Genomic DNA, 115343 nt, shown 5'->3' with positions numbered 1-115343 from the left:
TTCGCCCACCACCCAAAAACAAAAAGCCCCCGCAGCAAGAGACTGCGGGGGCTTCATTCTTTTATCGCTGGGTCGATCAGGCGTTGGCGGCGACGATGTCAGCCACGCGCTTTTCGATGTAGGCCTTGATCTCGTCGAGCTGATCCTGTGAGACCGTGGGGATGGTTTCAGCCAGTTTGGCAACTTCCTCTTCCTTCATGCCCATGGTCACCTGAACCATGAACTCTTCCATCTCCTCGCCTTCCAGCAGCGGGCCGCAACCGCCCACAGCGCCGACGACCTCATCGTTGACGATGACAGGCACATTGATCTTGGTCAGACAGATGTCACATTCCTCGATGAACGGTTTGCGCTCCTCGCGGGTCAGACGAACGAACTCCTGGCCCGACGGCGCACAGATACCGCTGGTACCCTTATCGCTTGAACGAATGGCCTTGCACAGCTCATTACACCACAACCGTTTGTTGGTGACGCGCTTGCCGTCTTCCTCGACCACTTCCGCATTGATATTGAACTTTTCAAACAGTTCCCGTTCCAGCTCCAACCACTGTTCAACGGGCATCAGATCGGTCATCTTCATCGTCGATTCTCCTAGGTGCTGTATATCATCCGCCAATAAAACCATATCCGGCGGACTGGAACTATAAGTCCGTAACAGGAAGCTGTCCAGTGACCGCCTGTATTTGCAACAAAAGGTTGCGCGTAGCAGATTCCTATTCAGTCTCGCCCATCTGAATGAAAATCGCCCCTGCTCTTTGGCGAGCAGGGGCGATGTGTACATCTCAAATCAAGTTTATGCTGTTTAACGAATACCAAGCAGGCCGAGCAACCCCTTCTTCTTTTCCGTGTACTTCGAAGGATTGTTCACGAACTTAGTCATGCACTTGGTCGAACAGAAAAAGTATTCGCCGTCAGCCTGAACAATGCGCTGGGTATCGTTATTGAGCCGGTTGACCTTTCGGCCGCAAACCGGGTCGCGCTCGATATGGGCGACTGCCTTGGTCAGATTATGCCGCTTTTCGGCACACCCGCATCCGGGTCCGCATCCGGGCATGGCTCCCCCTTTGTTACTGGTCATTTGGGCACACCTCATTAATACCACAATCCGCGGAGAATCGCGACTGGTGTGCACTCGTCAAGGATCAGGAGCAAAAGCCACGTGTGTTCGGCCAGTTATGCAAATCATATCCAAATGCGAAGAGACTGGTTGTCATCGATCAAACATTGATTGCTCAACCAAACAAGTTGACACATGGCTCCATTCAGGGTGAACTACCCCTCCGAATTATCATTAGAGAGAAGGAGTCCCTTGATGCGCAGTAAGAAGATGACTGGAGGATTGGAAAAGGCACCGCACCGTTCGCTGCTCTACGCGACCGGATTGTCCAAGGAGGAAATGGACAGGCCGCTTATCGGCGTATGTAACGCCGCCAACGAGATTATTCCCGGTCATGTGCATCTAGACACCATTACCGAAGCGGTGAAGACCGGCATTCGCATTGCCGGTGGTACACCCATGGAATTTCCCGCCATCGGCGTCTGTGACGGCCTCGCCATGAACCATGAGGGCATGAAAATGTCCCTGCCCAGCCGCGAGATCATCGCTGATTCCGTCGAGCTCATGGCCACGGCCCACCCCTTTGACGCCATCGTCTGCATTCCCAACTGCGACAAGATCGTACCCGGTATGCTCATGGCGATCCTTCGACTGAACATCCCGGCTGTTATCGTATCCGGCGGCCCCATGCTCGCAGGTCGGAACAAGACCGCGGATCTGATCAAGGTTTTTGAAGGCGTCGGCAAGGTCAAAGCCGGAACCATGACCGAAGAGAAATTGACCACCTACGAGGAGTCTGCCTGTCCGACCTGCGGTTCCTGCGCAGGCATGTTCACGGCCAACTCCATGAACTGTCTTTCCGAATCCATTGGTCTGGCCCTGCCCGGCAACGGCACCATCCCTGCCGTGATGTCCGCCCGCACCCGCCTCGCAAAAAAGGCTGGCATGCAGGTGATGGAGATGCTCGAAAAGAATATCTGCCCACGTGACATCGTCACCGAAAAATCCGTGCACAACGCTGTGGCAATGGACATGGCCCTTGGCTGTTCCACCAACACCACCCTGCACCTGCCCGCCCTGTTCGCAGAAGCCGGTCTCGATCTCAATCTGGCAATGTTCAATGAGATCAGCATGAAGACCCCCAACCTCTGCAAGCTCTCCCCGGCCGGTCCCCACTACATGGAAGACCTGGAAGAGGCTGGCGGCATCCCGGCGGTCATGTCCGAGCTGGTCAAAAAAGACCTGCTCAACCTTGATGTTATGACAGTCACCGGCAAGACTCTTGGCGAGAATCTCGAAGCTCTCGAAGCCAAGGTCACCAACAACGAAATCATCCGCCCCATCGACAATCCGTATTCGGAGGAAGGCGGCATCGCCATCCTGTACGGCAACATCGCTCCGGAAGGTTGCTGCGTAAAACAATCCGCCGTTGCCCCCGAGATGATGCGCAACACCGGCAAGGCCCGTGTTTTCAACTCTGAAGAGGAAAGCGTGGAAGCTATTCTGGGCAACCAGATCAAGCCCGGCGATGTCGTGGTTGTCCTCTACGAAGGCCCCAAGGGCGGCCCCGGCATGCGCGAGATGCTCACCCCCACCTCAGCCATTTCCGGCATGGGACTGGGCGAGTCCGTAGCGCTGATCACCGATGGACGTTTCTCCGGCGGAACCCGTGGTGCAGCCATTGGGCATGTCTCGCCCGAAGCCGCAGCCGGTGGCCCTATTGGTCTGATCCGTGAAGGGGACACCATTGAAATCGACATCCCCGGTCGGTCCATCAACCTGATGGTTGACGAGGCTGAACTGGAACAGCGCAGAAAGGAATTCAAGCCTGTAGTCAAGGAAGTGAAATCTCCGTTCCTGCGACGCTACGCCAAACTCGTCACCTCTGCCTCCCGGGGTGCAGTGTACGAAAAGTAGGAACACACTCATACAAAGCACAATGCCCTGTCCGACTTGTTCGGGCAGGGCTTTTTTCGCTTAAATCAGAATTCAACGGAAGAATGGGGCAGTTGGGGAAAGGGAGTGGTACTTATTCAGCCACAGGGCTTCGTACTATTGTTCGGACAAAAACGGATACCATTTCTGCTGAATCGCCTGATACGCCCCATCAGCCTGCATGCTCTGGAAGGCATCCTGCCATGCTTTAACTTTCTGCATGGAAGTTCCATCTGAAATGGCAATGTACACATCCATGTCTTTTATTGAAAACAGGACCTTGAACAATTCGGGATGAACTCCCAACTGCCTGGAGGCGGACAACACGGCAAGATCAGAAGAGATAATCGCGTCGACCCTTCCATGGAGCAGTTTTTTGTAATTCAACAAGCCATTGGTGGCTCTATCCAAATTGGTGAACCCTTTTCGGACAAGAAACTGATCTCGGGCGTCATTGATATAGGTACCAATAGCGTTGAGTTTTTTGGCATCGTCCAGACAGGAGATTTGTATATTAGCCCCCTTCAAACCTACCATAACCCATTGCAGTTTCAATATGGGACCAACCCAATGGAACTGGTTTTCGCGCTCGGCCGTGCGGGAAGTCGACAGCAATACGGTATTGGGCCTCGTCTGTAATGTCTCATACCCTCTGGCCCAAGGCATAACCACGACTTCAGCGGTATCGCCCGTACGCCGCATGATTTCCCGGGCGATCTCAACAGCCTGCCCGTCGAGTTTACCGTCCTGAAGAAATGCGGAACTACCCGCCAGTTCGGTCATGACGACCAGCCTCTTCTCGGCTAAGGCCGAGTGCGATGAGAGAAGCATGATGACGCATGCGTGTAAAAGCATGCTTACGATGCGCTTAAATCCAATATCCATATATCCTTACATTTGGCGAAAAGTGTCACGATTATCAGGACAGAGAAGCTACGTTGATTTGATACTAAAATCCAGTGCCAGAAACGAGAAAGGCCTCCTTGCGGAGGCCTGTGATATTTCTCGGTGCAAATAAAAGGAAGATGCTTCTTTATTAGCAGATTGCATGCCAACACTTACCACTTATTTAAATAAAAAATTTTCCACATTATTTTAGTTAGTTATGAGCAAGAGCCATACAGACTATCAGCTTTTCCCGATCTGCCCACAGTTCAAATTTTTCAACTCCTACTCACTTGACGCTGTATGAGAACAAATTTTTGTATTCCTACCCGTACTGCTTTTCCACATTCATGGTGGTGATGATTGTTCTGATCGTATCCACTGTTCTGCACAAGCCTTCAACCACCCGAGGATCAAACTGGGTTCCGGAGCAGCGTCGGATTTCCGCAACTGCCGCATCAAAATCCCGGGCCTCCCGATACGGGCGGTTCTGCAAAATGGCAGACAAGGAGTCAGCCACGGCAATAATCCGTGCGCCCAGTGGAATTTGCGATCCCGCAAGCCGAGCCGGATACCCTTTTCCGTCGTATCGCTCATGGTGATGTAGCACCATATCGACCACACCAAGGCTATTCAGTTCTTGCACAGGACGAAGAATGGCTGCGCCGGACTCCGGGTGCTGCCGAATGGAAGACCACTCGGCAGTGGTCAAGGGGCCTTGTTTTCGCAAGACGGAATCCGGCACACCAATCTTGCCGATATCATGAAGGTGACCGGCCACATGGATGACATCGGCCTCGGCAGGAGACACCCCCATGCTCAAGGCCAGAGCCCGGGCTATCTCGGCGACTTCCGCTGAATGAAGCGAGGTGTGCGGATCCTTGGCATCAATGGCGTTCCCGAGCGATTCCGCCATCTGGTGTATAATCGTGGTTACGACATGGGTCGCATCCCGGCACTGACGTTTCCCCGACAACGAAGTGACCGCTGTCGGGGATTGGGGATCAAGCAGCATCAACTCGTCTTCCTTGGGCTTCCTGTTCCAGGCGCTGAAGGTTTCGGGCGATCACTTTATGCAACACAGTGCCTTCGCCCGCTCCATCGACAGCTGATTTCTGCGCCAATCGAAACGAAATTCGAGCCTCTTCCACATTACCGCTGCCCTGATGGACCAAGCCAATGTTGTTGCGAATCTTGGCCTCGTGCAACGGTGATTCCATGCGACGGGCAAGGCGTCCGGCCTGAATCAGTTGAAACATCGCATCCTCGACCTTGCCGCAATTGAACGCCTTCATCGCCTCACGGTTCAACATGCCAAGCCTTTGCAAATTACTCATGGTCACTCCTTTTGGTTGATGTATTCCGACCGGAATCAGACCGGCCGGACATGTACATCGCCAAGTGGAGTTCATTGCTTCTTTCATACCTTTCTCGCCTGTTTGGTGCGCTTTTTGTGTCGGGTTTGGAATATATTGATTTTGAAAATCGTTTTCAAGTAAAAAATGTTTTTACTCAAAGGCAGACAAATCGCAGGCCATTTCAAAGATGTATCAAGGTAACTCTGAACACATAGTGATGGGATAATTCCCACCATCCCACTTGTGGAGAGTTGTACCCCTTTGACAAGCACACCAAACATCCAAAACACCAGCAGCATCGGATATCAACACAAAAAAACCCTCCGCATCCTTCTCGGATACGGAGGGTTCCTAAAATGCGAAGAGCAGAACCTAGCGAGCGATCATGGCCCGCAGATGGTCAGCGCAGTTCTCGGTGTTGTGGCACATGTCATCAAGGCAGTCGATGAAGTGCATGATCTGGTAGATGTCTTTGAAATCCAGATCCATGGCGTACACTTTCTTGTGCAGGTTGTTCTTGAGCTTGCGAACCGAATCACGCTCGGAACGAACCTTGCGGTAACACGCCTTGGTGCCGTCGCGATCAACGGATTCGCCGTGAACCAGGGCAATAGTCGCCTTCAGCGCCGGTCCAAGCAGCACAGTGGTTTTGGACACACCATCCAGAAGGAAGATCAGATCCTTCTGAATTTCCTCGGGGATATCCACCTTGCGCATGGCCAACCAGTGCAGGGCATCCTGCGCAGAATCCAGAATGTTATCCTGGAACTTTGTGTAATTGAGGAACAGCGGTTTCTCCACAGCCATGAACAGCCCTTTGGGCAGATGGTTGCGGATATTACGCTTGATGATGTCGGCGTGATTCTCAATGGCATCAATGGTCCGAGTCAACTCCTCGAATTCACGGCAAACGCCGCCGGAAACGTAGCATTCGAGCGATTCATCAATGGTAGCGATGCATTCGGCAATCTTGTCGTAGTGTTCGACAAGACCATCCATGGGGCTACGCTTGGCGAGGAGGCCGAACAAAGGAAGTTTGAGAGACATGTTTATATAACCTCTTTGGAAAATCGTTAAATTCGTTTTAGCTATAACACAGCCATTTCAACAGCACAAAGATTACTATGCTGGTCAGTGCGGCGATTGGCACCGTGGCGATCCAGTAGGTGACTATTCGCAGCAACACCCGGAAATCCACAGCATGGAAACCACGGGCCAGGCCGACACCCACAACACCACCGACCGCAGCGTGCGTGGTGGAAACGGGCAACCCGAGATTGGATGCCACGAGGACAGTGGAAGCCGCACCGAGATCCACGGAGAAACCGCGGGTGTTGGTCAGCGTAGTGATCTTTGTTCCCACTGTTCCCATAACCTTGTGCCCCAGCAGGCTGATACCGACGGCAATACCGACACCGCCAAGGATCAGCATGGAGAGCGGAACATCTGCCTGAGCCAGCAATTGATGTTCCTTGGCAATCAGATAGATGGCTGCCACAGGACCGATGGCGTTGGCAACATCATTCGCACCCTGAGACAGGGCAACATAGCAGGAAGTACCCACTTGCATCTTGCGGAAAATCCGCTCAACACCTTCAGCGCCTTCCTCTTCGTTGATGACAATCCGATTGACAAACAACCTGGCGAGCAACCAGGCCAGCACCGCAAGACACCCAGCAAACAGGAGGGCCGAACCCCAATGCAAACCAAGCCCCTTGCCTACGGGAGTCTTGTAAAGAAAAGACAGGCAGATAAGGAAAAAGGCCAGCGAGATCCAGATAGGAGCCCATCGCTTGGCCTGCTGGATGAAGTGGTGTTTATACAGAATATATTTTCGGATGTGCGAAAATATGAAGAACGCGATGCCTGCCGCAAAGAACGGGGAGATGATCCACGACATGACAATACCACCCATCTTGAGCCAGTTGACCACACTGGGTCCGCCGGCAACCAGGCCGAACCCCATGATCGCTCCCACAATGGAGTGGGTTGACGATACGGGGAGTGATGTGAGCGTCGCTATGAGCACCCATATGGCTGCTGCCAATAGCGCCGCGAACATCCCTATCATGATGATCTTCGGGTCTGATATCGCTGACGGGTTGATGATCCCCTTGCTGATGGTCGAGGTCACATGGGACCCCAGAAAAACAGCACCGGTGAAGTTCAGGATACTGGCGATGAATACCGCCTGCTTCACCGTGATGGCCCGCGCTCCAACAGCGGAAGCCATCGAGTTTGCCACGTCGTTTGCCCCCAGGTTGAACGCCATGAGGAAGCCGGCGCCCAGAGACATGAAAAAGAACAGATCGTAGATGTCCATTTGGTTACCCCTCTTTCGAGGGCTTTTGCTAAGAGTTTACTTAGGCCGGTGGTCCAGATTTATTCAGTCTGAAGCAGAACCGGGCTCCGCGGATGTCTTCACCGTATCCGTCATGCCAGATTTCACCGCCTAAATTCCGCACAATGCGGCGGCAAATTGCCAAACCTAGTCCGGCGCTGCCGGAAGAACTGTCGATAGTATTCTCGTCCACGCGATAAAAGCGCTCAAAGACCTTGGTGGAGTGCTCGCGCGATATGCCCGGCCCCTGGTCTTCAATACAGAACACGATGGATTCTCCATCATCCTCGGCACTAACGGTAACCTTACCGTTGTCCGGGCTGTATTTTACCGCGTTGTTGAGTAAATTATGAAAAACGTGCAGCAGGCCGTCCGGTTCCGCCATGACATACATGTCGTCCTCGGGAGCTTGTATTCTAAAGGTAATGCCCCGCTCGGCTGCCCATGGGGTGACGTCCGCCACCGTCCTGTTCAGGAACTCACGCCCGGATACGGGGGCCAGCTTCAACTGCTTGCCCATTTGCTCGGACTTTGCCAGCGCCAGCATGGAGGAGATGACCTTGTCCATGTGATCGGCATTCTTGAGTACGATTTCAAGGAAGAACTTTGCGTCCTCGGGATTGGACGGCGGGTTGTCGATCAATGTTTCCGCGTACCCCTTGATGGAGGTCAGCGGCGTGCGCAGTTGGTGAGAAGCGTTGGCCACAAAATCCTTCAACCCCTTCTCGCTGCGTTTCATTTCCGTGATGTCATGGAATACCAGAATAATCTTGGCCTCGCCCTGATGATCAAGGGATGGAACGGCGCTCAGTTCCACCGTGCGATCCATCAGTTCGATCTGGATGGAGCGAGCCCCCTCGTCAGGGTTGGCCTTGATGGCGTCCACCAAGTCCTGAATCTCGAAACGGCGGGTCACCTCGATGGGGGTTCGGCCAATCGAACTATCTGCGAGGTTGAACATGGTATCCAGGGCCGAGTTGAAGGACTCGATCCTGCCGCTTGCATCCAGCGACATGACTCCTTCGCGCATTCCCTCGAAGATGGCCTGCAGTTGTCCTTTCTGATCGCGGATGACGCGAACATTGCGCTCGATGGATTGGGCCATGCCGTTGATGGATTGGGCCAGCGGCATGAACTCACTGCCGGGCACCACGCGCAGACGGGTCCCGTAATCACCCTCGCCAATGGATCGGGCAAGGTTGGAAAATTCGTATATCTCGCGGCTCATGTTGCGCGACATGACCATGGAAACGACCACGGCAAAGACCATGGTCCCGAGGAAAATCCAAAAGAAGTTGATGCGCAGTGAGGCCAGCCGGTCACTGACTCGAGAAAACGGGACCGCCAACCGGAGGTAGCCATCGGGAACAGCTTCGCTCCCCACGACTTTCACTGCCGTATAGAGCATCTCCTTGTGCACCGTATCGGAATAGCGGACGTTGGATCCTTCCCCTTCGATATGTGCTGCCACTATCTCCGGGCGCTGGCTGTGATCGTCCATGACACCGACATTGCCAAAGCCGACATCCGAATCAGCGATAACGTGCCCAGCCTTGGCTACGTATGTAATACGCACGCCCAGGCGCTGCCCAAGCCCGTCGACCCATTTGCCGAAACCGTGTTCACCTTCATAGGGGCCATGTTCGACGATCAACCACCGAATAGACTCCAGTTCGCTTTTCGCCTTGCTCTTGGTGGCATGCAGCAGATCATCGCCCACCAGCGACGTGGAGTAGTAAAAAACCACGGCAAGGGCCATGAGCAGTAACGCCCATGTCCACAACAGGATACGCATTTGAAATGTTCGCAGCTTCATCTGTTTCCTCGGTTGTCGTCACCGGTCAGCCAACCAGCATGTGGAAAGATCCAACACGGTGCGAGGGGTCTGTAACATGTGCGTCACCAAAATGTAACGTTTTATAATGTTACGGTTATGTTACAATGGACATGATCAAACATATCAGTAAATTGTAGCACTTTTATTACAGTTTGAGAGCCTTAACGAAACAACGTATTTTTATATTTCCTCACCGGGGATTGCAACTTCTCCACTCATTATCCACAGATATCCCACACCTTTCGTACAGATGAATAAAAACACACGAAAAATAATTCTCCCACTTTGCACTGCCTCTGAATCACACATCATCAAAATTTATGATGATGCCATGGATGAGTGCGACGCTGTTCGATGATCACACAAAAAAAAGCGCACCTGAGTGCGCCTTCTCTTCGTGATACAACGATCATGAGAACTAGAAACCTCGCATGCATTCCATGAGGTACACGGATACTTCGATGCGTACGACACCGTCCTCTTCAATGATACGAACATTATTTTCAGGGATAAGTGCCATATCTTCAGCGACATCAAGCCACTTGCCGGCCAGCCACTTGGCTGTGACACCTTCTTTCTCCATCTCCTCACGAGAATAACTCTCGGCAACGGTCCATTCATCATCCCGCACTGCAGGCATAGTATGCTCCTTGTAGGCTTGAGACAGATTACTATCCATCAGCAAGCACGGTTATTATTATGTATATATACGCTGGTTCATGCCCAGAAGGCAGAACACCTCGTACGTGATCGTTCCCCACCAGTCGGCCAACTCTTCCGGAGTGATGGCCGCATCGCCCGGGCCGCCAAGCAGCCAGGCACGATCTCCGGGGACGACCTCTGTCCCTTCGCCCAAAATATCAGTCACGTCAACAGCGGTCATCTGCATGCAGACACGCCCAAGTACAGGCGCCCTGCGCCCGGCGATATTCACAAACCCCTTGCCAGACAGCGAGCGGCTGTAACAATCAGCATATCCCGCCCCGATGATAGCCACCATGCAATCCCTCTCGGCAACATGGGTCCAGCCATAGCTGATGCCCTCACCTTTGCCCAGCGGATGGACCTGCATGACCGGAGCGGAAACGTCCATGGCAGGCTTGAGCTCCTGACCGGCGTCTGCCCACTGTGTTCCATGCAGCGGATTGCCGCCATACAGTGATATGCCGAGCCGCAGCGAATCCATGTGACATGGCGGATGGACCATGGAGCCAGCCGAATTGGCAAGGTTGGCTTCCACGTCAAATCCGGCCTCGCGCAGTTTGCCGACAACGGCCTCAAAGGCCCGGGCCTGCCCGTGAACATGTTCCTTATGTTCCGGTACGTCAGCCGAAGCCAGGTGGGAAGTGACCATGACCGGCTTGAGCTTTGAATGGCCTTTCAGAAATTCGATGAGTTCGTCGACCTCTTCGGGCCGGAACCCCAATCGCCGCATCCCGGTGTCGATCTTCAGTCCTATGTTCAGAGTCCCACGCTCTTCCGCCATAGCGGCAGCGCGCTCCAGCTGGCCCATGTGCGACATGGCAGCCAGAATCTCATGATCCCACAACGCTTGAAAATCAGCGTCATCAATAGGACCGAGCAGGGCCATGATGCGCTGCTTACATCCTGAACGGCGCAGTAGGACCGCCTCGTTCACAAAGCCGACTCCAAAGGTCGATGCGTCGTTTTCCAGTGCCCTACTGACCTCAGCGAGACCATGGCCATACGCATCGGACTTGATGATCGGAATGACATTGTCACTGAACCGAGTGAAAATCCTGTAGTTATGCCGCAGGTTGTCCAGATTGATCCGAACTTCCAGTTTATTGTAATCGATTGTCATAGTTACTTTCTCTTGAAGAGCTTTTCCAGATCCAGCGGATTCCACTTCAGCACGACCGGCCTGCCGTGGGGGCAGTATTCCCGCTCCGGCGTCTTGAGCCAGACATCGAGCAGTGCAAGGGCTTCATCCACGGCCAGCGGTTGTCCCGCCTTGATGGCGGTCTTGCATGACATCATGGTCCAGAGGTCATCCATGGTCCTGACTTTTTCGGCCAGGGCATCGGTGATGTACTCCCGCGCCTTGCCTGTATCGAGGGTCGGCGGAATGCCACGAATCTGCACTTTGGTCGGCCCATCCATGGACATCTTGAAGCCCATGGCACCGAGTTCCTCCCACAGATTCTGCAAGACATCGACCTGACTGGTATGCAGGGTTATCTCCAACGGAATGGCCAGTGGCTGGGAGTCGCCGCGGGTACGCTCCTCCCGCATGGCAGCCAGCAACACCCGCTCGTGGGCTGCATGCTGATCAATGAGCACCAACGCATTGCCCTGGCGAACGACCAGATAGGTATCGGCAACCTGCCCAAGGTACGTGTAATCCGTCCCCTGCAACACAGCCTCTCTTGACGGAGAGACCGACGGCATTGTTCCGCGAGCCTCCAGCAGCGAGTCATCGTCACCGGGAAATTCGTCACGACCACCATGGCGCATGCCACTCGGCGGTGGCACCGGCAGCGGAATATCCTTGGGCGGATTGTATTCACTTTGAAATTCGCGATACGAGGAGAACTTCGGCCCATCCGAACTCCCTGAAGGACGATGCGCCCGCTTGGTGGGCAGCGCGCTTCCACCACTTTCAGGGCGATGGTACTCCGACATGCTCGAAGCTGCAGAACCTGAAAAGGTTGGCTCCTCCGAGGGGCCGTCATTCATGGAATTGATAGCCTGCATGATCCCGCCACGGATGACCGAAAAGACCCGGCTCTCTTCCAGAAAACGGACTTCCATTTTGGCGGGGTGTACGTTGACGTCCACTTCGTTGTTGGGCAGTTCCAAAAACAACACGATCTGCGGATATTCACGCGAAATAAGCATTCCCCGGTACGCCTGACGCACCGCGCTGAGCATCATCTTGTCCTGTACGGGCCTGCCATTGACGTAGAGCAGGATGCGGTCGCCGCGCCCCTGAGCTGTGGCCGGAGAACCCGCCACACCATGTGCGCGGTAATCCTCCCGTTCATAATCAAATGGACGCAACCCTTCGCAGACCGCAGGCGGCCAGAAGGTCTGCAGTCTCGTGGCAAGATCCTGCCCGGCCGGAAGGCGAAACGCCTCGCGTCCGCCCATGGTCAATGAGAACGCGGACTGCAAATGGGCCAGACTGATCCGCATGAGCGTATCCTGGCACCGCTTGTTTTCCGTTGCTTCGGTCTTGAGAAATTTAAGGCGTGCCGGAGTATTGGAGAACAAATCCCGGACTTCCACGCGGGTACCGGAAGCAAGGGCGGCTGGCCCTTCCGAAGCGACTTCGCCGCCCCGAACTTCGATGAAAGCCGCCTCATCACTGCCCTGATGGCAGGAGGTCATGGTAAAACGGGATACCGAAGCGATGGAAGGAAGCGCCTCCCCCCGAAATCCGAAGGAAGAAATGGAGGCAAGGTCGTCAAACCCCGTGATCTTACTGGTTGCATGACGCGTCACAGCCAGATTGAGCTGCTCGGGATCAACGCCCCACCCGTTATCCTGAACGAGGATCAGGGATTGGCCGCCCTTTTCCACGGTCACGTCCACTCGCATGGCACCGGCGTCGAGGCTGTTCTCCACCAGTTCCTTGACGACGCTGGAGGGGCGCTCAACCACTTCACCGGCGGCAATCTGATTTTTCAGCCCCGGAGGAAGAACACGGATATCAGCTTTCTTTTCCATACAATCCTTGCTGCGGGCAAGCCCTCTGCCAGGCGTGGAATGCGTCCATGACAGCAGCCCTGCCCGTTAGAAGTTCATCAGGTCGAAACCGAATTCAAACCGGTCGTCGTCAGGCTTCTGGGAATATCCGAAGTGGAGGGTGTAACACCCGGAGAACCAACTGAGCGTCAATGTGCGTTCGAGGTCACGCTCGCTGTTGAAATCATGACGGTAGATGGCATTGAGCGAGAACTCATCGTTGATTTCCCAGGTGCCTTCCAGACGGGCAATGGACAGGGTTTTGTCCCGCTCACGCTTGTACTCATCAATTTTTGTCAGATAGTCGTACCCGACAATGATCTCACCCAGTCCATCCTTGAAAAAGCGTACGTCGGTCTCGGTCTGGGTGAACTCGGTCAGGTAGGGCGAGAACCAGGTCCGGGTCACCAGATCGACGTATTCCCGCGGTCGAACTTTCAGCTCGGCCAACACATCGGAGAAGGGACGGCGTTCGTACTCGTCCCGGTCCGCATTGCGGGACGCCTCGTTCTGATCATAGGACTGTTCCAGACGGAACCGAATGAATTCGAGATAACTTGTTGCCAAAGCCGCCTGCGGAGATTGCCCGCTGTTGGGCGACAGGACCACGGTATCCAGACGGCGATTCAGAACATTGGTCAGTGAGTAGGTCACTTCGTTCAGACCGTCGATGCGGTCAAACTCATCGAAATACGGGTGTTTATCCTGACCGGTGATGGTCGGCGTGTAAGCATAGCTGACACGGGGAATGACCGAGTGGCGCAACCGGGTCCAGCGGGATGTTCCGGCCAGGGATGGGTCTGCTTCGGGCATCTCTTCCAGATCGAATGTCCGGGTCATCTCGCTGAAGGCGGTGAATCCGGCCTTCCAGGTGGTGCGGCTGCTGTAGCCATCTTCGACCTTGCTGGTGTTGATGGTTCTGGTCCGGCCACCCTTATCGGTAATCTTCTGCTCCCCGAACGCCTCGTGGCGCGACACGTTGTAGGACGTGTGATCGATGGATGCATTGGGAATGAAGGTCACATAGTCATTGCTCATGGGCACTTTTAGCTCGGGGGTCAGCCGCATGCGATGACCTGTATGCCCATATTTGCGTGTGAAATAATCGTACTTGGCCTCGGCTGCGACCTCGACCGGCGTGCTGCCCAGTCGCTGCTGGAAAGCAAAGGCTTCCAACTCGGGCAGGGTTTGAACCGTCGTATCTTTATCGTCATCACCGTTGCCGTTCATGAACTCCAGGTTCTGGCGATACTGAATCTTGGAAGACAGCCCGAACCGATCCCAGCTGCGTGAGGCAAGCAGGGTGGAGGTGCGGATGTTGTCATCCTTGTCCTCGATGTCACGCCCAAAGGCGTCGAGAAAATCGTCGCGGGTCTGATCGAAGCCGTTGGGGCCACGGTTGAAATCCCTGAGATAGTTCTGGTCGGAAACCGCATCAAGATCCACCTTGACCTTGATATTCGGACTGCCCAACCAGCCGTTATACTTACCGCGAACCCACCACCGATTGGAGTTGGGGCGTGCCAGTCCATCGTCATTATAGGATTTGTACTCGTCAGCTTCGGAATCGGCAGTCCTGCTGTCCTTCAGGTAATCCACCTTCCACATGCCTTTTGAGTCTTCATCTTCCACGTGCCGGAATTCAACACCCTGCATGTAGCCGCGCTTGGACATGTAGTTCTGATAGAACGTGGCGTCCATCTCGTCATTGATGACCCAATAGTATGGAAGGTTGGTCTGGAATCCGAGCTTGGAACTCGATGAAATATACGGGGTGAGAAAACCGGTCTGGCGCTCCATGCGCCCGGGCAACGACATGTACGGCCAGTAAAAGACCGGGATATCCTTGATGCGGAACGCCGAACGGTACAGTTTGACCTGTCCGTCCAGATCAATATCGCCCTCTTCCGTGGACACGGACCAGGCCGGACGCTCGCCCTCGCACGCCGTGACCTTGGCGTTCTTGAAGGTATAGGAATCGCCTTTGGATTTGCCGACACGCTCGGCTTCCACATAGATATGCGGCTTGGCCATGAACAGTTTTCCGTTCTTGAGCCAACCGGTCATGTTGTTGAGATCGAACTCGCCTTCGTCGGCTTCGAGGAAGTCACCACCCCAACGAGCGCGGATGTTTCCTTTGAGAAAAACCCAGCCGGTGGTCTGATAGTAGCGGGCGAAGTCGGCGCGAAGTTCATTGTCGCCCATGGAAAGCGTGCAGTTGCCGTGAGCTTCCACATACTCGCTGGTATGATCCCCCACCACACGATCTGCTGAAAAGGTCCACTCATCCTGTTTGGCTGCAGTCTCGGACTCGGGGATGTCCATGACATACTTCCTGACCCTGTCGAGCTTCGGATTCTTTCCGAGCAGGGTCAACGGAAGGCACAGGATCAGCACTGCCGCAAGGCAGAGAATCCACCATATGGTTCTTTTACGTCGCAATGGTTCTCCGGCCTAGCGTGATACCAGATGAGGATTGTCGTTTTGCAGGTAGTTGCGCACGTAGTCGGCCGCCCCGTCTTCCAGGGAGGTCATCTTCACATCGCAACCGGCTGCGGCCAGCTTATCCATATTGGCTTCGGTGAAATACTGATACTTGTCGCGGATCGCTTCCGGCATCTCGATATATTCAAGATTCGGCTCGCGATCCATGGCAGCAAATACTGCGTTGCCCAGATCATTCCAAGTACGGGCTGTGCCGGTGCCGATGTTGAAGATGCCGCCGGTTTCTTTATTTTCCAGGAACCAGGCCATGATATCGACACAATCCTTGATGTAGACGAAGTCACGCTTCTGTCCGCCGTGCGGGTATTCTTCTCGATAGGACTTGAACAGCTTGAGCTTGCCTGTCTCCAGAATCTGCTTGTGCGCCTTGCAGATGACCGAGCGCATATCATCCTTATGATACTCGTTGGGCCCATAGACATTGAAAAACTTGAGGGAGACAATGCGATCAAGGATGCCGCCCTGCTTGGCCCACAGGTCGAACAACTGCTTGGAATAGCCGTACATATTCAGGGGGCGCAGACGATCAATGCCCTCATGGTCATCGTCGAATCCGTATTCACCGTCGCCGTAGGTGGATGCGCTGGAGGCATTGATGAAGCGGGCATCATTGCTCATGCAGTGACGGCAGACGAACTGGGTGTAGCGGTAGTTGTTTTCCATCAGGAAGTCGGCATCCAGTTCGGTGGTTGCCGAGCAGGCACCCATGTGAATGACGGCCTGCGTATTGAAAGGGTCTTCCCCTTCAAGGATATATTTCAGAAACTGGTCCCGGTGCAGATAGTCTTCATAGCGCAGCCCAACGAGATTTTTCCACTTTTCACTGGTGGAAAGATTGTCGACCACCAGGATATCATCAATGCCCATCTGGTTGAGCTTCCAAACCATGGCGCTGCCGATAAACCCTGCGCCGCCGGTAACTATATACATGCCAGCTCCTCTTGTATTCAATCCGAATAGTCGCCCACAAGGGCGGCAAACGCTTCTTTATACTGTGTTAGCGCGTCAGACGCAACCGCTCCGAGACCTCTTTCCCTGATGAATCTCCTATTATTTCTTTCCTATTTTTTTCTTTGACTTCTTGCACCAAAGTCATCACTACCGTATATAGTTTATATCGCCGTTAGTATTATGTAGATAAAGCAACCCCCTCCAAAGGAGTGAAACCATGAAAGAATTCAAGAAACTGCTGCTGTTGACGCTCGTTGTAGCCATGACATTCGGCTTTGCGGCAACGACCCCGGCCCAGGCCAAGATGGTCAAAAAGGCTGACAACTTCATCCTCTTCCTCGACCACTCCGGTTCCATGGGTATGACTAAAGACGGTGTCGGCGATACCAAAATCGACAAAGCCGTCGACGTCATTGAAGCTCTGAACAACGCTGTTCCTGAAGAACTCGGATTTACTTCCGCTTTCTTCACATTCGCTCCTTTCCAGGTAGTGAGTGAGCCCGGCACATATAAAAAGGCCAACATCAGCAAGGGTCTCGATTCCATCGAACGCGATTTCGAGATCTTCAACCGCAAGACCCCCATGGGCAGCGGCCAGAAGGATATGGAACCCGTTATCGGCGGACTCAGCGGCAAAACCGCGCTGATCATGTTCACCGACGGCCTCAGCAACAAGGGTGAGGACCCGGTCATGGTCGCACGCGAAATGCGTAACCGTTTCGGCGACAATCTCTGCCTGCACATCGTCAGCTTTGCTGACAAGCCAGCCGGCCAGAAGATCATTGACGAAATCCGCGCCATCTTCCCCTGCACTGTCGTTGCCGACTACGAGTCCCTGATGGCACCCGGCGCCATGGATCAATACGCCAAGGATGTCCTCTATAAGGAAGTAGCCGATGCCAAGCCCGCACCTGCCAAGCCGGCACCGGTTGTCGTGCCCATGCAGAAGGAAACCATCACCTTCAGCCTGAACTTCGGCTTTGACAAGGCTGCCATCACCGACGAGATGGTCCCTGTCCTCGAACAGGCCAAGATGATCCTGGAAGAAGAGCCGGGAACCACCTATGAGATCGCCGGCCACACCGATTCCACCGGTCCTGAAGCCTACAACCAGGGACTGTCCGAACGTCGCGCCGCCGCAGTCGTCAACTGGATGACCGCCAATGGCATCTCTGCTGACCGCCTGGAGCCCAAGGGTTATGGTGAAAATTCACCCAAGTACGACAACGGCACCAAGGAAGGCCGTCGCCTCAACCGTAGGGTTGAAATCCTGAGCCAGTAAAGGTATACTAAGAACAGCCGGGCGGTTCCAACCGCCCGGCTGCTGCTCTGGCCAGAGGATGACCACCATGCATAAATATATTTTTATTGGTTTTTTTGCCGTGTCTTTGCTCGGCTCTTTTTTAATGTCCAACGCACAGGCCCAGGATGCCATTGCCACTTCCGAAGTTGAAGTCGCTGCCATCGAGCCGGGTGCAACCGTTCCCAAGGTTACGGCCAAGACGCTTCCGACTTATCTGGACGAAGACCTTGCCAACCGAAAGGACGAATTTTCTCGATTCGCCAAAACCAAAGTCAAAACCATCAACAGCAATCACCGACTTTCGCGAAGCCGGATGCAGGTGACACGCGAAGCTGATGGGACGTTCCGCGGTCGCTTTCACGCCATCGACAAATCCACGCTCGCAACCAAGGTTCGTCGCTCCAAATCCAAGACTATCCCGTACGTTGGCGTACTTTCCTATCACGAAACCATCTACGAAGCCGTAGCCGAATCGCCCGAAGCATTGAACGGCGCGGACTTCAACCCCGTAGCAATTATTCCGAACCGACACATTTTCAGCTACAAAAACGACGCTTGGCAATAGCCGGATCACCATGCAAGGTACTGTACGAAGCGATATCAAGCCCGGCCTTCGGGTGCGCATTGTCCTGAAAAAGGATCAGCGCACCGGAAACCTGACCGAGGGAGTTGTCGGCAGACTGCTGACCAAATCCCCTACCCACCCACACGGCATCAAGGTTCGTCTTGAGGATGGTCAGGTGGGACGGGTCAAGGAAATCCTTTCTTAGAAACACCGCACATCAACGACACCAAACAATAAGCCCGGCCTTCCAAAAGGAAGACCGGGCTTGTTTTATTCAGTCTCTACCCTGCTCAAAAAAGAGACGAGGGATTCTGCTTTCAGCGTTGCAATTAATCGAGCTTTGCCTTGATGGCGGCTGCGATATCCTTGCCCTGCTGGTAGCACTGGACTAGGGTGTCATGGGTCGGCACATGTTTGACCTTGATCGGATCAACAATGTCCATGCCCATTTCCTCAAGAGCCTGGGTCAGTACCTTGACGCACTCACCGGACCAACCAAAGGAACCGATGGCCGCGCCGATCTTGTTCTGCGGGCGCAGTCCCTTCATGTAGGTCAGCATGTCTGCCATGAGCGGCAGGATACCGTTGTTGTGAGTGGGTGAACCAACGATGACGGCAGCGGCATCGAAAATCTCGGTCATCACTTCGGAGTGATGGTTGGACTTCATGGACATGACACGAACAGAGATACCTTCGTCAGCCAGTCCGGAAGCCACGGCGTTGGCCATGTTTTCCGTGGAGTGCCACATGGTGTCGAACACGATGACAGCTTTCTTTTTCGGCTTCTGCTCGGCAAACTCAACGTACTTGTCGAGCACCCATTTGCACTCTTCCTTACCGCGGAACATCAGGCCGTGGTCAGGGCAGATCATGTCGATATCAAGATTCATCTCTTCCAGCGCCTTGAGGGTCTTGAGAACCACAGGCGAATAAGGAAGAACAATGTTGGCGTAGTAGGTCTTCATCAGATCTTCGAGGAAGGTGCGATCCACTTGATCGGCAAAACGCTCGCTGGTGGCCCAGTTCTGACCGAACGCATCGTTGGTGAACGCGATCTTGTCTTCCGGGCAGTAGGTCAGCATGGCGTCAGGCCAGTGCAGCATGCGGGTTTCCACGAACTGCAGGGTGCGCTTGCCGAGGGAGATTTCACTGCCGGTGGGCACGACTTCAACAGGCCAGTCCTTGTAATGGAAGTGAGCCTGCATTGCTTTCTGCCCCATGGGGGAGGTGTAGATTTTCTCAGGCTGGTACTTCTCAACGGCGAGGGCGAGGCAACCGGCATGATCCGGCTCAAGGTGATTGATGATGAAGTAGTCGATCTTGCCTTCGGGGCCAAGAACATGAGCCAGATTGCACTGCATCGCACCCCAGAACTCTTCAGCAACAGTATCGATCAGGGCAACTTTCTCGTCCTTGATCAGGAAGTTGTTATACGTGGTGCCTTTGTGGGAAATGGAGTAACCGTGAAAGTTACGGCGATTCCAATCCACCACACCTGTCCAGAAAATTCCTTCTTTAATTTCAACTGGTCTCATTCTTTTCTCCGTATTGAACGGTCAATCAACCGTCAGTTCCAAAAGAAGCGCGGCCAGTGGCACGCGCTTCGATGTAAAAATTTCACGTTCAGGGGCCGAACCACAGCTACCCTTCAGCGATATCAGCAACGTCGGGAAGGGGTTCTTCAGTTCGACGTTACTCATGAAAACTTGCCTGTATCCTAGTCTTCAGGAACAAAGCTCTCTTTGGTTGCCCCGCAGATGGGACAGGTCCAATCATCGGGCAGATCGTCGAAGCTGGTGCCCGGTGCGATATCACTATCAGGATCACCCTGTTCAGGGTCATAAACATAGCCGCAAATCTCACAAACGTATTTCTGCATGGGGTCATTCTCCTTTTGAGTAGTTACTTTTGCAGCAGTGGCTGCTGCTGTCAACTTCTGAGGATCGGTTTCGACCGGCAGCTCGCAGTCGGCTTTGGTAGATCCGGGGCCGACCAGGGGGCGGAAGCATTTTTTCGTCCCACCGCAGATGGGACAACGCCATTCATCAGGGATATCCTGGAACAACGTGCCTTTCTTGATCTTTCCCCTCCGATCACCCTTGTCCGGGTTGTAAATATAGCCACAATTCACTGTCTGACATTGCCACATATCTTCGGGGCGAGCCATGATCATACTCCTGATTGAAAAATATCCCCCCCGGGGAAAATTCTTACGCCGTTTGGCGATTTCGATCCTACAGAGCAGAATGAGGGCAGGCAAAGCCCACCCTCATTTTCATAACACAGGTAAAAAACGTCAGCTTACGCTTCAGCCTTCCAAAGTCCGTGCAGGTTGCAGTATTCGCGAACGACGATATCGCCGGAAAGACCGCAAGCGCAGAACTCAGCTTCCGGTGCATCACCGGGCTTGAGCATCTTGGTGAAAACGGTGTCGCCGATCTGGCACTCTATCCACTCAATGTAGTGCTTTTCTTCCATGGGATGAGGAACGCTGCCGACCTTGACGGTGACCTTATCGCCATCTTTCTCAACGACCGGGACGTGCTTTTCTTTGGCTGCGTCTACGGTGTTTTCGGTCATCAGGATCATTTCTTCACCACAGCAAACGAGGTCTCCGCCACCTTCGTGGATAGCGATAACCATGTTGCCACATGCTTCACATTTGTAAACTTCACCCAATTTAATAGCCATTTATAACTCCTTGGATAGAGGTTGTTTACCAGTTGGTATCTTTGATTTCGAAGTGGGACTGAGGATGGTCACAGGCCGGGCAGGCAACCGGAGCAGTGGTTCCCTTGTGGTTGTAACCACAGTTCTGACAGCGCCAGACGATTTCCTTGTCCTTTACGAACACACGCTCTTTCTCGATATTGTCGAGAAGAGAAAGATAGCGTTCTTCATGGTATTTTTCAGCAACGGCGATGTTTTCCATGACAGCAGCAATCTCCGGGAATCCTTCTTCACGGGCAATGGCTGCGAACTCGGGGTACATTTCAGAGTATTCCTCATTTTCGCCGTGTGCAGCGGCCTTGAGGTTCTCAACGGTGTTGCCGATCTTGCCAGCCGGGAAAGTGGCAGTGATTTCTGCGTCGCCACCTTCAAGGAACTTGAACAGGCGCTTAGCGTGTTCTTTCTCGTGGTTGGCTGTTTCTTCAAAAATCTTGGATATCTGAACGTATCCTTCTTTTTTCGCGACACTGGCGAAATAGGTGTACTTATTGCGTGCCTGAGATTCACCAATAAACGCAGTCAAGATATTCTTTTCCGTTTTCGTTCCTTTAAGAGACATAGTTCCTCCTGACACTTTCGGTCGAGTAGATTTGTAAATCGAATTGAACCTAGGTTCTACCATATTCAAATAAAATGTACAGGGCCTAACACAACTGTGGCCCAAGCACCGCCAACACAACTGGTAACATAGTAATCTTCCATCAGCGATTCATATGAATGAAACCCGATGTGAGAATGATTACTATATATTTTGATTAGTAATGTCAAGTTACTGTATAAAAAAAGGCCGGTTGACTCATTTGTCAACCGGCCTGAATAACTAAAGGCGCTATGATTTACTGCTGCGCTTCCTGGCACTGAGGGCAAACGCCAACAAACTCGACGTTTGTATTGAGAATCTTATATCCGCTGGTGCAGCTTTCAGGAATCTGTGGAACTTCCACTTCACACTCCACGTCAACTACACCTGTGCAGACAGCACATCGAATGTGCGGATGAGGCTCAGGAGTACCATCAAACCGTTTCTGCGCACCAGGAGCACCAAGCTTGAGGACAAGCCCTTTGTTGCTCAAAAATTCAAGATTACGATACACGGTTCCAAGACTGATTCTTGGGATAATCTTTCTGACCATGTCGTATACTTCATCCGCCGTAGGATGCGACGTTACTTTACGCAATTCTTCCAGAATAACTTTCCGTTGTTTGGAAAGCCTGAATCCCATTTCCGACGTCATAGTGTTCCCCCTGCTAATTGTTGCGAGTAACTATTATTACATTGATCAATTTATGTCAAGCATAGCCCATCCCCATGAGCCAAGTCTTCCCTAGCTCAGTTTTACGTTTGGTGCAATTATTTCGATTATCTGCTATGACCTTCAACTTTTTACACAGTATCTGTGAATAACTTACAGTTTTCCACATGTATTGAGCATAAAAAAAAGGCCGGAATCAATCCCGGCCTTTTCTGTATTATTCTGGATTAATTTAATTTCGGAACTTCGACACCAACTCGCTCAAGTGCGAAGCCATTTCCGAGACTTCCTGGATATCCCTATTGGATTCCCTGATGCCTGCCAGCACTTCCTGGGACAGATCGTTGATCTGAGTGACGGAAGTATTGATTTCATCCGAAGTCGCGGACTGCTGTTCCGCAGCAGTGGCGATGCCTCTGACCATATCGGCGATGGCATCCGAATGTCCGACGATTTCGCCCAGGACGTTTCCTGCCTGTTGGGCCATGCCCGACGTGTTGATGACACGCTCCTTGGCGGTGTCCATCTCCTGCACGACTTCAGTGGTCGACTGCTGGATGAGAGATATGGCTTCTTCCACTTCCTTGGTGGCGTCCATGGTCTTCTCTGCCAGCTTGCGAACTTCGTCGGCAACAACGGCGAAACCGCGTCCGGCCTCTCCGGCTCTGGCCGCTTCAATAGCGGCATTGAGCGCCAGGAGGTTGGTCTGATCGGCAATATCATTAATGACAGCCATGACCTGACCGATATTCTCGGCGCGGCTTGAGAGAGCTCCAAGAGCCTCTGCCAACTTCTCGGTGATATCGGCGACCGAGTTGATTTCATCAACGGTCTTCCCAACAATGACACCACCGTCTGCGGCAACCTGATTCGCCTTGTTCGAGGCATCAGAGGTTTCCGATGCATTCTTGGCGACCTCCAGAACCGTGGCGTTCATCTCCTCCATGGCAGTGGCGACCTGAGAGGTCTGGTCCGCCGTGGTATCAACGCCGTTAGCCAACTGATTCATCTTGTCAGACAGAATCTTGGATGCTTCGTTGAGCTTGTTGGAGACTTCGGTGACTTCGTTAGCCACCACCAGCAGGTTCTGTCTCTGCGCCTCGATATTTTTCTTGTCTTCTTCTTCGCGAGTAAGGTCGATGAGGACACAGATGGCTCCGACCGTATCACCGTCGGCATCGACCAGCGGTGAGGCCTCGAAGTGCAGCGGGAAGACGGTTCCGTCATCACGCCTGTACTGGAAGTTGCCGGAGATGGAGATGCCACTCGCGATAACATGGGCGGCATCACAGGTGTCGTCCCCTTCCTGACATTCGAATACGGATGAAACAAGACGTCCCTTGACCTCATCTTCGCTCACACCGAGTATCTTTTGCAGCGGCGCATTGACAAACTGCAACCGCTCCTCACTATCCGTGACAAACAGCGGAACGACAATGCCTTCAAGGACAGACTTGTTGTACTGCAACTGGTCTTTGATCTGATCAACCATTTCGCCAAGGTAGTGCGAAAGCGAACCAAGCTCATCTTCACCTTTCACGGTGAACTTGGCGTCCAGGTTGCCCTTGGACACATCTTCGGTGGTCGCAGCGATGGTCGTGATGCGATTCACTACAGACTTGCGCATGAATATGATCAGTGCCGCGAGCAGCACCACTACGCCCAACACGGATATGGCGGCAGAGCGGAACTGGTTCTGTTTGAGCGAATCGAACTGCGGGCTGACGTCTACCGTCAGCACGAGCGTACCAAGAATATCGTGAGAGCGACCATGACAGTGATAACAGGACGGTGCGTTCTCGATGGATTTCACCTCGGCAAACTGCAGCTTGCCGTTGATCTCCATCAACTCGCCTTCAACAATGCTTTCAGCCAACCCTCGTTTGATCAACTGCGGCAGATTTCCCTCACCACGAACTTCGTAAATGGAATCTCGGACCGTATCCTTTTCTGTTGAGTAGGTGATCTCGCCTTTCCAGTCAGTCAGGTACGCCATGGTATTGTCATAGCGCTCTGAAAGTTGACGGAATTTCAATTCCGTACCGGCATTGTTACCTATAGCCATGGGATCTTCGATGGCCATGTACAACAAATCAGCCTCGCGGATAGAGGCATTTTTCACCTCGGCCAGCGTATGCTCGTACGTTGAATAGGAGTTGTATACAAACAACCCGGAAAAAGCGGTGATGGTCAGCAGTGACGATAGCAATATGACTTTGACACCCAGAGACTGCTTGATGAATTTCATATCGTCCCCTTAGTGTGCGCCGCCGAACAGGAGCGGTTTGAAATCAAATGCAGCAACACGGTCAGGGTTGTGACACCCCTCGCAGTCAGAAATTTCCAGCTTGCCCTTGATCAGGTCAGGATCACCACCGGATTCGACATGGTCATACCCCGGGCCATGGCATGTCTCGCAACCAGCTTCGGCCATCTGCGGAGTTTCTTCAAAGCTGACAAACCCTCCCGGCTTACCGAATCCGGTCATGTGACATTCGTAACACTCTTCCAATTCCTGCTTTGTCAGGTCGCCCTGCATCAGCTTGACGGATTCTCCAGAGTGAGCCTTTTTAGAATGTTTCTTGAAATTCTCATACTCCTGATCATGACAGTCCATACAGGAATCGGAGCCAAGGTATTGCCCTGACTCCGCTTTACTCATGGATGCCATTCCAACGGCGGCAAAAAAGGCCGCCACGAATAGCACGAGACAGCCTTTTGACCAATTCGATAGAACCAACATGTACCAACCCCCATAACGTGCCTATAGTGATGAGGCAGCCATCCCTTGCATGACCACCTACTGCAACTGTTATTGTCGCTATAGATGGTTTTTCCAACAAGGTAAAGGGGGGTCAGGCTTTGTTAACGACCTGAAACCACTGATTTACCAGTCAAGCGTTGCCTTGAACGCTCCAGCAAGGGCTTCCACATGCTCCTCAATTACTATTCTATCGTCCGATTTGACGATAAGTTTAGAGGAATCAGTAACTTCTCCTACTCGAGCAAAAGCCTGACCTGCAAAGGCCGCTTCAAACTCGGCCTGCTTGGCCGCAGGCACTGTCACCACAAGGCGGCTGGCGGATTCTGCGTAGAGAAGCCCCGTGTCATCCATCTCGCCGTTAACCGGCAGATTGGACAGATTGACTTCGGCACCCATACGGCCGCCGATGCACATTTCGGCCAGAGCCACGGCAAACCCACCGTCCGAGCAGTCATGGGCGGCATTGACCAGCCCGGCCTGCGTTACGTCGAACATGGTTTCATACCGTTTCTTGGCAGACAGCAGATCAACCTGAGGCACGGCGCTGCTGGAGAAACCGAGCTGTCCGGCGATTTCACTGCCGCCGAACTCGGGACGGGTCAATCCGAGGATGTAGATGCCATCACCCGCCTGCTTGAAGTCGGAGGTCAGGCATTTGTTCACATCGGGAATAACGGAAATAACCGAGAACAATACGGTCGGCGGAATGGAAATCTTGTGCCCACCGCCCTTGTAATCATTCTTCATGGAATCCTTACCGGATACGCACGGCACACCGAACCCGAGGCAGTAGTGAGCAAGGGCCTGGTTGGCACGCACCAACTGAGCAAGCTTGTAATGGCCGTCAGGGGTGGATTCAGACTGGACCGGATCGCACCAGCAGAAGTTGTCGCAACCGGCCATGTAGTTGACATTACCGCCAACGGCAACGGCGTTACGGATACCTTCATCAATGGCGTTGGCCATCATCCAGTAGGTGTCGATATCGGAATATTCAGGGCAGATACCGTGTGAGATAACCAGTCCCTGCTCCGATTCGAGCTGCGGACGGACAACACCGGCATCAGACGGGCCATCGGCCTTGACGCCGACCATGGGCTTGACGACGCTGCCGCCCTGCACTTCATGATCGTACTGGCGAACCACATACTCTTTGGAGCAGATGTTCAGTCGGCCCAGCATGTCCTTGAGCAGTCCGGCCTGATCTTCCACGGCAGGGATCGGCTCATCAGCAATCTCGGGACGTTCCCAGATGGCGTCGAGTTCCATCTGCGGTACGCCCTCATGCAGGAATTCCATGTCGAGACAGGTGACGATCTTGTCGCCATACTTCACAAAATATTTACAGGAGTCGGTGAAATGACCGAGTACGGTGGATTCCACATCCATCTCAGCCGAAAGCGCCATGAAGCGATCCAGCTTTTCCGGCGGCACGGCCATGGTCATGCGTTCCTGTGCTTCGGAGATGAGAATCTCCCACGGGCGCAGTCCATCATACTTGAGTGGCGCTTTGGCGAGGTCCATCTCGAACCCACCGGAATCTTCAGCCATTTCGCCTACGGAGGAGGACAATCCACCGGCACCGTTATCGGTGATGGCGTTGTACAGGCCGAGGTCACGGGCACGCATCAGGAAATCGTACATCTTGCGCTGGGTGATGGGGTCACCGATCTGTACTGCGGTAGCCGGAGACTCTTCGTGCAACTCTTCGGAAGAGAACGTCGCGCCGTGGATACCGTCCGCGCCGATACGACCACCGGACATGACAATGCAGTCACCGGGCAAGGCGCATTTTTCATGGGACGGGCGACCTGCCACTTCCACCGGCATGGTGCCGATGGTGCCGCAGTAGACCAGCGGCTTGCCGAGGTAACGCTCGTCAAAGACGATGGAACCGTTGACCGTGGGAATACCGGACTTGTTGCCGCCATGCTCGACGCCTTCGCGCACGCCTTCAAAGACGCGGCGCGGATGCAGCAGGCGAGGGGGCAGTTCCCCTTCGTGGAACGGGGAAGCAAAGCAGAACACATCGGTGTTACACAACAGGTTGGCACCGATACCGGTACCCATGGGGTCACGGTTGACGCCGACAATACCGGTGAGTGCTCCGCCGTAGGGGTCCAGAGCCGAAGGCGAGTTGTGGGTCTCCATTTTCACACAGACATTGATTGTCTCGGAAAAGGCGATGACGCCCGCATTATCCTTGAACACGGAGAGGCAGTAGTCGCCACCGTCGCGTTCAACGGCATTGCGCTCGCGAATCTGCTTGGTGGAACCCTGAATAAACGTCTTGTAGAGGGAGGAAATCTCGCTTCTGGTGCCGGTTTCGCGGTTCTCGTAGTTGATTTTTGCAGAGAAAATCTTGTGTTTGCAGTGCTCGGACCATGTCTGGGCCAGCACTTCGATTTCCGCGTCGGTCGGATCAGCGGGCAAGCCGAGGGATTCGCGCTCGCTCTTGACCTTGGGATCGAGGTAGTAATCGCGGATATCGTGCAGCTCGCGCAGGGAGAGAGCCAGCGTATTGGCGCGGGAAAAGGCCATCATTTCTTCATCGGACATGGTGGAAAGCGGGATGATCGCGACTTCATCAGACGCCTTGCCCGTGACGCGCGCGGCCTTGGCTTCAAAGCCGGGAGACTTGGTCCATGTGTCGGAAGACTTGTACTCGTAGCGCTGGATCAACTCGTTGGCGAGCAGGTCCTTGGCTACGTGTTGAATGGCGGCTTCGTCCATATCGGCGGTGATCAGGTACTGCTTGGAAGTGTAGACCTTGACGGTTTCAAGCGCTTCCTTGCTCAGACCAAGGACAACACCCAGGGTCTCGCGGGCGGTACGGCCTTCGTTATCCGTCACGCCGGGACGGAATCCGACCTCGATGATCCAGTCGAAGTCTCTGGCCAGCGGTGCCAGGGATACTTCATGCAGGACCGGGTCATGCAACGCAGCTCGTTCCAGGGCAAGGTCGACCTGCTCCTGCTCAAGCCCTTCCAGCGTATAGACATTGACGATGCGCACCTCGCGCACATCCATGCCCAGTTCACTCTTGATCTTGCGGCCGAACTTTTCGCCAACAACATCACGTACGCCTTCTTTCAAACCGACAACAACACGGCACAGCATGTTCTTCTCTCCTCTCGATATAAATGCAGAAGGCCGGTCTCCTCTGATGGGACCGGCCTGAAATTACTTGGTTCTGGTCAGCACAAAGTCCGCAGCCTGTTTGAGCACTTCCACCTCCTCGCCAGGGGTGAAACCGTCCAGACATCGTTTGGCCTTTTCCACATACATGGCGGCCTCTTCTCGCGTCTTTTCGGAGTAGCGCCCTTCCTTGACCCGCCCGAGAATGGCCTCAAAGCGTTCTTCTTCGAGATCGGTGGTCTTCAGCGCATCCAGCAACTCACGGCTCTCGGCCTCGTTACTGTCTTCCATGAGCAAAATAAGCGGCAACGTCACCTTGCCTTCCTTGAGATCGCCACCTTCTGGCTTGCCGGTCTCCGAAGTCGGGGACGCGTAATCAAGCGCATCGTCAACGAGCTGGAAGGCAATACCGAGGTTCAGGCCATACTCACCGGCGAGGTCTTCCTCTTCCGGCGTTGCTCCGGCCAGGGCAGCACCACAACGGCAGGCGCACTCGATGAGTCGTGCTGTCTTGCCGATAATGATCTCCATGTACCGCTCCCGATCCAACTCGGGATTCTTGGAAAACTGGATTTCCTCGATCTCACCGACCGCTGTCTCCATGATGCCTTTGGCCAGGAGCCACGAAAGACGGGCATTGCCGTAGCGAGCACCCATTTCGTTGGCCAGGGCCAGCAGCGCATCACCGGCAAGGATGGTCTCAGTCCGTCCGAACTTGAGGTGCGATGCTTCCTTGCCCCGGCGCAGTTCTGCGTCGTCGAGATAGTCATCGTGAAGCAGTGTGGCAGAATGGAGCAGCTCCAGAGAGCAGGCGATGGCGTGGTAGTCATCCTTCTCATACCCGTGGGCACGAGCGAACAACAAGGTGAGCATGGGGCGGATTCGTTTCCCCCCCGAACCGATTATATGCTTGGCAACTTCCTTGACGAGACCATTGAGCTGATCTGCCTCAGTCTCAAGAAAGTCGTTAATCGCGGGAAGTTCCCTACTGAAATAGCGAAGTAGTTCGTTCATATCCGTAAAGTATGTCAGGTTGCGGCCCGGTAGTAAAGCTTTCTACCGGCCGGAAAAAAGGAACTTCGCGCATTGTCCCAACGCAGCGAACGCCCCAGGCAAATCCCAGTCTTCCGCGTACCGAGACCCAACCAGATTGGATACGGTTCGCAATTCGAGAAACGGCAGCCCGACCTGCTTGGCAGCAAAAGCCAGGGCATATCCTTCCATATTTTCCACATCGCCGTTGCAGGCCATCTTCAGCCAACCGGCCCGCTCTGGCGTTCCGGTCACAGAGTTGACCGACACCCCGGCAGCCCGCGCCCAGCGATCATGCAGGGTAAGGCCCATGGTCTCGGCATCGTGCACAGGGAACAGCTTGACCCGGTCCCAGACGGGTTTTCCATCGATTTCACCTTGGGGGAAACCGATGGCCTTGGAATCCACCCGGCCATCCTCCTGGAGCAGACCGTATTCGGGCCATGCCTCCTGCCAGAGGTAGGTGGTGGTCCCCAAGGGAAATTCTTCCACATCATAGGCACCAGCAATACCGAAGTTGACGACACCGGTCACATCCCCGCGCTCCATCAACCGGCCCATGAGCAGCGCAGCATTGAGCAGCCCGACGCCACACACGGCAAGCAGCACAACCCGTTCCCCAAGTTTGAATGAAACGATATCCCCCTGCCCGAGGGAGGGAGCCCCGGCATGGCCGAGGGCGCTTTTCATTTCCTTGGCAGTGGCTGTGACGACGGCTATCATCGGCCTTACAGTCTCCAAAGATCGATGGCTGCTTCCTGCAGACTGGCTCGATCGAAAAAGCCTTTGACGTCGATGATCAACGCGCCTTCCGGCTTGTCGAACATTGCCTTGAGATCATCCGGGGTGAGCTGCTTGTACTCTTCATGGGGAACAGCCAGAATCAGTGCATCCAGTCCTTTCATGTCTTCCATGGAGCACAGTTCCAGTCCCAGTTCTTCGCGGGCTTCCGCCGGATCAGCCATGGCATCGTGAACTACCGTTTCCACGCCGTAGTCTTCCAGCTCGACCAGAATATCCACAACGCGGGTATTACGGATATCAGGCACGTTCTCTTTGAACGTCACGCCCAGCACGCCGACACGGGCGCCGCGAATCTTGTGATCGTTGCGGATCATCCGCTTGACCGTGGACTCAGCAATGAATTTGCCCATGCCGTCGTTGATCTCGCGACCGGCGAGAATGACATGGGGATGGAATCCTTCGGCCTCGGCCTTGAAGGTGAGATAGTAGGGATCAACGCCGATGCAGTGACCGCCGACCAGCCCCGGTCGAAACGGCAGGAAATTCCACTTGGTACCGGCTGCTTCAAGTACGTCCAGCGTATCGATGCCCATCCGGTCGAAAATCATGGCCAGTTCATTCATGAGCGCGATGTTCAGATCACGCTGGGTGTTCTCGATGACTTTGGCAGCCTCGGCGGTACGGATGTCCGCAGCGAGATGGGTCCCGGCTTCGATGATGGTGTCGTACATTTCCTGAAGCAACACGCCGGACGCCTCATCCTGGCCTGCCACCACTTTGACGATGGTCTCCAGACGGTGGACCTTGTCGCCGGGATTGATACGCTCGGGAGAATACCCGACCCAGAAATCCTGTCCGCATTTCAGGCCGGACCGTTCTTCAAGGATGGGAACGCAAATTTCTTCTGTCAGGCCGGGGAAAACCGTCGACTCGTACACGACGACACTGCCCGGTTGCAGGTGGGTACCAACGGATGTGCTGGCGCCGGTGACCGGGCGCAGATCGGGATAGCGGTATTCGTCGATGGGGGTCGGGACGGCCACGATGACCATTCTCGCCTTGGCAAGATCGGCCAGATCAGCGGAAAACTGTAAATCGACATCGTCGCCCACGGTTGTGAAGTCGACTTCGCCGGTCCGATCAAACCGGTCGTTCAGTTCATCAACACGCTTTTGCGAAACATCAACGCCGAGCACCTTGAAATGCCGCCCAAGAGCGACTGCCAGAGGCAAGCCGACATACCCCAGTCCAACGACGGCGATGATGTCTTCCTTGTTTCGTAACTGCTCGATGGTGACCATGCTCATTTTACACTCTCCGTAGGTTTCCGGGTGGACAGTCGCCCGGTTCCCAGCTATCTAATCCGTTATGAATATTGATTGGTCTCTGCTCTTCGCTGCCCTTGGTCTGGCACTCGTTTTTGAAGGCATTCCCTATTTTCTGTTTGCCGAACGTATGCCGCTCATCCTTGTTAAACTTGCCGAACAACCGCCCAAGTTTCTCCGTTTCACCGGACTGGCGGCCATCATTCTCGGCCTGCTGATCATCTCGTTCGGACGCTCGCTAATGTCCTGAGGCAGCGACTTGCCGCCCGATGCAGTCCAAGCAAGGTACGCGGCCTGGCGGTTATTACCTCAGTCCTGATCGAACGCATGCGGCTTTTCGCCGACATGCAGATAGACGATGCCCGACATCATGGGCACGTGGTATACGCGCTCAAAACCGGCATCCACCATCTCCTGCGCCAGTGCGCGTTCATCAGGGAACGTCTTGATCGTTTCGGCAAGGTATCGATACGCTCCCGGATCTCCCGAGATTCGGTCGCCAATGAACGGCAACAGCGTATCGAGATAAAAATTGTACAGCCCCTTCCAGACACGCTTGGAACCCGTGCCGAACTCCAGAATGCACAAACGCGCACCCGGTTTGAGCACGCGGTAAAATTCCTTGTACGCATCTTCGCGGGGGAGGATGTTGCGAATACCGAAAGCGATGGTGGCCGCGCCCATACATTCGTCAGGCAACGGCAGATTGCGCCCATCGGCCTGTACCGGATAGATTTTCTCTTCCCGGCCATTCTTCAGCTTGCGATCGCGGCCCGTTTCCAGCATCGGCAGGGCGAAATCCAGTGCAGCCACGCGGCACTCCGGATACTGACGCAACAACTCCACAGAGACATCCATGGTACCTGCAGCCAGGTCCAATACGGTCTCACCGGGTTTGGGTCGGGCGGCCTTTGCCAGCCTGTATCGCCAGTAGATATCCTGACACCCGGACAGGGCGTGATTCAGGAAATCGTACCATCCAGCAATCCGTCCGAACATGGCGGCCACACGTTCACCGTGTTCCGCATGCGTCGAAGCTCCGGTGGCGGAATTGCACTCACGCTTGACCATCTAAGCGTCCTTGTCGGTTTCTTTCTGGGCCAGCTCTTCCTCACGCGACCCGTCCCCGGCGGTCTCGCCGGTCATGGTTCGCATGATGTCCTTGTAGATCACATCGAAATTCTGCCCGAAATTGCTCGGGGAAATACGACCGACCTCAATGAACTTGATCACCACTTCCTTGGCGACCTGGAGGGCTTGCTTTTGATATTTGTCCATAGGCTACCTCGCTTGTAAGAAACGGAAAAAACCGCCCGGTGGGAAATGGCCTTGACCAACATAGTCAGGGTAGCCGGGCGGATAAAAAGAGAGAAACCGGGCAGCCCCCCTCTTTTTTGCGGATTCACTATCACGATGGGTCGCGGTAGTCGAGTCATTTAGCAATGCGACCCCCGCAGTCCATGCGTGCATGCCGGCCAACACGCGTGTTGCCAATTCTACTTAAAATCCACCTTCAATATACTGGGGATCAGCCGTGGAGACCAGACAGTTTCTGCCGGACTTCTTGGCGGAATACAGCGCCTTGTCCGCGCTCTGCATCACCTCTTCCGTGGAGGCGTAATTGCTGCAGCACAACGCCACTCCCACACTGACGGTCATGAAAACGCGCCTCCCCTCGGTGGAATACGGTTTGGAAACCACATACCGGCGGATTCGTTCGCCGATATTTCGAGCCGTTTTGAGCATGACATCAGGCAGCAGAATGGCGAATTCATCCCCACCCAGCCGCGCTATGACATCCTGACTCCGCAAGATGGACCCGCAGATTTCGGTAAAATACCACAGGACATTGTCCCCGACCGTATGCCCGAATTTATCGTTCAGCCCCTTGAAGTAATCAATATCCACAAGGAGCAAAGCGAAGGAAGAATTGTTCTGTCTTGCCTCTTCGAAGTGATGCTGAAACAACCGCTCGAATTCCCGACGATTGGTGACACCGGTCAGCGGATCGGTTGACGCTTCGGCCAGGAGTCGTGCTTCATCCTCTTTGCGCGCCGTGATATCCACAGCAATACCGGCCAACTGTTCGGGCTGCCCCTTGCTGTCCTTGCGAAGATTTCCGATGAACTCCATCCAGCGAGCCTCGCCGCAGTCGGAATAAACCCGCACATCCTGCCGAAGTCCTTCTTCTCTGCCCTCCACATAATCCCGAACCGCTTTTATGAACGGACGGCGGTCATTGGGATGAATCATGCGCAAGGCTTCATGCAGGGAGAGCAGGATGCCATCCATGGGCATGGGAACGGAGTGAATCAGCTCCTGCGAACACCACACCTGCCCGGAGTTGAAGTCATAGGACCATGCATGGCTGTCGGTTATTTCCTTGAGAATGCTGAACTGCTTGCGCTTGGCCGACAAACGATCCGTCAGCACGGCATTGGAAATGAGATACCCGGCCGTCCTGAGCAGTGAAATTTCCTCGTCCGACCAATCATAGTCCCGCTCGCAGTCGTCAAAACCCAGCGTTCCCCACCAGGCCCCTTCGACCATGACCGGGAGCGTCAGCATGGATTTAATGTTCTGCCCGACCAGATAGTCGCGCAGCCATCCATCGCTGAGTTGTTCGGTGACCACCTTCTGCCATCCGCCCTGCTTCCTGCTCTGGACCATATCGCGGTATTCCGGCTGGTCGATGGAGGTGGTGAACATGTTGAACATGGACATACCGATCTGTTTGTATTTTGGATCGGAAGCCCACTCAAACGTATAATTCTGTGTAATATGTGACGAAGTCAGCTTGACTGTCTGGAAAATCCAAACCCGGCTCACGCCTGTTGCCCGACCCAACGACTCCAACAATGAATTGACGCCGCCAGGCCAGCCAAGGCCGGACGCCAGTTCTTCTGCGCTGCGAGCGATGGCAGAGAGGATACCGGCATGCGTACCTACCCCGTAATCGACTCCCAACACATCACATTTTCCTGTTTCCAAACCCATATATAAAACCCTTGGATGTGCAGCTTCATTATCAAATGGCGAACTATTGCCATTTTTCCTGCACCTTGCTAAATACTTCAGAATGATATCACTAGATTATTTCCATAACAAACGCCGAAATTCCTTCGCCCGTTTGATGCGTGTCGTGGTCATGGCATTGCTCCTTTGCGGAGTCATGCCTTCACCGGTCGCCTCCGAAGTCATCGGCACGGTGGACACGGTGTTTCACATGTTCAGCCGAGATGATGACATCGTCGTGGAAGCGTTCGACGATCCGGAAGTCCCCGGAATAACCTGCTACCTCAGCCGCGCACGAAAAGGCGGCGTCAAAGGCATGATAGGTGTAGCCGAAGACCCATCCGACGCTTCCATCGAATGTGTACAAACCGGACCTATTGAAATACCTGATGATGTCAAAAGCGGCAAGAGGGATGGCAAACGAGTTTTCCGAAAAGGCACATCTCTTATTTTCAAATCCATGCAGGTGGTTCGTTTCTATGACAAAGAACGGGAGACCCTGATTTACATGGTTTACAGTGATCGGGTTGTGGAAGGCTCTCCCAAGAACAGTATCACGGTCGTCAAGATCAAGTAGCCGGAGACAGGATGAGCAAAGAAGAAGTATCCCGCCTGGTGGATGACGTCATGTCCAACCCTGCCATGCTTGCCGAGGCCATGCAGTTGGCATCCCGGGAAGACATGGAATCATTCATCACCGCCAAAGGATATGATCTGACAAAGGACGAAATGGGTGATGTGTGGGAAATGGCGTCCAAGGTCATGGCCGGACACGCCCAACCCATGAGCGAAACGCAAAAACTCATCAAAGAAGTCAAAGACAAGGCATAGTATTTTACATCCCGGGATTGTCCCGTGGATATCTGAAAGGAAGCGGACGCCACTCCTCCCGGCCTCGCTTCCTTTCCTTTTGCAGCCAACCAGTGCAATCCCTCAGATGAAGAAGGATTGGGGGTTTACATCAGAATCGACACTGAAAACGGAAGGTACCGCCCAGCGCATTCTCCAATTCCTGCGTGGATCGTAACGCACCAGCAGAATTGTATAATCGGTACTCTCGAACGTAGTAGTATTCAGGGCCGGCAAAGATAGAAACGTTGGGGTTGGGGGTGTACTCAAAGTACGCACCGATCCGAGACTGGCGCAGCCCAAGATATCCTTTACGAAATACCGGGCTGTCAGCGTCCAGCCGATAGGTTTTATCGGCACCGATGAGAGCGATGCTGAAGCCGATATTGCTCGACCCCGTACTCTCAAAAGGAAGCAGGCCCATATTCTTGAGGGTTCGGCGCAGCGTTTTCTGGGAGACAGCCAGGGCCATCCCCATTTCCACATCGCCGAACAAATCTTCATTGAGCGCACTCAGTGCTGTGGTCCGAAGGGTTGCACCGACCATCCACCCGTCCCAGAAATCATAGGCGATACCGCCGTCAAAGCCGACACCCACAGCTCCGGGGAACATGTTCTCAAAGGATGAAGAGACCTTTCCATTCACCCAGTATCGCCACTTGTCATCCAGGGTTTCGTTCAGCAACTGGGCCTTGAGTGTCAGGTCGTGCAGGGATGACCACGGCGGACGCTCCCCGGAAGAGAACGGGATGACACCGGTTCGCTCCCATTCGAAACGGGACACACCGTAAGCCGCATTGATAATCCCATAATCCACTGCCAACTCAGCACGAGTGACCTCCACCCGCCCAAGGCCATGGCTGAACTCCGCATCGCCGACATGATTCAACGTTGTCGTGATTTGCAGTTTTTTCGACGTGCTGACCGAAGGGGTCAGCATGAACCCCGGCGTGGATTGAAACTCCGGCTCAGCCGCCCGAACCGGGGCGACCAAGAGAAGGAAGAAAGCGGTAACGATCAGAAGGTGACGCATAACACATCTTTAATGCCAACAACCGAATCTGGCAACTCTCCCCAGAAACAAAAACGGCCTGCCGCTTGAAAGCGACAGGCCGTGAATGATTTTACGTCAGATGCGGGCTATGCGCCACAGCATTTCTTGTACTTCTTGCCCGACCCGCAGGGGCACGGAGCATTTCGGGAGACCTTGGGAGCAGCACGCTTGACGGTCTGCGGCTTCTTATCCTTTTCGGACTCATGATCAGTGTATTCCAGTTCGTCGGATTGTTCGTGCTGGAATTCCTCATCCTTGACCTCGGCCTCGATGCGCAGATGGGAGAAGGCGCGCATGGCGTTTTCCTTGATGGTGTACACCAGCTCGGAGAACAGCTCGAATCCTTCACGCTTGTACTCCTGCTTAGGATCCTTCTGGCCGTAGCCGCGCAGGCCGATACCATCGCGCAGATGATCCATGTTCAGCAGGTGTTCCTTCCAGTTGCGATCCAGGGAATCGAGCAGGAAGTACCGGAGAATCTCCTGATAATGGTCACCGGTGGAAGTCCGCAGGTAGGCGAAAATATCGTCCACCCACCCTTCGGCCATTTCCATGGTCGGGAGCTTTTCTTCATGCCATGCATCGAAACGCTCGAAGTTGAATACTTCTTCCAGTCGGGCGCGGACAGACTCGACGGTCTCGTCGTCGGCATCCTTCATGGTCAGCGCCGGAGCCAGTGTTTCCTCGAGCAGGTCCGAGGCATAACTACGGGCGACATCTTCCACATCACCCGCTTCCATCAACTCGCGACGCAGGGTGTAGATGACTTCACGCTGCTGGTTCATGACATCGTCATATTCCAGCAACTGCTTACGAATTTCAAAGTGGTGGGCTTCAACACGGGTCTGGGATTTTTCGATGGCATTGGAGACCATTTTGTTCTCGATGGCCATGCCGTCTTCCAGACCGAGCTTATTCATGATGCCCTGCAAACGGTCGGAACCGAACAGACGCATCAGGTCGTCATCGAGTGCCAGGTAGAAACGGGAGGAACCCGGATCGCCCTGACGACCGGAACGACCGCGCAACTGGTTGTCGATGCGTCGGGATTCGTGACGCTCGGTGCCGATGATATGCAGACCGCCAAGTTCGCGCACGCCTTCGCCGAGTTTGATGTCGGTACCACGACCGGCCATGTTGGTGGCGATGGTGACCTTTTTCTTGTGACCGGCTTCGGCCACGATCTCGGCTTCGCGCTCATGCTGCTTGGCGTTGAGCACGTTGTGCGGAACTTTGTGCTTCTTGAGCAGATGGGACAGGAGTTCGGATTTCTCAATGGAAACCGTACCCACCAGTGTGGGCTGGCCCCGATGATAGCAATCGGCGATATCTTCGGCGATGGCGATGTATTTCTGTTCCTGCGTCTTGTAGATGGCGTCGGGGTGATCCTTGCGGATCATTTCCCGGTGTGTCGGGATGACGATGACTTCAAGATTGTAAATCTGGTTGAATTCCACGGATTCGGTGTCCGCGGTACCGGTCATACCCGCCAACTTGTCGTACATGCGGAAATAGTTCTGGAAGGTGATGGATGCGAGCGTCTGGTTTTCCGCTTCGACCTTCACGTTTTCCTTGGCTTCGATGGCCTGGTGCAGACCGTCGGAAAGACGGCGACCCGGCATCAGGCGGCCGGTGAATTCATCGACCAGCACCACCTGATTGTCCTTGACGATGTACTCGACATCCTTCTGGAAGCAATGGTGGGCCTTGAGGGCCTGAAGCACGTGGTGCTGCAGGGAAATGTGCTGCGGATCAAACAGGTTGTCCACTTCAAGCATCTTTTCGACTTTCTCGACACCGGCATCGGTGAGCGTGGCGGACTTGGTCTTCTCGTCGAGCACGAAATCGCCGTCAGGTACGGCGTCCTTGTCTTCGGGATCAATGGGCGTCGATTTGACCAGGCTGGGGATGATGGAGTCCACGCGACGATACAGACCGGAGGATTTCTCTCCCGGCCCGGAAATGATCAGCGGAGTACGGGCTTCATCGATCAGGATGGAGTCGACCTCATCAACGATGGCGAAATTCAGGGGACGCTGAACCAGCTGTTCCTTGTAGAATTTCATGTTGTCGCGGAGGTAGTCGAAGCCGAATTCGTTGTTGGTACCGTAGGTGATATCAGCCCGGTACGCTTCCTGGCGTTCCTTGTCGCTGATACCGTGCACGATCACACCAAGAGACAGGCCAAGGAAGGAATAGAGTTGATTCATCCACTCGGCGTCACGGCTGGCGAGGTAATCGTTGACCGTGATGACGTGCACGCCCTTGCCGGACAGTGCATTGAGCACCACGGGCAGGGTTGCCACGAGGGTCTTACCTTCACCGGTCTTCATCTCGGCGATCTTGCCCTGATGCAGAACATAGCCACCGATGAGCTGTACATCGAAGTGACGCATGGGCGGATCAAAGACACGCTTGCCTGCTTCGCGGACCAGTGCGAAACACTCGGGCAAGAGGTCGTCCAGCGTCTTGCTGCCGGACTGCACCTGCTCTTTCCACTCAGCTATGATCCGGGAAAAATCTTCGTCTGCAAGGGCTTCCATTTTCGGTTCCAGCTCATTGATCTGGGCGATAATGGGGTTAAGTTTCTTGAGATATCGGTCGTTCTTCGAACCGAAAAGGAACTTGAGCATTCGTACTCCTACATTTATTAGTCACTCTCACCGCTTTGTTTTTCCGCATCGGCGAGGAGGGCTTCATATATGACGCAAGCCCCGCTTGAAAGTAACAGTGCGCCCAACGTCAAAACAAACGTGCGCGCGATTATCGGCAATAGAGGTATCCCCGGCCCGAGGCTGGGATTCAGCCAGTCGCCCCCGTATACGGCGGCGCCAATCCAAGGGATAAGCACGGGAGCGCTCAGAAGCAAGAGGCAGGACGCGATTTGCCGCGTCTTTCCTCGCGTGAGCAGCATGGAATGCACCAGCGGCTCCCGCTCCGCACCCGCCAGGAATGGATACACCAAAATCAGCCGGACATAAACCAGCAGAAAAACGACCACCCCGCCAATGACGACCACCGGGTAAAGCGCCCCCAGCGAAGGGCCCAGAACAAACCCGATGAGGGCGGGAACAGCCTGCGTCGACACAAACAGGCCAACGGCAAATAGCATGGATAACAGGTAATAGTACACCGATGCCTTCAGCAGTTTGACAAAGAGATTCTCCCGTGACCACGCAAAAGACTGACGAACAGTCAGCAATCGGTGATGCAACAGGGCGATGAGCGGGCCACCGACCAACGCTTCGGGCATGAGCAGCCAAATTTTGTCGAAGGGATCAAATGTGTACAATCCCGGAAAGAGCGCCCGCGACAATCCGGTGGCGAGATAGAGCAGCGCGAGACCGCAAACCACAGGCAAGACCATCTGCCATTGCGCTTTCAGGCGGCGCAATGTTTCGTAGGCTATGTCAGGCGTGGAAAAGGGTGTGGTCATCAGGCTCCCGGCACATATTCGCGTTGGGCTGTGGATACCACAATCCGTTGTCGGGGCAAAGTCAAACCGTGGGTTGTCACCATCACGACACGTTTCGGTCTGGCTGCACTCCATCGTCTTCCAATCTGCCTTTGGCAAGCTCGTTGTAGAAGACGGCGGCCACCACCCAGAAAAACACGACATGCAAGGTGAGGTAAGGCACAACTGTCAACAACACGACTTCCCACGCCCACACAGGCAAAAACGCTGTCACTGCCCCGGATATTTCGCGGGTTACCGAGCAGACAAGGACCAGCGTGAACAGCTCCCCCTGCTTTGTCCCGGTCAAACGCCATGACTGCTTAAAAGAGATGGGTACTCCTGTAACGATACCCCAGAAGACCATCCCCAGTCGGGCCTGAAACCAATATACAAGGACCACGGATGTGAAAAACGCTCCATGGAAGATATGCGGCTCCAGCCATGGCTGCCTGAGCAAGTCACCGGCTTCAATGATTCCGAAGGCGATCCACGGCAAAATATAATTTGCGACAAAAAAGATGGTTAGTGCGTAAGGAAATGCTTTTTTGATCAGACGAGGCAGTGTTCGATAACTGGTTGATGGCCTCTTTTCAAATACCCTAAGAGCAGTCAGCAATACTGCCAGAAACACCACGAGGTGGAGGAAACTGATCAGGAAGGAAACCGTCCAGCTGGTCGCATAGAGCGCCACGCCGGTCATATTCTGGTACGGGAAAGGCGAATGGAGTTTCCTGACACCAAAGAGAACGACAACCAGCAATATCCACTGGGCCGGTGCCGCCCGGAGCAGCTCCACTGTTCCGACCAGCACCTGCATGACGTTGTTTTGTATGGATTGTAGCGTGTCGGCTTTGCTCATCCGTCCTGCGATATCCGATTGAAATAATAGTCTCTGAATGGCCGCGCTAGATTCATGGCTCACCTATCAACTCTAGCCAATGTCCGGCCCTCTTGCCCTCGGGTGCCGAGGAAGCGAGCCGCGCAGCACAGGCGGCGCATCCGGTCACGATCACATCCGCTTCGCCAAACGAATCCCAGCATTGGGTATTGACCTGTGAGCAGATATCCGGGGCTGCCAAGTGCATCACGCCACCAAATCCGCAACACTGTTCTTCACCGGAAACCACCAGCCGGGAACCGAGAGCTGCCCGCATGAGCACACCATCGGCGTCTGCTTTACCTACATGGCAGGGACGATGGTAGCCAAACCGAACACTATCGTCAATCGATATAGAAAACTCTATTTCACGCACAAGCTCGGACAATGGATGCTGTGCGGCGACCCACTCCTCCTGCTCCGCTTTGTCATTACATGGATAGGCTCGCAGTGCGGCACGGCAGGAGGTGCAGAACGTCACCACATCAGGCTTCCCTGCGCTTCGCCACACATTAATATTGTGTTCCTGCATTGATGCGGCCTGGTCAGCAAATCCTGCACTTTTGAGGCTCCCCCCACAGCATTTGAAATCGCCGGGAATTACTTCCATACCCAACCCATCGAGCAATCGGAGCGCAGCCATGAGCCAACGCCCCTGAACGTAATTGGCCGTGCATCCGGCAAACAGGAGCACTTTTTTCCCCTTATATGAATTGGGGAAGGAAGTTGGAATAAACGCAGGACGCAGACCGGATTCTCCCTTGAGTCCGGCAAGCATTTTGAGGAAGGGGCCGAACCGCTCGGGTTTGAGCGAATCAGGCAGGTGGTTGGCGGCAGAAGAACTGGCCGACCACAATGCAGCGGCATTGGTGAGCCATGTCTTCCAGAGCCATCCCTTGAAACCGGGATGTTCACTGCGAAGAGCCGCCACCAACCCCGGGACATCCACTCCCTGAGAACAGACGCTGGTACAGCGACGACAGCCGAGACACATGGACGCCAACTCTCCGGCATCCTTTTCGGAAAGGGGAATATGTCCTTCGTCGAGCAGTCGGCACAGGTCCGCCTTGGCCCGTGGCCCCAACTCTTCACGATTGGTGGTTTTGATGAGCGGGCAAACGGACAAACATTTGCCGCAGAGGATGCAATTTCCAGACATGGTGGCACTCATATCCCGCAAACACCGCGCTGGCAACGGTGGCGGATTGCTACCACCCCTTGCCGGGGTTCATTATTGCATGCGGGTCAAATGACGCCTTGATGGAAGCCATCAGTTCCATCTCAAGGGCGGTCAACTGTTTCGGCACGAAAGACGCCTTGGTCAGTCCGGTGCCATGCTCCCCGGAAATGGTGCCGCCGAGATCGACCGCGAGTCGGAAAATTTCATTTTTGGCTTTGTGGGCCGCCTCGACTTCGGAAGGGATGTCGCCGTCATGCATGATATTAACGTGGATATTGCCGTCACCCAGGTGCCCGAAACAGAGCACGGTCAGGCCATGGTTTCCACCGATAGCATGGGCGCGCTCAACAGCCGTGGCCACCTGACTGCGCGGCACGGAAATGTCTTCGGCAATCTTGGTCGGCTTGATGCGGAACGCTGCGGGCGAAATGCCCCGGCGCACGCTCCAGATGCGCTCCTCCTCGGCACCTCGCCCCATCTCCATGGAGACCGGATTGACCGATTTGAGCGCAGCCGACAGTTGACGGACCTCGGCAGCCACGCCTTCCTCCGTGCCTTCGAGCTTGAACAGCAAAGCCGCCTCAGCCGACGCCGCCAGTGGGATGTCTCCACCCGCCTCGCGCACTGCCTGCAACGTGATCCTGTCCATGAATTCGCAGGCCGCCGGAAGAACACCGCTCTGGAACACCGCCCTTGCTCCTTCCAGCGAGGAATGCAAATTGCTGAATCCCGCCAGCAGTGAAATGGACGCCTCGGGCATGGGAATGAGTTTGACGATGACCTCGGTGATGATGCCCAGCTTGCCGTTGGAGCCGACAAACAGCCGTGTCAGGTCCAGCCCGACCACGTCCTTGTGGGACCGGCCACCAGTGCGCAGGACGCGACCGCCCGGCAACACGGACTCCAGTCCCAATACCCAGTCGCGGGTCACGCCGTACTTCACGGCCTTGAGTCCACCGGCACAAGTGGACACGTTGCCGCCGATGGAGGAAATTTTCACGCTGGCCGGATCTGGCGGATAGTAGAGATTATGCCTCGCACATTCTGCCTGTAATTCCGAGGTGATGACACCGGGTTGCGTCACAGCAACCGAGTCGACCGGGTCCACTTCAAGCACCGAATCCATCTTCAGTACGGAAACAACCACCCCGCCCAGTGACGGGACTGCATTGCCGACCCGCCCTGTCCCGCGAGCACGGGTGTAGATGGGCATCCGTTCGGTATCTGCCCACCGCAGCAGCTCTTCGATCTGTTCGCGACCTTTCGGACGAACCACAGCCCACGGCATGGCCCGCTCCAGACTGGCATCCGCAGAAAACGGGGCCATCCCTTCCGGTGTGAGGATACAATCCTCGCCAGGGAAGAGATCAGCCAAAAAGCGCTTATGGGCCGAAGTCAGTTGTTTCGGATATTTGGACATGTAACGAAGCTACGGGGCGCAGCATCCCCCTGTCAATGGGAACAGGCCATCAATAACGGGGAGGCGCTGAGTAACGCGCCCCTGCTATTTGTACGACGCCAACTGGCGCTGGGTGTCGCGCTGGATATCCCGATCCTTGAGGTCCTGCTTCTTGGAGTGGACATTCTTGCCTCGACCAAGGCCGATCTGGACCTTCACCTTGCCCCGCGAAAAATACATCTTCATGGGCACAACGGTCAGACCACGCTGGTCCACCTTGGACTGAAGTACATCAATCTCATGCTTGTGCAGCAGCAGGCGGCGGCGACGCTCGGGATCATGCTGGTCGTACTGGCCGGTCTGCTCATAGGGAGCGATATGCACGCCTACGAGAAAGGCAGAGCCATCGTGAAAGGACACATACCCATCCTTGAAGGAAACGTGCCCCCCGCGCAGGGATTTGACTTCGGTCCCGAGTAGAGAGATGCCGGCTTCAAAGGTTTCGAGAATCTCATACAGGCGTCGAGCCTGTTTGTTCGTACCAATGGTATTGGGCGATGCTTTCTTATTCTTTTTCTTGGCCATTTGTATTGGTGAGCGCTTTAGGACGGCGCTTCGTCGTTTTCGAGAAGGGAAGTGAAAAAGGTCACTTCATCCGGGAAATTTTTGAAAATGTTATCCATCACCAGATTATTGATGCGGCTGACCGTCCGACACTCCAGCACATTTCGCAATAACTTTCGGCAATCATGCATGTTGGTCTGCCGAATAATGCGCTTGATGCCCGGGATCGCCTGCGGGGTGAGCGATATGGAATCAATGCCCATGCCCAGCAAAATGGGAACACAAAACGGGTCCGAGGCAACTTCACCGCACAGGGAGACTTCTATGCCCGCCTGATGCGCAGCGTCAACCACGAGCTTGATGGTTCGCAGTGTCGCGGGGTGCAACGGCTGGTACAGATACGACACATGATGGTTGGTGCGATCCACCCCGATGGAGTACTGGATGAGATCGTTGGTACCTATGGAGAAAAAGTCCACCTCATGAGCCAGGTATTCGGCAATCATCACGGCGGCGGGCAGCTCGATCATGATACCGATGGGCATCTCGGGATCATATTCCACGCCTTCGCGCCGCAGTTCGGCCTTGGCCTGAGCGAGCCACGCCTTGGCCTGTCGCACTTCCTTGACGCCCGAGATCATCGGGAACATCAGCGAAACATTGCCGTAGGCCGATGCTCGCAAAATGGCGCGCAACTGCGTCTTGAACAACTGAGGATTCTTCAGGCAGAAACGGATGGCACGCAAGCCCATGGCCGGGTTTGTCTCGTTGAGTTCGCCGTAGGACGTGATGAACTTATCCGCTCCCAGGTCAAGGGTACGGAAAACCACCTTCTTGGGCGACATGATGGAGGCAAGGTCGATGTACTTTTCAGCCAATTCCTCTTCGCTCGGCAACTCGGTCCGATTCAGGTAGGCGTACTCGGTCCGGTACAGTCCAACCCCTTCGCCACCGTTGTCGATGACGGTCGCCACCTCTTCCACCAGCTCGATATTGGCCAGAACCTGAACGCGGGAGCCGTCAAAGGTCTCGGCCGGAAGCTGGCACTGGCGTTTGATCTTGCGGGTATAGTCCTCAAAAAACGCAGCGCGCTCGTTGTAGTCCTCAAGCTCTGCCTCATTGGGATTGACCACGATCTTTCCGGCCAACCCGTCAACCACAACGAGGTCGCCGTCATTGATGTGATCCTCGAGCTTGTCCACCCCCACAAGGGCAGGGATTGCCAGCGAGCGGGCCATGATACCGGTATGCGAGGTCTTGCCGCCGCAAACCGTGGCGAATCCCATGATCTTGTCGACCTGCAACTCCACCGTATCGGCGGGGGACAGGTCATGGGCCATGATGATCGCCCTGCCAGACAGCGCCTCAAGGTCGACCTCCTGGCCGATGAGCTTGACCAGCACCTTGTCAGCAACAACGCGAACATCCTGCATTCGCTCCCGAATGTAGGGATCATCAATGGCACGGAACGCGGTTTCCTGTTCGGAAACAGCTTTTTCGAGAGCCCATGCCGCATTCAGGCCGAGGTTCTTGATGAACGACTCAGCAGTGCCTGACAGCTTGGGGTCCTTGAGCATGATGATATGCGTATCAATGAGCAGACCATAGTCCTTCAGCTCGGACGGAACCTGCTCACGCACAGCGGACAATTCGGACTCGACTGCGGAAAACGCAGCATGAAGACGCTCGATCTCATCGGGAACGAGGTTCGCGGCAACCGTTTGCCTGGGCAGATTCGCCCTGTGATTTCGATTGACGAAAAAGGCCTTGCCGATGGCAATGCCCGTAGCAACCGATATACCTGTAAGAACCTTGTCCGCCATGGGATTATCCGTTGAATTTATTTTTGAACAACGCTTCCAGGGAATCGGCAGCCGCTGCTGCATCACTTCCCGAAGCCCGAATCATCAATCGATCACCCGGACCGGCAGCGAGTGTCAGGACATCAAGGATGGACTTGGCATCCACCTCATGGTCCTCGTGCACTATATGTATATTCGCCTCGAACGACTGGGCATGCTGGGCCAGCTTACCGGCCGGACGCGCATGCAGTCCGTTTTCATTGGCGACAACGACCTGACGGGTAACCAAATTCCCGTCATCCGCTGTTTGATCATCAACCATCATTCTTCGTACTCTTTACCTTTACAGCCCTTCAACCTTCACAAGGTAACAGGCTATAGCATATTTCGCAGCCATTGTTCCACCACCGGGAAAAAATCCGTGGCTCCAACGAAAACCGCAGCAGTCACGACGCGCCCTACCAGCCCTGTTCGCACAAACTGCGCAAAGAGCATGAGCATTCCCAGTCCGATGCACCATTTCCACCAAACAATGGGATGGGGCCAGATAAGCACCCACAACCAGACGAGCATGGCCGCATTGACATATTTGATGCGTCGTCCCCAGTTGATCAGGTCCCATCGCTTGAGACGCTCCAGACATTTGAAGCCCTGGCGCACGCCGCAAACGAACGTATACGCACGAAACGCCTGCAATCCCACAAAAAAAAGCACACCTATTCCGAAAGCCAGCCCGAACAACTCCATGAGCAGCAAACAGATGGTGAGCAATACCCAGAAAATCAACAGGCTCCCGGCAAAGACCGAATCGCCGATGGCCGACAAGGTATAGGCCGTAGTGTCCTTGACCTTAGCAAACATCTTGGGCGGGAAGCGCCCCGCTGCAATGGCCGACTCCACATTGAGATATATGCCCACCAGACACGGCATCCAGAACGGGTGGGACTGGTAGTGGCTTACATACCGCTTCTGGGCTTCCTTCAGGTCCTTTCCCTTCTCGTGGATGACACCGAGGCCGGGTTGCATGGCGTATGTCAGCCCGATATTCTGCATGCCCCTCGTATTGAAACCGGCACCCGACATATAACAGCGAATGAAGCTGCGAACATAGGCCATGGTCTGGCTGTCGGGCGGGAATTTCGGAGTGGGAGGCATGACCGTTCTACTCGTTTTATCGCTGACCGGGCAACAGGTTGTACTTGGTAAGATAGCGACAGCAAAGCAGGGCTATGCCTACCTTGAGGCCATCCCAGGGGATAAACGGCACGACACCGACCATCCATGCCTTGTACCAGTCAAAAGACAAGGTGAACTTGAGCCAGGTGGAACCAACGGCATACAGGATCAACAGTGCGGCAGAACCACATGCCAACCCTTTGGACCACGTGATGAGTCGCTCTTCACTGCGAGCAAGCCCACAGACAAAGGCCGCCACGAGAAATCCGAAAAGATAGCCACCTGTGGGGCCGAACAAATGCCCTAGTCCGGACTTACCACCGGCAAACACCGGCAATCCGATGGTCCCGGCAAGCAAGTACAGGGCAACGGCCATGGCTCCCCGTTTGGGGCCGAGTACAAAACCGGCCAGAAAGACGAAAAAGGGCTGCATGGAGACCGGAACAGGGCCGATGGGCACTATGAGGAAAGCCCCGGCTCCGACTGTAGCGGCCATCAATGCCACCCAGACCATCTGATGCAGGTCGGTCAGTGAATTATTACTCATGTTGTTGTCCACTATAACTTAATCGCCCTCGGGGACAAGCCCTGCCGCTTCAATTTGTTGCAGATCCGATGTGGTTTCATTGCCACTTGTGGTCAGGTAGTCGCCGATCATCAGACCGCTGGCGCCGGATTCGAGCAACTCCCCTTTTCGCTCTTCGCCGAAAACAGTGGGTCGCCCGCCGCAAATGCGCAGCGCTCGATCCGGCAGCAGAAAACGATAGATTGCAACGATGCGCAACGCTTCCTCCGGTGTCAGCACCGGCTGATTCTCCAACGGGGTCCCCGGAATGGGGTTAAGGAAATTCATGGGAACCGAAGGGACTCCCAGCTTCGCCAGCAGCAATGCCAACTCCACGCGATCGTCCCAGCTTTCGCCTATGCCAAAGATGCCCCCGGAACAAACGTATAACCCCGCATCAAGTCCGGACTGCACAGCCCGTACGTCGTCTTCGTAGGCGTGGGTGGTGCACATCTTCGGGAAAAAGGACGCGGAGGTCTCCAGATTGTGATGGTATCCCTGCAATCCGGCCTGCTTCAAAGCCCGAAGTTGATCAGCCTCAAGTATGCCGGGGGAAATATCCGGTACAATGCCGATTGCAACGAGACCGCGAATCGCCTCCACATACCCTGCCATGTCGGCATTCCCAACGACCTTGCCGCTGGATACCACGCCAAAACGGGTAGCGCCTTCGGCCCGGGCCTTTTTGCCACCCTCCACAATCTGTTCGGGAGGGAGCAATGGGTACTCAGGACTTTCGCCCCCGTGATGACCGGACTGAGCGCAAAAGGAGCAGTTCTCGGAACAGGTGCCGGATTTGGCATTGATGATGGCGCACAGGCTCACCTTGTTACCGAAGTGCGCCCGACGCAAACCATGGGCACAGGCGAGCAGCTCGGGCAATCTCTCGTCCGGCAACTCGATCAGATACCGAATCTCGCCGTCGGAAGGACGATGTCCGTCCAGCACTTTGGTGTATAGGGATTGCAGGCTCATCGTGTATTGATTCTCATGGATATGGTCATTGGCCGGGAGCGGCAGGCATTTGGTGAGCTAACGGCTCATCAAAGCATACACTTCCTTGGCTGTCCAGCCGTTGACGCGCCCGGCGACCCGTCGGGCAACCTCTTTGGGCTTGCCGCCTTCCAGACGCTCTTCCTCGACAACTTCGAGGACATCGGCCTCGGTGGCTTCTTCGGACTGACCAGCCGGAGCGATGATGACGGTCAACTCCCCTCGCAGCTCGAAATCCATGCTGTCCAGATCGCCAAGGGAGCCGGAGATGAATTCTTCATATTCCTTGGTCAGCTCACGGGCCACGCAGAACTCCCGATCTCCCAATATGTCGTGGGCGATGGTCAAAGTTCCTTTGAGTCGTGATTTGCGCTCGAAAAAGACAAGGGTTGCACCGGTATCGCGATGAGCGGTGAACAGTTTTTCGGTCTGTGATTTCTTGCGCGGCGGGAACCCGAGAAACGTATACGGCAGCGGCGGCAATCCCGATGCGGACAGGGCTGCAACCGGTGCACTTGGTCCCGGTACCGGCGAGACTTCCAGCCCCTGTTCACGGCAGGCCCGAACCAGAGCGAAGCCGGGGTCGGACAGCAGCGGCGTTCCTGCATCGGAAACAAGCGCCACATGCATCCCTTCCTCCAGATACTCCAGTACCCGCGGCAGCCGCTTGTCTTCGTTGTGCTCGAAAAAGGACATCAATCGCCCATGCCGCTCAAGTTCCAAACGCTTGAACAGCATACCGGTCCGACGGGTATCCTCGGCCAGAATAACATCGGCATCCGACAAAATATCCCGCGCCCGTGGAGACAGGTCATCCACATTACCCAAAGGAGTGGCGACCACCCACAAAATTCCTGTATCGCTCATATATTCATTCCCGTGAGGTCAAAAGCATTTTCGATGTGCTCCACATCCATGGAAGCGCCAGAATCCACCACGCCAACGAAGTCGAACCGGCACGGCTCGTCCCAAGCATCGTTACGGCTCAGATAATGGCTTGCCGCCTTGACCAGCCGCGCCTGCTTGTTGTGGTCCAGCGCATCAGCAGGAGTCCCCATGCCGCCGGTCTTTCTGGTTTTGACTTCCACAAACACCAGCGTATCACCATCGCGACAGATAATATCCAGCTCCCACTGGCGAAATCGCCAGTTGCGTTCAAGCACCTTCATGCCGCGCTTGCGGAGAAAACGCGCTGCCGCCTCTTCACCTTTGTCGCCGCGCAACCGAGTGGGAACCATTTTCGAGAGAAACTCCATGGCCGAAAGTGATAGCACAGGGCCACCCCGGACGCCACACCCCTTTCATCAGGCAAATCTTTGCTGTATGGTCGAGCCGGAGGTATGCAATGCTCAAATACGCAATGATCGGCGGAGGCCCGGGCGCATTCGTCGGACAAGTACATAGACGCGCTCTTGCACTGAACGGACAGGCCAAAATCGTAGCCGGATGTTTCTCTCGTGATCTGGTGAAAACACGACTGCTCGGTGCCGAACTGGAAATTGACGAAGATCGGCTGTACGCCACCCCGGAAGAACTGGCTCGGCTGGAGGCCGGAGATATCGATTTCGCCGTAGTGGTCACATCCAATGAAGCGCACTACTCCAATGTCAAAACCTGTCTGGAAAACGGCATCAACGTCATGTGCGACAAGCCGTTTACCCATACTTCCACTCAGGCACAGGAACTGGTGGAACTGGCCCGGAGAAAGGGCCTCGCCCTGGGGGTGTCCTATACATATGCAGGCTACCCCATGGTTCGACAGATGCGGGAGATGATCCGGCGCGGCGACATCGGCGAGGTTCGATTCATCAACTGCGAATATCCGCAGGGCTGGCTTGCCGAAATGCTGGAGACCACCGGCCACATTCAGGCCTCATGGCGAGCCGATCCCAAGCGCAGTGGCGGGGTACTGTCTCTGGGCGATGTGGGTAGCCACATCGAGTACCTCGTGCCCCATGTCACCGGCCTGCGCCGCACCAAACTGGCTGCACGGCTGGACACACTGGTGGAAGGCCGCCTACTGGATGACAACGGCACCATCCTCACGGAATATGAAGGTGGAGCCAAGGGGATGTACTGGTATTCACAGGCTGCCACCGGCATGGTCAACGGACTTCGATTACGCATCTTCGGTTCCGAAGGCGGGCTGGAATGGTTTCAGGAAGACCCGGACCATCTGCGCCACATGCCGCTCAATCAGGCAGCCCGAACACTGGTCCGGGGAACAACAGACCTGACACCCGAAGCCGCCGCTTATTCCCACACCCCTCCGGGCCACCCCGAGGGATGGTTACTAGCTTTTGCCAATATTTACAGCGACTTTTGCGCCACCATCATTCAGGGCAAGGAACCCAACTACCCCACCGGGGAAGACGGCCTGCGCGGGGTACGCTTTATAGAGGCGTGTTTGGAAAGTTCTCACAACAATACGTCGTGGATCGATCTGGGGGACAGCGAAAGCTAATCCCCATCATAAATTTGTGCGTATTATTGGGCGTCGAGATCGCGCACTCGTGTTTCCACGTCCATGAGCAGTTTTTTCACATCTGACGGAGTCGGGATATAACCTCGCTGCATGGCTTGGCCGTGCAGTCTGCCGCGCAGATAGCTATCGGCCCATCGGCGCACTTCCGGGTGAAAGAAATCGGGATTGTTCAGCACGATACGCGCTTTGGCGTGGCCGTCGTGGCGGACAGCATGATGGGAAAAGTTCTTATCATGCAGGGTGTATTCGAAAAGCACCTCGGGGATGCGACGGAAAGATGCTCCGGTCATCTGGCACTGCACCCAGAAATCCCAATCCTCATATTCGGTATTGTCGCGGAAGCGCACGCCGCTGTCCCAGAGAGAACGACGGATCATGGCGGATGGTGGCAACGCGTTTTGCGTTCGCAACAGGCCGCGCTTGAAATCGGGCAACCGTACATCACGACCATCACCAACACCCACTTCCCGATAATCGGTGTAGACCACATCGATGGAAGTATCCTGGATAAGGGTAGTCACACAGCGCTCCAGATACCCGGGAAGCAACGCATCATCGGGATCAAGACACAGAAGCAGTTCCCCGGAAGCGTGTTCCAATCCATGGTTTCGGACCAACCCGGGTTTGCCGGTTCGGGATGGCGTCAGAATCCGAAAATTCGCACAGGGCAACTGCTGCGCCCAGCGATGTGCCTGCTCCAGTGAATTGTCCCTGCTGCCATCATCCACAAATACTATTTCGACCTGATCGAGCGCCAGTGTCTGTCCGGCGATGGAGCCGAAGAATCGATCGGCAAAGTTGCCGTATTCGTAGTTGGGGACGACAATGGACAGTTGCACAGCGTCCTGCCTTAAAAAAGACTGGCCTGCTGCTGTGCAGGCTTCTCCGGCTTCACGCCACGGAATGTCATGCGATGTATGGGGCTTGGTCCGAGTTGGCGAATAGCTTCCATGTGCACCTTGGTGCCATAGCCCATATGCTGGGAAATGGCGTAGCCCGGATACCGTTTGGCGAGCTTGACCATCAGCCTATCGCGAAAGGTTTTGGCAAGGATGGAGGCAGCGGAAATCGCCGGGACCGTACCATCCCCCTTGATCACAGCCTCCTGCGGAATTTCCTGCCTGAGAGCGTACCCGGGGATGGTCTTATCACCATCGATGCGCAGAAAACGGGGTGACGTTTTCAGGGTCCGAACAGCGCGAGACATGGCCAGGAATGTGGCTTCGAGGATATTGACCGCTTCAATTTCGCGCGGCCAGGAAACACCAATGGACCAGGCTATCGCTTGCGCACGGATACCGTCGTAGAGGAATTCCCGATCTTTTGCCTTGAGCTGCTTGGAATCGTTCAAACCGGGCAGGTCATACTCCGCCGGGAGCACGCATGCACCAGCAACCACAGGACCGGCAAGGCATCCACGCCCTGCTTCATCCACGCCCGCTATTTCCGTTTCGACGTACCCGTTTGCTGAGAACAATACTGTTTGGTTCATGTCGTTACTCCAGACGCCCTTTTGCCCTGAATCCGCACAAAAGGCCACCCCGCCGACTAGAGCATGAAACGGCTGACGCCCTGCGCGCAATTACGCCCGCGTCGCTTGGCTTTTTGGAGCATCTGGTCGCACGCTGCCATCATCTTTGCCGGCGTGGCAAGGGCAAGATCTTCCACGGTCAGCACACCAAAGGAGGCCGTGACATAATCGGAAACATCTGATGGCGTGTGCGGTATGGCCAATGCCTCAAATTCGGTACGAATGGCCTCGGCCACTTTCATGGCTCCGGCATGACCGGAGGACGGGAGAATGCAGGCAAATGTTTTGCCATCATACCGCGCCACCAGATCACCGGGACGCCGGATGTGTTTTTTCAGCAGCAACGATGCCGCACGCAGGCAATCATCGCCTGCCGCATGCCCATAGGTGTCATTGTATTCTTTGAAAAAATCCACATCCATCAACACCAATGACAACTGATCGCTGGTCCGCAACAAACGCCGAATCTCTCGCTCTAGCGTTTCGTCGAACAAGCGCCGATTGGCAATGCCGGTCAACGAATCCATGTTGGCAAGTCGAGCCAATTCCTGATTCATGACATGAATTTCGCGAGTGGATTTATCAACCAGACGGTGCAACACCCGTAGCGCCCTGAACTGGCGGGATTCGTCCACAGGGAAATCGCCGGGGGAGACCGGGATTGATTCAGGCTTGCCCTTGCGCGATTCGGTCAAACTCAGAACCGTCATGGTCTGGCTGAAGAAAAATGGCTTGCCAATGGAATGCTGGTAATATTCGCCATAGGAGAAGAAACCGGCGCTAGGGGCGATATCCGAGAGGCTCCGAAGTTCCACCGAAATATCCGGACCGAGTATCCACTTGCGTGAAACGCATGAGTATACGAACAACGCTTCCGGCTGAAATCCGGCCACCTCGGCATGGGTAACCTGGGCATCAAGGGCCAGCAGTCCGGCATGACAGAAACCGAAACGTATCTGCTCCCCCACCTGAAAATCGTGAATAAAAGAAAATGAACCGTCCACATGGACTTCCAGGGCGTGGACAGCCATGTCCAGCCCATCCCGGTGTACGATAAAAGGGAAATCCGCTGCAGCCAACGGCAGATTGTCGGCCACCTCCTGCCCGAGATAGTGGACATAGAGATCATACGGTGTGCGCCCATCAATACCAAAAACCCGGTTGCCGTCCGCTTCGGTGATCGTCAGGTATTTGCCGATGGGTACCCAACTCAGGTTGTACGTGTTGTCGGCGTGCAGATCAGGCCCGCCAATGGAAACAGCAGCCACGCCACACTCGGAGACACCTGCTTCGGTGAACACCAGCGTTGCTTCACCCTGACCATTATCGGCAGCCTGACCACCCGCAATAATGACATCGCCAAGGGTCTCACTTATGGACCGCAGGACTGGCTCGGAATTGATTGTTTTACCGTCCCTGATGCCACAGCCAAAAACAATGGCCGCTTTCACATCGGGCTGTCGAAGCGCCAAACCAATCGAAACGCCTGTCCGCACCATGTCTTCTTCGTGATCAACAAGCACGGATTTCACACTCGACGATTCAAACATCGAGACATTGATCAGCACAGTTCCTTCGAACTCCTTGCCGTCCATGATCTCACCGGCCGTCGTCGTACCGATAATGGCAACGCCCGGAAAAACATCAATCAGCTCAGCAAGCAACCGATCTATGAACCCGTCGTCCATTTTACCGCTGAAGACCTGAATAAGCACATGATCAGGCTCGCATCCTGCCACTTGTGACTGGACTGCCAACAAGTCCTTGCGACTCGCATATTGAATATTGATGCTTTTGATCATGTAACCCCCAGCTTTTCCTTTTACGGCTTACTGTAAGCCTTTACCCGCAATCGGACAACCCCGGGGAGAACGAAGTCCAAACGTCGAAAGCCCGAAGCGTGCTGGACGCTTCGGGCAATATATCGACATGATGTGGGGTATGCTTCGTGAACAATGCGGGGAGAAGGCTGTCTCTTATGACATGCACCCTGAACGGTCATCCGCTCTTCCCCATTCACGTTCGAGCAATTATTCCCAGATCTGCTTGGACTTGATGCGGGCAGCCTTACCACGCAGGTTGCGCAGGTAGTAGATGCGGCTGCGGCGAACTTTACCTTCGGAGACCACTTCGACGCGATCGATGAAGGGGGAGTTCATGGGGAACACACGTTCCACACCAACACCGTCGGAAATTTTCCGGACAGAGAAGGTGGAGTTGGTGGTACCGCGACGACGGCGAAGGACTGCACCCTGGAAAACCTGGATACGTTCTTTTTCACCCTCGATGATGCGGTAGTGAACCTTGACGGTGTCACCGGCCTTGAAATCGGGCATGTCGAGACGAATGTGTTCGGCTTCGATCTTCTGAATTGCGTTCATGGTATTTCTCCTAAAATTAGTACTCATCTGCGATAAGCCGGTCGACGATGATCGCAACCGCACTTCGTACCGACAGATGGTTGTAGTCGTCCAAATATCTAACGGGCCGCAATATGCCCGCCGCTTTGGAGAGGACTTCTTCAGCCAAACCGTGACCGGTTCCAAAAATCAATAAAACCGGTGATTTGGCTAACCATCCCTGCACTTCTTCATACGTAAGAGCAGGTTCGGCTTGCTTGCGGCGGTCTAAACGTGCAGACGTAGCCGCGAGCCGGGGACATTGCCCTGTTTGTTCCTGAATGTCAAGAACCACAGAATCAATATCGTCAAAAACCTTCACCTTTGAAAATGCCTCGGCGCGGTCCGGGTTGGCGATACTCCCGGCCCCTTCTTTCCAGTGGTTGAGGAGCTGTTCGGCCAAGGCCTTCTGATCCTCGATGGGGGTGGTAGCATAGAACCCACCCAGCCCGTAACTGCGAGCAACCCGGGACATGTCGTGCAGGTCCAGATTGGTCACGGAGACTGCCACTTTTTCACCGAACTTGTTGTGAACGGGATAGTGGCAGAGGGCTATGTAGAGGTTGCGCCCGAGCCGTGTCCGGGAAAGGGTGCGCAGGTAGTCGATATCCTCAACCGTCAGACTGGCTCCGGGAAGCATGTCCGGTCGATCATTGAGGGTCGTTTCCAGCGAACACTCGCGACGCCATTGATCAATGGCCCCGTGATTCCCGCCGCGCAGGACTTCCGGCACCTTCAACCCGTCCCAATCGTCGGGTCGGGTGTAGTGCGGGTATTCCAGCAGGCCAGCGGAAAAGGATTCCTCTTCACCGGAATCGTCGTGTCCCATGAATCCCGGCAGCAATCGCGCCACGGACTCGATCAGACAGACAGCTCCGGCCTCGCCACCGTTGAGCACGAAGTCGCCGACACTGACCAGCTCGATGTCATACAGATCAAGCAGGCGTTCATCGATCCCTTCGTAGCGACCACAGATGAGCGTGACATCCTCTTCTTGAGACAGCTCTCGGGAACGGGCCTGGGTCAGCGGCTTGCCACGAGGTGACATCATCATGATCCGGCCGGGCTTCTCAATGGAATCGAGGGCCTTGACCATGGGATCGAGCTTGAGCAGCATGCCGGGGCCACCGCCAAACGGACGATCATCCACGGATTTATGGATGCCACCGGCAAAATGCCGCACATCAACGTGGTCCAGATTGACCAGCCCGCTATCCACAGCCTTGCCCATGAGTCCCGACGACAGCGGTGACTCAAAGTAGTGAGGGAAGATGGATACGATATGGAAATTCATGTTCTACCCTTGGGCTGGTGTCGCTTGGTCGCCAAACATTGCCGTACACCCGATGCTTGCGCATCCGACATCACGACAACTTCACCACGGCTCATCACAGAGCAAAAGAAGCATCAACTCAGGCACTGGCACGGTGTGTGCCCTAGCCTGCGTTATCGACTGCCTTCTTCTTTTTCGGGGTACGGCGGCGGGGTTTCTTTTTCTTGGGCGGCTCCGGGTTGAGGTAAATGTCCAACAACCCCTCGGGGGGATCGATGGTCACGACCTCATTGTCCAGATCCACATCCAATACGAATTCAGGAACAGCCGGCAACAAGACCTCTTTACGGTCATCGGTTACAATGACCCAGACGTCCTGTTCGGCATTTTCGTAGAAGTGCTCAAGCATCCCCACGTAAGAGCCATCACGAAGCTCGACACGACATCCGAGCATATCCATGATGTAATGCTCGCCGTCATCCAGCTCCGGCAGGTCTTCTTCACGGATGAGCACGGCCTGTCCGCGCAAGGATTCAGCCTGATCGCGATCATCAATTCCACGGCATTTGAGCAGCACAAGACCCTTGTGCTCTCGCCAGGAATTGATGACGTACGACTTGGGACTTTTGGTCCCATCCTGAAGAAACAGAGTGGAAACGCGATCGAAAAGCAACGGGGAGTCTGCATAGTTCTTTATGCAGAACTCCCCGCGAATTCCGTGCGGCTTCGCCACTCCGCCTACGGGAATTAACCCGTCTTTGCGGCGTGTTGTCATAGCGTTCAGATGCTACTCGAGAATCTCCAAAACGGAGCGTTTGCGAGCTTTGGTGGACGCGGCTCCAAGCAAGGTGCGCATGGCACGGGCAGTTCTGCCCTGCTTGCCAATCACCTTGCCAAGGTCTTCCTTGGCCACTTTCAGCTCAATAACCGAGGTCTGCTCGCCTTCGACTTCAGACACATGCACTTCATCCGGGTTGTCCACCAGGGACTTGGCAATGTACTCAATCATCTCTTTCAGCATGACGTCTACCTCCGATGTCGACGCGTCGTCTCGCGCCGTGAACTTGAGCTGCCAACAGAGAACCGGACAAAAGGAAGCACAGTGCTTACTTGCCGGCCTTCTTCAGCAGGGAACGAACAGTGTTGCTGGGCTCAGCACCTTCTGCGAGCCACTTCTCGATCTTTTCCATGTCGAGCTTGATTTCGTTGGGTTCGACCATCGGATTGTAGTACCCAAGGTACTCAACGGGACGGCCGTCGCGACGGGTGGCGCTGTCGAGAGCCACGACGCGGTAGAAGGGACGCTTCTTGGAACCCATACGAGTCAGTCTGATTTTCATAGCCATGATTCTTATACTCCCAATAATGATTTAATACGTTTTTGCACAATAGTTGGCAAGTTGATATCTATTATAAAGATGTCCGACAGCGCTACTTGGGCCGGGTCACCCTTATAGACCGCTATTTTTTCTTCTTTTTCTTCTTGTTTTTCTTTTTGTTCAGCTTCTTCTTATTGCGCGCCTTGAGGGTTTTCTTGGAAAGGGAGCGCTTGCCGCCCTCTTCCTCACCCATGCCCGGCATACCTGGCATTCCAGGCATTCCGTCCATTCCCGGCATACCGCCGAGTGCGCTCATATCGGGCATTCCGCCCCCTCCGGCCAGACTGGAGAGTTTGTTCATCAGCCCTTTCTTCTTCTTGGACTTGCCTCCGCCCATCATGGTCTGCATGACGGTGCTCATCTGCTTGAAGTTCTTGATGAGCACGTTCACATCGGCCACTTTCACGCCCGCACCCTTGGCGATACGTTCCTTGCGGCTCTGGTTGATGAGCTTGGGCTGGCGGCGCTCCTTCATGGTCATGGAGTTGATGATCGCTTCGGTGCGGTTCATCTCTTCCTCGGGCAGGGCATCCTGGCCCATCTGCTTCATCATGTTCCCCATACCGGGAATCATCTTGAGCAGCCCTTCCATGGAGCCGAGCTTCTTGATTTTCCGCATGTGACTGCGGAAATCTTCAAAGTCGAATTCGGCCTTGGCCATCTTTTCGGCCATGGCCTTGGCTTCATCCTCATCAATCTCGGTCTGGGCTTTTTCGATGAGCGTCATCATGTCGCCCATGCCGAGAATGCGGGATGCGATACGATCCGGGTGGAAGAGTTCCAACTCGGACAGTTTTTCACCGACACCGACAAACTTGACCGACTTGCCGGTTACGGTCTTGATGGACAGGGCGGCACCGCCACGGGCGTCACCATCCATCTTGGTCAGCACCACGCCGGTGATGTCGAGCTTGTCATTGAAAGCATCGGCTACCGTTACGGCGTCCTGACCGGTCATGGCATCGGCCACGAATAAAATTTCCTGGGGAGAACACGCGTTCTTGATGTTCTCCAATTCGTCCATCAGTCCTTCGTCGATATGCAGGCGACCTGCGGTATCGAAGAGAATCAGGTCGCAGCCGAGCTCTTCGGCCTTTATCAGCGCGTCCTTACAGATATCCACCGGATTCATGTCCGGCGTAGACGGATACACAGGGACATCAAGCTGTCTGGCCAGCGTGGTCAGCTGGTCAATAGCGGCCGGACGATAGACGTCGGCAGGGACGAGGTACGGCTTCTTGCCGTGGTGTTTACGCAGATACAGAGAAATCTTACCGGAGCTGGTGGTCTTACCCGAACCCTGCAGGCCGACCATCATCAGCTTGAGCGGTTTGGCATTGATGTCCAGGTCTTTCTGTTCTCCACCAAGGAGCTCCACCAACTCGTCATTGACGATCTTGATAATCTGTTGCCCGGGTTCGAGGCCCTTCATGACCTCTTCGCCGAGTGCGCGCTCCTTCACCTGATCGACGAACTGCTTGACGACCTTGAAGTTGACGTCAGCTTCGAGCAGCGCAAGGCGAACCTCACGCAACCCTTCCTTGACATTGTCTTCGGTGAGTTGCTTCTGGCCTTTGAATTTTTGAAAGGCATTGCCTAATCTGTCTTGCAGGCTTTCGAACAAGTGTCCTATCTCCCTAAAATATATCGGTCTCCACGCGCAAAATACCCGTCCAGCGCGGGCAAAGAGCAGGATTGGTAAGCCAGAAACGCAAGATAGTCAAGGGTTGAAGGCCGACACGCCCACGTTTTTCCGCTTCGACAAATGTCTGGAGAAACTCTAGAAAAGACTCCCCTGCGTTGCTCGCGATTCAGGACGTAACAGGTCCTGCGTATCGTTTGTTACACTATTGACCGCCGTGGAAACCGGCCAGACACGCATCCGGTCCGCAGGGTACGGCACAAGCAGCGAACCGAGCTGTGCCTGCGTGCTGTTTTCGTTATTGAGCCAATGGTTCCAGTCGATTGCATCCACAATCACCGGCATCCTGTCATGTATGGCAGCGACCTTCTCATTGGGCTGACACGTCAGGATGGCGACGGAATCCACGACTTCGCCACTGACCGGATCAATCCACCGGGAACCGATGCCTGCCATGGCAAACACCTCGCCCGACTCCATCCCCAGAGCGTAGGGCTGTTTCCTGTTGCCCGTTTTTTCCCACTCATAAAAAGCCTGGGCCGGAACAAGGCATCGAGTCCGATGCATTGCGTCACGAAAGGCAGGCTTCTCAAAAACTGTTTCTGATCGGGCATTGATCAGCCCCGGTATCGCCTCTCTCGCTTTCGCCCAATAGGGAATGAGGCCCCAGCTTCGATAGCCCGTCGAAACCACGCCATCCTGTTCCTCGACAACCAGAATGCCCTGTGACGGGCTGATGTTGTACCGAGGGACATACGATTCCGGCGCAGGGCAACCAAGCACCTCTTCCAATCTTTTTCGAGGGATGCCAAGGGCAAAACGTCCACACATGGCTAAATGGTACATGGGTGCCGAGCATTTGACCAGACCATCCTGCGGGCCACCGCCCAAGTTCCTTTGATTTACAATCGAAACAAGGATATAAGAAGGCACACAACGATCTGGAGCACCCATGACGCATCCGCACCACCCGACTCTCCGGCGAGTCATTTTAACGCACTTTGTTCCCTGCTTTTTTATCGGGGTCATTACCCTATATATGGCAAACCTCTTTCTGGACCGGTCGGTTGCCGCCACATTGAATGATTCAATGTTGAGCTGGGCCGATTTCCTCGCCGCTGGAATCAATGGTTCCATCGTGGCCGGACTGGTGGCCCTCTTTCATGAAAGACGCAATGCGTGGCTGGCAAAAGTACAGTCATCCGAACCGCTCATGGCAACAAGAACCATTCAGTATGCTGCAATTGCAGGATTTCTGGCCGGGGCTCTCGATATCCTGCTCGTGCTCCACAACGAAGGCATCCTCATACTGACTGCCCTTGTCCTCGTCCTGCTGTTCATCCACCTACGCGAATTCGCCGGGAACCTGGGCAACATGCTCCGCCCCGGCTACACGGCCACATGGGGTGAGGTTTCCGAACTCTCCCGTATCTATGTCACGATGCTTGCCGGTTTCACGCTGGTGAATGCCGCCCTGGAGGGCGCACACCTCATCGCCGGACTGCCTGCTCCCTTTGGATTCAGCCAGCAAGGCGGTGACATTTTCCTGAATTCACTATACTTTACCGTGGTGACCATGACCACGCTCGGCTACGGAGATTTCACCCCAAAAATGTGGGATGCCAAGCTGCTGGCCATGATCGAATGTCTGGTCAGCTATGTCATGTTCGCCCTGATGGTCGGCATCGTCACCCGCGGCGTTGTCACGGCAAAAGAAAAAAACGAGCAGTAAATACGCATGGATCCTCTGGTCATCATACTCGCATTCGGTTGCGGCTACCTCGTTAGCCGGGTCAATCTGCCGCCGCTGGTGGGTTATCTGGTGGCAGGCTTCACCTTGAGCTACATCGGGTACGACTCCGGCCCCATCCTATCCGAGGTTGCCGATATCGGCGTGACCATCCTGCTCTTCTCCATTGGCCTCAAACTGAATATTCGCGGCCTGCTCCGCCCGGAAGTATGGGGCGGTGCCACACTGCACATGCTCATAACCGTCTGTGCGTTCAGTGCGCTGCTCATGGGGCTATCCACCACAGGGCTTCGGTTGTTCGCCGATTTTTCCTGGTCCACCGCCCTGATCCTTGCCTTTGCCCTCAGCTTTTCCTCCACGGTTTTTGCCGTGAAGATTCTGGACGAAAGCAACCGATCCAGTTCGCTCAACGGACGAACCGCCATCGGCGTCCTGATCATGCAGGACATCTTTGCGGTCCTGTTCCTGACCTTCTCCACCGGCAAGCTGCCGACACCATGGGCCATAGCCATCCTGATCGGCCTTCCTGTGGCCCGTTGGGTATTCATGCGCATGCTTGATCGGATCGGGCATGGTGAATTGCAGGTGCTTTTCGGCTTTTTCCTCGCTTTCGTGGCCGGAGCCGCAGCATTTGAAGTGGTAGGACTCAAGGCGGACCTCGGCGCATTGATCGCCGGTCTGCTCCTGGCGCCCCATCCTCGATCCAGCGACCTCGCCAAATCACTGACCAACATCAAGGATTTTCTGCTCGTCGGGTTCTTCCTTGAAATTGGATTGGGAGGACTACCGACCCTGGAAATACTCTCGGCTTCCGGCCTGCTCATGCTGGTTCTGCCGCTCAAGGTCGTGCTGTTCTTCTTCCTGTTCACGCGGTTCCGGCTCAAAGCACGAACCTCGTTCATCACGTCACTGAATCTGGCGAACTACTCGGAGTTCGGCCTCATTGTTGGCGGTATGGCAGTAGCCAATGGCTGGCTTCCACAGGAATGGCTGCTGACCATTGCCGTGGCCCTGTCCATGTCCTTTGTGCTGGCTTCTCCGTTCAACCGGAAAGGTGACAACCTGTTCGACAAGGTGCGCCCGTGGCTGCGCCGTTTCCAGACGCAGGAGCGCCACCCCGACGAAGAGCCGTTTGAGGCCGGAACATGGCAGATCATTGTCATAGGGATGGGGCGTATCGGCACCGGAACATACGATTATTTCACGGAAAAGTTCGGCCCAGTGGTGCTGGGCCTCGATTTCAGCGCCGACACGGTTGACCGACAGCTTGAGAAGGGACGGCAGGCGGCCCTTGCCGATGTATCGGACCCGGATTTCTGGCGCAAGCTGCCGTATCAGGACACCCGCGTCAAACTGATCGTCCTCGCCATTCCCAAGTTGGAAACACAACTCTACGCCGCCAAGAAAATCAAGGAATACGGACTGGCGTGCGAACTGGCCGCCGTGGCCTATTATGATGATGAAGTCGAGATACTGCGGGAGGCGGGGGTCAACACCGCGTTCAACGTCTTCAGCCAGGCTGGTACCGGTCTTGCCTCGCATGTCAACAAGACCATCGACTTGTCGTCCATCGAGCCGAAGCTGCCACAAGGGTCAGAAGAGCCGGAACCGGCAGCCTCTTAATCCGCGGTTTCGTCTTTTTTGGTGAGGGCCAGATCAAAGAGCGCGGTTTTACCGAGCACCACGGTCATGGCTTCAAGCAATTCCTCCGGCACACCGCCGGTCAAGGCTTCGGCCAACTGCTCGGCGTCCATGCCTTTTTTCTCTGCAAGCTCACGAATCTGCTGCATGGTTTCTTCGTCCATTCTACTATCCCCTTCTGTATCGCTGGCTTGCTCAAGCATAATCTGCGAACGATAGCCCTGCAAGCTTCATCGGCAGATGGCTGAGGCGTAGACCTAACGCCCCGGCTCCTTCATTGAATCTGTCCGTGTCCCGCCAATGAAAACGCCCCGCTCCAGTGTATGGAACGGGGCGAGATATCCGTTTGAGAAGCCAGACTAGAAGTCGTAGCCGAAGGATTCGACCACAGACTTGGTGCGCTTTTGGGAAGCAGCCATTCTGGTTTCCAATTCCTTGCAGTACGCATCCAGATCGAGCTGAATCTTGGCAACGCCGGTATCCATGGCAGCCTTGGCAACGGCAGGAGCCAGCCAGGTCAGTACGCGCGGATCAAGCGGCTTGGGGATGATATAATCAATGCCGTATTCGAGCTTGTCCACACCGTAGGCGTCGCAGATTTCCTGCGGAACCGGTTCCTTGGCCAGATCTGCCAGAGCCTGTGCACAGGCAAGCTTCATTTCCTCATTGATGGCGGTAGCCCGGCAGTCGAGGGCGCCACGGAAGATAAACGGGAAGCCAAGCACGTTGTTGACCTGGTTGGGGAAGTCAGAGCGACCGGTACCCATCAGGATGTCGGGGCGGACTTCCTTGACGTCGGTATACGGAATTTCCGGGTCCGGGTTGGCGCAGGCAAAGATGATGGCGTTTTCAGCCATGGTCTTGACCATATCCTTGTTGATGGCGTCCTTGACGGACAAGCCGAGGAACATATCGGCACCGACCATGACGTCGGCCAGAGAACCGTAGTCCTTATCCTGGGCAAACGCCTTCTTGGACTCATGAAGCCCCTCGCGACCGGCGTGGATCAGCCCGCGGGAGTCGAACATGTAGATATTCTCGCGCTTCACGCCCATGGACACGTAGAACTCGGAACAGGCGATGGCGGATGCACCGGCACCGGAAACCACGACCTTGATGTCTTCGATCTTCTTGCCCGAGATTTCGAGGGCGTTGATGATACCGGCTCCGGAGATAATGGCGGTACCGTGCTGGTCATCATGGAAAACAGGAATGTTCATCTCTTCGATCAGGCGCTGCTCGATCTCGAAGCACTCAGGGGCTTTGATGTCTTCAAGGTTGATGCCGCCAAAGGTGGGCTCCAGCATTTTGCAGAAAGAGACAATCTCGTCCGGAGTGGTTGCCTTGATGTTGATGTCGTACACATCGATGTCGGAGAAAATCTTGAACAGGACACCCTTGCCTTCCATGACCGGCTTGCCTGCTTCAGGACCGATATTGCCCAGACCGAGGACAGCGGTTCCATTGGAGACAACAGCGATCAGGTTACCCTTGTTGGTGTATTCGTACACCTTTTCGGTGTCGGCAGCGATTTCGCGACACGCTTCGGCAACACCGGGGCTGTATGCCATGGAAAGGTGCTTCTGGTTGTCGCACGGTTTGATGGAAATGACTTCCAACTTCCCTTTGCGTTTGTCGGAATGATACTTCAGTGCTTCTTCTTTGGTGAACAGTGCCATGATCAGGCCTCCATATTTTTCTGAAATGAACCGCAAGATTTTGTTACTTAGGTACGGGGCTTTTCAAGTTTCTTCAAGTACAATTTATCCTTGCACGGCAACACCTTCCGGCCACACACGACCAGCAGCGCGCCGCATTGGTTGAGCGTCCAGTCAATTCAATAGGTTGGACCAATTTTACGTATTTCGCCCTTTTTGACGCGAAAAGAGGCCCGGCGCAAACCGGACCTCTTCGATTACTTTGTTACGCTCCATTTATGCAGGAGAACCCCCAAGCATTCGCCTGAGAGGCGCGAACCATATTCCACTGAGGAACCATGCGTACACAAAAACACAAACCGTGATTATCGAGAACCAAATCGCTATCTGTGTTGGGGATGCCGACAGTGAGAATGCCGGAATATACGCAAACAGGAACGGGGCCAGATACAGGAACTTGGCGAACTTGAACGAGGTGAACGCCGTCTTCCACATATTGGCCTTGGCAATGGTCGCCCCGGCGAATGCAGCGATACAGACCGGCGGCGTGATATTGGAATCCTGCGACAGCCAATAGACGATCATGTGTGCAGCGACTTCGTTGACACCAAGGTGGGTCAAGGCAGGAACCGCCACAACCGCCGTGATCAAATAGGCTGCGGTGACCGGCACGCCCATACCCAGCACCAGCGAGGCCAGTGCGATGAGCAAGATGGTGGCGACCAATGACCCATGGGCCAGCTCGATAACGATATCAGCAAAAGTCAGCACCAGACCGGAATAGGTCAGCACGCCGATAATGATACCGATAACGCCGACCGTGGCGCCGATCTTCAGTGAGTTGATGGTTCCCATGCGCGCGGCAATGACGAACTCGTTCATTTCACTCTTCATCCCCGACAATGTCTGACGGCGATAGGCAAACAGCGCGGCTGCAGCGATCAAACCGTACAAAAGCAGGATACGACCGGACAGGAACGGCTTGACCGCAGCCACGGCCTCCTCGCCTCCGACGTATCCAATCATTTTGACCAGCCACGGACACAGCACCATGAACGACATGACGCACAGCAATGTGGGATCAATACCATTGTCCCCATCCTTGAACGACAGGCCGACACAGATAGCCAGCCCGATGATGGCGGAATATCCCGGAGAATATCCGGCCAGCATGAAGATGGTGATACCGACCAACGGCAGTGTGTACAGCCATTCGTTGCGGAAAATCTCCATAGCCGAGTATTTGTACCGCTCACCCACCACGTTGTCCTTCTTGGCTTCGTAATGAACCATGACGAAAACCGAGAAGAAGTACATGATCGCCGGGAAAATGGCGACCAGCATGATGTGCGAATACGGCAGGCCGGTCATCTCCGCCATGATGAACCCACCCGCGCCCATAATCGGGGGCATGAACATGCCACCAATGGATGCCGCGGGTTCGATACCACCCGCCACATGCGGTTTGAATCCGGCCTTCTTCATCATCGGGATGGTGAATGCACCGGTTGAAACCGTATTGGCGATGGCCGAGCCGGAGATGGAACCGAACAAACCCGATGCGATGACCGACACCTTGGCCGGGCCACCGATCTTGTGGCCCACCGCTGCCAGCGGGAAATCGATGAAGAACCGCTGCGCACCGCATCGTTCCAGAAACGCGCCAAAGAGCACGAACAGGATGATGTAGGTGGCAAGCACGTTCGCCATGATACCGAAGACACCGTCCGACCGATAGAAGATGGACGTGCACAACTCGGGGAACGTAGCCCCGGCATGGGCGACGAGTTCGGGCATCTGCTCGCCATACATGCCAAAGAGAAGCATGGCGACGCCGATGATGACAAACACGTTGCCGACAACGCGTCGAGCCAGCTCGACACCGATGAGCACTCCGACCATGGCCATCCACTGATCCACTTCGGTTTCGATCCCGGTCCGATAGTTGATGGCCTCAAAATTCATTATCCAATAGCCGACCGTCACCACCGACGCTGCCATCAGCAGATAATCGATGATGCGGAATATGCCCTTGGATTGGTAAATCATGAAGACGAGAAAATACGTGACGATCACGTACACCCCGCGATGGTACTGGGTTGCTGCAGGTTCAAAGACGGCGGACCATGAATAGAACAGGACCATGCCCACCGACAGGAAGTCGAAAAGGAATTGCTCTAGTTTACTTAATTTTTCATACATCTCGCACTCAGTCTGCCCATTCCGGGCGATGCTTGCGACCCTGGGACTCCGGCACCCGGCACCGCCGCCGAGTACGTTCCACTACAGGAAACTCTCTCTTGCACGAAGCGAGTCGCGAGGAAGGATTGACTGGCAGGCCGGACCGAACGGTTTCCGGCCTGCCCCCTTTGTCGTCGGGCGGCCCGGCAAACCGGACCGCCCGCTATGATGCATCAGGATGGCAGGCTACTTGAGAACGCCTTTTTCCTTCCAGAACTTGATCGCACCGGGGTGCAACGGAGTGGCAGCAGGATTGACGCCCTTGAGACCGTCAGCAACGGACATGGCCTTGAAGGTCTTCTTCTGGCCGACCATGTGCTTCAGGCCTTCTTCGGACCAGACGGCAGACATGAGTTCGTATACGTGGTCGGGATTGACCTTGGCATTGGCAACCAGCAGCGCGGAGTCAAAGAAGGACGGGGTGTCCTTGTCGACGCCACGGTAGGTACCGGCGGGAATGGTCAGCTTGCCGAAGTAGGGGTATTCTTCGAAGTACCCGGAATCAGCGGCATCCTTGCCGAGGTCGATGAGATTGATATCGTTGGTCTGGGCAGCCATTATAACCGCACCGGACGGGAAGGCGGTCAGCAGCCAGAAGGCGTCGAGCTGTTCGTTACCGAAGGCCTGAGCAGCGTCGTTGTAGCCCATGGCGTTTCGTTCGATCTTATCCCAGATGCCCAGGTGGGTGAAAAAGCGCTCACAGTTGGCAAACGCACCGGAACCGGCATTGCCGACACCGACTTTCTTGCCGGCCAGGTCCTTGGCGGATGTAATACCGGAACCTTCACGAACAACGAGCTGGGCCGGAGCACCGTACAAATAACCGACGACCAGTACGTTTTCATACTTGCGCGGGTCGTTCTTCATCTTGCCGTTGCGACCAAGGAAAACCTCACCGGCGTAGACAGTGGAAAACGCCACGCGTCCAGCGTTGGTGGTACGCAGGTTCTCAACGGAACCACCGGAAGACTGGGCCTTGACCGAAAAGTTGGGATTACTCTTAATAGGACCGTAAACCTGAATGCCGTTGGCAACAGTCTGAAATGTTCCACCGGCGGGGCCGCCGCCGAAGACGTAACGTTTTTTGGCTTGAGCAGTGAACGCCATGCCGAGAACAACGGCAAGCGCCAAGACCAGGATGAGAATCCGTTTCATGTTTCCTCCTAAAGGACCGCAAAAAGGTTAATATGGACCGCAACTAAATTACCGGGAACGTTAATTACCCGATAAAAACACCTCGAAGGAGATTTCTCCATTCTGTCTGAACTTATGGCATATTTTCACTATTGCCGCAACGCATATTTCCAATTTTGCTATCGTCAACGCCTGATTTTATTAGCGTTTTGTTATCATTACCCTTTTTTTGACTGACGGGTCAGTCGAGCTTTTTATGTCGGGATTATTGATCATTTATTCATCGGTTCGCGTCTATTGATGATTATCTTTCTTGAAGAATTCACACCCATATAGTAATACCCCTTAGATTCCAGGAACTTTTAGGATGTCGTAGAGCGGCACCATTGGCGGAGAACGTCTTCAGAAGTAAAAAAGCACGCTTGAACCTTATTGCTCTGGCCGCATTCATCACACTCATGGCGGCCACCCCTGTTTCTGCCCAAACTCTGGTGCTGACCAATGGAGAATGGCCTCCGCTTTTTTCTGAACACCTACTTCATGGAGGTGTTGGAAGCCGTATGATCACAGAGGCCTTTGCCCAAAGCGATATACTTGTCGAATACGACTATGCACCATGGAAGCGCGCACTGGACCTCGCAGCGCATGATGACCATCATGGCTCGGTCGGTTGGCGCAAAACCAAAAAACGACAGCGATACTTCCTGTTCAGCAAACCGCTATTCACAGTGGATACGGTCTTCTTTTACAATAAATCCCGTCCATTCGACTGGGCACGCATTGAGGATGTTGGTCATTTGAAAATCGGGGCCACGCTGGGGTACACCTATATCGACCAGTTGAGGGCAATCACCAGGCAGCACGCCGGAAAACTCGAACTGGCCCCTTCGGACGAGGTCAATCTTCGCAAGCTCATTTCCGGTCGGATTGATGTTTTTCCCTGCTCCAAGAGTGTGGGATGCTTCATTCTTAACACGCAAATCGGACTCCCCAGCGCAAAGACGATCACCTACCATCCCCAACCATTACGAAGCGGCCCAATTTACCTGCTTATTTCCAAGAACGTTCCCAACGCACAAACGCTCATCGAACAATTCAACACAGGGCTACTCAAACTCAAGGAAAGCGGGCGTTACGATCACATAATGCATGACTGCATGAAAGACCTGGAAAAGCTCAGTCCAACAAAGATCCGACAGTAGTGTCTCCTTTTGACATCTCGACGTCTTGGGGATACATGGCGTCGTTCCGTTTTTTTCACCCGATCCGTTACCCGGAGGAAATATGCTTGAGAATCTCGCCGTGGTCCTGTTCCGGCCCAAGTTCCCGGAGAATGTAGGAAGTGCCGCCCGTGCCTGTCTGAACATGGGAGTCACCAACCTCATTCTGGTCGATCCGTACAATTTCGATATGGACAAGGCCCGCCCGCTGGCAACGGCCCACGCCAAGCACGTTCTCGAAAATGCGACCATCGTCGAGACCCTCCCGGAAGCACTCGAAGGATTCACCTCGGTCTACGGCACCACCGCACGTACCGGCGGATGGCGAAAAGGCATCATGACCCCGTCCACCCTCTCGGATGTCGTCAATGACCGGCTGCGGTCCGGCGGCAAGGTCGCCATTGTTTTCGGCCCGGAAGACAAAGGATTGACCAATGAGGAGACCAGTCTCTGTTCCGGTCTGATGACCATCCCGACCAGCCGCGAAGGCACATCCCTGAACCTTGCCCAGGCTGTGGTCGTTGTTTTGTACGAGTGTTTCAAGAAGTCTCTGGACAAGCCTTTTGAGGCTGACGGACCGCCTCAGGAGCGCCCCACCACCGTTCAGGAGCAGGAAGCTCTTTTCTCCAATCTGCAGGAAAGTTTGCTGGCCATCGATTTTCTCAAGGACGACAACCCCGACTATTGGATGTTACCTGTTCGGCGGTTCTTCTCAAAAATCAATCTCAGACGGAACGAGTTCAATCTGCTCATGGGTGTTTGTCGCCAGATTCAATGGTTTGTGCGTACCTACGGCCCGGACAAGAAGAAGTAGTCTTCGTATCCGGTAGATATATAATAGGAAACCGCCTGTGGCGGATTTGATAGATGATTACGCCTCCGGCAGCCAAAGGGCTATACCCTTTGGAAACCCGCTGTCGCCGTTGGCAAAGGGTGGTCTCTTTTCAGGTTGCAGCCAATCAGCAAGCAATAGCCTCCGCCGAAGGCGCTACAGGGGATGCAAGGGCGCAAGTCCTTGCCCGCCGGAGGCGAAGTCACCTGACAAATCGGCGCAAAAGCGCCATTCATATTCTGATTTCCACGCCATCAAATCAAAATGGGAAACCGCCTGCGGCGGATTTGATGGATGATTTCGCCTCCGGCGGCCAAAGGGCTATACCCTTTGGAATCCAACTGTCGCCGTTGGCGAGGGTGATCTCTTTTCAAGTTGCAGTCAGTCAACAAGCAATAGCCTCCGCCGAAGGCGCTATAGGGGATGCAAGGGCGCGAGTCCTTACCCGCCGGAGGCAAAGTCACCCGACAAATCGGCGTGAAACGCCCATAATCTGATTTCCCACAAAAAAAAGCCACCCTGCGAACAGAGTGGCCTTTCATCATTTCTATACTCAACTGATATCAAACTTATTGCTGCCCATCGTCCATGAAAGGAATCTGCAATTCGGTGAGCTTTTCCGACAGCTCGGCGGCCTTCTTTGCTTCGACAAAGGAGAGAATCTCGCCAGCCTGACGGCCACGCATACCGGAAAGAACCTTGACGGCCAGATCGGTTTCCATGGTCTGCAAAATCTCGGCAGCCTTCTTGGCCTTGGTGTTGGAGATCATGTCAACCAACTGCTTGACGCGCTTGTCCTTGATGCCCTTGGCTTCTTCCAGCATCTGCCGCATCTCGGCATGCATCTTCTCTACCCGGGCCGCCTCGGCCTTGATGGTGGACTCCAGCTCGCGCAGGGTACGCTCCTTGATGGCAAGCTCCTCTTCCTTGCGTTTGAGAGCTTTCCACTCCTGGGGCAAATCCTTTTCGGTCCGCACGTCCTCTGCTGCCTTGTCGGCCTGTGCTTCGGCTTCCTTGGCACGATTCGCCTGAGAATCTGCCTTGTCAGCTATGGGCGTATCGGCTTGCTGATCGCCTTCAGCGGCCACAGCCACACTGGGCAGCGCTTCGGGCATGACGGCTTCGACAACTTTGAGCGTCACGGAATCGACACTGACCATGCCGAAAACAGCGATCTTCATCAAAGCGAGAAATATGAGACTGATCAGAACCTTAGAAATCTTGAGATTGGAACCGAATGGTTGCCATCTCGTCGTTTTCTTTTTCTTCGCGCGCACTTTGTTCTTCATGATGCTTCTTGGCTTGGGTTTGTTTGAGCTTTTCCAGCAGCTTCTTGTCCCGAGAGCGGTCGACCGCTTCCTGGCGGCGTTGATGCAAATTGAGTTCCAACCGACTCAATTCCATTCGTTCCCGCTCGATATCCTGTTCGAGTGCGGTCTTGAATTGTCGCCAAAGCCACATGTCGTTGGTGGATTTTCGGGACTTTTCTTCGTTGTCCATATGCTTCGCCAACTGGCTCTGAAGCCCGTGAACCTTGGCTTGCTGGGTATCATGGGCTGCCTGCGCAGCAGCAAGAGCGGCCTTGGCCTGATCTTCCAACTGCGCCCGGTAGTCCAGCACCTTGTCGAGTTTGAATGAAAATTTCTTTGCCATATCATGACTCGCCACACATCACCCGAAGGCGAAGAAGCGTCTGTTATTTGGCACCCTGTACAGCCGTACCGGCCAGTCCACAGTACCCTTTCTCTTTTTCGTCGTCGGCCCAACGCCACATCATGCACATGGTGGTCTGGCACATCTTCATCTTATCGTCGGCAGTCTTGAGCAATGGGCAAAATTTGAATTTGGCTTCGCTTTCTTCGATGATCATGATCACTCCTCGCTAAAAAATTGACGGCGCACCATATACACGGTGCGCCGTCAATGTAACGTCCATTGCAGCCATTGGCTAGAGGCGTATTAGTTTTTCGCGTCGGCCACTGGCGACGACGTGAGGTCAACCAGGGTTTCCATGCCGAGCATGGCCTTGAGCTTTTCCAGATACAGAAGGGATATTCGCTCTTCTTTGTCCAACACTTCGGCATATCCGCCGTCAGCGATGATCTTGGAGTATTCCTTGCTGGAAAGCTTGGGGTTGTCCTGAAAGCGCAGTTCAAAATTTTTGGCGTACTGGGCGATGTATTCATCCACCTGCGGGCCGGTCAATTCCTCGACCACACGCATACCTGCTGCCAGTTCCTCCGGTGTCAAATCCGGGCTTTCCAGCACCTTGGACATGCTGCGAACATAACGCAGAGTACCATCGTAGATGTGCTTGCGCTTGACGACGTTCATCCCGGCCCAACCGGCCTTCAGCCACTTGAACAGGAAGGTGGACCCCTTGCGGGTGGCTGCATCGTGCTCGACGTAAATCAGTACGGATGCCGAATTATACATGAACGTGTCCATCCAGCCGATCAGTCCACGATTCAGGCCCTCGATACCGGAATAGAAGTAATCCCACTCCTGATCATTGATGATGGCGCCCTTGCGACCGACATCGGACTCGTCATCCTGCAGGGATACGGAAATAATGACGTTCTTTCCCTGATACTTCACCAGATTGATCAACCGGTTGATATCATAACGAAAGTACGCTTCACCAAAAGAATCAGGGGTGCAGGCTTCAAATTCCTTGCCGCGGGTCTGAATGGGAGCTTCAAAGGAATCAAGCTCCTCCCACAGGGGTGTTTTGCGCTGCAGGAACTCGCTGTCAGGATACCAGCCCGAGAGTCGCAATACGGCAGGGCACAGCAGGAAGTTCGGAATATCCGGGTTGTAGAAGTATCGGGTGATGGTATCCATGTCGGCATTGATGCTTTCCCGCAGGCAGATGCCGTTGCCGGAAAAGCGCTTGGCCGGTTTGATATCCTTGGGGTCTTCGGTACCGTTGACCACGAAATCGAGCATGGGGTCGAGCTTGGCCATGTCGATCTGGATCGACGGGTCCTCAATCATGGCGAAAAGGTGGTCAAGGCTGGCCTCAATGTCATCGGCAAGCGGCTCAGGATCTTTGGCCAGCTTGACGTCAAACATCCCCTTTTCCTCATCGGTTTCGGCCATGGCCGGACCGGCAAGGATCAAAGCGGAAAACGCCGCAATAAAGGCAATAAGGGAGACACGGACGTACATAACGTCTAACAATTTATTATATTTCATCATACTCTATGGATTTGTTAGCAGTGAAAGGATTGATCAAAACGCGCTGCTCTTTACTATGTAGTAATCTTTATACCGGTTGGCAAGCGAATTAGGCAGCTTTACGCGGCGCATTTCGGCAGCACTGCTTACTTCTTGTGCTTTTTCATGGACAATAATTCCATGCGGGTGACAGCTCCGGAACCGAACCGCTGTCTGACGGCATCAACCGCCCGATCCAATTCGCTGGTCTGCTCCACGGTTTCAGGCGCATCCTCGAATAGTGTGATCTGGCGCACCTTGCCCTCGAAATTGGACACGCCCACGCCGATGAGCCGAACCGCCCTGCGCAACTCGACCTGAGCGAGCAATTCGCACGCGGTCTCGAATATGACGGTGGTGTTGTCGGTCCTGGCGCTCAAAGTCTTGGAGCGGGTGATTTGCTTGAAGTCCGCGAACTTGACCTTGAGGGTCACGGTTCGCCCTTTGTATCCGTGTCGCCGCAGATCGCTCCCGACCCGCTCGGACTGGGCCAGCAGCCACTTCGTCAATTGCCCCCTGTCGCCGGTATCCTCGCTGAACGTGTTTTCAGCACTACAGCTCTTGGCCGCCGAGGTGGTGACCACCCCGTTGGGATCAATCCCCCTTGCCCGGTCGTGCAATGCCCCGCCGTATTTTCCCAGCCGCTCCTGCCAGAAGGCGCGATCATGCTTGAGGATGTCGCCACAGGTTATAACCCGATACCGATTCAGTATCTGCAACAGCTTCTTTCCGACCCCCGGGATTTTCTTCACCGGCAGGGTGTGCAAAAAGGGTTCGACCTCGTGGGGCTGGATAATGAACATGCCGTCGGGTTTGTTCATGTCCGAGGCAATCTTGGCAAGAAATCGGACCGGTGCCGCGCCGACCGAGCAGGTCAGTCCGGTCACTTCCTTCATTCGCGCCTTGATCTGCCTGCCAAGCTCATCGATGGGACCGAAAAGGCGCTCCAGCCCGGTTCCGTCGAGGTACGCTTCATCCACACTCGCCTTCTCCACTGTAGGCGAAAATTCCTGCAACACGCCCATGGCAAGGGCCGAAATCTCCTTGTATCGCTTCATGCGCCCGGGAACGAGAATGATGTCCGGGCACAACTGGCGCGCCTTGACCACGCTCATGGCGGAACGGACGCCGAACTTGCGCACCTCGTAGCTCGCGGCAGAGACCACGCCCCTATCCGAGCTACCGCCCACGGCAACAGGCTTTCCGCGAAGCTCCGGGTTGTCCATCTGCTCCACTGAAGCAAAAAAAGCGTCCATATCGATATGGAGAATCCACGTCTGCATGGCGACAGTTTACGACGGAGCGAGGCAAAAGTGAACCGCCTTCCATCCCCTTTATCCCATTGCTGACAACACGATTTTCGAATGTTTTTTCCGCTTCAAAAAGCACCCGCTCTCGCGTAAGTAGACGGCATCAACGGCAAGGACAGGATAAAATGGCCCGCATCAAACTCACAGTCGCCTACGACGGCACCGACTTTTCCGGCTGGCAACTCCAGCCGCGCCAGCGAACCGTGCAGGGCGTCGTGGAAAAAGCGATCATGAAAATCACCCATGCGCCGGCCCGGGTTCATGGGTCGGGCAGAACCGATTCCGGCGTGCACGCCATGGGACAGGTGGCTCACTTCAATTGCGACGACCACTGGTGCTCCATTCCCTGGCAGCGAGCCCTCAACGGTCACATGCCCAAGGATGTGCGCATCCTGCATTCCGAAGTGGTGGATGACGATTTCCATGCCCGCTATTCGGCCCGGGGGAAAGTGTACGAGTACACCCTGTGGCACCATTCCGCCTTCTGCCTTCCCCAACGCAGGCGGTTTGTCTGGAACTGCGGCGATGTTGATTTCGAGACCATGGAATCAGCGGCGGCGATTCTCCTTGGCACCCACGATTTTGCCGCGTTTCAAAATGTCGGGACCGTGGTGAAAACCACGACCCGCACCATCACATCCATCAGCCGGCGCCCCGGCATTACCGAGCACGAAACCATCTGGCGATTCGAGGCAAACGGCTTCCTCAAGCAGATGGTCCGCATCATCATGAGCTGTCTGGTGGCCTGCGGCCGTGGCAAGCTTTCCGTCGAAGAGTTACAATTGATCCTTGAGTCTGCCGACCGTTCAAAAGCTCCGGCCACTGCTCCGCCCCAAGGATTGTCCCTCATTTCGGTTCACTATCCCTGATATTTTGTCACGCAATTGCAACAATTCCAAACAACCTACGCTTCCCTTTTCATGTAACGTCTCGTGAAGACTCAACACTTCACGACCACCATGAGCATACTCAAGTACCAATACTGCCCCCACTGCAAAGAAAAAACCTACCACCGCTACCAGAACAGCCTCCGCTGCCGCTTCACACCAAAAGACTGCTGGATATGCATCAACTGTGAAAAAGGGAAAAGCAAAGACCGCCTGTTCGATTACTCCCGCCCCCAGCCAGTTGTGTCCCGTCAAGTGGTGTAATTCCGTCTTAGCTCCCAGGGTTACTACCTTCCTTTCGATCCCCTACGCGGCCTCTTCCAGGCCCAGCTCCCCCCGCGGGGGGAGCTGGGGCCGGGCGGCGTTGAGTTTGGCCATTGAGGCTTCGCTGATATAGCGCCGGGCCTCCATCCACTCCTCGTTCTCTTCGATCAGTACGGCGCCAACCAGGCGCTCCAGCGACCTCTCGTCAGGGAAGATGCTGACCACTCGGGTGCGGGCCTTGATTGTCCGCATGAGGCGCTCCAGCATATTCGTGGAGTACAGTTTGCGCCAATGCTCTGGTGGAAACGCCATGTAGGTCAGCACCTCGTCCTCAGCCTCCTCCACGAGCTTTGCCACGTCTGGAAATTTAGGCTCAAGCGCATCGACCACATTGCGCAGTTCCCTACGGGCCTCTTCCAGGGTGGGCTGGGCGAAAATGGTCTTGAGCAACGCGGACACCATTGGCTGATAGCGCTTGGAAACATGAGCCAGCATGGAGCGCATGAAGTGAACGCGGCAACGCTGCCAGCTTGTTCCGGAAAAAACTTCGGTGATGGCCCGCTTCAAACCTTCATGGGCATCACTGACTATCAGTCGGACGCCCTGCAACCCACGGCTGGTCAGATCCTGCAGGAAATCCCGCCACAGGAGATAGCGTTCTCCCATCGTGGGCTCCACTCCAAGCACCTCACGGTGGCCGTCCATGCGTACGCCAACGGCCACCAGCACCGCCATGCTTGTCACGCGGCCTTCCCGGCGGACCTTCTCGTAGCGTGCATCCACAAACACATACGGGAACTCGCCCTCCAGGGGGCGGGACTTGAACGCCAAAACCTCAGCCTCGATGTCCTGGACCATGCGCGAAACGAAATTCTTGTCCATCCGCTCGATGCCCATCTGCTGGCACAATCGTTCCACACGGCGCGTGGACACGCCTTGGACGTAGGCTTCCTTGATAACGCCGATCAGGGCCTTCTCGGAGCGCCTGCGGGGTTCCAGGAACGTCGGAAAATACGACCCCTCGCGGAGCTTCGGGATGTGCAGATCAATGTCGCCGACTCGGGTCGTCCACTGACGCTCCCGGTAGCCATTGCGGTGCGTGTTCCGCTCCGCCTTTCGTTCGCCGTAGCCGGCTCCAGCTATTGCGCTCACCTCAGCCTCCATCACTTCGTGCACGATCGCCGTGACCATCTCACGCAGCCAGTCGCCGTGGGACTCGACGAAAATCTTGTCGAACCCGTCCCGACCTGTCATTCTCTTCTCAGGCATGCCGTTCGTTCCTCCTTCGGGCTTGTTTTAGCTACAAAACCCTATGGAACGAACGGCGGCCTCTTTCAAGACCTTGAGGCTTTACCCCCAATTACACCACGTCGTGGGACACTACCCCCCAGCCTTTATGATCCATGTCCATGAAATCAGTTACAGGCAACACGCTACTCATGGACATATTAAAAATATCTGCTATACGAAAACATGGTTATTTTCATGTGAGTTTAACCGGATCACCTATCATCATAAGAATGAAGGAAGTCGGCCATGTTTTCACGACAGACCACAGTACCGCAACTGACGCTGATCTTATTGGTAACGTTTTTTTTCATACAGGCAGCAGAAAGAACCGGACATGCTCAGGACAAACGACCGGCCGATGTCTACCAACTGACAGCTCAACTCGCACAGGAAGTGGACAAGTTACGCTGGTACATGGGTCGTCCGGTCAACGAACAGGCCCCACCTGTTGTGACCGATGTCTCTCCACACGAGGTATACTTCCAGGCAAAACTGCTGGTCCGAAAATCGTCTAAACTCTCCTTTGAATTAACTTTTGGGCAACACACAATGCCTGCAACACCAATTGGACAAATAAAGCCCCGGGATGTGTACGAACTGGTCCGAATTTCCAGCTCGCAAATTCGACAAATTGCCGAAGAGCTCAACCTGGAGGACTTGCTTGCACCACTTCCGCCCCTTGATCCAACCAAAACCCCCACTGACGTTTTCAAGCTCGTTGTCCAGACAAGCCGACAGTTGAACCTGCTCATCTACCGAAATATTTCTCCCTCGGACGTCTACCAGACCGTCACCACTGCCATCAGCTACACCGACGTCATTCTGAACACACTGCCCAATCCTCCTACCCCTCCCCAGGCAATACCCGTCACTCCGGGCAAGCGACCGGAAGACGTATTCGCTAAACTTCATGAAACCTATGGGCGTATTGAGACCATCGGCAAAAAAATGGGGCTCGACATGATGACCCTCGAACGCTGGACCAACAGCAAGGACATTCAACCAAGTGACGTTCTTGACCTGGCCTCAACGATCGTCGCCGGTCTGGCCCATATCCATGAGAACACCAATGGTGCAGACACGCCGCACCCCATTCGCTGGCAACACGGCATGTTTCCATCGGATGTCTTCAACCGGGTTCTTGTTCTAGAGTCACAATTGGACAAGATCGAGCAGCGACTTTGAGGACACGGGACGAAATCCCCACTTCTGCCTTCGGGCTACCGGTCATTGCCTCGGTTCAATACGTACTCGAGACGAATGGTTTTCCCCTTCTCTGCTGAGGAAAGCGCAACTGTCGCCGCCCCTCTTTATAATGCCTGTTGCTGTTCCACCGTGTTAGTATTTACCCGGATCAGTACAATCTACCGTAGGGGGTAATTATGAGGCGAAGGTATCGAGCATTCTTGTGTGCGACGTTCATGGTTGTCCTGTTCTGGGGCTGCACGCCTCAGGAGCCTAAAGTTGACGTGGACGCGATCACTGCGCAACCCAAGGAATTTGTTGGATCGGAAACCTGTAAAATGTGTCACCTTGAACATTACGATTCATGGAAGATCACCAACCACAGCCGCATGGCTCAGGATGTCACCATGAATATGGACGCCTTCATCGTCGACATCGATGAAAACGACATCAAAGCCGATTTTGCCAAACTTGAAGCCGCCGGCAAACTCAAGAAACCAGTCGATCAAATCTATTTCCCTAAAAAAGAAGACATCAAATTCACCATCGGCAATGAATGGAAGCAACGCTACATCGTCGAAAAAGACGGTGTACTGTACATCACGCCCATCCAGTTCAATACCGAAACAGGGCGCTGGGTGAATTATCACGAACACGACTGGGACAAGCGTCCATGGCTGCTCAAGTGTGGTGGCTGTCATACCACCGGCACCAAACTCGACAGCAACGATCCTTCCAAGGGCACATTCTCGGAACCCGGTGTTGGCTGTGAAGCGTGTCACGGAGCAGGCTCCTGGCATGTTGCTCTGCCCAAGACTGCCGTATTCGAAAAGCGTGACACCATTGTCAATCCGGCCAAGCTACCCCGCGGCACCGCGGTTCAGATTTGCGGCAGTTGTCACAACCGCGGCAAGTCCACCATGCAGAAAGGCGCTGGCTGGCCGGTTGGCTACACTCCTGGCAAGGCCCTTGAACCCTACTACATCTCCACCTCCTATGCTGCGGGCGACAAGAGCCATGTCTACCCCAACGAATTTGCCAAGAAGCATCATCAACAATACATCGACTGGCTCCAGTCTGAGCACCGGCGCGAAGGCGTGACATGTACGTCCTGCCACTCGGTCCACCAGCTTGGAATGCCCGCATCCCGTTTCATGACCAAGGAAACCGGGTCAAAGTCCTGCATGAACTGTCATGTGCAGACCAGTCAGAACATGGCCCACTCCATCCACTCCTTTGCCAACTGCGTTGGCTGCCATATGCCGAGAATCGCCCAAAGTGCTGAATCTGCCGATATTCACAGCCACGTATTCAAGACCCTGCTCCCATCCGAAACGCTCAAGAATCCCGAAGTACCGAACTCCTGTCAGACATGCCACCAGCACAAGAACGACAACCTGGAAGAACTGCAGAAGCGGTTTGAGATACTGGCCTCTATGCCTGTGCCCAGAGGCAAGGAAGTGGAGCCTGTGAACGCCTACAAATAGGGGGCGGTCATGCGCTACATACCGACAATTGCCCTACTGCTCCTGACAAGCACCCTCCTCGCGCTGCCGTGTGCAGCACAGGAGGAGCTTGCCGGTTCCGACCGCTACAAGATGCGGGAGTCGAGCACGGGCTACTATGAAGAATATGAGGTCAGACCCGGTCGCGGCAGCCCATTCAATCAGTGGAATGCTGACACGCGATCCGTGGCTGCCGGAGGACGCGCCCCTGCTGCAACGTACGCGGCAGATGCACACGCTCTGGTGCCGAATTACCGATATCAACGGTGCGAGAATTGCCACAAGGCCGCCGCGCTCAACAACCGGCATGTCACCCGCAAGGGCATCACCTGTCGGCAGTGCCATGGGCAGGACCCGATTGCCGGGATCAACCACTACTTCTCTCCCTTCAACCCCATCCGCAGGCATGCCATGGTCTGCGCGAAATGCCATCAGGGGGCAAGCGGTTCATTCGCCATGTATGTCGTGCATGAACCGTCACCTCTGCAGGCCGGAACCATGGACAGCTTCCCGGTTCTCTACTGGGCGGCCTGGATCATGGTGATCATCGCCATAGGCACCTTTGCGCTGTTCCTGCCACACACCGGTTTGTGGATGGTGCGCGAGTTGTTCGTCCGCAAGCGCAAGGGAGGTGACGAATGAGACTGAAACGATTCACCCCGACACAAAAAGCGTTTCACGCTCTTCTGATGTTGTCCTTTCTGATCCAGTCCGTCACGGGAATGGCCAGGATGTACATCGAGACATCGTGGGGGCAAATGCTTGCAAACACTTTGGGCGGCTATGACAACAGCCTTGTCATCCACAAGGCGGTCGGCATCTTCATGCTCATCCTGTTTGTCTGCCACCTGATCTACGCAATATTCATCCTCTCCACCCGCAAGCTGGCCAAAGAGGACTCCCTGATGCCGGGAAGAAAGGATTTCCGTCAATTCCTCTCGCACATGCGCTGGATGATCGGCGGTCAGGCTCCCCGGTTCGATCGCTGGGGATACTGGGAGAAGTTCGATTACTGGGCGGTATTCTGGGGCATGGTCGTGCTGGGTGTGACCGGTGTCATGCTGTACTCACCTCTGGACACCTCGCAGTACTTCAAAGGCTGGAGCCTCAACGTCGCCTTGTGGGTTCACCGCATAGAGGCGGCACTGGCCATGCTCCATGTCTTTCTCATCCACTTCGCCATTGCCCATCTTCGCCGACACAACTTCCCCATGGACCGTGCCATGTTTTCCGGCGACACCGATCTCGAATCGGTCGAGGAAGAGCGTCCCGCCTGGATCGACAGACTTCGTGTCACTGGAGAGCTTGACCAGCGCATCGTGACGGATGCTCCGGTCATCTCGATAGTCCTCTCCTCAATCATCGGCCTGAGCGCAGTGGCTATGGGCATCTACCTCGTTGTGGGAGGCATCTTGAACATCAACTTCGTCAACTGGTAACCCAACTCTACAGCACGAGGCCCGGAACAGAGGGTGTTCCGGGCCTTTTTTGTTTCTGCTTCTGGGTAAATTAAATAGAATCCTGTTTTTGTTGACTTTATATTCTAAACAGGAGAATTCATATGCCCTTATGCATACAACAAAGCACTTTCTACAATTGTCGGTTTTTCGAGACCTCTGCGCATCCCCTTTTCGCGTCCGTGCCTTGCGCTCCGCACCCAATTTGATGTTCTGACCGCACCCCAGCTTGGGCTCATTCCCGGCCTTTTCCTGCCATTTCTGGCCGAAATGCCGGATTTTGGACGCACCTCTCCCTTCAGGCTCGCGCCAGTCGAACAGCTTTTTTCAAATTGAACGCCATGGCGAGGATGTGGAACTCTCCCTCCACCTTCTCACGACCCACGTATCGGGACCGAAAGAATGCGTAGCCACGTTTGAGTGTGCCGAAGGCCCGCTCGACTATTTGCCGAATGCTGCTGATGTCACGGTTGCGGGTCTTTTCGAAGTCTGTCAGCCTGCCGCCACGAGGCGTCTTGTCCATGGTTCCGTCCTCCAAATCGCGATCAAACAGAATGTCCCGGTTCTTCCCGCTGCAATAGCCCTTGTCCGCATAAACCCGTGCGCCGGGATCAAGGCCGACGCCATTCACGAGCCGCTCGAATTCGCCCGTGTCCGAATGGTTCGCGGGAGTGATGTGACCACAGAGCAGAAACCCGTCTCGACTGTCCGTCGCGGCATGGAGCTTGTAGCCGTAATAGGCCCGATTTCTCTTGCGGAGCCAGGCCGCCTCCTCGTCATCCGAATAGCTGACCCGGCAGTCCACCGGCCCATCCTGTTCTTCGGCGTCCTCGGAACGGTCCTCAGGCATCACGTCGATAACCTTGCGCGGCCGCCGCTGCGACTCGACTACCGAGGCGTCCACCACGGCTCCCTCACGGACAAGAAGCCCTTGTCCTTCAAGCTGGCGGTTAAGCATGTCGAGCAAGGAGTCCAGCACCTTCAGGCGGATCAAACCGTTACGGAAACGGCATATGGTGGTCTCGTCCGGCACGTCGTCCTCGATGGAAAAACCGGTAAATCTGACAAAGGAGAGCCGGTCGAGCAGCGCCTGCTCCACGCCCGGATCACTCAGGTTGTACCAACGCTGCAAGAGCAGAATCTTGAACATCGCCAGAGGCGGATAGGCGGGATTGCCCACGGCGTTGGCCTTGCGCCTGATCTTCTTGCACAGAAAGGCGTTGATGGGCTGCCAGTCGATGAGTTCGTTGATCTCATCCAGAAATGTGGTCTTGGTTCTGCGGTGCCCCAGGAAGTAATCACCCAACCGAGGTCCTTTCTGCCGAATAGCCATGCCTTCCTCCTTTGGATGGAGAAATAATAGCATAATAAATCAAATAGTTAAAGAGTAAAAGTGTGGGATTTGCCGTGCAGAGGTCTCTTTTCAGACATTTACCATAATTACCCTACTCGTTTGCCTTGGCACCCCCTTTGCCATGGCAAAAGAAACGCCGGACAATGAAACATACCTTAAAGCAAAAGCATCGTTCTATGTCATAGACTTGCCAGACTACCTCCCGCTCTGGAAGCGTATCGGTCTCTCGGATGGAGACCGTTTATCCACGTTTGACGAACCGATCGTCGCACCCATGACTGAAATAATTATGGGAAAACAGCTTGATAATGGTCTGTTTGTGGAAGCCAGAGGTCGATTTTCCTACACCGAACCAGTACAAACCGATGATTTCAAAGCGCAGGGCCGATATAATAAAATCGGATATTTCCCGGCATCAGGTTTTGCCTCTGGAGAATCGGCATCAGGAACGAGTGGGACTGCATACACCAAGACGGAGCTGCAGTTTCTTCAACTGGGTGGCGAATTGCTGATTGGATTCGATTGTCAGGCTTGGGAACAAAACATCGAATTGTTTGGTGGATACTGGGGCATGAAGCTCGATCAGAAGTACTCACTCGACTATCAATCCAGCACAGGAGACCGCATGTCGATGGTAGATAACGTCGACACGACCTATAACGGTCTTCTGATTGGTGGCAGGACTGATAAGGATTTTGGCCCACTCAGCCTATCAGTGGAAACAACCCACGGCATCGGCTATGCTTCTGCAACCCACACTTCTCTATTTTCCAACCCTAGCTTGGATGGAGACACTGTCTCGAGTAAGGGCCATGGGATTGCTTACCGAGCCACTTTGGAAGGAACACTTTCTACCAACCTGTTGAAGGAATTGGGGATAGGACTCACTGGCGGTTTACAATACCTTTCCTACGTTCCTCAAATGGTTGGGAGCGGCGAAGCGGAAGCTCTCGGAAGTCCGTATGGCCCGGCCAGCCCGGCCCACATACGCGGCAGGGATTCCGTGGCTGGCTCCCTCGGCCTGAAACTGTCCTATTCGTTCTGATCCTGTCCCTACGAGGACAACCACTTCAACCACACCTTGCGGGTGCGGGGGCCGTCGAATTCGCAGAAGTAGATTTTCTGCCAGGTGCCGAGCTGGAGGTTGCCGCCTTCGACGATGACGAGTTGATCGCAGCCGAACATGCTGGACTTGATGTGCGCATCGGAGTTGCCCTCGGCGTGACGATAGTCGCCCTGGTGCGGGACGAGCTTGTTCATGTTCACCGTGATGTCGCGCATCACATCCGGATCAGCGCCTTCATTGATGGTGATAGCGCCGGTGGTGTGCGGACAATAGAGAAGCAACGCGCCATCGGACCAGCCGTTGTCGTTGATGATGCTGCGAACTTTTCCGGTGATATCGAGCAATTCCTCGCGGTGGTGTGTCTGAACCTGCATTATTTCCATGATGATCTCCTTTGGAACTGTTGAATAACACTCAACATATGATCGATGGGCCTAGCCTGCGGCATTGCGGATCGCATCCAGGAAGCGGGAACGCAATGCGTCTCTCATCAGCGCCTTTTTGACCGGGCTGAGTTTGAGAAATCCACCCAACACAGAACGCATGAAATTCTCGGCCTTGCTGTTCGGGTTGTCAAAAATCAGATGCTGCAAGGTATCACGTTCCAGCGATTGAATCAGCACACGCTCAAAGGAATCTTCCGGGTGAAAAACCTTCTGTTGTCGTTTGTGCAGCTCCATTGACTGCGGCTTGCATTTGAGCGCACACACGCCGCACCCCAGGCACAGTTCCGAATCGACCACAGCGTACCTGGCACTTTGCCCTTCCGACCTGACAGGGCGTTCCTCCAGCCGGACAGCATCAATGGGGCAGGCCCGAACACACTTGCCGCAACCGTTACAGGTATCGGTGTCACATTCGGCAATAAACGATGAAGAAACAAGTATGCCCGGATACCCCTGCTTGATGCCGTGCATGAGATTGCAGCAGCAGCCGCAGCAATGGCAGACGAATCCGGCATCCTGCTTCACGTTGTCCGTGGACAGGGTAAAGCCCAGTTCCTTGGAGCGGGCAAAAATATCAAGCATTTCCGCCTTGGAAGCCTCGCGGGCAAATTCATTGCGGACGAGAAAATCAGCAGCCGCCCCCATGGAGGTACATGTTTCCAGCGGCACATCACAGCCTCGGGTGCCAAGGTGCTCCTTTTCGTGCCTGCAAGCGCAGACCCCGACGGCAAAACGATCATGGGCATCGATGAGCGCAGCCGCCTTTTCGTAATCAAGAATCTCCACATGATCGTGTTCATGGAGTGTTTCTTCGTAGGGGAGCGCCCGCATCACCGAAACCTGCTGGCCGTTGCCAAAGTTGGCTTCGAGAAACGCATTGTCACCAAACATGTAGGCCTGAAAGAGTTCAGCCCATTTGGCAGGAGCAATGTCGCCCTTGGTGCGCATCATGGAGAATTCAAAAAATCCGATGACGATGGGCGAAATCATGTACTGGTACTTTGCACCGTCATGAATATCGCACACCAGCCCTTTGCCGCACATATCCGGGAGCAGCCGATGAAGACGAGCCTCATCCATTCCGCTTAAAGTGGCGATGCGCTCGATGGTCGACGGTCGGTAGGGCATCCGCGTGACCAGATCTGCCTCTTCCGGCGTATATAAGGACTCAAGCATGGCCCGCATGGCCGGAGTCCAGGGCATCCGCACCGGTGTATTGTCGAGCGTGCGCCCCAGTTGACGATAGATGTCTTTAGCGATGATGTGGCCCATGGCCGTTGATTACAGAATCCGGGAGGTATTTACAATGAGGAGTAGCCCGTTAACCCGATCTTCCAACAGTGCTACTTTCTGGTTCGCAGAGCTATCTTGAGCGCCAGAAAGACCGCACCTACGAGAAAGACGGCGCCGGAGAGCCACAACCACAGAAAGCTATGGCTCTGCTCTTCAGCACCAGGCACAAACCATCTATTTTTTAGATAGTCTCTTTCCTCTTTGGTGATCTGAGCCAAACCGTCATTGATGACGCCAAGGAGCTCTGTATTCCCTTTGCGAACAGCCCCATGAATCTGCAATGTTTCCAGAATCGCCGCTACCCGATACTCAACGGGCTCAGCACGCTGGTTGTTTTTTAAATGGAATGTAGGGAGATAGACGACAGCTCCATCGACTTCGCCCCTGACAAAGGCTTCGAGCAAAGCCTGCGGCGTGAGATATTCGCTTAACTGCACATCAGGAAACCGATCCAACACGAGCTGAGCGGAATGAGCTTCCTTGACGGCACCCACAGTACCTGCCTTGAAATCACTATCCACGTTACCTTTCTGGCCGGGTTTGACAACAAGCACGGTCTCTATGTCGAACAGAGGGTGTGTATAATCGAACAGTTGTTGTCGCTCTTCGGTTTTGACAAGGCCCCCATGAACATCAGCACCACCATCTGTCACCAGCGGGATAGTCTCTTCCCACACACCCAGTTTGAACCGAACAGGAATTCCTGTCTTGTTGGACCAGAGTCTCCAGAAATCAATGGTCAACCCTTCAGGCCTTCCGCTTGTTCCCATGAAGCTCAATGGACGGGCATCCTTGGTGTACGCGACGGTAATGCCGTTTTCCAGATACTGCTCTTTGGAACCAGCCACTGCAACAGTAACGATCCCCAGTACAAATAATATGAATGCTATTATTGCATATCTCATCGAATCCATCCCATTACTCCCCATACAACCGCTACCACGCACAAAACACCTCATGACAGCAACTTCCACTCTACGAGCAGAAAACACCGGCAGGGCATCAAAATCTCCCCCTCACTATATCAAGCAATTTATGTTTTAAGGGATATTATAATGATTGGCAGGTCTTCTAAGTCTTGTTGTTTTCATTTTCTCTTTGTCTCCTTTTGTCATGACATTCCAAGAGTTTTTGGGAACGTCACAAGCCACCACCCAAAGAGACATTATTTCCTGAACATGTGACTAAAGCCCGTGTCGTAAAGCAATGATTTTGTTTCAGCGGAATCAATCCGGCCTTGCCCGGGCAGAATCAGAAAAACGGTCTGTCTGGTAAAGCTGTTGGACCGGGAATCTGCGGCCAAACGGGACAGCCGGGTCTCGACAATTTGCTCTTCCGGCCACCCGACGCGATAGGCCATGACCACCAGTGTTTCCTCATGCAGGCCGCCAGCCTCCAGTTCCTGCTGCACTCCTTCGGGATCGCCAGCAGACAGATAAATGCACATGGCCGAACCATGGGCTGCAAGGGAGCGGAGATTTTCGGATTCCGGCACCGGGGTCCTGCCCGCGATACGGGTGAAGATCAAGGTCTGCGTGATTTCCGGCACGGTGTAGGATCGACAGGCAGATGCGGCAGCGGCAAATCCGGCTGTCACTCCGGGAACAACCTCATATTGAATGCCTTCGGCATCCAGCAGCGCCATCTGTTCGCGAATGGCACCGAACAGGGCGGGATCGCCCGTGTGCACCCGCGCCACCACGCCGCCATTGCGTACCGCTTCAACCATCATGGCATGGGTCTCCTCAAGGCTCATGGGAGCGGAGTCCGCCACCGTGGCATCCGGTCCGGCACAGTCCACAACCGCCTTGGGGACCAGTGAACCGGCATACAGAACCAGATCGGCCTCGCTGATGAGCCGTTGCCCTTTGACCGTCACCAGTTCGGGATCACCGGGACCGGCTCCAATGAAATATACGTGCGTCTGCGACATGGTATGCCTTTGATTGTTTGTTCGCGGAAAACGGCGCCATTCTGCAACAAGATGCAGGTGGAGTTAGAATAATTCAAACCAGTATTGTTTATCAGTTTGATCCTGTGCTACAGTAAGCATCCGCTTATGCGGAACATTCAATGAAACAAAGGAGCGCTGATGCTGCCAGAACCTTACGATAGAATACATGCGGAACTGATTAAATTTCTGCCCGAGAAGAGGGTGTATACCGACTCCCTTCGCACCCTGGCGTATGGCACGGATGCCAGTTTCTATCGCCTCATCCCCAAAATCGTTGTGGATACCGAGTGCGAATCCGAAGTAATTCGTATACTGGAGATCGTCAACACCTTCGAGGTGCCCGTGACCTTCCGGGCGGCCGGGACCTCTCTTTCCGGTCAGGCCATCAGTGATTCCATCCTGATCCGTCTGGGCGAAGGTTGGAGCGGCTTCGAGATTCTGGACAAAGCCAAGAAAATCCAGCTGGAACCCGGCATTATCGGCAGTCATGCCAACCGCATACTCGCGCCCCACGGCAAAAAGATCGGGCCGGACCCTGCCAGTATCGATACCTGTAAAATCGGCGGCATCGTTGCCAACAATGCTTCAGGCATGTGCTGCGGTGTGGCTGAGAACTCATACAAAACCCTCGACTCCATGCGCATCGTCACGGCAGACGGCACGGTTCTGGACACCGCCGACGAGGAAAGCCGCGAGTCATTCAGGCGCAGCCACGGCGAACTGCTGGACGGCCTGATGAAACTCAGAGCAGCGGTTCTCGACAACAAATCGCTGGCCGATCGCATCCGGCGCAAATCCAAGATCAAGAACACCACCGGTTACAGCCTTAATGCCATCGTGGACTTTGAAGACCCGTTCGAGATTCTCCAGCATCTGCTGGTCGGTTCCGAAGGTACCCTCGCCTTTATTTCCAACGTCACCTACCGGACCGTGGTCGAGCATCCGCACAAGGCTTCGGCCCTGATGCGTTTCCCCGACATCCGCTCGGCCTGTGAGGCGGCCACAATCTGCCGTTCCATTCGTGTTTCCGCCGCCGAGCTCATGGACCGCGCCGCTCTTGCATCCGTACAGGACAAGCCCGGCATGCCGCCCGGACTGGCAGACCTCGGCCCGGATGCCAGCGCCCTGCTCGTCGAGGTACGCGGCAAGGATGAAATCACGCTGCAAAAGAAAATCGACACGGTCCTCGATGCCGTAAAAGACCTGCCGAGCGTCACCCCGCACGAGTTCACAGCCGATCCCATTGAGTTCAACTCGTTGTGGAATGTTCGCCGCGGGCTCTTCCCTGCCGTAGGCGCTGTCCGTCAGGCCGGAACAACGGTCATCATCGAGGATGTCGCCTTCCCCATCAAGGATCTGGCGCAGGCCACTCTTGATTTGCAGGAGTTGTTCACCAAACACGGCTACGACAATGCCATCATTTTCGGCCATGCCCTGGAGGGCAACCTGCACTTCGTGTTCACGCAGGATTTCAACATCCAGTCCGAGGTGGACCGCTACGCCGCCTTCATGGACGACGTGACGCACATGGTTGCCGAAGAGTACAAGGGATCGCTCAAGGCCGAGCACGGCACCGGCCGCAACATGGCCCACTTCGTCGAACTGGAGTGGGGCCGCGAAGCCTACGAGCTGATGGAAGAAATCAAGCGTCTTTTCGATCCCAAAGGACTGCTCAATCCCGGCGTCATCCTGAATGAAGACCCGCAGGCCCACCTCAAGGACCTCAAGCCGTTGCCGGTGGCCGACGATATCATCGACAAGTGCATCGAGTGCGGCTTCTGCGAACCGATATGTCCGTCCAGGGAACTGACCCTGACCCCGCGCCAGCGCATCGTGGCCTATCGCGAGATTTCCCGCGGCAAACTGGAAGGGGTGGATTCGAAAGAGTCCATGGAGGCGTTCCGCAAATCCTTCGACTATGACGGCGAAGCCACCTGCGCCGCTGACGGCCTGTGTGCGACACGGTGTCCGGTAGCCATCAACACCGGCAAATTCATCAAGGTGTATCGTTCATGGGCGCGGAGCACCTGGGAGAAGCGTATCGCCTCCTTCACCGCCAGCAGCTTCGGCGTCACCACCGCCGCCATTGGCGCGGCCCTGCGCGTGGCAGGCGGCACCCACGACCTGCTGGGCGACAACATCATGTCCAAGTCAACCGCGGCACTGCACAAGCATACCGGCAAACGCATCCCCCAATGGAATACCTCCATGCCGAGGGCTGCGACCAAGCCGACTCGCACCGGCACACCGCAAAGCGACCGGAAGGTTGTCTATTTCCCCAGTTGTGTTTCCCAGCACATGGGGCCGGAGAAGCGGGATACCGACAAGTCGGCCCTGCGCGACCGGACCCTGAGTGTACTGGCAAAAGCCGGATACGAAGTCATCCACCCGGAGAACATGAACTCTCTGTGCTGTGGACAGCCGTGGGAATCCAAGGGATTGATCGAACAGGCCGACAAGAAGCTCTCGGAACTGGAATGCGCCCTGCGCACTGCCAGCAAAAACGGCGAGTACCCCATACTGTGCGACACCAGTCCCTGCCTGTTCAGAATGCAGGAACATATCACCGGCCTGACACTGCTTGAGCCGGTTCAGTTCGCCCTGACCCATCTGGTCAGCGAGCTGGAGTTCACCCCCATCAACAAGCGCGTGGCTCTGCACGTGACCTGCTCCACTCGCAAAATGGGACTTGCCGCCGAAATGGAAGATCTGGCCCGCCAGTGCGCCCGTGAAGTCGTGGTTCCCAACGATGTGTACTGTTGCGGTTTTGCCGGAGATCGCGGATTCAACTACCCTGAACTGAACGAGTCCGCCCTGAAGGACCTGCCCGGGCAGTTGGACGGCTGCACCGTAGGATACTCCACATCGCGCACCTGCGAAATCGGCCTGTCGCTGCACGGCGGCATCCCGTACAAGAACTTCATGTTCCTGCTCGACGAAGCAAGCTGGCCGAAATCATAGCGACAGTTTGCCATCACCACGGTTTTCGATAGAGGAAACCACCGGATAAACAAGAACGCCCCCGCGCAGATGGTACTGTCTGCGCGGGGGCGATGATTTACTATTTGTGCTGTCGGCCTACAGAATCTTGCGAAGAAAGGCGGGATTCTCGCGCAAGCCGTTCACGGCAATAAGCGCGCACGCTTCGGCGTCTGACCCGGCATGGTGATGGTTCAGGGCAATGCCGAGATAGTCACAGACCGCGTTGAGCTTGTTACAGGCGAGCTCCCAGGTCTTTCGCGACAGCTGGACCGTACAGAGAAACGGCTGGGCCGGGGTTACGCAACCGGCTTCCCGGCAACAGGTATTGAGCACAGATTTGTCAAAAGCGGCGTTATGCGCCACCAGAAAATCCGCCCCCTCGAACAGATGTTCGATCTCCGGCCATATCTCGCCGAACGAAGGTTCATCACAAACATCTTCCCAGTAGATGCCATGAACACGAACACAATAGGGATTGAATTTCTTGCGCGGTGGCCGGATCAACCGGTATTCACGCTCAACAATTTCGCCTTTGTCCACCACCACGATACCAACGGCGCAGGCAGAGTCGCGCTTGGGATCAGCGGTTTCAAAATCAATGGCGACAAAACGGGTATTATCAATGGTGTGAGCCATGATGCAGGTATCCTTCGAGTAATTTCGCCGAGTGGTGCGCCTGTGCCAGCCAGATAACTCCAGACAAATGCCAGAAAAATCTCAGAAGGCCCGAACCGGCTGAATGAACGTCAACCGACGACAGTCGCTCACCGACAGAAAATCCTATACTGCAAGGCTGCTCAAAAGTGAAGGCGCAGGAATATCCGGCGTCGACTAAACGAGCCCCGACAGGTCGTAGGTGTCCGCTTTTTCTATCTCCACATCCACGATGGTCCCTGGCGTCAACTCGGTCTCGGGCGGGGCGCTGACATAGGTGACACCATCCACTTCCGGCGCCTGGAACCATGTTCGTCCGATATACAGCCCCGGCCACTCGTCCGATGGCTTCTCGATAAGTACAGGCAATGTCTCACCAACGTACTCGCTCAGGATTTCTTCGCTGATGTTGCCCTGCAACTCCATGAGCGCATCACGGCGGTACTGCTTGACCGCATCGTCCACCTGATTATCCATGGCCGCGGCAGGCGTGCCGTCTTCGGGCCAGTACGGGAAGACACCCAGATGGTGGAATCGGGTCTTCTCCACAAAACGCATCAGGTGCTCGAAGTGCTCATCCGTTTCGCCGGGATAGCCCACAATGAACGTGGTACGCAACGCAGCATCCGGGAAGAAGCGACGAACGCGGTCCACGACCTTTTCCGGGTTGCGTGCAAAAGGGCGGCCCATGGATGAGAGCACATCCGGGTGCGCATGCTGCAAGGGGATATCAAAGTAAGGCAGAAACGGTTTGCCGACTTCCTGCAAAAAGGAGAGCAGTTTCTCGGTCAGTCCGGCCGGATACAGATACATGATCCGCAACCACTCCAGCCCGGAGATTTGGGACAGCCCTTTCACGAGGGGGACGAGGTTGTCCCCGGTGTCGAGATCAGAGCCATAGGCGGTGGAGTCCTGCCCGACGACAATGATCTCCGGGACTGCCCGGGCCAGTTCTTCGGCTTCACGCACCAGAAAATCCACGGGCCAGCTCTTGTGAGGACCGCGTATGGAGGGAATGGTGCAGAATCGACAATTGTGCGAACACCCTTCGGAAATCTTGAGATAGGCGTGTCCGGGGCCGGTGGAAAGTCTACGCGGCGTCCCCTGCTCCACAGGAGCCTGCAACGCATCGGAAACCAGCGAAGGCCACAGCTCGATCTCCTCGGTGTTCAGCCACAGGTCCACTTCGGGCAGTTCTTCCTTGAGGTCCTGCCCGTACCGGCTGACCAGACATCCGGCCACAGCCACCAGCGGGCGTTTTCCATCGGCGTCACTCCCGGCCTGTTCCTCGGCATCGCGGATCGCTTCGAGGATGGTATTCACGGACTCTTCGACAGCCGGCTGGATGAACCCGCAGGTGTTGATCAGGGCGAGATCGGCTTCGGCAACGGATTCCACCGGAACCATGGCTTGCCCCAAGGTGCCCAGCAACCGTTCGGTGTCCACCCTGTTTTTGGGACAACCGAGGCTCACCGTGTGCACTTTGATTGAAATAATTGGAGATTGACTCATATCTTTATCCTTTGAAAAGGCAATGTAAATAGACTAGGGCGTGTCGACAATCATTCTGAGATTTGCTATACTTCTTGGCAGGAGGTTGGCAGTGCAAAAAAGACACGCTCTACGCGACGATCAGTGGGATAAAATCAAAGAATATCTTCCAGGAAAACAAAGTGACTGCGGTGTAACTGCAAAAGATAACAGGCTATTCATTGATGCAGTCATGTGGATTGGCAAGACAGGGGCGCCTTGGCGAGATTTGCCAGAAAGCTATGGCAAGTGGTCTTCGGTCCATAAGAGATTTATCCGCTGGGCCAAGAAAGGTGTATGGCAAATGATCTTCAACACGCTTGCGGTAGACGCTGATACTGAATGGCTCATGATTGACAGCACAATAGTGCGAGCTCATCAGCATTCGGCTGGCGGAAAGGGGGCACCTCCAGCAGTCGGTGGGGAAATCTAGAGGAGGGTTTTCAACGAAAGTCCATGCTGCCACAGATGCTCTCGGATGTCCAACTAAATTCATATTAACACCTGGAAATACAGCGGATTGCAGTATGGCGATTCCGCTTATTGAAGGACAGGCTGCCGAGCATGTCCTTGCTGATAAGGGCTATGATTCAGATGAAATTGTAATGGCAATTGAAGCCATGAATGCCAATCCGGTTGTCCCTCCTCGCTCTCACAGAAAGACAAGGCGAACATATGACAAACATCTCTATAAGGAGCGAAGTGCTATAGAGTGTATGTTTGGAAATTTAAAACAGTTTCGAAGGATTGCAACACGATACGACAAGCTGGCGACGTCCTATCTTGCTTTCGTGTACGTAGGAGCAATGTGGCTGTGGCTGAAGTGATTGTCGACACACCCTAGTATTGGTTGTGCAGTCCTATGTGGGAAATGCAAGAGTGCACTACGTTCCGATTGGAGGTCAATTTGCTTCGCGACGATTATCACGACGGGAAGCGGTATGTCATCGGTGTCATCGGCGACATCCCTGCCCTACTGACATTCTGGGAGATGTTCAAGGACCAGAGCAATGACGAGGTTCTCAAGGAGATCGGCGTCGTGGCTGCGGCGTTGCCCGGCGAGACCGTGCTGCCCACAGCCTACGACATGGATCGCTCCATCCCCACGTATGCAGGATTCAAGAAAATGCTCGACGCGCACCCCGAGATCAACATGGTCATCGAAGCCACGGGGCGTAAGGCGCTTGTTTATGAACTGCGCCAGTACCTGCCACCTTCCATTACCCTTGTCGAGCGCGGGGCAGCCAACTTTTTCATCAATCTGCTCAGTTCCAACAAGCTCTGGGTGGCCTGCAAGGTCGATCTGTTGCACACCCAGAACATGCTCAAGACCATCATTGACCAGATGGACGAGGAAATACTGTTCCTCGACAAGGACGGCAACGTGATGGACGCCAACCAGACCGTCTTCCGAAAGACCGGCAAGAAAAAGCGTCAACTGGTCGGCAAGGCGTATTGCGAGATTTTCACCACCACCGAAGACCCCGAATGCAGTAGTCGCAAGGACCCGGTTCGGGAAACCGTGCGCACCGGCGAGCCAGCCGAAAGCCTGACATCCGTAGTGGATGGAACAGGCCGGATGCTGTACTACCGAATTTACACCCAGCCGATCATGGATGAAGACGGCCAGATCAACCATGTGGTCGCAATGCGCCGGGACATCACCCAGCGCACCTCCATGGAGCAACGCCTGCAACAGGCGGAAAAACTTGCGTCTGTTGGCGAACTTTCCACCTACATGGCCCATGAGATCCGCAACCCGCTCTTCACCATCAGCGGCTTTGCCAATTCACTGGTCCGCTCTGAATCCATTGACGAAAAGGCCCGCGAAAAGCTGACCATCATCCTCAAGGAATCCAAGCGACTTGATGATGTTCTGCGCAATCTCATGAATTTCACCCGGCCCACTTCGGCCCAGGTCAGCGAGGTCGACATCAACCAGTTGATCACCGCGACCATGGACGTCATGAGCCTGCCGTGTACCAACCAGAACGTCACCGCCACCATTGATCTCGACCCGGACCTTGCCAAGGTCAAGGCCAACCCGGACCTGATCAAGCAATGTCTCATCAATCTGGTGAAGAACAGCCTTGAAGCCATGAAGGACGGGGGCAAGCTGTTGGTCTCCTCGACCATGAACACGGATTATGTCCACCTGACAGTGGAAGACACCGGCCACGGCATTCCGGCCGATATCCGCGACCAGGTGTTCAGCCCGTTCTTTTCCACCAAGGGCAAGGGCGCGGGACTGGGGCTGGCCCAGATTCACAAGATCGTCGACGAGATTGGCGGCGCAGTGGATCTGATCAGCAAGGAGCATATGGGCACCAAGGTCATTCTGCATCTGCCCCCGCTGCTGGCGGTTGCACAAGAAGACGAGTCCGAGTAAAAGACTCCCTCCGAACAACAACACAGAGGGAATTATGGATACCATCGTCCTTGCGACCAACAACAAAGGCAAAATCAAGGAACTGTCCGTCATGCTCGAACCATTTGGCGTGACGGTCAAAAGCCTGGCCGAGTTTCCCGAAATCGGCGACATCCCCGAGACCGGAGAGACCTTCAAGGAAAACGCGTTCATCAAGGCTCGGACCGTGGCCGAGATCACCGGTCTGGTCGCTGTAGCCGACGACTCCGGCATTGAAATCGATGCCCTGGACGGCCGCCCGGGAGTCTACTCCGCCCGCTACGCCGGAGAACACTGCGACGATCACGACAACAACGAAAAGATGCTCGCGGAAATGAAGGACGTACCCGAAGAGAAGCGTACCGGTCGCTATCGCTGCGTCATGGCAGCCTCGGCTCCCAACGGTCAGGAGATCGATACGGACGGTGCCTACGAGATTCGCGTGGGTCATGGATACAAAGGTGATGGCGGCTTCGGCTACGATGTCATCGTCATCGATCCCGAACTCGGTTGTCATGTTGCCGAGCTGGACCCCGAAGTCAAAAACAAACGGTCCCACCGCGGCAAAGCCATGCAGAAACTGCTCGCGCTGTGGCCTGATTTCTGGGAACGAGCCCAGTCATAAAATGATACACGGCGGGAGAGGCGACCGAACGTGGTAACGCATCCCGCCGAATTGTTTTTTTCACGCCGGACAACCGACTTACCGAGCACCCCGCTCCACTGGAGGCCCCATGCGTCTGTTCATCGGCTTGAGCGTACCGGATCTCTACCGGGACAACGCCCGGTCCATGATTGATGCAGTGCGGGCAACCACGCCCTCAAAAGTAAGCTGGACCAAACCGGAAAACCTCCACCTCACCCTCAAGTTCCTCGGGAACGTCGATGCCGCGTCACTGCCGGCCATCATCGAAGCCCTGTCGGGGATTCGGTTCCCGGCATTCACCATGCGGGCAGGCGGCGTTCACGCTTTTCCCGACAAAGGCAAACCACGCGTTCTCTGGCTTGGGTTGAAGGAAGGGGCTGCGGAATGTGCCGATCTGGCTGACCTGATCAATCAGGCCCTTGTTCCCGCAGGATTCGAGGCCGAAGAGCACCCCTTTCGCAGTCACATCACCCTTGGCAGGGTCAAACGGTATGAGGGCGACGATTTGCGGGCAGAACTGAGAAGCAGGGAAATACCGTGGCCGCCGTTCACCGCAGAGAATTTTACTCTATGGAACAGCGATACACTGCCGGAAGGACCGGTATATACACCACAGGCGAAGTTCACCCTGTGTTGACCCTGCCCTTCCGATACAAGAATTGAGTTCTACTTCACCACACCAAGCAGGCCGTTGATGGCCGCCATGACCGACTGTTCTTTCACAGCCGTACGATCACCATTGAAGCGGTAGGATTTGGCACGCGACCCACCCGGCCATGCCCAGGCCATCCAGACCGTTCCCACGGGCTTGTCCGGCGTACCGCCTGACGGACCGGCTATCCCGGAAATGGCAACGGAAAAATCCGCGCCCACGGTTTTCAGCACGCCCTCGGCCATGGCAAGGACCACCGGTTCGGAGACCGCGCCATGCTTTTCCAACACCTCGGACGAAACGCCCAGCAGGTCGGATTTCACCGCATTGGCATAGGCCACCACCGACCCGGCGAACCAGTCGGAGCTGCCCGCGACATCGGTCAAGGTGCTTGCCAGCAGTCCACCGGTACAGGACTCGGCCGTAGCCAGCACATTGTCATGCACCTTCAGACATTCGCCCAGCTCGGCAACCGCTCTCGAAATCAAGTAAGTATCCATGGTAATCCTCCGAAGGCAGTTCTACAAAATACCTTAACTTGTTGCAATATGTATGGCCTCACGGATACCATGAGGCCATGGTCACCACGCCCTCAGACATACGAAAACTCGCTATCAGGCGACATCAGACCACATGGAACTGGACCCTGCACTTTGCCGCAATCATCGGCTTTTGCCTGACTCTGCTCACCCACAGCTATATACTGCTCGCCTGTAGTGTTATCCTGTTCGGTGCCGGTTTTTTCCATCTGAATCTCCCCGTGCTCAAGGATAATCGCTGGACGCGGTTCGTGGACCGCGCCGTGGAATGGGAAAAGAACTGGATCGCCGCTCCCTGGAACTTCTACAAGATATGGCGGTTCACCGTTGTTCTTTTGCTGGCCGCAGTGGTCATATGGGCACTCTGGACGCGGGACGCCGTTGTGCTGGCCCTGTTCGCGGGATTCGGATTTCTGGTTCATGTCGTGCGTGACAACATGGCAGGTGGCATCAAACCATAGGGAAAATATGGACCATTTTCCCAGGTGGTGCTATCTTTCAAAATAGCAAAACCCGGAGGATACATATGAGCGATGAAAATAGCTGCAAGCAATGGCTGAATGAAGTCAACTGGGACATGATTCACGAAGATGCAGTGACACTGTACCTTGAGTGGGGCAACAACAATTATCGCGACGCCATGCGCTCGCCTGTCACCAAGAGTGGCGAATACTCCATTTATTTCGCCATCGATACCTGGGAAGAGCCGAAGGTTGTTCTCATGAAGATGGACAACTACGGCTCCACCATCCTGTGTGCCAAGAAGATCCCCGACGATCTCGCCAAGGAACTGAAGGAAGAGATCAAGGGCATCAAGGGCATCCTTGAACTGACGCCGTCCATCAAGGAATGGCTCATGAAGGAACTGGAAGCCTAGTCGGAACCGTACATTACAAAACAGCTCTGAGCCGTCCTGAAATAGGTTGACGGTTTTTGAAGGTTTCAATCAGGCTGTGGGGCTAGCCCCACAGCCTGATTCGTGTACATCGTTTGGCGTTCTCATTCCTAGGCTGAGATGTGGCCGTTGTGAATTGTATATCTCAACGGATTCCCTCACCAGGGTATTGAGCTCTGCAAAGTCGTTGCATTTGGTGACCATGAACTCTTGCTTCAGAATTCCATTCATCCGTTCCGCCAAGGCATTTTGATAGCAGTCATAGCCATCTGTCATGGAAGGAACCATGCCGGATTCCTGGAGTTTTCTCTGGTAGACCGAAGAAGCGTATTGGAGTCCTCGATCTGAATGGTGAATTGTATTCACCCTCCTTCGCTTGTTTTCAACTGCCGCGTCCAGCGCTTTGGTTGTGCTTTCCGCACTGAGATCCCGGCTCACGTTGTATCCCATTATCTTCCGGCTGAATGCATCTGTCACCAGCGACAGATAGCATGTTTGCTCACGTGTATTCACGTAGGTAATGTCGCTTACGAACACCTGCTCAGGACATCTCGGTTGAACATCTTTCAACAAGTTGGGATGCTTTTTTAGCCAATGCTTCGAGTTGGTTGTCTTTGTATAGTTTTTCCGTCGCTTGATGAGCATATGCTCTCGCCGCAGCAGGGAAAACAACCCATCACGTCCGAGCCTGATTCCCTTTGCGGAAAATGCGTCCTTCAACAGGTGGTACAGCTTTCGAGTCCCAAGGCGGGGCATCCTGGTCCGCACGTTCAGGACCATGGCCTTTGCCTCCTGATACATGGCTTCCCGTGCATCATGGCGCTTTTCAGCCTGATACACGGACTGCCGACTGACCCCGAGCTGCCTGCAACAAGCAGACAAGCTTATTTGTCTTTCTCTCTGAAGACTTCGTGCAGCTCGGGGGTAAGCTTTTTTCTTATAGAAGTCCCAAACTCGCGGTCGGAAATCTCAATCATTTTATTGAGAAGCGCGGTCTTGATCTTTTCTTCCTCAAGCTCTTTCTCCAGCCGTTTGATCTTCTGGACCGGTGTTTCTCTGGCTTTTGGGTCTTTTCGGGAATGTACCATGGACTTGCTCCAATCAAGGGTGCCGTGCTTCCTGAGCCACTTCAGCACAGTGCTTCGCCCTTGAATACCATAAAGAGCCTGAGCCTGCTTGTACGTCATCTCGCCCTTTTCCACCTGTGCCACAACCGACAATTTAAAGGCCATCGTGTAATCGCGTTGGGTGCGTCTAACTCGCTGTTTGGATTTGTCTTCCATAAATAGGTCCTCTGGGTGTCAACCTATTTCAGGACGGGACACTCCAAACAAAAAGGGCCACTCCATCTGGAGCGGCCCTTTTCCTTGAGTTCGTTCAAAATATATTAGTTCTCTTCGATGGCCACCCCATCGCACACAAAGGATATCCCCTGTGTGGAGGCGGTACCGATCATGACAGCCTGAATAATGGGCACTGAAACCTGCTTGTCCGCTTCCCATATAACAATGAAGTTGGCACCGGACCCGCCCGATGTGTCGCGTTCGGGGATGAAAACCTCTTTGGTCGCCATGGGCGGTATGGAAATGGGCTGATCAAAAAAACTCTTGATGATCTTGCCGTCGTCATCAAGGTATTTGACCGACGAAACCACAATGGTGTTCACGGCGTCCACATTCCGAATGGAGAGCATGGCGGACAGATAGTATGGACGATTCTTTGGTCCCTGATAGATATGGGAATACACGGGGACGTACACTTTCTGCCCGCTGGATACATCCACCTTGCGCCCGGCATCCGCAGGCACGGAGAACAGCAGCACGGCCATTATCCCGAAAAACAGGTTCGCCAAACGTCCAGTCATAATCCACTCCTTGCAACAAAAGGTTCGCATAGGAATATGCCCCGACCATGCCGGAAACGCAAGGGGGATCGAAACAGGCAATCATATGATCCCCATTCTTCCCCCTTTTCACCGGCGCAACTCTGAGGTACAGCAAAAGGCCTGAGAAACAGCAACCAGTTACGGAGCTTATTGCATGCATATACCTAAAGGATACCGTTTCGCCGCAACCAAGGCGTCTTTCAAATATGAAGGCAAACTCGATCTCGGGGCCATTGTCAGCGACACCCCGGCCATTGCCGCCGGCGTATTCACCACCAACAAATTTAAGGCCGCACCGGTTCTTCAGTGCCAGGAGATGCTGGCGGACGGCCGCAAGATGTCCGGCTTTCTGATGAACTCCGGGCAGGCCAACGCATGCACCGGCGACCAAGGCCGAGCTAATTGTCGGGAAACCCTCAATCTGGCAGCCAAGGCACTTGGCGTTCCTGCCGATGAATTGCTCCCGGCTTCCACCGGCGTCATCGGTGCCCAGTTCGACCTGGCCAAATGGGAAGCGGCCATGCCCGCCCTGGCATCTTCTCTGGGCGAAGTCGGCCCGGAAGAAACCGCCAAGGCGATCATGACCACTGACACGGTGCACAAGATTGCCGAGACCTCCTTTGAGATTGACGGAAATGAAGTCCGCCTTCTCGGCATCTGCAAGGGAGCAGGCATGATTTCGCCCAACATGGCGACCATGCTCTCGTTCATCGTCTGCGATGCGGATATCTCCACCGAAGCGTGGCAGACCATGCTGACCGATTGCGTGAACCTGACCATCAACCGCGTCACCGTGGACGGCGACACCTCCACCAACGATTGCGTCATGGCCCTTGCCAACGGTGCCTCCGGTGTAGCCATTGAGACCGAGGAAGAGTACATCCTCCTGCGCAAGCACCTGCTGACGATTCTGGAGGATTTGGCCTACAAGATCGTCATGGATGCCGAGGGAGGCACCAAAGTCGCGTTCATCCAGGTGTCCGGTGCCAAGACCGACCACGACGCCGAACTGGTGGCCCGTGCCGTGGGCAACTCCCCGCTGGTCAAGACCGCGCTGTTCGGCTCCGATCCCAACTGGGGGCGCATCGTTTGCGCTGCCGGTTATTCCGGGGCGAATTTCAATGCCGAAGACCTTGTCCTCAAAATCGGCGGCATTCTCGTGTTCCGCAACGGCACCCCCGAACCCGGCGACATGGACGACCTGCTTGCCCCGATCATGGCCGAACGGGATATCGTCATCCACCTTGATATTGGCGAAGGTTCCGGCAGCAGCATGCTCCTTGCCTCGGACCTGACCAAGGAATACGTTGCCATCAATGCGGACTACCGCAGCTAGGAGGCTTCATGCCAATACTTCGTGTTGAGACCTGGGCCGGTTTGCCCAAAGAAAAGAAGCGGGACCTGGTGGAGACAATGACCCGGGAGGCCGTACGCATTCTCGATTGTCCCCCGGAAGCCGTCACCGTCATCATCGACGAAGTTCCCAAGGAAAACTGGGGGGCAGCCGGAGAGCTGTGTTCCGAACGCTTTCCCGACAAATAACAGCAGGGCAACCGACAACTGACCGGTTGCCCTGTAATAACATCGAAATCACATCGTTTCGGCAGAAGACGAATGGACCGGAGAAGATAATGGCGGACATGAAAGGTCGGGATAGAACGACCAGAATCGTAGATTTTCTGAATGAGTGCGGCATGCTTCGCAAGACGCCCCGCACGGGGTATCAATTTCTCGGGTCCGGCAGCGAGAACGTTGCCGAGCACTCGTTCCGCACCGCGGTCATCGGCCATGTGCTGGCCCTGATGGCCGGAGCGGATGTGGCCCGCACGACATACATGTGCCTTTTCCATGATCTGCACGAAGCGCGGACCGGCGATTTCAACTACGTCAATCGCATCTACAACAATTCCGATCGGACCATGGCATTGAAACACGCCACGGGCGGCACAGGAATGGAAGAGGAAATCCTCAGCTACTGGGAAGAGCTGGAAGAAACCGCCACCCTTGAAGCCAAACTGGCTCAGGACGCTGATCAACTTGATTTTATCCTCATTCTCAAAGAAGAATTGGACATGGGGAACAAGTATGCCGGGGAATGGTTGAAGATTGCCGTGCAGCGCGTCCGCACCGAATGGGGACAGGAAATTGCTGAAACGATTGTAAAGACTGATCATAAGGATTGGTGGTTTCTCGGACCCGACCCGGCATGGTGGACCCGAAAAAACGGCAAGAAGAAGTAGCGGACCTAATAGAAAAGCCCCGAAAAAAAACAGTAAAACGATAGATTACCCAGCACAACACTTGTCGTTTCATTCTTTTTTGGGTACATCGTAGTCGTTGCCAGCTGCAAATTATGGGTTACTTTTCTCAACCCGTTCAAACAACTGTATTATTCAATTGATGATAATAGTTGATAGCGCATCTATTTAAACCACAACACAGGTTAACCGTGACGGAAAAAGCACAAAAAAGCTCTCTCAGCCTTGCACTGCCCGCCAGCATGTTCTGGAAAGTGGTGGACGAAATCGGTGGAATGACCCTCTTCCTGCTGGAAGCGGTCGTGCTGATTTTCGCCGGCATGGGGCAGTTTGCGAAGTCCGTTCGCCAGATATACTTCATTGGTGTCCAGTCGGTGACCGTCATCGCCCTCATCGGCCTGTTCACGGGCATGGTCATGGGCATGCAGTTGTATTATGCGCTCTCCACGTTTGGAGCAGACGGCTTCCTCGGCACCAGTGTCGCGCTGGCCATGGTCCGAGAGCTGGCCCCAGTGCTGACCGCCATCATGCTCACGGGCCGGGCCGGATCAGCCATGACCGCTGAAATCGGTGTCATGCGCATTTCCGAACAGATCGACGCGCTGACCATCATGGACATCAACCCCATGCGCTATCTGGTTGCGCCCAAGTTGGTTGCCTGCCTCATCAGCTTTCCCATCCTCACCGCCTTCTTCAACCTCATCGCCATGTGGGGCGGCTGGCTTACCGGCGTCAAACTCCTCGAAGCCAACGAAGGTGTCTACTGGTCCAGCCTGCAAACATCGCTCAACTGGGCCGACATCGAAGGCGGCTTCATCAAGTCGATTGTTTTCGGCGTACTGGTCTGTACCATATGCTGTTTTGAGGGCTACTGGACCCACACCCGATCCGGCCATGCCGGTCCTGAAGGCGTGAGCCAGTCCACCACCAACGCGGTGGTCAAATCCTGTGTCATCATTCTTGCGGCGGACTACGTGTTGACGTCGCTCCTGTGGTAGGTTGATATGAGCGCTCCAAGCATACGCACAGAAAAGCTCGCCATAGGGTACGGCGAAAAGGTCATCGCCAAGGACCTCGATCTCGAATTCCCCGGCAACAAGCTGAGTATGATTGTCGGCGGTTCAGGCTCGGGCAAATCCACATTGCTGCGCCACATCCTCAATCTCCAGCCACCGCTCGGAGGAAAAATTTTCATTGGCGGGCATGACATCAGCGATCTCACGCGCAACGAGCGTCATTGCATCCGCCAGCGCACCGGCGTCCTCTTTCAGGATGGCGCACTGCTCGGTTCACTCCGGGTCAAGGACAACATGGCCCTGCCCCTGCGGGAACACACCCGCCTCAGTGAAAAGCAGATCATGCGCATTGTCGAAGACCGCCTGACCATGGTCGGCCTGGGCCACGCCATGGAACTCTTCCCCAATGAACTTTCCGGCGGCATGCGCAAACGGGCCGGACTGGCTCGTGCGCTGGTCATGGACCCCCAGGTTCTCTTTTGTGATGAACCGACCTCCGGCCTTGATCCGGTCATGTCTGCCGAGTTGGACCACCTCCTTCTGGATATGATGTGCAACTTCGACATGACCATGATCGTTGTCACCCATGACCTCCCGAGCATGCGCAACCTTGCGGATCATGTGGTCGTCCTTGGCGAACAACGCGCGCTCTTCCAGGGCGACATCGAAACCCTGAAGAAAACGGAAGATCCGTACCTACGCAGTTTTCTCGATCGGGCCGCACCCGAACGCAGTGCCCCCAGACTGACGCTGCCACCATTGAGCCAGGATGTGCTCAAACGCAACTGTGACAGCATCATGGGTGAAAAAGATTCAGCTCCAAAGGATAGAACATGTTGAAATTGAAAAAGGAAACCGCAGTGGGCGTCTTCGTCCTGGTAGGCCTTCTCGCCGTCTCGTACATGAGCTTCAAGCTCGGTAATGTGCGCATTTTCGGCGACAATTACTATACAGTAGAAGCAAATTTCACTGATATTTCAGGCTTGAAAGTCCATGCTCCCGTCCAGATGTACGGCGTCAAGATCGGCACTGTCGAGACAATAGGTCTGGATCAGGAAAACGGCGTCGCCAATGTGCACATGCTCATTGACAAGAGCGTCGAACTGACGGATGACGCCATTGTGTCCGTCAAAACAAACGGACTCATCGGCGACAAGTATCTCAAAATAACTCCGGGCGGACTGGGCGAACCGATTGGACATGGCGACACGCTGTTCGACACCAATCCGGCGCTCGATATGGAAGACCTTATCAGCAAGTTCGCTTTCGGAGATGTGACCAAATAGGAATCAGGATTGAAAAATATGCGTATACGTTCACTCACCATAGCACTGCTGTTCATACTCCTGTTGGCAACAGCCGGAACTGCGGCACCTGCCATCTCACCGATGGATCAGGTCAAGGAAGGCGCGGACAAGCTCATCGAGAAGTTGTCTGATCCGGCCATGCAGGATGATGCCAACAAAGAGCAGGCCCTGGAATCTCTTCGCGCCACGGCCGAACAATATGTCGATTTCCGCCTTGCCACCATGTACTCCATCGGCAAGCCGTGGCTCAAGATGTCCAAGCAGATGCAGGACGACCTGACCGAGGCGTTCGTGAACCTGCTGCAACGGACCTACCTCCAGCGAATCCCGGCTTACGGCGGGCAGAAAGTCAATTACGTCAAGGAAATAATCCAGGGGCGGAAGGCCAAGGTCTTCACGGAAATCATTGACAAGGATAAAACGATCAGTATTGAATTCAGACTGCGGGACAATGGGCAGCAGTGGATGATTTACGACGTTGTTGCCGAGGGTGTGAGCATGGTGTCCAACTACCGCACCCAATTTGCGCAAGTCCTCAACGACGGCTCCCCCGAGGAGCTGCTGCGACTCATACGCGAACGAATCACTAAACTGGATAGCGGTGACACGACCGAAACAGTCGTCGCACCCGAATAGTTATTGCCATGAAACACCGTCTGATACTCAGCTCCGTTCTCGCTCTTCTCCTGTGCTTCGGCATCTCGACTGCGGCTATCGCAGATACGACCCTGCCGGCAGATGCGCCCGTTGTGGCCCTGACTGACACAGGCGAGGGCGACCTCTATGGCGAAGACCTTTTCGACGGTGAATATGAAGAAGATGAAAAACACATGGTTGCTGATCCCTTTTACGGTTTCAACTACGCCATGTTCTACTTCAACGACTTCATGTACCATAATGTTTTCAAGCCCGTAGCCACCGGATACGCCTGGGTGGTCCCTGCGCAGCCCAGACGCTGGGTTCGCAACTTCTTCACCAACATGCTCTACCCTGTTCGCTTCGTGAACAACGTATTGCAGGGCAAGTTTGACGCGGCTTACATGGAAACATCCATGTTCATCGCCAACACGACCTGGGGTTTCCTCGGTTTCGGCGACTTTACCTCGACCATGAAGCGCAACTGGCTGCCGGAAAAACCGACGGCCGACGGTCTTGGGCAAACCCTCGGCAAATGGGGTTTTGGGCATGGCGCCTACCTTGTATGGCCGTTCATCGGCCCGTCATCCATCCGTGACAGTGTCGGTTGGCTTGGTGATTCCTACCTCGACCCACTCACCTATGGCGAACTCTCACTCATCGAGTTCGGAGCCATTCGCGCATACAAAAACCTGAACTCGCTTTCCTTGCAGCTCACCGGTAACGAATACGAAGTCATGACCGAAGGCGCTGTAGACAAATACGCCGCAGTTCGTGACGCATACATCCGATTCCGAGCCAAGAAGGTCGAGGAATAAGTCCTGCCGACATGCGGTTAGCCGTTATTTCCGACACGCACCTCCACTCCCCCGAGCCATGGCTCGAGCGGGTCTACAACCAGTGGCTCGCCCCTGCGGACGTGCTGGTTCACTGTGGCGATATCACCACTTTCGATACATGGTCCTTTTTCATGCAGCATGACCGCTTCCTATGTGTGCGTGGAAACTGCGACTGGGAGCCTCGACTGGTGGAACAGCTAGACCCGATGCTCACGGCACAGGTTGGCCCGTTGACCATTGCCGCAACCCACGGCTGGGGTCCGCGATCCCAGGTTCCCGTCAAGGTAGCCCAGGCATTCGGGCCGGAATACGATCTGGTCTGCTACGGTCACACACATGCCCAGGACTGGTCCGTCATTGAGGGCGTTCAGTTGCTGAACCCCGGCTCGCTCGGAGAATCCCGCTCTCTCGCCATCGTTACCATCTCCGACGATGGGGCCATGGACTGCGAATTCATCGACGCATCCTGACCTCCACGCCCTTCCTCTTCTTTTATCACCGTCCTCTTTCACCGAAATTGATCTCTGCTTTTTCACGCGGTTGATCAAAAATTCTGTATGAACAATTGCTTTTTTATTTGAGGAATGGCATTGTATTTCTGTGTCAAAACTATGGTTGTTCATCCTCTTATCGATCTCCTTTCTTCTACCAGCCCACACCGGACACGCGAAGCCGGACAAGGAGCTGGTATTTGGCATGTCCGCTGCCTTTACCGGTGCCAACGGGGAGATGGGAATCGAGTTTTACCGTGGATTCATGGCCTATTTCGATCATGTCAACGCCAATGGCGGAGTTCACGGCCGAACCATACGGGTAGTTCCTGCCAACGACGGCTACAATCCGGCTCCCTGTTTTCAAAACACCCTGCAATTCATCAAAGATGATGTTTTTGCGCTGTTCAGCTACGTTGGGACACCAACAACCAACCACATTCTTCCCCTGCTCCAGCGGTTTGTTGATGATGATGTTTTTCTGCTCTTCCCGCTAACCGGCGCACAACCGCATCGGACTCCGCCTTTCGGCCAGTTCGTGTATAATCTACGTGCCTCCTATTTCGATGAGACAGCCGGACTTGTGGACAATCTGGTCAGTGTCGGACGAAAGCGAATCGCCGTCTTTTACCAGAACGACGCCTATGGCCGCACCGGATGGGATGGGGTCAGACGTGCCTTGAGGCGCCACGGCCTGAACATTGTCAGCGAGGCCGCCTACAAACGAGGGGAATCATTCTCTCATGACTTTTCGTGGGAAGCCCGATTGCTCATGGAGAAAGATCCTGACGCCATCATCTGCATCGGGACCTACGCCTCCCAGGGGGCGCTCATCCGTGATCTGCGTGATCTCGGGGAGACCATCCCCGTTGCAGGGCTCTCCTTTGCCAACAGTGACAAAATGCTTGAACTGTTGCATGAGGCAGGCCGAAAGAACGGAAGGGATTACACGAGCAAGTTGATCAACTCCCAGGTGGTGCCGTGCTATGAAGACACCAGCCTGCCCGGAGTCCGCCTCTATCGATCCCTGATGGACAACTACAAGGGGTGGTCTGGCGATGATGATCAATATGTGCCTCGCCGATTCAGTTATGTGAGTTTTGAAGGATATCTCAATGGAGTTGTGCTTGTGGAAATGCTCCGCCGAATGGGAGACAATCCCACTCCGGCCCGCATCCCGGAAGTAATCGAATCCATCAGCAACTTTGATCTCGGCATTGGGTATCCGGTTGATTTCAGCAAGGGCAGACAAGGGCTTGATACGGTTTTCTACACGACCGTCATTGATGGAGTTTTCCGTCCCATAACGGACTGGACGAGGTGGCGCAAATGAAGGCACCCAAACTCTTTCTGAAGCCGCTCCTGTTCATGTTCCTTCTCTTCGGAGTCCTGGCTGTGGTCACGTCATTCATGTTTACCACACGCCTCAAAAGGGAAATGACGCGGGAGTACGAGTCCAAGGCGCTGGCACTGGCAAGCAGTGTCGCTGAATCCGATATCGAAAGCATCCTCCAATTGGATGCCGGCAGCGTACAGGCCCGAATCGCCCAGTACCAGGACATAGCCGGAGTTTCCTACGTCGTGGTCACCGATGACGCCGGTGAGGTTATCGCTCACACATTCACGCCACAGGTCCCCGAATTCATACAGCAGTTAAGCAATGACACAGCCAAACTGCTCAGCGGCGACGAGCACCTTCTCCGTGATGTGACGTTTAACGACGGGCCCAATCTGCATGTCGCCCGCCCTATCCTTTCCGGGCTGGGAGGGTACGTTCATATCGGTATGGATTCCAAGGTGATCGAGCAGAATATCCGGGAATCAGTCATGGAGCAGCAACTCCTGACCCTGACGCTGTTCGGCGCCAGTACCATCCTCGCCTTTCTCTTTTTCCATAACCTGTCACGACCGCTGGGAGAACTGGCTGATTACGCCAGGCGCGTGGCGAACAAGGATTTTTCCGATGTTCCGGTCATCAAGTCCAAGGATGAAGTCGGGCAGTTGGCCACAGCCATGCAATCCATGGCCATGCACATAGCCGAACTGGTGACGAATCTGGAACAACGGGTCAAAGAAAAAACCAGTCAGTTGGAAGAAGCCCGCGACGCCCTCAAGGACACGGTCGAAGAACGCACCAGCGAGCTCATCCGGGCCAATACCCAGTTGAAAATCGAGATAGCCGAACGCAAAGTCATTGGCGAGGCCCTCCGCAAGACCGAAAAGAAGTACCGCTCGATCTTTGAAAACGCTGTAGAAGGAATTTACCAGACGTCGCCAAGCGGTCGCTTCCTGAGCGCCAACCCGGCCATGGCCCGCATTCTCGGCTACAGCTCACCCGAGGATCTCATGGGAGCCATCTACGATATCGGCACCCAAATGTACGTGGACCCTAAAAGGCGCACGACATTTCTTGAACATATACAGGATAATGACGAGGTCATCAGCTTTGTTTCCAAGATACGGCGCAAGGATGGCCGCATCATCTGGATATCCGAAAACACACGCCTAATCCGTGATACCGATGGGAGCGTTTTGTACTACGAAGGGTCGGTGGAGGACATCACCCTGCGCAAAAAGGCGGAGGACCAGCTCAAGCGGCAGGCGTTCCACGATTCGCTGACCGGGTTGCCCAACCGCGCCCTGTTTCTGGATCATCTGCACATGGCCATGGCCCGAGCCAAACGCCGCAAGCATCTCTTCGCCGTCATCTACATGGACCTCGACCGATTCAAGGTCATCAACGACTCCCTGGGACATGATACCGGCGATGAACTGCTGCGCAACGTGGCACGCATTCTGGAAACCTGTGCTCGCGAGACTGATACGGTCGCCCGCTTCGGCGGGGATGAATTCGCCATACTTCTGGAGGAAATCACGGCCCCACGCGATGCCATCACCATTGCCCGCCGCATTCTCGACGGCGTTCGCCAACCCTTCCATATTCAGGGACACGAGGTCTTCACCTCGGCCTCCATGGGCATCGTTCTCAAAACGGACGGATATGAACGCCCTGAAGCGCTCCTGCGTGATGCCGATACTGCCATGTACCGCGCCAAGGAGCTTGGCAAGTCACGCTTCAAGGTCTTCAACCAGAAGATGCACGATCAGGCGCTCATGCTCATGGCGCTGGAAACTGACCTGCGACGTGCCGTGGACCTCAACGAGTTCGAGGTGGTGTACCAACCCATCATCTGCCTGGAGACCAGGGAGGTGTGCGGGTTCGAGGCACTGGTCAGATGGCGTCACCCGAAACACGGGATGATCAGCCCGGATCAGTTCATCCCGCTGGCCGAGGATACCGGCCTCATCTACGCCATCGACAGTCTGGTTCTTCGCAATGCCTGCCTGCAAATAACGGAATGGCAAAACCGCTTCGGCACGATGCTATCAGGCCCTCTCACCCTCAACATCAACGTATCCGGAAAACACTTCGGCCAGTCCATGCTTCCCGGTCAAGTAAAACGGGCACTGGAAGACTCGTCCATGGCCCCGGAACACCTGAACCTTGAGATCACCGAAAGCGCACTCATGGACAATCCGTCCATCGCCGAAGACATCCTCAAGCAGCTCAAGAATTTAGGCATACATGTATGTATCGATGATTTTGGCACCGGCTACTCTTCTCTTTCCTATCTCCAACGATTCCCCATTGATGTGGTCAAAGTGGATCGTTCCTTCATTTCTGACGTCGAGGACAACCTGGATAGTCAGGCAATTGTGCGCACCGTTTTTTCCCTTGGCGAGTCATTGGGACTCAAAATCGTAGCCGAAGGGGTGGAAACACCCAAGCAACTCATCTTTCTGGAAAGCGAAGGTTGCCGATACGTCCAAGGTTTTCTATTCTACAAGCCTCTATCAGTAGAAGAGGCGACGTCGCTTCTCGTCAAAGCAAGCATGTAGTAATTTTGAACACGGGCGCAGCCCGTCCACCCGGAGCTTCGAATGGCACTCAGAAACATCATATCCTGCGGCCTCGAACCCATTGATCAGGTTCTCCAACCTTTCCAGGACTTTTTCCGTTCCAAGACGACCGGTGGCATCCTGCTTATCATCAGCGCCCTCGCAGCCCTTATCTGGGCCAACTCGCCATGGGGAGCGCACTATATCGCTGTTTGGGAAACGCACTTCACCGTCGGTTACGGCGAGTATACCCTGTCCAAACCACTGCTTCTGTGGGTTAATGATGGCCTTATGGCCATTTTCTTTTTTGTGGTCGGCCTGGAGATCAAACGCGAGTTCATGGTCGGAGAACTTTCAACCCAGCGGCAGGCAGTGTTGCCGATCTTCGCTGCCATCGGCGGCATGGTCGCCCCGGCAGTCATTTATGCACTGATCAACATAGGTGGACCAGGCACCCATGGTTGGGGAATCCCCATGGCCACGGATATTGCCTTCGCCCTTGGCATTCTCGCCCTGCTCGGGGACCGCATTCCCTATCAGCTGAAAATTTTTCTGACCGCTGTCGCCATTGTCGATGACATCGGCGCGGTACTGGTCATCGCCATGTTCTACTCGTCAGGGATTGCCATGAACATGCTGCTGATCGCCATGGGGCTCCTGTTCATCGCCTTTATCGGCAACAGGCTGGGTATTCGAGCCCCGCTTTTCTATGCCATTGTCGGCGCTCTGCTATGGCTTGCCGTGCTCAAATCCGGTGTTCACTCCACAGTGGCAGGCGTACTTATGGCCTTCACTATTCCAGGGCGAACCACTTGCGATTCTGACGCGTTTCAGTTCAATGCCACAGCCATTCTCCGTGAGTACAGCAAGGCAGCCGAACCGGGAAAATCGGTTCTGACCAATCCGACCATGAATTCCACCCTGCTCGCCATGCAGCATGTGGCGGTGCGGGCGCAAACGCCCTTGCAACGTCTGGAACACACCCTGCACCCAGTGGCCGACTACCTGATCATGCCCGTCTTCGCGCTGGCCAACGCAGGTGTGGTGCTCGGCGGAGACTTCGCGGCTCTGATGGCAAGTCAGGTCGCACTGGGGACACTGTTTGGATTGGTCCTTGGCAAGCCGCTCGGAATCACAGTTTCCGTATGGATTCTGGTCAAGACATCCGGAGGCTGGCCCGGGGGCATGAATATCCGTCAATTCGTCGGAGCCGGACTGCTGGCGGGTATCGGATTCACCATGTCGCTGTTCATTGCAGCCCTCGCATTCAGCGATTCGCCCGAGATGCTCAATGCGGCCAAAACAGCCATTCTCGGGGCATCGGCCCTGGCAGGACTGGCCGGGTATATGGTCCTGCGTTCCGAACCGCTTCCAAATGGGGAATAGGGGGTCATGAGGCTTCTCAGCGCCGCAAAAGCAGTGTATCGTATTCGGAGATTTGATAAAAACAACCTAACAACACGCTGCACACATGAACAAAACCACAGACGACGGATATATCGAAGGCGTTTTTTCCATTGAACGCATGGCAAAAATCGGCACTGGCACCACCGCCCGCCGTGTCAAACAGACGGCCATCTATTACGCTCGCCAGGTCAACGATACCACCGTGGAGTTGCAGGGACTGAACAACAAGAAAGTCCCATCCGGCCATATTGAGGAAATCACTCTGGACGAATTGCTCAATGACTACCTCCCCATGCCGCAGCTTTACAATGAAGTCATCAGCAACATCCGCAAGGTGCAGAAATCGGTCGCCCGTGGCGACAAATTCCGCAAGCGCAACGAAACCTTCACCGCTGAATACGAATACGCCAATGCACTCAATCTGGACGAGCAGAATGTCCGTGCCAATTTCGGCATCGGACTGTGCCTGCTGGCGCGCGACGAAGTGGATCGCGCCAAGAAGGTTTTCGACCGTATCATCAACCTGGACTCCGCCTTTGCCGACGAACACAAGCACCTGTTCAATGAATACGGCATAGCCCTGCGCAAAAAGAAACTCACGGGTCAGGCTGTGGATTACTACAAACGAGCCATCGAGATTTCCAACGATGACGAGAATCTCTGGTTCAATCTCGCCCGCGCCCAGTTTGAACGCGAGAAATGGAAGGAGAGCAGTGAGGCGGTCATCAAGTGCCTCGCCCTCAATCCAGAGCATCCCGAGGGGAAAAAGATGCTCACATTCCTGACCAAGAAGGGGCTGGTATAATTTCGTCTTTCAAGGGGACTTCATGAGCACTATCAAGGGATTCGTCATAGCGGGAACACACAGCGGCTGCGGCAAGACGTCCGTATCGCTTGGGGTTATGGCATCTCTTGCCCGACGAGGCATCCATGTCCAGCCGTTCAAGTGCGGCCCCGACTTCATTGATCCGGGTCACCACGCCATGGCGTGTGGTGCGGGAGAGACCCCGGTGCCGAGCCACAACCTCGATGGATGGATGCTCGATGCCGCCACCAATGTCGATATTTTCAATAGATACGCATCCCGCTGCGACGTGGCCGTGGTGGAAGGTGTCATGGGCCTGTTCGATGGCATCTCCGGGACTCACGACGCAGGTTCCACGGCCCAGATGGCGAAGATACTCGGCCTGCCGGTCATCCTCGTGGTTGATGCCCGCTCCATGGCCCGATCCGCAGCCGCACTGGTCTCGGGATATGCCTCCTTTGACCCGGACGTGACCATTGCCGGCATCATTTTCAACCGCGTCGGCAGCGATAACCACGCCGAACTGCTCACCGAAGCCATGACCATACTGCCCGATGTCCCCGTGCTCGGCTGTCTCAAACGTGACGAGGACATCACCACTCCGTCACGCCACCTCGGTCTGGTCACCACGGAAAGCGATGAGGATGGGCTTGATCGCTATGAACGGCTGGCCGACTGGGTCGAATCCGGGCTGGACATGGACACGCTCCTGAGCGCCTTGCCCGATGTGGACGCCGTGGCCCCCTTTGAGCCTGTGCCGACAGTGCCGACGATCTCCATTGGCGTGGCCAAGGATGCTGCCTTTTGTTTCTACTACGAAGAAAATCTGCGCCTGCTGCGGGAAGCCGGAGCGCGACTGGTGGAGTTTTCTCCCATCGATGACCACCGTCTGCCTGATGCGCTGGACGGTCTATATCTAGGCGGCGGCTACCCGGAATTGTATGCCTTCGAGCTGGGCCAGAACAACAAACTCCGGCGCGAGATCAGGGATTTCTGTGAATCAGGCAAGCCCGTGTATGCCGAGTGTGGCGGCTTCATGTATTTGATGGAAGACATCATCACCAGCCGTGGCCGATATGCCATGTCCGGCGTCTTCCCCTTCCGGGCAGAAATGGGCGAGCGGTTCCGGGCGCTGGGATATCGCGAAGTGCAGACAAGGAATTCGTCCCTGCTCGGCCCGGCTGGAGCCACCATCAGGGGCCATGAGTTCCATTACTCCACCATCCAGGCTGACGCTGACATTTCCACCACACCGACCATCTACGCCATGTCGGGACGCAAGGGCGCCCTTCCGAATCCCGAAGGGTTCATTCATGCGAACACCCTCGGCTCCTACGTTCACCTTCACTTCGCCAGTCACCCAAGCATTGCCGAGCACTTTGTTCAGGCATGTCGCGAAGCACTGGGCGACTGACCACCTCTCTTCAGCAAAAGATTCGTTGGCACACGGCGCGGCATCCAGTAGGATGCCACCATGTCCTCCTCGCACCATACAAAGCGCAATCTCAAGGGGTTGTGGTCCTGGGCGCTCTATGACTGGGCCAATTCAGGGTTCGCCGCCCTGGTGCAGACATTTGTGTTTGCGGCCTACTTCACCCAGGCCGTAGCACAAGACGAAGCAATCGGCACGGCACTGTGGGGCAACATGATGAGTGCTGCCGGTCTGATCATCGGCATCGGCGGTCCGCTACTCGGTGCTGTGGCCGACCGCACCGGAAGGCACAAACCATGGCTGGGTACCTTCACCGCCCTATGTATCACGGCTACGGCCCTGCTCTGGTTTGTCCGGCCCGACGCATCCTTTATCCCCCTTGCACTGATACTGGCCGGAATCGGCACGCTGGGCAGCGAGTACGCCATGATATTCTACAATGCCATGCTCCCTCGATTAGCGGACGATAAAAGTGTCGGACGCTGGTCAGGATGGGGATGGGGACTGGGTTACGCCGGTGGGCTGGTGCTCCTGTTGATTGCGCTGTACGGCTTTGTAGAGCAAGGCGCATGGTTCAATGTTCCCCGTGAACAGGCCGCGCACATCCGTGCGATCATGCCCCTGACAGCCTTGTGGTACCTCCTCTTCTGCATTCCCCTCTTCCTGTTCACCTCGGATGCACCAGGCACAGGTGTCCCCCTCAGAACCGCCCTGTCGCAGGGGCTGGGCCAGATCAGGCGATCCGTACGGGAAGTTAGAAACTACAAGGACATCGCCATATTCCTACTGGCGCGCATGCTGTACAATGACGGGCTGACCACCATGTTCGCTTTTGGCGGCATATATGCTGCCGGAACATTCGGCATGACCTCCAGCGAGGTCATCATCTTCGGCATAGGGCTTAATGTGACAGCCGGACTTGGTGCTGCTGCTTTTGCCTGGATGGATGACAAGGTCGGCCCGCGAAAAACCATTCTGGTCTCGCTCACAGGGCTGACCGGATGCGGCGTGCTCATCCTGCTGGTGGAATCTCTCACGCTATTCTGGATTTTCGGACTGGCAGTGGGTATATTTGTGGGGCCGGTACAGGCTTCGAGCCGATCATACCTGGCCCGGGTCGCACCAGCCGAACTGCGCGGAGAGATGTTCGGGCTGTTCGCCCTGTCCGGCAAACTGACATCCTTTCTCGGGCCACTGCTCGTGGGCTGGCTGACCTTCGCCTCCGGTAGTCAGCGCGTGGGCATATCAGCAATCATCGCTTTGTTCGGACTGGGGCTTGCGGGCATGTTTTTTGTTCCCGCAGCCAAAAACAAGGAGTTATAATGTCTGATTTCGTCTTCTCCCTGACACAGGAAGAAAAAGACTACCTCAAGAAACTGGTGACCCAGTCCGTTGCTTTCGGGATCAATCCGTCAGACGGTCCTTTCGGCCCGCCGGAACCGCCCACGGACAAGCTTCGGGAACAGCTGGGCGCTTTTGTCACCCTGAAGATGGGCGGCAACCTGCGTGGCTGCATCGGCAATGTGCAGGGCAGTGGCGAACTGTTCCGCACGGTATGGGACATGGCCCAGCAGGCAGCCTTTCATGACCCGCGATTCCCTGCGGTCAACGAGCACGATGTGGATGCGCTGGAGTACGAAATCTCCATTCTGAGCCCCATTGATGTCTGCCCGGACCCAGAAAAGGTGGAAGTCGGCCGTCATGGATTGATCATGTCCCGCGACGGACGCTCGGGCCTGCTCCTGCCACAAGTCCCTGTGGAATGGGGATGGGACCGGGAAACATTCCTCTCCCAGACCTGTCTCAAGGCCGGACTGGATCCCGATGCATGGAAGGAGCCGGGTACAACCATCCTTTGGTTTGAGGCCGTGGTTTTCTAAAAAGAGAGAGCATGACTTACCAGTCGACAGAGACTTCGCTGTTCGCTACTATAAAATAAGCCAATCTGTATTAGACAGCGCTATACAGAAAACGACAGCAATCCATCGGACAGCAGGAAAGATAATGACATCTGATACCTCTTCAGCAGGCAACACCGCCTCGGTTCCAAACGACACCAAAGTCACCCGGATTCCCGGTGTCAAACTGGACATCCCCCCGGGCAAGGAAGTCATCCTTCGCATTCCGGGCTACGAACACAGTTACCGTGGCACCATCATCGGCCTTGATCCCTATGATTACATCATAGCCAAGGTCCGCCTGCCATCCTCCCTCCGCAAGGAACTCAAGTTCGGAGGAGAGGTCGTAATCAAGTACGTCAATCAGGGCACCATCTATGGTTT

The 115343-nt window shown here is 54.9% G+C and carries 113 protein-coding genes and 2 pseudogenes (1 of these 115 cut by a window edge); 42 read left to right on the top strand and 73 right to left on the bottom strand.

The features are described 5' to 3' along the window. Positions 1-76: 76 nt before the first annotated feature. Complete coding sequence (locus DPRO_RS12605; RefSeq protein WP_097012366.1) at positions 77-580, bottom strand: PocR ligand-binding domain-containing protein; 504 nt, start codon at positions 578-580, stop codon at positions 77-79. 222 nt (positions 581-802) lie between these two features. Next, on the bottom strand, positions 803-1078 hold the full coding sequence (locus DPRO_RS12600; RefSeq protein WP_157917472.1) for a YHS domain-containing protein: 276 nt from the start codon (positions 1076-1078) through the stop codon (positions 803-805). Between the two features lie 234 nt (positions 1079-1312). Between DPRO_RS12600 and ilvD the strand changes: the two genes are divergently transcribed. Beyond that, positions 1313-2974, top strand: coding sequence for a dihydroxy-acid dehydratase (gene ilvD / locus DPRO_RS12595; RefSeq protein ID WP_097012364.1), 1662 nt, complete (start codon positions 1313-1315; stop codon positions 2972-2974). Between the two features lie 135 nt (positions 2975-3109). On the opposite strand, the gene DPRO_RS12590 is transcribed toward ilvD, so the two are convergent. From DPRO_RS12590 to rfaD, 11 genes are all read right to left on the bottom strand, one after another. Beyond that, entirely contained in the window at positions 3110-3847 is a 738-nt protein-coding gene (locus DPRO_RS12590) for a substrate-binding periplasmic protein (RefSeq protein ID WP_157917471.1), read from the bottom strand. 355 nt (positions 3848-4202) lie between these two features. Then, positions 4203-4892 carry an HD-GYP domain-containing protein gene (locus DPRO_RS12585; protein ID WP_097012362.1) on the bottom strand — a complete coding sequence of 230 codons (690 nt, stop codon included), beginning with the start codon at positions 4890-4892 and terminating at the stop codon, positions 4203-4205. Then, on the bottom strand, positions 4882-5214 hold the full coding sequence (locus DPRO_RS12580) for a hypothetical protein (protein WP_157917470.1): 333 nt from the start codon (positions 5212-5214) through the stop codon (positions 4882-4884). Before DPRO_RS12580 ends, DPRO_RS12585 begins: the two co-directional genes overlap by 11 nt. 393 nt (positions 5215-5607) lie before the next feature. Then, positions 5608-6282, bottom strand: a complete 675-nt coding sequence (locus tag DPRO_RS12570) for a DUF47 domain-containing protein (RefSeq protein WP_097012359.1) — start codon at positions 6280-6282, stop codon at positions 5608-5610. A gap of 37 nt (positions 6283-6319) precedes the next feature. Beyond that, positions 6320-7558, bottom strand: a complete 1239-nt coding sequence (locus DPRO_RS12565; protein WP_097012358.1) for an inorganic phosphate transporter — start codon at positions 7556-7558, stop codon at positions 6320-6322. A 40-nt stretch (positions 7559-7598) separates the two neighbouring features. After that, complete coding sequence (locus DPRO_RS12560; protein ID WP_097012357.1) at positions 7599-9392, bottom strand: HAMP domain-containing sensor histidine kinase; 1794 nt, start codon at positions 9390-9392, stop codon at positions 7599-7601. A gap of 439 nt (positions 9393-9831) precedes the next feature. Further along, positions 9832-10092: a hypothetical protein gene (locus DPRO_RS12555; protein ID WP_232005580.1), complete on the bottom strand. Its 261-nt coding sequence runs from the start codon at positions 10090-10092 to the stop codon at positions 9832-9834. A gap of 18 nt (positions 10093-10110) precedes the next feature. Then, positions 10111-11238, bottom strand: a complete 1128-nt coding sequence (alr, locus tag DPRO_RS12550) for an alanine racemase (protein WP_097012355.1) — start codon at positions 11236-11238, stop codon at positions 10111-10113. Positions 11239-11240: 2 nt separating this feature from the next. After that, positions 11241-13106, bottom strand: a complete 1866-nt coding sequence (mutL, locus tag DPRO_RS12545) for a DNA mismatch repair endonuclease MutL (RefSeq protein WP_097012354.1) — start codon at positions 13104-13106, stop codon at positions 11241-11243. A 66-nt stretch (positions 13107-13172) separates the two neighbouring features. Beyond that, positions 13173-15566 (bottom strand): LPS-assembly protein LptD, encoded by a 2394-nt coding sequence (locus tag DPRO_RS12540; protein WP_097012353.1) that lies wholly within the window; start codon positions 15564-15566, stop codon positions 13173-13175. Positions 15567-15578: 12 nt separating this feature from the next. Then, entirely contained in the window at positions 15579-16559 is a 981-nt protein-coding gene (gene rfaD / locus DPRO_RS12535) for an ADP-glyceromanno-heptose 6-epimerase (protein WP_097012352.1), read from the bottom strand. Between the two features lie 238 nt (positions 16560-16797). Between rfaD and DPRO_RS12530 the strand changes: the two genes are divergently transcribed. The 3 genes from DPRO_RS12530 (at position 16798) to DPRO_RS12520 (ending at position 18653) form a co-directional block, all read left to right on the top strand. Next, positions 16798-17862 carry an OmpA family protein gene (locus DPRO_RS12530; RefSeq protein WP_097012351.1) on the top strand — a complete coding sequence of 355 codons (1065 nt, stop codon included), beginning with the start codon at positions 16798-16800 and terminating at the stop codon, positions 17860-17862. Positions 17863-17929: 67 nt separating this feature from the next. Next, a complete protein-coding gene (locus DPRO_RS12525) occupies positions 17930-18448 on the top strand; it encodes a hypothetical protein (RefSeq protein ID WP_097012350.1) in 519 nt (172 codons plus the stop codon). A gap of 10 nt (positions 18449-18458) precedes the next feature. Continuing rightward, positions 18459-18653, top strand: a complete 195-nt coding sequence (locus DPRO_RS12520; RefSeq protein WP_097012349.1) for a YwbE family protein — start codon at positions 18459-18461, stop codon at positions 18651-18653. Between the two features lie 124 nt (positions 18654-18777). Here the strand turns inward: DPRO_RS12520 and DPRO_RS12515 are convergent, their stop codons facing one another. From DPRO_RS12515 to DPRO_RS12465, 13 genes and pseudogenes are all read right to left on the bottom strand, one after another. Then, the gene (locus DPRO_RS12515) at positions 18778-19983 is read right to left on the bottom strand and encodes an FprA family A-type flavoprotein (RefSeq protein ID WP_097012348.1); all 1206 of its coding nucleotides are present in this window, start codon (positions 19981-19983) and stop codon (positions 18778-18780) included. 21 nt (positions 19984-20004) lie between these two features. Next, positions 20005-20148 carry a hypothetical protein gene (locus DPRO_RS20065; RefSeq protein WP_157917469.1) on the bottom strand — a complete coding sequence of 48 codons (144 nt, stop codon included), beginning with the start codon at positions 20146-20148 and terminating at the stop codon, positions 20005-20007. A gap of 17 nt (positions 20149-20165) precedes the next feature. Further along, a pseudogene (gene rd / locus DPRO_RS20500) lies at positions 20166-20315 on the bottom strand (rubredoxin); the annotation flags it as partial. 87 nt (positions 20316-20402) lie between these two features. Then, positions 20403-20615: pseudogene (locus DPRO_RS20675) on the bottom strand (rubredoxin); the annotation flags it as partial. Positions 20616-20749: 134 nt separating this feature from the next. Further along, positions 20750-21139: a desulfoferrodoxin gene (locus DPRO_RS12505; protein WP_097012346.1), complete on the bottom strand. Its 390-nt coding sequence runs from the start codon at positions 21137-21139 to the stop codon at positions 20750-20752. Positions 21140-21164: 25 nt separating this feature from the next. Beyond that, positions 21165-21737: a rubrerythrin gene (gene rbr / locus DPRO_RS12500; protein WP_097012345.1), complete on the bottom strand. Its 573-nt coding sequence runs from the start codon at positions 21735-21737 to the stop codon at positions 21165-21167. 277 nt (positions 21738-22014) lie between these two features. After that, positions 22015-22413 carry a Fur family transcriptional regulator gene (locus DPRO_RS12495; RefSeq protein ID WP_097012344.1) on the bottom strand — a complete coding sequence of 133 codons (399 nt, stop codon included), beginning with the start codon at positions 22411-22413 and terminating at the stop codon, positions 22015-22017. Between the two features lie 250 nt (positions 22414-22663). Continuing rightward, a complete protein-coding gene (locus DPRO_RS12490) occupies positions 22664-24679 on the bottom strand; it encodes a methyl-accepting chemotaxis protein (protein ID WP_097012343.1) in 2016 nt (671 codons plus the stop codon). Between the two features lie 9 nt (positions 24680-24688). Then, on the bottom strand, positions 24689-25138 hold the full coding sequence (locus DPRO_RS12485) for a cytochrome c family protein (protein ID WP_407681387.1): 450 nt from the start codon (positions 25136-25138) through the stop codon (positions 24689-24691). 180 nt (positions 25139-25318) lie between these two features. Beyond that, positions 25319-28315, bottom strand: coding sequence for an AIR synthase-related protein (locus DPRO_RS12480; RefSeq protein ID WP_097012341.1), 2997 nt, complete (start codon positions 28313-28315; stop codon positions 25319-25321). 63 nt (positions 28316-28378) lie between these two features. Next, positions 28379-29347: a polyprenyl synthetase family protein gene (locus tag DPRO_RS12475; RefSeq protein ID WP_097012340.1), complete on the bottom strand. Its 969-nt coding sequence runs from the start codon at positions 29345-29347 to the stop codon at positions 28379-28381. Positions 29348-29389: 42 nt separating this feature from the next. Beyond that, complete coding sequence (gene mqnB / locus DPRO_RS12470) at positions 29390-30088, bottom strand: futalosine hydrolase (protein ID WP_097012339.1); 699 nt, start codon at positions 30086-30088, stop codon at positions 29390-29392. Positions 30089-30093: 5 nt separating this feature from the next. After that, positions 30094-31410 carry a nucleotide sugar dehydrogenase gene (locus DPRO_RS12465; RefSeq protein WP_407681412.1) on the bottom strand — a complete coding sequence of 439 codons (1317 nt, stop codon included), beginning with the start codon at positions 31408-31410 and terminating at the stop codon, positions 30094-30096. Between the two features lie 67 nt (positions 31411-31477). On the opposite strand from DPRO_RS12465, the gene DPRO_RS12460 reads away from it, so the two are divergent. Further along, on the top strand, positions 31478-31684 hold the full coding sequence (locus DPRO_RS12460; RefSeq protein ID WP_097012337.1) for a DUF2065 domain-containing protein: 207 nt from the start codon (positions 31478-31480) through the stop codon (positions 31682-31684). Positions 31685-31743: 59 nt separating this feature from the next. On the opposite strand, the gene DPRO_RS12455 is transcribed toward DPRO_RS12460, so the two are convergent. The 3 genes from DPRO_RS12455 to DPRO_RS12445 all read right to left on the bottom strand — a co-directional run bounded on the left by DPRO_RS12455 (position 31744) and on the right by DPRO_RS12445 (position 34431). Then, on the bottom strand, positions 31744-32505 hold the full coding sequence (locus tag DPRO_RS12455) for a ubiquinone/menaquinone biosynthesis methyltransferase (protein WP_097012336.1): 762 nt from the start codon (positions 32503-32505) through the stop codon (positions 31744-31746). Next, positions 32506-32712 (bottom strand): hypothetical protein, encoded by a 207-nt coding sequence (locus DPRO_RS12450; protein WP_097012335.1) that lies wholly within the window; start codon positions 32710-32712, stop codon positions 32506-32508. A 222-nt stretch (positions 32713-32934) separates the two neighbouring features. Further along, complete coding sequence (locus DPRO_RS12445) at positions 32935-34431, bottom strand: sensor domain-containing diguanylate cyclase (protein WP_097012334.1); 1497 nt, start codon at positions 34429-34431, stop codon at positions 32935-32937. Between the two features lie 82 nt (positions 34432-34513). Here DPRO_RS12445 and DPRO_RS12440 point away from each other — a divergent pair, with 82 nt between their 5' ends. Both DPRO_RS12440 and DPRO_RS12435 read left to right on the top strand, forming a co-directional pair. After that, entirely contained in the window at positions 34514-35026 is a 513-nt protein-coding gene (locus DPRO_RS12440; RefSeq protein ID WP_097013743.1) for a CreA family protein, read from the top strand. A gap of 11 nt (positions 35027-35037) precedes the next feature. Beyond that, complete coding sequence (locus DPRO_RS12435) at positions 35038-35280, top strand: Nif11-like leader peptide family natural product precursor (RefSeq protein ID WP_097012333.1); 243 nt, start codon at positions 35038-35040, stop codon at positions 35278-35280. Between the two features lie 130 nt (positions 35281-35410). Here the strand turns inward: DPRO_RS12435 and DPRO_RS12430 are convergent, their stop codons facing one another. The 14 genes from DPRO_RS12430 to DPRO_RS12365 all read right to left on the bottom strand — a co-directional run bounded on the left by DPRO_RS12430 (position 35411) and on the right by DPRO_RS12365 (position 49639). Further along, positions 35411-36331, bottom strand: a complete 921-nt coding sequence (locus tag DPRO_RS12430) for a hypothetical protein (protein ID WP_097012332.1) — start codon at positions 36329-36331, stop codon at positions 35411-35413. 107 nt (positions 36332-36438) lie between these two features. Beyond that, the gene (gene secA, locus DPRO_RS12425) at positions 36439-38985 is read right to left on the bottom strand and encodes a preprotein translocase subunit SecA (protein ID WP_097012331.1); all 2547 of its coding nucleotides are present in this window, start codon (positions 38983-38985) and stop codon (positions 36439-36441) included. 17 nt (positions 38986-39002) lie between these two features. Beyond that, a complete protein-coding gene (locus DPRO_RS12420; RefSeq protein WP_097012330.1) occupies positions 39003-39788 on the bottom strand; it encodes a hypothetical protein in 786 nt (261 codons plus the stop codon). Between the two features lie 82 nt (positions 39789-39870). Further along, on the bottom strand, positions 39871-40668 hold the full coding sequence (locus DPRO_RS12415; RefSeq protein ID WP_097012329.1) for a hypothetical protein: 798 nt from the start codon (positions 40666-40668) through the stop codon (positions 39871-39873). 52 nt (positions 40669-40720) lie between these two features. Then, positions 40721-41845, bottom strand: coding sequence for a (Fe-S)-binding protein (locus DPRO_RS12410; RefSeq protein WP_097012328.1), 1125 nt, complete (start codon positions 41843-41845; stop codon positions 40721-40723). A gap of 49 nt (positions 41846-41894) precedes the next feature. Beyond that, on the bottom strand, positions 41895-43286 hold the full coding sequence (locus tag DPRO_RS12405; RefSeq protein ID WP_097012327.1) for an FAD-binding oxidoreductase: 1392 nt from the start codon (positions 43284-43286) through the stop codon (positions 41895-41897). Between the two features lie 84 nt (positions 43287-43370). Further along, complete coding sequence (smpB, locus tag DPRO_RS12400; protein WP_097012326.1) at positions 43371-43850, bottom strand: SsrA-binding protein SmpB; 480 nt, start codon at positions 43848-43850, stop codon at positions 43371-43373. Between the two features lie 17 nt (positions 43851-43867). Continuing rightward, complete coding sequence (ptsP, locus tag DPRO_RS12395) at positions 43868-45652, bottom strand: phosphoenolpyruvate--protein phosphotransferase (RefSeq protein WP_097012325.1); 1785 nt, start codon at positions 45650-45652, stop codon at positions 43868-43870. Between the two features lie 4 nt (positions 45653-45656). After that, positions 45657-45956, bottom strand: a complete 300-nt coding sequence (locus DPRO_RS12390) for an HPr family phosphocarrier protein (protein ID WP_097012324.1) — start codon at positions 45954-45956, stop codon at positions 45657-45659. A 50-nt stretch (positions 45957-46006) separates the two neighbouring features. Beyond that, on the bottom strand, positions 46007-46786 hold the full coding sequence (locus DPRO_RS12385; protein WP_232005579.1) for a PTS system mannose/fructose/sorbose family transporter subunit IID: 780 nt from the start codon (positions 46784-46786) through the stop codon (positions 46007-46009). Positions 46787-46802: 16 nt separating this feature from the next. Next, positions 46803-47354 (bottom strand): biotin transporter BioY, encoded by a 552-nt coding sequence (locus DPRO_RS12380; RefSeq protein ID WP_097012323.1) that lies wholly within the window; start codon positions 47352-47354, stop codon positions 46803-46805. Between the two features lie 18 nt (positions 47355-47372). Further along, positions 47373-48347 (bottom strand): biotin synthase BioB, encoded by a 975-nt coding sequence (gene bioB / locus DPRO_RS12375; RefSeq protein WP_097012322.1) that lies wholly within the window; start codon positions 48345-48347, stop codon positions 47373-47375. Between the two features lie 57 nt (positions 48348-48404). Then, positions 48405-49232, bottom strand: coding sequence for a 16S rRNA (cytidine(1402)-2'-O)-methyltransferase (gene rsmI / locus DPRO_RS12370; RefSeq protein WP_097012321.1), 828 nt, complete (start codon positions 49230-49232; stop codon positions 48405-48407). After that, positions 49229-49639, bottom strand: coding sequence for a YraN family protein (locus tag DPRO_RS12365; protein ID WP_407681386.1), 411 nt, complete (start codon positions 49637-49639; stop codon positions 49229-49231). Before DPRO_RS12365 ends, rsmI begins: the two co-directional genes overlap by 4 nt. A 71-nt stretch (positions 49640-49710) precedes the next feature. On the opposite strand from DPRO_RS12365, the gene DPRO_RS12360 reads away from it, so the two are divergent. Continuing rightward, complete coding sequence (locus tag DPRO_RS12360) at positions 49711-50829, top strand: Gfo/Idh/MocA family protein (protein WP_097012319.1); 1119 nt, start codon at positions 49711-49713, stop codon at positions 50827-50829. A gap of 23 nt (positions 50830-50852) precedes the next feature. Here the strand turns inward: DPRO_RS12360 and DPRO_RS12355 are convergent, their stop codons facing one another. The 10 genes from DPRO_RS12355 to DPRO_RS12310 form a co-directional block, all read right to left on the bottom strand. Then, complete coding sequence (locus DPRO_RS12355; protein ID WP_097012318.1) at positions 50853-51689, bottom strand: glycosyltransferase family 2 protein; 837 nt, start codon at positions 51687-51689, stop codon at positions 50853-50855. A gap of 11 nt (positions 51690-51700) precedes the next feature. Further along, positions 51701-52342 carry a ribonuclease HII gene (locus DPRO_RS12350; RefSeq protein WP_097012317.1) on the bottom strand — a complete coding sequence of 214 codons (642 nt, stop codon included), beginning with the start codon at positions 52340-52342 and terminating at the stop codon, positions 51701-51703. Positions 52343-52398: 56 nt separating this feature from the next. Continuing rightward, positions 52399-54183 carry a diguanylate cyclase domain-containing protein gene (locus tag DPRO_RS12345; RefSeq protein WP_097012316.1) on the bottom strand — a complete coding sequence of 595 codons (1785 nt, stop codon included), beginning with the start codon at positions 54181-54183 and terminating at the stop codon, positions 52399-52401. A gap of 228 nt (positions 54184-54411) precedes the next feature. Then, positions 54412-54762, bottom strand: a complete 351-nt coding sequence (rplS, locus tag DPRO_RS12340; protein ID WP_097012315.1) for a 50S ribosomal protein L19 — start codon at positions 54760-54762, stop codon at positions 54412-54414. Between the two features lie 16 nt (positions 54763-54778). Continuing rightward, positions 54779-56074 carry a tRNA (guanosine(37)-N1)-methyltransferase TrmD gene (gene trmD, locus DPRO_RS12335; protein WP_097012314.1) on the bottom strand — a complete coding sequence of 432 codons (1296 nt, stop codon included), beginning with the start codon at positions 56072-56074 and terminating at the stop codon, positions 54779-54781. A gap of 142 nt (positions 56075-56216) precedes the next feature. After that, positions 56217-56828, bottom strand: a complete 612-nt coding sequence (gene rimM / locus DPRO_RS12330) for a ribosome maturation factor RimM (RefSeq protein WP_097012313.1) — start codon at positions 56826-56828, stop codon at positions 56217-56219. A 12-nt stretch (positions 56829-56840) separates the two neighbouring features. Continuing rightward, a complete protein-coding gene (locus DPRO_RS12325) occupies positions 56841-57074 on the bottom strand; it encodes a KH domain-containing protein (RefSeq protein WP_015414977.1) in 234 nt (77 codons plus the stop codon). A gap of 85 nt (positions 57075-57159) precedes the next feature. Next, on the bottom strand, positions 57160-57399 hold the full coding sequence (rpsP, locus tag DPRO_RS12320; RefSeq protein WP_097012312.1) for a 30S ribosomal protein S16: 240 nt from the start codon (positions 57397-57399) through the stop codon (positions 57160-57162). 115 nt (positions 57400-57514) lie between these two features. Next, positions 57515-59056 (bottom strand): signal recognition particle protein, encoded by a 1542-nt coding sequence (gene ffh / locus DPRO_RS12315; RefSeq protein WP_097012311.1) that lies wholly within the window; start codon positions 59054-59056, stop codon positions 57515-57517. A 156-nt stretch (positions 59057-59212) separates the two neighbouring features. Next, positions 59213-59905 (bottom strand): SOS response-associated peptidase, encoded by a 693-nt coding sequence (locus DPRO_RS12310; protein ID WP_162291181.1) that lies wholly within the window; start codon positions 59903-59905, stop codon positions 59213-59215. Positions 59906-60113: 208 nt separating this feature from the next. Here DPRO_RS12310 and DPRO_RS20395 point away from each other — a divergent pair, with 208 nt between their 5' ends. Then, positions 60114-60806, top strand: coding sequence for a potassium channel family protein (locus tag DPRO_RS20395; RefSeq protein ID WP_197706468.1), 693 nt, complete (start codon positions 60114-60116; stop codon positions 60804-60806). Between the two features lie 6 nt (positions 60807-60812). Then, positions 60813-62447, top strand: a complete 1635-nt coding sequence (locus tag DPRO_RS12300) for a cation:proton antiporter family protein (RefSeq protein ID WP_232005578.1) — start codon at positions 60813-60815, stop codon at positions 62445-62447. On the opposite strand, the gene DPRO_RS12295 is transcribed toward DPRO_RS12300, so the two are convergent. The 4 genes from DPRO_RS12295 to DPRO_RS12280 all read right to left on the bottom strand — a co-directional run bounded on the left by DPRO_RS12295 (position 62444) and on the right by DPRO_RS12280 (position 67519). Continuing rightward, positions 62444-62629, bottom strand: a complete 186-nt coding sequence (locus DPRO_RS12295; protein ID WP_097012308.1) for a hypothetical protein — start codon at positions 62627-62629, stop codon at positions 62444-62446. The two genes, DPRO_RS12300 and DPRO_RS12295, sit on opposite strands and share 4 nt — an antisense overlap. A gap of 195 nt (positions 62630-62824) precedes the next feature. Continuing rightward, positions 62825-64144, bottom strand: a complete 1320-nt coding sequence (locus tag DPRO_RS12290) for a malic enzyme-like NAD(P)-binding protein (RefSeq protein WP_097012307.1) — start codon at positions 64142-64144, stop codon at positions 62825-62827. 255 nt (positions 64145-64399) lie between these two features. Next, complete coding sequence (locus tag DPRO_RS12285; protein ID WP_097012306.1) at positions 64400-66325, bottom strand: TRAP transporter permease; 1926 nt, start codon at positions 66323-66325, stop codon at positions 64400-64402. A gap of 225 nt (positions 66326-66550) precedes the next feature. Further along, the gene (locus DPRO_RS12280; protein ID WP_097012305.1) at positions 66551-67519 is read right to left on the bottom strand and encodes a TAXI family TRAP transporter solute-binding subunit; all 969 of its coding nucleotides are present in this window, start codon (positions 67517-67519) and stop codon (positions 66551-66553) included. Between the two features lie 437 nt (positions 67520-67956). On the opposite strand from DPRO_RS12280, the gene DPRO_RS12275 reads away from it, so the two are divergent. Together DPRO_RS12275 and DPRO_RS12270 are read left to right on the top strand one after the other, a co-directional pair. After that, on the top strand, positions 67957-68700 hold the full coding sequence (locus DPRO_RS12275; RefSeq protein WP_407681410.1) for a substrate-binding periplasmic protein: 744 nt from the start codon (positions 67957-67959) through the stop codon (positions 68698-68700). An 82-nt stretch (positions 68701-68782) separates the two neighbouring features. Then, positions 68783-69532, top strand: a complete 750-nt coding sequence (locus tag DPRO_RS12270) for an RNA methyltransferase (RefSeq protein ID WP_097012303.1) — start codon at positions 68783-68785, stop codon at positions 69530-69532. A gap of 587 nt (positions 69533-70119) precedes the next feature. Here the strand turns inward: DPRO_RS12270 and DPRO_RS12260 are convergent. The 5 genes from DPRO_RS12260 to dinB all read right to left on the bottom strand — a co-directional run bounded on the left by DPRO_RS12260 (position 70120) and on the right by dinB (position 74052). Beyond that, positions 70120-70731, bottom strand: coding sequence for a MotE family protein (locus DPRO_RS12260; RefSeq protein ID WP_232005577.1), 612 nt, complete (start codon positions 70729-70731; stop codon positions 70120-70122). Positions 70732-70762: 31 nt separating this feature from the next. After that, positions 70763-71203: a flagellar export protein FliJ gene (gene fliJ, locus DPRO_RS12255; RefSeq protein ID WP_097012300.1), complete on the bottom strand. Its 441-nt coding sequence runs from the start codon at positions 71201-71203 to the stop codon at positions 70763-70765. A 43-nt stretch (positions 71204-71246) separates the two neighbouring features. Then, positions 71247-71420 (bottom strand): hypothetical protein, encoded by a 174-nt coding sequence (locus tag DPRO_RS20335; RefSeq protein ID WP_173806788.1) that lies wholly within the window; start codon positions 71418-71420, stop codon positions 71247-71249. Between the two features lie 89 nt (positions 71421-71509). After that, complete coding sequence (locus DPRO_RS12250; protein ID WP_232005576.1) at positions 71510-72751, bottom strand: hypothetical protein; 1242 nt, start codon at positions 72749-72751, stop codon at positions 71510-71512. A gap of 125 nt (positions 72752-72876) precedes the next feature. Then, positions 72877-74052, bottom strand: coding sequence for a DNA polymerase IV (dinB, locus tag DPRO_RS12245; RefSeq protein ID WP_097012298.1), 1176 nt, complete (start codon positions 74050-74052; stop codon positions 72877-72879). Positions 74053-74204: 152 nt separating this feature from the next. Here dinB and truA point away from each other — a divergent pair, with 152 nt between their 5' ends. Next, positions 74205-74948 (top strand): tRNA pseudouridine(38-40) synthase TruA, encoded by a 744-nt coding sequence (gene truA, locus DPRO_RS12240; RefSeq protein WP_097012297.1) that lies wholly within the window; start codon positions 74205-74207, stop codon positions 74946-74948. A gap of 324 nt (positions 74949-75272) precedes the next feature. Here the strand turns inward: truA and DPRO_RS12235 are convergent, their stop codons facing one another. Continuing rightward, positions 75273-76484: an IS256 family transposase gene (locus tag DPRO_RS12235; protein ID WP_097013740.1), complete on the bottom strand. Its 1212-nt coding sequence runs from the start codon at positions 76482-76484 to the stop codon at positions 75273-75275. Between the two features lie 282 nt (positions 76485-76766). On the opposite strand from DPRO_RS12235, the gene DPRO_RS12230 reads away from it, so the two are divergent. The 4 genes from DPRO_RS12230 (at position 76767) to DPRO_RS12215 (ending at position 80649) form a co-directional block, all read left to right on the top strand. After that, positions 76767-77705: a hypothetical protein gene (locus DPRO_RS12230; RefSeq protein ID WP_097012296.1), complete on the top strand. Its 939-nt coding sequence runs from the start codon at positions 76767-76769 to the stop codon at positions 77703-77705. A 197-nt stretch (positions 77706-77902) separates the two neighbouring features. Beyond that, positions 77903-79192 carry a multiheme c-type cytochrome gene (locus DPRO_RS12225; protein ID WP_097012295.1) on the top strand — a complete coding sequence of 430 codons (1290 nt, stop codon included), beginning with the start codon at positions 77903-77905 and terminating at the stop codon, positions 79190-79192. 9 nt (positions 79193-79201) lie between these two features. Further along, a complete protein-coding gene (locus tag DPRO_RS12220; RefSeq protein ID WP_097012294.1) occupies positions 79202-79852 on the top strand; it encodes a hypothetical protein in 651 nt (216 codons plus the stop codon). Continuing rightward, complete coding sequence (locus tag DPRO_RS12215) at positions 79849-80649, top strand: formate dehydrogenase subunit gamma (protein WP_097012293.1); 801 nt, start codon at positions 79849-79851, stop codon at positions 80647-80649. Before DPRO_RS12220 ends, DPRO_RS12215 begins: the two co-directional genes overlap by 4 nt. Before the next feature lie 316 nt (positions 80650-80965). On the opposite strand, the gene DPRO_RS12210 is transcribed toward DPRO_RS12215, so the two are convergent. Next, entirely contained in the window at positions 80966-82033 is a 1068-nt protein-coding gene (locus DPRO_RS12210; RefSeq protein WP_097010253.1) for an IS5 family transposase, read from the bottom strand. A gap of 109 nt (positions 82034-82142) precedes the next feature. On the opposite strand from DPRO_RS12210, the gene DPRO_RS12205 reads away from it, so the two are divergent. Then, a complete protein-coding gene (locus tag DPRO_RS12205) occupies positions 82143-83066 on the top strand; it encodes a hypothetical protein (protein ID WP_097012292.1) in 924 nt (307 codons plus the stop codon). 8 nt (positions 83067-83074) lie between these two features. Here DPRO_RS12205 and DPRO_RS12200 read toward each other — a convergent pair whose 3' ends face one another. The 4 genes from DPRO_RS12200 to cobM all read right to left on the bottom strand — a co-directional run bounded on the left by DPRO_RS12200 (position 83075) and on the right by cobM (position 86759). Continuing rightward, a complete protein-coding gene (locus DPRO_RS12200; protein WP_097012291.1) occupies positions 83075-83470 on the bottom strand; it encodes a secondary thiamine-phosphate synthase enzyme YjbQ in 396 nt (131 codons plus the stop codon). A gap of 51 nt (positions 83471-83521) precedes the next feature. Beyond that, positions 83522-84805, bottom strand: coding sequence for a 4Fe-4S dicluster domain-containing protein (locus DPRO_RS12195; RefSeq protein WP_097012290.1), 1284 nt, complete (start codon positions 84803-84805; stop codon positions 83522-83524). Positions 84806-84876: 71 nt separating this feature from the next. After that, on the bottom strand, positions 84877-85740 hold the full coding sequence (locus DPRO_RS12190; protein ID WP_157917465.1) for a transporter substrate-binding domain-containing protein: 864 nt from the start codon (positions 85738-85740) through the stop codon (positions 84877-84879). A gap of 251 nt (positions 85741-85991) precedes the next feature. Next, the gene (cobM, locus tag DPRO_RS12185; RefSeq protein WP_097012288.1) at positions 85992-86759 is read right to left on the bottom strand and encodes a precorrin-4 C(11)-methyltransferase; all 768 of its coding nucleotides are present in this window, start codon (positions 86757-86759) and stop codon (positions 85992-85994) included. Positions 86760-86918: 159 nt separating this feature from the next. Here cobM and DPRO_RS12180 point away from each other — a divergent pair, with 159 nt between their 5' ends. Beyond that, on the top strand, positions 86919-89741 hold the full coding sequence (locus DPRO_RS12180; RefSeq protein WP_097012287.1) for an FAD-binding and (Fe-S)-binding domain-containing protein: 2823 nt from the start codon (positions 86919-86921) through the stop codon (positions 89739-89741). 117 nt (positions 89742-89858) lie between these two features. Here DPRO_RS12180 and DPRO_RS12175 read toward each other — a convergent pair whose 3' ends face one another. Both DPRO_RS12175 and rimO read right to left on the bottom strand, forming a co-directional pair. Beyond that, on the bottom strand, positions 89859-90398 hold the full coding sequence (locus tag DPRO_RS12175; protein WP_097012286.1) for a 3'-5' exonuclease: 540 nt from the start codon (positions 90396-90398) through the stop codon (positions 89859-89861). Between the two features lie 195 nt (positions 90399-90593). Next, the gene (gene rimO / locus DPRO_RS12170; protein ID WP_097012285.1) at positions 90594-91928 is read right to left on the bottom strand and encodes a 30S ribosomal protein S12 methylthiotransferase RimO; all 1335 of its coding nucleotides are present in this window, start codon (positions 91926-91928) and stop codon (positions 90594-90596) included. Positions 91929-92019: 91 nt separating this feature from the next. Between rimO and DPRO_RS12165 the strand changes: the two genes are divergently transcribed. The 4 genes from DPRO_RS12165 to thpR all read left to right on the top strand — a co-directional run bounded on the left by DPRO_RS12165 (position 92020) and on the right by thpR (position 95636). Beyond that, positions 92020-92773 (top strand): IS5 family transposase gene (locus DPRO_RS12165; RefSeq protein WP_097010290.1). Its coding sequence is split into 2 segments (ribosomal slippage): positions 92020-92357 and positions 92356-92773, totalling 756 coding nucleotides; the frame shifts between segments, so codons are not numbered across the junction. Between the two features lie 80 nt (positions 92774-92853). Then, positions 92854-94335, top strand: a complete 1482-nt coding sequence (locus tag DPRO_RS12160) for a two-component system sensor histidine kinase NtrB (protein WP_232005574.1) — start codon at positions 92854-92856, stop codon at positions 94333-94335. A 34-nt stretch (positions 94336-94369) separates the two neighbouring features. Next, positions 94370-94978: an RdgB/HAM1 family non-canonical purine NTP pyrophosphatase gene (gene rdgB, locus DPRO_RS12155; RefSeq protein WP_097012284.1), complete on the top strand. Its 609-nt coding sequence runs from the start codon at positions 94370-94372 to the stop codon at positions 94976-94978. 109 nt (positions 94979-95087) lie between these two features. Then, a complete protein-coding gene (thpR, locus tag DPRO_RS12150; RefSeq protein ID WP_097012283.1) occupies positions 95088-95636 on the top strand; it encodes an RNA 2',3'-cyclic phosphodiesterase in 549 nt (182 codons plus the stop codon). A gap of 29 nt (positions 95637-95665) precedes the next feature. On the opposite strand, the gene DPRO_RS12145 is transcribed toward thpR, so the two are convergent. Next, complete coding sequence (locus DPRO_RS12145; RefSeq protein ID WP_097012282.1) at positions 95666-96151, bottom strand: CinA family protein; 486 nt, start codon at positions 96149-96151, stop codon at positions 95666-95668. 77 nt (positions 96152-96228) lie between these two features. Here DPRO_RS12145 and DPRO_RS12140 point away from each other — a divergent pair, with 77 nt between their 5' ends. Then, positions 96229-96651, top strand: coding sequence for a hypothetical protein (locus DPRO_RS12140; protein ID WP_097012281.1), 423 nt, complete (start codon positions 96229-96231; stop codon positions 96649-96651). Between the two features lie 65 nt (positions 96652-96716). Then, on the top strand, positions 96717-97067 hold the full coding sequence (locus tag DPRO_RS12135; RefSeq protein ID WP_097012280.1) for a DVU0772 family protein: 351 nt from the start codon (positions 96717-96719) through the stop codon (positions 97065-97067). A gap of 69 nt (positions 97068-97136) precedes the next feature. On the opposite strand, the gene DPRO_RS12130 is transcribed toward DPRO_RS12135, so the two are convergent. Both DPRO_RS12130 and DPRO_RS12125 read right to left on the bottom strand, forming a co-directional pair. Then, a protein-coding gene (locus DPRO_RS12130; protein WP_097010824.1) for an IS3 family transposase occupies positions 97137-98368 on the bottom strand; the annotation gives its coding sequence in 2 pieces (ribosomal slippage) (positions 97137-98014 and positions 98014-98368; 1233 coding nt in all). 104 nt (positions 98369-98472) lie between these two features. Further along, complete coding sequence (locus tag DPRO_RS12125; protein WP_097012279.1) at positions 98473-98949, bottom strand: DUF3124 domain-containing protein; 477 nt, start codon at positions 98947-98949, stop codon at positions 98473-98475. Positions 98950-99124: 175 nt separating this feature from the next. Here DPRO_RS12125 and argJ point away from each other — a divergent pair, with 175 nt between their 5' ends. The 17 genes from argJ to DPRO_RS12040 all read left to right on the top strand — a co-directional run. Continuing rightward, a complete protein-coding gene (gene argJ, locus DPRO_RS12120) occupies positions 99125-100306 on the top strand; it encodes a bifunctional glutamate N-acetyltransferase/amino-acid acetyltransferase ArgJ (RefSeq protein WP_097012278.1) in 1182 nt (393 codons plus the stop codon). An 8-nt stretch (positions 100307-100314) separates the two neighbouring features. After that, on the top strand, positions 100315-100512 hold the full coding sequence (dmpI, locus tag DPRO_RS12115) for a 4-oxalocrotonate tautomerase DmpI (protein WP_097012277.1): 198 nt from the start codon (positions 100315-100317) through the stop codon (positions 100510-100512). An 89-nt stretch (positions 100513-100601) separates the two neighbouring features. Further along, a complete protein-coding gene (locus tag DPRO_RS12110) occupies positions 100602-101210 on the top strand; it encodes an HD domain-containing protein (RefSeq protein ID WP_097012276.1) in 609 nt (202 codons plus the stop codon). 209 nt (positions 101211-101419) lie between these two features. After that, positions 101420-102226, top strand: a complete 807-nt coding sequence (locus tag DPRO_RS12105) for an MlaE family ABC transporter permease (protein WP_232005573.1) — start codon at positions 101420-101422, stop codon at positions 102224-102226. A 6-nt stretch (positions 102227-102232) separates the two neighbouring features. Next, complete coding sequence (locus DPRO_RS12100) at positions 102233-103084, top strand: ABC transporter ATP-binding protein (RefSeq protein ID WP_097012275.1); 852 nt, start codon at positions 102233-102235, stop codon at positions 103082-103084. Next, a complete protein-coding gene (gene mlaD, locus DPRO_RS12095) occupies positions 103078-103530 on the top strand; it encodes an outer membrane lipid asymmetry maintenance protein MlaD (RefSeq protein WP_097012274.1) in 453 nt (150 codons plus the stop codon). The genes DPRO_RS12100 and mlaD overlap by 7 nt, the downstream gene beginning before the upstream one ends. Positions 103531-103548: 18 nt before the next feature. Beyond that, positions 103549-104187: a Tgt2/MlaC family protein gene (locus DPRO_RS12090; RefSeq protein WP_097012273.1), complete on the top strand. Its 639-nt coding sequence runs from the start codon at positions 103549-103551 to the stop codon at positions 104185-104187. A gap of 8 nt (positions 104188-104195) precedes the next feature. Then, on the top strand, positions 104196-105005 hold the full coding sequence (locus DPRO_RS12085; RefSeq protein ID WP_097012272.1) for an MlaA family lipoprotein: 810 nt from the start codon (positions 104196-104198) through the stop codon (positions 105003-105005). Positions 105006-105016: 11 nt separating this feature from the next. After that, on the top strand, positions 105017-105496 hold the full coding sequence (locus DPRO_RS12080) for a metallophosphoesterase family protein (RefSeq protein WP_097012271.1): 480 nt from the start codon (positions 105017-105019) through the stop codon (positions 105494-105496). A gap of 130 nt (positions 105497-105626) precedes the next feature. Further along, positions 105627-106850, top strand: a complete 1224-nt coding sequence (locus DPRO_RS12075) for an ABC transporter substrate-binding protein (protein ID WP_232005572.1) — start codon at positions 105627-105629, stop codon at positions 106848-106850. Then, positions 106847-109417 (top strand): EAL domain-containing protein, encoded by a 2571-nt coding sequence (locus DPRO_RS12070; protein WP_097012269.1) that lies wholly within the window; start codon positions 106847-106849, stop codon positions 109415-109417. The genes DPRO_RS12075 and DPRO_RS12070 overlap by 4 nt, the downstream gene beginning before the upstream one ends. Before the next feature lie 42 nt (positions 109418-109459). Then, positions 109460-110803 (top strand): Na+/H+ antiporter NhaA, encoded by a 1344-nt coding sequence (gene nhaA / locus DPRO_RS12065; protein ID WP_097012268.1) that lies wholly within the window; start codon positions 109460-109462, stop codon positions 110801-110803. A gap of 85 nt (positions 110804-110888) precedes the next feature. Then, on the top strand, positions 110889-111629 hold the full coding sequence (locus DPRO_RS12060; protein WP_097012267.1) for a hypothetical protein: 741 nt from the start codon (positions 110889-110891) through the stop codon (positions 111627-111629). Between the two features lie 22 nt (positions 111630-111651). Beyond that, entirely contained in the window at positions 111652-113043 is a 1392-nt protein-coding gene (locus tag DPRO_RS12055; RefSeq protein ID WP_097012266.1) for a cobyrinate a,c-diamide synthase, read from the top strand. Between the two features lie 60 nt (positions 113044-113103). Then, entirely contained in the window at positions 113104-114384 is a 1281-nt protein-coding gene (locus DPRO_RS12050; protein ID WP_097012265.1) for an MFS transporter, read from the top strand. Beyond that, on the top strand, positions 114384-114941 hold the full coding sequence (gene amrA, locus DPRO_RS12045; RefSeq protein ID WP_097012264.1) for an AmmeMemoRadiSam system protein A: 558 nt from the start codon (positions 114384-114386) through the stop codon (positions 114939-114941). Before DPRO_RS12050 ends, amrA begins: the two co-directional genes overlap by 1 nt. 124 nt (positions 114942-115065) lie before the next feature. After that, on the top strand, positions 115066-115343 hold the beginning of the coding sequence (locus DPRO_RS12040; RefSeq protein ID WP_097012263.1) for a flagellar brake protein. Its footprint extends 421 nt past the window's final position; only the first 278 of its 699 coding nucleotides appear in the window; it begins with the start codon at positions 115066-115068; the stop codon falls past the right edge of the window.

The sequence above is a fragment of the Pseudodesulfovibrio profundus genome (assembly GCF_900217235.1).
Taxonomy (GTDB): Bacteria; Desulfobacterota; Desulfovibrionia; order Desulfovibrionales; family Desulfovibrionaceae; genus Pseudodesulfovibrio; species Pseudodesulfovibrio profundus.
The sequence above is the reverse complement of the archived record's forward strand: the minus strand, read 5'-3'. Positions and strand labels throughout refer to the sequence as shown.

Coding starts and splice junctions, on each gene's coding strand:
- trmD (WP_097012314.1), bottom strand. CDS start 56,074: ATGAATTTCCATATCGTATCCATCTTCCCTCACTACTTTGAGTCACCG.
- bioB (WP_097012322.1), bottom strand. CDS start 48,347: ATGAGCCTGCAATCCCTATACACCAAAGTGCTGGACGGACATCGTCCT.
- DPRO_RS12110 (WP_097012276.1), top strand. CDS start 100,602: ATGGCGGACATGAAAGGTCGGGATAGAACGACCAGAATCGTAGATTTT.
- DPRO_RS12525 (WP_097012350.1), top strand. CDS start 17,930: ATGCATAAATATATTTTTATTGGTTTTTTTGCCGTGTCTTTGCTCGGC.
- DPRO_RS12390 (WP_097012324.1), bottom strand. CDS start 45,956: ATGATGGTTGATGATCAAACAGCGGATGACGGGAATTTGGTTACCCGT.
- DPRO_RS12195 (WP_097012290.1), bottom strand. CDS start 84,805: ATGGGCCACATCATCGCTAAAGACATCTATCGTCAACTGGGGCGCACG.
- DPRO_RS12220 (WP_097012294.1), top strand. CDS start 79,202: ATGCGCTACATACCGACAATTGCCCTACTGCTCCTGACAAGCACCCTC.
- cobM (WP_097012288.1), bottom strand. CDS start 86,759: ATGTCGCAGACGCACGTATATTTCATTGGAGCCGGTCCCGGTGATCCC.
- DPRO_RS12205 (WP_097012292.1), top strand. CDS start 82,143: ATGGCAAAAGAAACGCCGGACAATGAAACATACCTTAAAGCAAAAGCA.
- DPRO_RS20065 (WP_157917469.1), bottom strand. CDS start 20,148: ATGAGTAACGTCGAACTGAAGAACCCCTTCCCGACGTTGCTGATATCG.
- dmpI (WP_097012277.1), top strand. CDS start 100,315: ATGCCAATACTTCGTGTTGAGACCTGGGCCGGTTTGCCCAAAGAAAAG.
- rimO (WP_097012285.1), bottom strand. CDS start 91,928: ATGAGTCAATCTCCAATTATTTCAATCAAAGTGCACACGGTGAGCCTC.
- DPRO_RS12450 (WP_097012335.1), bottom strand. CDS start 32,712: ATGGACAAATATCAAAAGCAAGCCCTCCAGGTCGCCAAGGAAGTGGTG.
- DPRO_RS12350 (WP_097012317.1), bottom strand. CDS start 52,342: ATGAACCAAACAGTATTGTTCTCAGCAAACGGGTACGTCGAAACGGAA.
- DPRO_RS12090 (WP_097012273.1), top strand. CDS start 103,549: ATGCGTATACGTTCACTCACCATAGCACTGCTGTTCATACTCCTGTTG.
- nhaA (WP_097012268.1), top strand. CDS start 109,460: ATGGCACTCAGAAACATCATATCCTGCGGCCTCGAACCCATTGATCAG.
- fliJ (WP_097012300.1), bottom strand. CDS start 71,203: ATGGCAAAGAAATTTTCATTCAAACTCGACAAGGTGCTGGACTACCGG.
- DPRO_RS12605 (WP_097012366.1), bottom strand. CDS start 580: ATGAAGATGACCGATCTGATGCCCGTTGAACAGTGGTTGGAGCTGGAA.
- DPRO_RS12175 (WP_097012286.1), bottom strand. CDS start 90,398: ATGGCTCACACCATTGATAATACCCGTTTTGTCGCCATTGATTTTGAA.
- DPRO_RS12100 (WP_097012275.1), top strand. CDS start 102,233: ATGAGCGCTCCAAGCATACGCACAGAAAAGCTCGCCATAGGGTACGGC.
- DPRO_RS12345 (WP_097012316.1), bottom strand. CDS start 54,183: ATGATCAAAAGCATCAATATTCAATATGCGAGTCGCAAGGACTTGTTG.
- DPRO_RS12600 (WP_157917472.1), bottom strand. CDS start 1,078: ATGACCAGTAACAAAGGGGGAGCCATGCCCGGATGCGGACCCGGATGC.
- smpB (WP_097012326.1), bottom strand. CDS start 43,850: ATGGCCAAGAAAAAGAATAAGAAAGCATCGCCCAATACCATTGGTACG.
- ilvD (WP_097012364.1), top strand. CDS start 1,313: ATGCGCAGTAAGAAGATGACTGGAGGATTGGAAAAGGCACCGCACCGT.
- DPRO_RS12210 (WP_097010253.1), bottom strand. CDS start 82,033: ATGCTATTATTTCTCCATCCAAAGGAGGAAGGCATGGCTATTCGGCAG.
- mlaD (WP_097012274.1), top strand. CDS start 103,078: ATGTTGAAATTGAAAAAGGAAACCGCAGTGGGCGTCTTCGTCCTGGTA.
- DPRO_RS12180 (WP_097012287.1), top strand. CDS start 86,919: ATGCTGCCAGAACCTTACGATAGAATACATGCGGAACTGATTAAATTT.
- DPRO_RS12430 (WP_097012332.1), bottom strand. CDS start 36,331: ATGCGTCACCTTCTGATCGTTACCGCTTTCTTCCTTCTCTTGGTCGCC.
- DPRO_RS12505 (WP_097012346.1), bottom strand. CDS start 21,139: ATGGCTATTAAATTGGGTGAAGTTTACAAATGTGAAGCATGTGGCAAC.
- DPRO_RS12135 (WP_097012280.1), top strand. CDS start 96,717: ATGAGCGATGAAAATAGCTGCAAGCAATGGCTGAATGAAGTCAACTGG.
- DPRO_RS12230 (WP_097012296.1), top strand. CDS start 76,767: ATGTTTTCACGACAGACCACAGTACCGCAACTGACGCTGATCTTATTG.
- rimM (WP_097012313.1), bottom strand. CDS start 56,828: ATGACAACACGCCGCAAAGACGGGTTAATTCCCGTAGGCGGAGTGGCG.
- rfaD (WP_097012352.1), bottom strand. CDS start 16,559: ATGTATATAGTTACCGGCGGCGCAGGGTTTATCGGCAGCGCCATGGTT.
- rplS (WP_097012315.1), bottom strand. CDS start 54,762: ATGAACGCAATTCAGAAGATCGAAGCCGAACACATTCGTCTCGACATG.
- amrA (WP_097012264.1), top strand. CDS start 114,384: ATGTCTGATTTCGTCTTCTCCCTGACACAGGAAGAAAAAGACTACCTC.
- DPRO_RS12385 (WP_232005579.1), bottom strand. CDS start 46,786: ATGCCTCCCACTCCGAAATTCCCGCCCGACAGCCAGACCATGGCCTAT.
- DPRO_RS12490 (WP_097012343.1), bottom strand. CDS start 24,679: ATGAAATTCATCAAGCAGTCTCTGGGTGTCAAAGTCATATTGCTATCG.
- thpR (WP_097012283.1), top strand. CDS start 95,088: ATGCGTCTGTTCATCGGCTTGAGCGTACCGGATCTCTACCGGGACAAC.
- DPRO_RS12420 (WP_097012330.1), bottom strand. CDS start 39,788: ATGACCACACCCTTTTCCACGCCTGACATAGCCTACGAAACATTGCGC.
- DPRO_RS12460 (WP_097012337.1), top strand. CDS start 31,478: ATGAATATTGATTGGTCTCTGCTCTTCGCTGCCCTTGGTCTGGCACTC.
- dinB (WP_097012298.1), bottom strand. CDS start 74,052: ATGCAGACGTGGATTCTCCATATCGATATGGACGCTTTTTTTGCTTCA.
- DPRO_RS12085 (WP_097012272.1), top strand. CDS start 104,196: ATGAAACACCGTCTGATACTCAGCTCCGTTCTCGCTCTTCTCCTGTGC.
- DPRO_RS12585 (WP_097012362.1), bottom strand. CDS start 4,892: ATGCTGCTTGATCCCCAATCCCCGACAGCGGTCACTTCGTTGTCGGGG.
- DPRO_RS20395 (WP_197706468.1), top strand. CDS start 60,114: ATGGCAAACCTCTTTCTGGACCGGTCGGTTGCCGCCACATTGAATGAT.
- DPRO_RS20335 (WP_173806788.1), bottom strand. CDS start 71,420: ATGATCATCGAAGAAAGCGAAGCCAAATTCAAATTTTGCCCATTGCTC.
- DPRO_RS12270 (WP_097012303.1), top strand. CDS start 68,783: ATGCTTGAGAATCTCGCCGTGGTCCTGTTCCGGCCCAAGTTCCCGGAG.
- DPRO_RS12475 (WP_097012340.1), bottom strand. CDS start 29,347: ATGAACGAACTACTTCGCTATTTCAGTAGGGAACTTCCCGCGATTAAC.
- DPRO_RS12325 (WP_015414977.1), bottom strand. CDS start 57,074: ATGCTGAAAGAGATGATTGAGTACATTGCCAAGTCCCTGGTGGACAAC.
- alr (WP_097012355.1), bottom strand. CDS start 11,238: ATGACAATCGATTACAATAAACTGGAAGTTCGGATCAATCTGGACAAC.
- DPRO_RS12290 (WP_097012307.1), bottom strand. CDS start 64,144: ATGGCACTGTTCACCAAAGAAGAAGCACTGAAGTATCATTCCGACAAA.
- DPRO_RS12200 (WP_097012291.1), bottom strand. CDS start 83,470: ATGGAAATAATGCAGGTTCAGACACACCACCGCGAGGAATTGCTCGAT.
- DPRO_RS12295 (WP_097012308.1), bottom strand. CDS start 62,629: ATGGACGAAGAAACCATGCAGCAGATTCGTGAGCTTGCAGAGAAAAAA.
- DPRO_RS12380 (WP_097012323.1), bottom strand. CDS start 47,354: ATGAGTAATAATTCACTGACCGACCTGCATCAGATGGTCTGGGTGGCA.
- DPRO_RS12440 (WP_097013743.1), top strand. CDS start 34,514: ATGATATCACTAGATTATTTCCATAACAAACGCCGAAATTCCTTCGCC.
- DPRO_RS12520 (WP_097012349.1), top strand. CDS start 18,459: ATGCAAGGTACTGTACGAAGCGATATCAAGCCCGGCCTTCGGGTGCGC.
- DPRO_RS12225 (WP_097012295.1), top strand. CDS start 77,903: ATGAGGCGAAGGTATCGAGCATTCTTGTGTGCGACGTTCATGGTTGTC.
- DPRO_RS12145 (WP_097012282.1), bottom strand. CDS start 96,151: ATGGATACTTACTTGATTTCGAGAGCGGTTGCCGAGCTGGGCGAATGT.
- DPRO_RS12070 (WP_097012269.1), top strand. CDS start 106,847: ATGAAGGCACCCAAACTCTTTCTGAAGCCGCTCCTGTTCATGTTCCTT.
- DPRO_RS12280 (WP_097012305.1), bottom strand. CDS start 67,519: ATGAAACGGATTCTCATCCTGGTCTTGGCGCTTGCCGTTGTTCTCGGC.
- ptsP (WP_097012325.1), bottom strand. CDS start 45,652: ATGGCGGACAAGGTTCTTACAGGTATATCGGTTGCTACGGGCATTGCC.
- mutL (WP_097012354.1), bottom strand. CDS start 13,106: ATGGAAAAGAAAGCTGATATCCGTGTTCTTCCTCCGGGGCTGAAAAAT.
- mqnB (WP_097012339.1), bottom strand. CDS start 30,088: ATGATAGCCGTCGTCACAGCCACTGCCAAGGAAATGAAAAGCGCCCTC.
- DPRO_RS12405 (WP_097012327.1), bottom strand. CDS start 43,286: ATGTCCAAATATCCGAAACAACTGACTTCGGCCCATAAGCGCTTTTTG.
- DPRO_RS12515 (WP_097012348.1), bottom strand. CDS start 19,983: ATGAGACCAGTTGAAATTAAAGAAGGAATTTTCTGGACAGGTGTGGTG.
- DPRO_RS12455 (WP_097012336.1), bottom strand. CDS start 32,505: ATGGTCAAGCGTGAGTGCAATTCCGCCACCGGAGCTTCGACGCATGCG.
- DPRO_RS12435 (WP_097012333.1), top strand. CDS start 35,038: ATGAGCAAAGAAGAAGTATCCCGCCTGGTGGATGACGTCATGTCCAAC.
- DPRO_RS12360 (WP_097012319.1), top strand. CDS start 49,711: ATGCTCAAATACGCAATGATCGGCGGAGGCCCGGGCGCATTCGTCGGA.
- DPRO_RS12300 (WP_232005578.1), top strand. CDS start 60,813: ATGGATCCTCTGGTCATCATACTCGCATTCGGTTGCGGCTACCTCGTT.
- DPRO_RS12480 (WP_097012341.1), bottom strand. CDS start 28,315: ATGCTGTGCCGTGTTGTTGTCGGTTTGAAAGAAGGCGTACGTGATGTT.
- DPRO_RS12555 (WP_232005580.1), bottom strand. CDS start 10,092: ATGGATAGTAATCTGTCTCAAGCCTACAAGGAGCATACTATGCCTGCA.
- DPRO_RS12235 (WP_097013740.1), bottom strand. CDS start 76,484: ATGACAGGTCGGGACGGGTTCGACAAGATTTTCGTCGAGTCCCACGGC.
- DPRO_RS12590 (WP_157917471.1), bottom strand. CDS start 3,847: ATGCTTTTACACGCATGCGTCATCATGCTTCTCTCATCGCACTCGGCC.
- DPRO_RS12060 (WP_097012267.1), top strand. CDS start 110,889: ATGAACAAAACCACAGACGACGGATATATCGAAGGCGTTTTTTCCATT.
- DPRO_RS12055 (WP_097012266.1), top strand. CDS start 111,652: ATGAGCACTATCAAGGGATTCGTCATAGCGGGAACACACAGCGGCTGC.
- argJ (WP_097012278.1), top strand. CDS start 99,125: ATGCATATACCTAAAGGATACCGTTTCGCCGCAACCAAGGCGTCTTTC.
- DPRO_RS12415 (WP_097012329.1), bottom strand. CDS start 40,668: ATGAGCAAAGCCGACACGCTACAATCCATACAAAACAACGTCATGCAG.
- DPRO_RS12565 (WP_097012358.1), bottom strand. CDS start 7,558: ATGGACATCTACGATCTGTTCTTTTTCATGTCTCTGGGCGCCGGCTTC.
- DPRO_RS12580 (WP_157917470.1), bottom strand. CDS start 5,214: ATGAGTAATTTGCAAAGGCTTGGCATGTTGAACCGTGAGGCGATGAAG.
- rpsP (WP_097012312.1), bottom strand. CDS start 57,399: ATGGCTATGAAAATCAGACTGACTCGTATGGGTTCCAAGAAGCGTCCC.
- DPRO_RS12465 (WP_407681412.1), bottom strand. CDS start 31,410: ATGGTCACCATCGAGCAGTTACGAAACAAGGAAGACATCATCGCCGTC.
- DPRO_RS12560 (WP_097012357.1), bottom strand. CDS start 9,392: ATGAAGCTGCGAACATTTCAAATGCGTATCCTGTTGTGGACATGGGCG.
- DPRO_RS12570 (WP_097012359.1), bottom strand. CDS start 6,282: ATGTCTCTCAAACTTCCTTTGTTCGGCCTCCTCGCCAAGCGTAGCCCC.
- DPRO_RS12410 (WP_097012328.1), bottom strand. CDS start 41,845: ATGTCTGGAAATTGCATCCTCTGCGGCAAATGTTTGTCCGTTTGCCCG.
- DPRO_RS12215 (WP_097012293.1), top strand. CDS start 79,849: ATGAGACTGAAACGATTCACCCCGACACAAAAAGCGTTTCACGCTCTT.
- DPRO_RS12275 (WP_407681410.1), top strand. CDS start 67,957: ATGGCGGCCACCCCTGTTTCTGCCCAAACTCTGGTGCTGACCAATGGA.
- rbr (WP_097012345.1), bottom strand. CDS start 21,737: ATGTCTCTTAAAGGAACGAAAACGGAAAAGAATATCTTGACTGCGTTT.
- truA (WP_097012297.1), top strand. CDS start 74,205: ATGGCCCGCATCAAACTCACAGTCGCCTACGACGGCACCGACTTTTCC.
- DPRO_RS12050 (WP_097012265.1), top strand. CDS start 113,104: ATGTCCTCCTCGCACCATACAAAGCGCAATCTCAAGGGGTTGTGGTCC.
- DPRO_RS12310 (WP_162291181.1), bottom strand. CDS start 59,905: ATGTGTGGACGTTTTGCCCTTGGCATCCCTCGAAAAAGATTGGAAGAG.
- DPRO_RS12190 (WP_157917465.1), bottom strand. CDS start 85,740: ATGGATTCGATGAGATATGCAATAATAGCATTCATATTATTTGTACTG.
- DPRO_RS12260 (WP_232005577.1), bottom strand. CDS start 70,731: ATGAAGATCGCTGTTTTCGGCATGGTCAGTGTCGATTCCGTGACGCTC.
- DPRO_RS12080 (WP_097012271.1), top strand. CDS start 105,017: ATGCGGTTAGCCGTTATTTCCGACACGCACCTCCACTCCCCCGAGCCA.
- rdgB (WP_097012284.1), top strand. CDS start 94,370: ATGGATACCATCGTCCTTGCGACCAACAACAAAGGCAAAATCAAGGAA.
- DPRO_RS12530 (WP_097012351.1), top strand. CDS start 16,798: ATGAAAGAATTCAAGAAACTGCTGCTGTTGACGCTCGTTGTAGCCATG.
- rsmI (WP_097012321.1), bottom strand. CDS start 49,232: ATGAGCGATACAGGAATTTTGTGGGTGGTCGCCACTCCTTTGGGTAAT.
- DPRO_RS12495 (WP_097012344.1), bottom strand. CDS start 22,413: ATGACGTCGGAAATGGGATTCAGGCTTTCCAAACAACGGAAAGTTATT.
- DPRO_RS12285 (WP_097012306.1), bottom strand. CDS start 66,325: ATGTATGAAAAATTAAGTAAACTAGAGCAATTCCTTTTCGACTTCCTG.
- DPRO_RS12140 (WP_097012281.1), top strand. CDS start 96,229: ATGGTCACCACGCCCTCAGACATACGAAAACTCGCTATCAGGCGACAT.
- DPRO_RS12445 (WP_097012334.1), bottom strand. CDS start 34,431: ATGGGTTTGGAAACAGGAAAATGTGATGTGTTGGGAGTCGATTACGGG.
- DPRO_RS12125 (WP_097012279.1), bottom strand. CDS start 98,949: ATGACTGGACGTTTGGCGAACCTGTTTTTCGGGATAATGGCCGTGCTG.
- DPRO_RS12250 (WP_232005576.1), bottom strand. CDS start 72,751: ATGATGAAATATAATAAATTGTTAGACGTTATGTACGTCCGTGTCTCC.
- secA (WP_097012331.1), bottom strand. CDS start 38,985: ATGCTCAAGTTCCTTTTCGGTTCGAAGAACGACCGATATCTCAAGAAA.